Origin of the sequence: Mesorhizobium sp. M2A.F.Ca.ET.043.05.1.1 (assembly GCF_003952445.1) — a bacterium.
Lineage (GTDB): Bacteria > Pseudomonadota > Alphaproteobacteria > Rhizobiales > Rhizobiaceae > Mesorhizobium.
The window spans coordinates 2,420,360-2,531,231 of record NZ_CP034446.1 but is presented as its reverse complement, the minus strand read 5'-3'; the positions used below and the strand labels follow the sequence as shown (position 1 = coordinate 2,531,231).

The window sequence follows — 110,872 nt, the reverse complement described above, 5'->3', positions numbered from 1 at the left end:
CAGCAATTCGCCCGGCGTCTTGCGCGAATGCGCGCCGCGCCCGCCGCAGACATGGATGCCGAGCTCGCCCGAGAGCGGGTTCAGCCCGCGCTTCAGCGCGCCCATCACCGAGGTTGTGATGCCGGACGAATGCCAGTCCATGCCCATCACGGCGCCGAAGGACTGGAACCAGAAGGGATGCGCCAGCCGCCGCAAAAGCTCGTCGCGGCCGTAATGGTGGATGATCGCCTCGCACAGCACCGCGCCGAGCCTGGTCATGCGCTCGCCCAGCCATTTCGGGACCCGCCCGCCATGCAGCGGCAGGTCGGCGCTGCCGCTTCGCTGCGTCACGTGATTCTCCTGGATGCCGAGAATTTAGATGGCATTTTGGTGGGGATTTGCAAGGCGGCGCGCGAAGCGCTGGCGAGCGAAGCCGTAAGCGCCTTCGTCATCCTCGGGTCTGCGCGCGTCGCTACGCTCCTTGCTCCGCCCTAGGATGACGACCGCGAAGTATGGCCTGCGCCTGCATCTCGTAGTGCCGTTTCCATACGCTGCGGCATGGCAACGTCGAGCGTGCAAAGTCCACCGCCTAGTACCTGTAATAGTACCGGTGGTGATGCCTGTGGTGCCAGTAGTGGTGCCTATGGTGGTGCCGGTGATGATAGACGTAGTAGTGCCTGTAATAGTACCGGTGCGGATAGCGGACCACGTAGCCGGGATAATAGTCGTCATAGTAGCGCGGGCCGTAGTAGCGGCCGCCATAATCGTAGAACGGGCCGCCATACATCGGACCGCCGTACAACGGATAGCCGCCAAACGGCCCGAAACCGAGACCGAAGAAGCCGTGCGCGTCCGCCGGCGCTACCGTGGCCGCCGCCGAGGCGACTGCGATAACCGAAGCAAATAGGAGCTTTTTCATGGGGCAACCTCCTCCTGAAGGTCGATCACCCTATAAACGCGCCTGAGGCGGCCGGTGTTCCCGCAACTGCTAATATTCGCTCGCGACGGGTCTGCAGCCTCAGCAAGATCGGAAAGTGCCGGGAAGCCCGGGCCGCCAACCGAAGCGTCCTGTCCCAAGCGCCTGTGGCGCCGGACGCGAGATCGCGCGGGCGGCAGAGCCGCCCGCGCGATCATTAAGGCTTACTGCTAGTAGTTGTTGTAGTAGCCGTTACCGCACACGCGCACTTCTTCCGTCACGCGGTGGTGATGGCGCCAGTGGGTTATCAGCTCGGTGCGGCAATGATGGCGGTGATAGCGGTTGTGGTAGCGCACCACATAGCCGCCATTGTCGTAATAGTCGTCATTGTAGACATGGCGGTAGTAGCGGTGCGGATAATAGCCGCCATAGTCGTCATAATAGCCGTCATCATAGCCCGGGCCGATGCCGATACCGAGCTGCACACTGCCGGCGCTGGCCGGCGCGATCGCGAACGCCGAGGCGATGGCGATCATCGAAGCAAGCAGAAGCTTTTTCATCGCTGCCTCCTTGAGTTTCGAGGCCCCTTCGGCAAGACAACGATCTCGGGCGGTCCATGTTCCCGGCCCGCTGCCCGGTTGCTGGGGCCGGACTGCGCATCGGCAGGATGCAAGGGAGCGGATCCGACACATCGCGTCGTCCCCGCAACCGCATGAGCCCCGATATTTATTAGAGCAGCTGCAACCGACCGGGCTTCGGCGCGTTGCACGCCGGCGAAGTATCTGGGATCATTGCCGGACGGACGGCATGGAGGCTCGATGGTGGCGGCCAATCGCGGGAACGGGGCGTCGGAGCCGAGGCTGGAAGGCCTGCTCGCCGCGTCCAGGGGCCATCCGCGCACGGCGCTGCCGACTGTGGCCAGCGTGGTCGTCACGGTGGCCGCGCTCTATTTCGGGCGCGAGGTGTTCCTGCCGATCGCCGTCGCGCTACTTTTGACCTTCGCGATAGCGCCCGTCGTGTCCTCACTGAAGCGCGCGGGGGTTCCGCGCATCGCGGCGGTCATCGCCAGCGTCGCCGGCGCCTTCGCCGCGCTTTCGCTGTTCTCCTTCGTCGTCGCCACCCAAGTCAGCGACCTCGCCCAGAACATCCCCCTCTACCAGATCAACATCCTGACCAAGGTCCGCGCGCTGAAGGAAAACGGCCTCGGCGGCGGCATCATCTCGCGCCTCGGCGGCGTCATCGAGCGCGTCGGCCAGGAGATCGACCGCCAGGAGCCGCAGCTGCCCTCGGCCGCCCAGGCGCCGAAGCGCGAGCCGATCCCGGTCGAGGTCGTCTCGCATGAAAAGCCGCTCGAGGTGCTGCAGAACCTGATCGGGCCGCTGATCAGCCCGCTCGGCTCCGCCGGCCTCGTCATCATCGTCGTCATCTTCATGCTGATGGAGCGCGAGGACCTGCGCGACCGCTTCATCCGGCTGGTCGGCTATGGCGACCTCCACCGCACCACGCAGGCGCTGCAGGATGCCGGCAAGCGCGTCGGCCAGTATCTGCTGATGCAGCTGGTGGTCAACATCATCTACGCCGTGCCCATCACGATAGGGCTCTGGGTGCTCGGCATCCCCAACGCGCTGCTTTGGGGCCTGCTGGCGCTGGCGCTGCGCTTCGTGCCCTATATCGGCCCGATCATCGGCGCGCTGCTGCCGCTGTTCCTGGCCTTGGCCGTGGCGCCCGGCTGGTCGCTGCTGTTGTGGACCGCCGCGCTGTTCATCGCCGTGGAGCTCGTCACCGGCAATGTCATCGAGCCCTGGCTCTATGGCTCGCATACCGGCTTGTCGCCCCTGGCCATCATCGTGGCGGCGATCTTCTGGACCTGGCTGTGGGGGCCGATCGGCCTGGTGCTGTCGACGCCGCTCACCGTCTGCCTGGTGGTGCTTGGCCGGCACGTGCCGCAGTTCGAGTTCCTCGACGTCCTGTTCGGCAACGAGCCGGTGCTGGAGCCGCATGCCAGGCTCTACCAGCGGCTCCTGGCCGGCGACCCGGACGAGGCGACCGACCATGCCGAGGAGATGCTGGAGGACAAGTATCTGTTCGAATTCTACGGCCAGGTGGCGATTCCGGCGCTGCTGCTTGGCGAGCAGGACCGCGAGCGCGGCGTCATGGATGACGCGCAGCGCCGGCAGCTCGCCGACAGCGCCATGACGCTGGTCGCCAATCTCGACGACAGCGCCCAGCAGGAGGCCGAGGAGGAAGAGAGCGAGCAGGCGGCCGCTGCCGATGAGAAAGCAGCCGAAAGCAAGGCTGGCGAGAAAAACAAGGCTGGCGAGAAAAACTCTGGCGAAGCCAAGCCTGCCGAGGTGGAGGAGGAGGTCGATCTGCCCGACGGCTCGGGCATCGCAGTGCTCTGCGCCGGCGGGCGCGGCGAGCTCGATGACGCCGCAGCCGCGATGCTGGCCCAGGTGCTGGAAGTGCAGGGCGCTTCGGTGTCGAAGGCGAGCTTTACCGAACTCGAGCCATTGGCGATCCGCCGTCTCGACCTCGAAGCCATCGATGCTGTCGTGATCGGCTTCCTCAACCGCCAATCCACCCGGCACGCGCGCTTCATGGTTCGTCGGCTGAAGCGCATCAAAGCGAAGCTTCGGGTGGGCATCGTTTTCTGGTCGGAAGTCGGCAATGGCGACGTCGAGGCCGCGGCAGAACTGGCTGCCACTCTCAACGCCGACTTCGTGGCCTTTGGTATGATCGACGCGGTCACCGGAGCGCTTTCCAAAAAGGCGGCCGTCACGCTCAAGGCCGGCCACCGGCGCAGGCAGCCGGCGCGCAGGAAACAGTTGCAAGCCGCGGAGTGAAGGCGGAGCGCCCGCCAGTGGTGTAACGGTGTCGGCAAAACGGGGGGAAAAGAAAAACTCGCCGGACCTACCCTAATGCCCAAGCCCACAGGCCCGGCGAGATTTAAACCTGATCCCCGATCAGGACCGGCGGGAGGACACCGGCAATCTCTTCATAGCAAGACGAGTGCCAGTCCCGAAACGGGACAGTGATGCTTAACGCCGTAATCCCTGCGGAACGTCTGTTAAGTGTTGCTAATGTGCTACAGCTTATGGGCCGCGCCAGCTTTAAGGTTCCACATGCGGACCTGAAAGCCTTGAAAGGGGGGTACCTTGAAGAAGACCTATGAGAAGCCTGTTTTGGTCAGGCGCGAAAAGCTGAGCGGCATCGTCGCAACACCATCTTCCACTCCGACCTGATCTGACCGGACACTGAAAAGCCCGCCATCCGGCGGGCTTTCTGATTCATCGGGAATCCGGCTGAGGCGAAATCCACCGGATCTTCAGCTGCGGACCGCCAGGCTCGGTCGCCACATCGCCCCTCGCTGTCGCATCGCCGCGTGCAACCCATGCCGTCATCCGCTATGCCGTCGCCAGCCAATCCCGGCGAAACCAGGAGCATTCGATGACCAGACCCACCATTCTCAAATTCGGCGCCGTCGAGCATGCCGAGGGCGGCGACCTGCCGGGCTGGATCGCGGTCGAGGGTTCCCCCACGATGCAGACCGCCGTGCAGCACACCACCGAGGACGGCAAGGTGCTGTCGGGCACCTGGCGCGCCTCGCCCGGCACCTATCATGCCACCTACACCGACTATGAATTCGTCCACATGATCGCCGGCCGCATCATCATCACACCCGACGGCGGCGAGCCGGTCGAGGTCGGCCCCGGCGACGCCTTCGTCGTCGAGGCGGATTTCAAGGGCACCTGGAAGATCCTCGAGCCGGTGACCAAGCATTTTGTGGTTGTGGTGGGGTAGGGGGCGCGGCGCCGAAACTGCTGATCTCCCCCCTCGTGGGGGAGATGGCCGGCAGGCCAGAGGGGGCGCTGAGGATCGCAGCGCCTCAGGATAAGGGTTCCTCGCCCCACGCAATGGGGAGAGGTGGCTCGGCGAAGCCGAGACGGAGAGGGGAGCGCCCTACGAAGGCCCCTCTCCGTCCGCTTCGCGGCCACCTCTCCCCCGCCTTTGGCGGGGGGAGGAACCCAGCTTAGATACGCTTCTTCGCTCCGCCCTACCTTCCCACCTTCGAAATCACCCTTTTCTCCACCTCCGGCTAAAGCGATTCCTCGAAGGGCGTGGCCATATGGTGCTGGTCGCGGAAGGCGAGCCATGGGCGGCTGCGACGCCGGTGCCGGTCAGGAGGAGGGCCGGCACCGGCGCCCGCGCCGCATTGGCCATCAGCCAGCCGTTGCGACGGATCGGGTTCTCGATGAGGCGGTAGGTGAGGGCGGGCAGCGCCAGCGTCAGCGCGAGGCAATAGAGCCGCTCGATGGGCGTCAGCTCCGGCGCCAGCATGCCGGCATAGACGATGAGCGGCCAATGCCACAGATGGATCGAATAGGGCGAGCCTGCCAATCCACTGCAAGGGCGGCAGCGCCAGGGCGGCATTCACCCAATTCCGCCCGCAATCGGGTGAATAGCCGTCCCTGGCGCCGGCCGCTCCCGCCTTGAGCAGAAGGACCGTGCCGGCGACAGGCAGAAGCGCCAGAAAGCCGGGGAAGGGAGCGTCCTCGCTGAAGGCGGGATAAGCGGCCCCGATCATCGCCAGGCCGGCCAGGCTCAACGCCCGCCCCAGCAGCGGACGCTCCTGCAAAAGCCGCGCCGGCGCCATCGATGCGAGGCCGCCGGCGGCAAATTCCCATGCGCGCAGCGGCGAGAAGTAGAAGGCCCAGGGCTGCGAAACGCTCGTCAGCCAGGCGCAGAGGATGAAGGAGACCAAGCCCGAGATGACGAAGACGACCCCGGCAAAGCCGCCCGGCAGCGCCGCCAGGCCGAAATGGCAGGCCACGACGCCCGCCACGGCCACCGCCCGCAATCCTTCTATATCGGGTCGGAAATCCTGCGCCGATGCTGACACGAATACGAACCTCGTGAATGCTCGTTCGTATCCCGCCTGAGGCAAAGCCTCGGCCCTATGCGTCGATATCGCAATGCAACAAATCTAACGCAGTGCAACATAAGGGGAGATGGGATCCCGCAATCACGCCTTCTTCAGGAACTCCGTCCTCAGCACCAGGCCCTTGACCTGCTTGGTGTTGCATTCGATCTCGCCGGGATTGCCGTTGAGGCGGATGTTCTTCACCAGCGTACCGCGCTTGATCGTCTCGGACGTGCCCTTGACCTTGAGGTCCTTGATCAGCGTCACGGAGTCGCCATCCTTCAGCGGCGTGCCGTTGCTGTCTTTCACAATAAGGTCGGTCATGGCGGGTCTTTCATCGGTTGGATGGCCTGCGCCCGCCTATCGCGCCGACCATGGCCTGGTCAAGCCGCGCGCTTGGCCCGCGCGGACCGCATGGCGCGGCCCGCGCGGGGGGCAGGCGCCGCCTTGCCGACGGCGCCGAGCCTCCAGCCCTCAGGCTGGCCGGGTGGGCTGTCGCCTGGGTCGTTCGCCCACTTCGCCGATCCCGGAGGGCTGACGGCCATCAGTCTTGCGCGGTTGCGGGACCGGAACCGTCGGGCGCGCTTCCCGCAATTGGCCTAGAAATGCAGGTACAGCGGCGGCGGATAGGCCTGGCCCGGATCCGCGGTCTTCGGCGTCCGGCCCGCCAGGGGCTGGATGCCGCCGGTTGCCGTCTCATCGAGCGGCGGCCGATGCTTGCCAGTCGTGGCGGCCTTTTTTTCGGTCACCACGATTTTCGTCTTGGCCCCGACCCCTTGCGTCAGCGCGACCGAGACGAAAAGCGCCGTCAGCGCGGATAGGACGATCTTCATGGCAGGTTTCCTTTCCTGGCTCTGCGGCTTCCTCATGGCTTGAAGCCAGATGCGTCGAGCAGCGCGACCTGCTTGCCGTCGACATAGAAGCGTATCGCATGCGCGTCGTTGTCGATGTCGATGCGGGTGGGCGACGCTTCTTGAGTGGCGGGCGTTGCCTTGACGTATTTCGACTGGAATTCCCCCTGCGGCGCGTTGATGAACAGCAGCGCCAGCGCTATGCATCCCGAAACAAACAAGATGAAGGTGAGTGTCGAAGAAGTGGTCGAGGTCATCTGAACATTCCTTCCGGATGAGGTGGCAATACGGTTTGCTCGTCGCCGGCTTTGGCCGGGATTCGGCGTCGCTCGAAATCGAGCGTGTCACAGCTCTGCAAAGGAAGGGGATGACGTGCTCAAGCCCACATTCAGCGCGTTTTTCATGACGGTCTGCCCCTTGCCCGCAGCGAGCTTAGCGCCGGCTGCCCGGGGGCAAAGGGCGGCCATGTGGAAGGGCGTGGAATTCTGCGGAATTTCCGCGGCATCGGCCTGTGGAAGGTCAGAGCACCGGACGTCGGGCGCAGGACGAAAGTCCGGCGCGCAGCGTGGCGACCATGCGTATCATCACCAGTCGAGGCCGTGCCGGCGGGCAGGCAACGGCCAGGCATGATTTCTCGGAAGGGCACGGGGTCCGAGGGGGCGGTTCTATGGCACAGCATATCGCGCAGAAGCTGCGGCTGACATCGGCCCTGCTCGGCACCGTCACCCGCAAGGATCTCGCGGCGGCGTTCCGTTCCGTCAACGCCAGGACGGCATTCGATCTCGGCCGCGCCGACAAATGGCTGCAGGGCCGGGCTCAGCCGCGCGAGCAAAGCGTCTACGACGATTGGGCGAAAGTGCTGCGCCTCGAGCAGCCCGGCGCCTGGATCGCCGAGAGCGATCTGCCGAGCTTCGCGGCCGCCATCGCCGCCCGCCACGGCATCGACGCGGCGGAGCTCGAACGCCGCGCTCGCGCGCAGTCCGCTGCCTCGCCCGGACATGACGACAGAGGCATCGGACTGGCGCTCGCCGGGACCTATGCCTGGTACACTAGCGCCTGGTCGCCCTATTATCGCGGCCAGCTCATCAGGGGCCGCCTGGCGATCGAGGCGGGGCCCGGTGCGCATGCCTTCAACGCCATATATCGCGAGACATCGCCGACCGGGCAGTTGCAGTTCTCCGGGCCGGTCACGCCGACAAAGCGCAGCCTCTATCTGCATCTGAAGGAGGTGGGCGGCGAGGCGCAGTCCTTCCTTTGCCTGTTCCCGCATACGCAGCCGGTGAGCGTGCTCGGCGGCTATATGGTCGGCACCGCCATCTTCGCTCCGGAAGCGCAGCCCTCGCTCACCAGGATCCTGTTGGTGCGCCTGCGCGATGCGCCCGCCGCTGAACAATGGGGCCCCCTGCCGCCCGGCATCTCGATCGCCGCCGACCTGGCAAGCCTCGGCATCGTCATGGAGCACCCGGAAGCGGTCGACCGCCAGCTCGGCCAATTCCTCAGCGCCGACGGCGATGGCGGCGTCAACCAGATCCCGCCGTCCGAGTTCCGCGCCATCGTCAACGTGTTCGACCGCCATTGGCTGCGGCATGCCGGCTAATTGTCCTGTGTCATTCCCGGCGCGCAAGCGCGATCGGTTGCGTTGCAAGCAGCGGCAGAACTGGAAGCCTGGACCGGCCAGGAGCGGGCGGTACACTGCGCAGGTGCCCGCCCGTCCGGCGCCGCCGCCAAGCTGCTGAAACCCCGTCCGTCCCCAACAGCAACGGTCATGGCGTGACCAGTGCTTGCGGAGTGCCATTGGCGCGGTGCCCTGTCAACGCCGCCGGCGAGGGCTCCAGAAGCGCCTTTTTAGCCGCCTTTTCGCGCCTAAGCACGCATGGCAGTCATGCTGGGGCCGCGGCGAAGAGGCCTGAAATGGCGGAATTCCGGGCATTTCCGATATCCAGCATACCGCGCCGCACATATATGCGTATCCGCTTGAATAAGCTGATTTTTCGCCAGACCGACTGTCCCTTCGACCCTGACTTTTTTTGGGGGCATTTCGGCGGTGCAAGATCGGCGTCCGGCGGCGAGGGGTTCTCCTCTTGAAAGCGCTTTTTGGCGCGCGTGTGAGCCGTTTCATGATCTGCTCATGAAAGACGTGATACAATGCCGGCAAAGGGGGAAGTTGCGATGGCCAATCGGTTGTTCGAGATCCTTGCCAGACGGCGCGGGTGGCTGGACCGGGTCGCATTGGGGCTGCTTGTCTTCCTGGCGACCCTGGTCGCCGCGCTGATGGGCGGCGCCGGCGCCTAAAGCAATTCCAGGAATGGACTCTGTCCGATCGCTTTGAATTCGAAGGTCGCGGGCCTGAGCCGCACCGGCCTTGATCGCCCTGTCGCCGCTCAGTCCTGCAAAAGAGGAGGTGCGCCGTAGCCGCGCAGGCCGGTTCCGTTGCAGGCCTGGCAGGAAACCCGTTGTCCGGGGCAATTGTCGCGCAACGTACCCGAGGGACAGCATGAGCCTTTCGACGCCACCTGCTTTTCACACTCGAACACCTTGCCGGCGCCCAAGCATCGGGGGCACGCGAACTTCCTGAATTCGCCCAAGCGAGCCTCCGGCTGTTTCAAAAGCGCCCGGCAACGCGCTGACCATGCCACGGGTTCCATGAACGGCACGGTTTTTCTTGCGCGCAGTATACGTTAGTAAAGGCTAACGTTAAAGAAGTGTCCCCGCGGCGCATGGTTGGTACCTCGCCGCGTCAATCCCTCTCAAGGGCCGGGATTACGCGCCCCGCCGCACACCTCCTTCACTAGCCCTCGCAGCCAGCGATGCGCCGGATCGGCATCGAGCCTCGGATGCCACAACAGCGAGATCGTCAGCGGGACGAGCTTGACCGGCAGCGTGAAGGTGAACAGGCCCTCGCGCAGCGTGCCCGTATAGCGCTCCGGCACCGTGGCGATGAGGTCCGAGCCGCGCGCCAGCGCCAGCGCCTCGGCGAAGCCGCCGACCACGGTGGCGATCGTCCGCGTCAGCCCGGCGAGCTCCAGCGCGTCATCCACCGGGCCGCGATCGAGCCCGCGCCGCGAGATCAATATGTGGCGGCCGGCCGCGAAGCGGGCGGCGGTGATGCGGCCTTCGCTCAAAGAATGGCCGGGGCGCGCGACGCCGACGAAGCGGTCGCGGAACAGCGCCCGCGAGCGCACCTCCGGCCCGGTCGTGGTGCCGATCACGCCGGTCTCCAGATCGACCGCGCCGTCGCGCATCGGGCCGCTGTCCTTGTCGGGCTTGGGCACGAAGCGCAATTGCACGCCCGGCGCTTCCTCAGCCGCGCGGGCCAGCAGCGCGGGGCCGAAATTCTCGACGAAGCCGTCGCTGTTGCGCAGCGTGAAGCTGCGGTTGAGCCGCGCGAGGTCGAGCCGCTCGGCGGGCCGCAGCACCGCTTCCGCCTCCTTCACCAGCCGGCCGACCTCCGCGCCGAGCTCCGCTGCGCGCGGCGTCGGCACCAGGCCTCGCCCGGCGCGCACCAGAAGCGGATCGCCGGTCGCCGCGCGCAGCCTCGCCAGTGCCCGGCTCATCGCCGAAGGACTGAGCTTCAGCCGCCGCGCCGCCCTGGCGACGCTGCCTTCGGCAAGCAGCACATCCAGCGTGACGAGCAGGTTGAGATCGGGTCGCGACATAAGCGCAACCATAGCATGGTTGTCGCGCGATGACATGGCGTTTCGTGCACTGATCAAGTGCAAATGCTGCGCGTTCCGCCATATCGGCTGGACGCCTATCTTCCCGGCGCATTTTACCCGACGGAGAAGACATCATGGCCGATATTGCCGAGACTCGCGCCGCGCCCGTAACCCAATCGACGGCGGGCGCGCTGGCCAGCCTGTCTCTGGCCATGCTCGTCTCCTCGCTCGCCACCAGCATTGCCAATGTCGCGCTGCCGACGCTGAGCGTGGTCTTCGCCGCGCCCTTTCCGGCGGTGCAATGGGTGGTGCTTGCCTATCTGCTCGCCATCACCGCGCTGATCGTCAGCGTCGGGCGCCTCGGCGATCTCGTCGGCCGCCGGCTGCTGCTGATCGCAGGCCTGGCGCTGTTCAGCGCCGCCTCGTTTGCCGCCGCGCTCGCGCCGTCGCTGGCGCTGCTGATCGCCGCGCGCGCCGTGCAGGGGCTGGGCGCGGCGGTGATGATGGCGCTGACGATAGCCGTCGTCGGCGAGACTGTGCCGAGGGAACGCACCGGCAGCGCCATGGGACTGCTCGGCACCATGTCGGCGCTCGGCACGGCGCTCGGCCCCTCGCTCGGCGGCGTGCTGATCGCCGCCCTCGGCTGGCGCTCGATCTTCCTCGTCAATGCCGCGCTGGGCGGCGCCGCGCTGCTCGCCGCCTGGCGCTTCCTTCCAGCGGCGAGTATCCCGCGCCAGGCGGCGGCCGCGAAGGCCCGCTTCGATGTGCCGGGCACGCTGCTGCTCGCCGCCACGCTTGCCGCCTATGCGCTGGCCATGACCATGGGGCGCGGCCATTTCGGCGGCCTCAACGCGGCGCTGCTCGGCGCGGCCGCGGCCGGTGCGGCGCTGTTCGTCCTCGCCGAAGCCAGGGTGGCGTCGCCCCTGGTCAAGCTCGCGCTGCTGCGCGACAGGGTGCTGGCGCCAAGCCTCGCCATGAACGCGCTGGTCTCGACGGTGATGATGGCCACCCTGGTCGTCGGCCCGTTCTTCCTGTCGCGCGCGCTGGGCCTGAGCGAAGCGGCGACCGGGGCCGTGCTGTCGATCGGCCCCGTGGTCTCGGCGGTCTGCGGCGTCATTGCCGGGCGTATCGTCGATCGGCTGGGGGCGGCCGCGATGGTCGTCGCCGGCCTGGCGCTGATGGTCGCCGGCTGCGCCGCGCTCACAGCGCTGCCGGGCCTCTTCGGCGTTGCCGGCTACGCGGCGGCGATCGCCGTGCTCACGCCGGGCTACCAGCTGTTCCAGGCCGCCAACAACACCGCCGTCATGGCCGATGTCGACAGAAGCGAGCGCGGCGTGGTGTCGGGCATGCTCAGCCTCTCGCGAAATCTCGGCCTCGTCACCGGCACGGCGGTGATGGGCGCGGTGTTCGCCTTCGCCGTGGGGACGAGAGATATCGCCGCGGCAGCCCCGGCGGCCGTCGCGCACGGAATGGCGATGACCTTTGCGGTGGCTGCGGGGTTGGTCGTGGTCGCGGTGGCGATTGCATTTGCCAGCGGTCGGAGGGAGCGCCGCAGCGCCTGATCTCCGCAGCCCAGCCTGCGCTGTAACACAAGGATGCGGACGGGAGGCGATGCCCGGCGGGAAGGAAAGGGAGACTCCGTTAACAAATGCAAATGTCAGGGCTGAGAAGTGTGCGCAGTCTCACTCAGGCCAACGCGTGGATGGTCTATAACGTCTCCACGGGCAGGGCGGGGCAGCGCTTCCGCCGGACTGTCGAGTGGGCGTGGCGGGGAGGTCGAAGCGATGCATGAAACATGGTGGCGGCGGCAGGAAGCTCAGCCTCTGATTCCTGAGCGTGAACTTCGCTTTATGATGAAACTCGGGCGTGTGGCGCGCGACGAGGCGATGAGATTGCTGGGGCGATACCGTGGGGACCGCGAGGCGGTATATGCTGAGTTGAGAAGGCGCGATGTGATCAGGGCACGCCACGCGCGGCCTCACTGATCACTTCATACGGCCCCTCGGGAAATTACAGCCCGAGTGTCCAGCCGTCTGTCATTTGCAATTCCCTGACCGACCTGAATAATGCAGCGCCTACGGTCGGCCCGTGGGTGGCCTCCACGAAAGCGGCTGCGGCGGTCTCGACGGCATCGGCTGAATGGTCGACCCTGTCGAAGCGCTTCACGACGCGCTCATGCAGCATCGACAGCCTTGCGGCCCGGTGGAGATCGGCGCGCTTCTCGCCGTGCATATCGAGCGGGGCGAACATGACCATCCCCAAAAACGGCGATACCCGGCTTTTTGTTCCGATTGGCCGGCGTGACAACGCTGCGCCGGGACGGCTTAGCGGGACGCTTCCGCGATCGCGTAATTTCGCCGCCGCCTGAGAGGCCTATCTTTGCCTGGCGGCGGTGCCCATTCCGCCTTCGGCCGGTGCCTCAGCTACCCCAACGAACCCCCACCCACTGCGGCGCCGGCCTCATCTCTCCCGCCGTTCAACGCCTCTGACGCCGCCAAGCGCCCGGCCTCGATCTCCAACTCCATCAGCTTGGATTTGATCTCATGCGGCTCGGCATGTTCGAGCCCGACCACATCGTTGCGCGTCTGCTTCAGGGCAATGACGATCTCGTCGAGCTTGGCGTGGATGGCGGCGGTGTCCCGGTAGCCCTGGATGAGGACCACCCCGGTGATGATGATGGCCGCCACCGACAAGGCATAGGTCACCACGTTTGTAAGCCCCAGCGGCACCAGCAGCGTGCAGGCGGCCATGGCGGCAAGCATCGCGTAGAAGCCGGGCGGGCGCGACAGGAAATCGGCGATGCGGAAGAGCAGGCGGTTCATTCGGCCGCCTATCCGAGCAGCATGCCGGCTACCAGGACGGTGAGCAGCACCGATGCCGGCACCGCCAGAAGCCAGCGCGCCTCCAGAACACTGTTGCGATCGTCGTCCATGGTCATTGCTCCTCTTGGCGGGCGCCCTGCCGCGAATTCCACGTCGGCAAACGAGGCTGGGAGGCTTTCGTTCCCCGATCCGGCGACGGTCGCAAAGCGATGTCGGACTGAGGTCGGACGGGCTTGCGAAGAGGACCGAGCGCCGCAACCAAAGCCAGGGCTTCGCATTGGCACGCGCGCCGATTTTTCGGGCGCCGCCCACAGGGGAGCAGACATGAGCCTTGATAGAACGACAGATGATTTAGACGACCAACCCTACGAGCCTGCGTTCTTCGCCGCCAAATACGGCCTGCCGCCGCGGCTGGCCAAAACGATGCTCGAGGCCAACGGCCCCGGGCGGCGCGCCTGCGACGCGGCCGCCACGACCTACCTGCGCTACATGGCGCTTCGGCGTCGGCGCGAAAGCTGACCTAAAGCATGTCTCCCGAAAGTGGGAACCGGTTTCGGGATAAAGACATGCGTAAAATCAAAAACCCAAAGCGCATGGAGCGAATCTGAAAGATCGCGACGCGCTTTGGTCGCCGGCTGTGCTTTTCCGCCTGCGCGGCCCGCGCCGCGACGCAACCCGGGCGGGAACCAAAGCGGCGGGCGGCGGTTTATCCGGCGAAGGGATGAATTCAGGAATCAGGAATAGAGCAATGAAAACAGTGCTTCTTGCTGCCCTGGCGCTCTGTGTCGCCGCGCCCGCCGTCGCTTCCGCGGCCGAGGCCGATGTCGTGATCAGGACGCATCACAGGCATTATTATCACCACCGCCCGGCGGTCGTCATCAACGACGAGGGCCACCGTCTTCACCACCGCCGCCATGGCACGGTCGCCTTCTACGACAATGGCGAGCGCGGCTGGCGTCACCGCCATCACCGCCGCGACGACACCGTGGTCGTCACGAGTTCGATCGGCCATCGGCACCATCACCGTCCGGTCGTCGTCGAGAGCGGATCCGACTACTAAGACCCCAACCCTCATAAAGGATCCGGTTCCGGCTCATGCGCCATGACGCGCGAGCCGGACCGGATTTTCATGTCCCCCTATGCCGCGCTTTTCAACACGCCGGCCTGAACCAGCGCCGCCGCCGGGTTGAGGCTGTCCACCAGCCCGGTCGGGATCAGGATGGTGGCCCCGCGTTCCTTGGTCGTCTCGTAGATGATGTTCATGGCGCGCAGCTGAAGTGCGGCCGGATGGTCGGCATAGGTGGTGGCCGCCTCCACGAACTTCGCCGCGACTTCCGCTTCCGCCGAACCCAGGATGACGCGCGCTTCCTTCTCGCGCTCCGCCTGCGCCTGGCGCGACATGGCGTCCTGCAGCGCCACGGGGATCGCGACGTCGCGGATCTCGACCGACATCACCGTGATGCCCCATTGCGCCGTCTTGGCGCCGATGACGTCGCGCAGATGCTCGTCCGCCGCCTTGCGGTCGGAGAGCAGCGAGGACAGCATCGAGGAGCCGATCATCTCGCGCAGCGAGGTCTGCGCCACGCGGTCGATCGCCTCGCGGTAATTGGTGATTTCCAGCGCCGCCTGGCGCGCGTCATGCACATGCCAGAAGATGACGGCGTCGACATTGACCGGCACTGTATCTCTGGTCAGCGCCTCCTCGGCGTTGAACGCGGTGGTCTGGATGCGCTGGTCGATGACCGCCACGACATTGTCGAGCACCGGGACGATCATGAACAGGCCGGGACCGCGCACGCCGAGCAGGTTGCCGGCGCGCAGGACCACGAAACGCTGCCAGGTGTTGGCCATCTTCAGCGAGGCTGCGACCAGGGCCGCGCCAACGAAGAACGGCGCCCCCGCCCATGGTCCGGCCAGCGCGCCGATACCGGCGCCGATGAGCGCGAGGACGGCGGTGAGGAAAAGGGTGATCGGATTCATCGAAATAGCTCCTTGTCGCGGCCTTTCGGGGCACGCGATGCCGCAACGGGCCTCGCGAGGAGCGTCGGCGGCCCGGGATGGACCGCGTGGCCGGCATGTCTGGGATCGATCACGCTTGTCGCGAGGACAATCGACGCCGGCAGGGAATCATATGGTGCGAAGCCGAGGGATTCGCCAATGGCGCGCAACCGGGGAACCGTCGTGGGTAGCGGCCTTAACCCGGAAACAACTTTTCAGGTGCTTTTAATGACCCGATCGGAGGTCGGTATCGGCGTCATGTGGCAACACCTTACGGCAAATCTGGCTGCGGTGGCGCTGTTCGTTTCCGGCTGGAACTACGTGCAGCCCTGGCTTGAAGGACGCTCGCAAAAGTTCAGGCTGCTTGTCTTCGGCTGCATCATGGGCTGGGGCGCGATGGCCTCCATGCTGTTGACCGTCGAGATTCGGCCGGGCGTCCTGCTGGATCTCAGGACATCGCTGGTTGCGACGGCCGGCCTATTCGCCGGCCTGCCCGGCGCATTGGTGGCCGCGGCCTTTCCGCTGGGATATCGCATCGCCATCGGCGGCCAAGGCCTCACTGCCGGACTGGTCGGCATCGCGGTGGCGTTCGCCGCCGGCGTTCTTGCCAACCGCATAATCGGGCGCCGCCAGACGCGCGCCTGGCAAGTGCTGGTGTTTGCGGTTTGTGTAGGCCTGTCCGGGCTGGTGCCGATCTCGATCCTGCCGCAGACGGCCGCCCCCATTATCGACGCGCGCCTCGTGCTGCCGCTCATCGCACTCAATATGGCGGCAACCGCCGTGGCCGGCCTCGTCGTGCTGCACACGCAGCTTGTCACCAAGGAGCGCAATCTGCTGCGCGCCGCGGTCGCCCAGGCGCCGGACTTCTACTACGTCAAGAACACGCGCGGCCAGTTCGTCGCCGTGAACCAGTCTGTCGCCGCCTTCCATGGCTACGATCATCCGGTCCAGATGACGGGCAAGACCGACTTCGACATAGCGGACCCTGCGCGCGCCCAGACCCTCTTTGAGCTCGAGCAGCGAATGCTGGAAACGGGCGAGGGGATGGCCGATTTCGAGGAGCAGGTCCCCAATGCGAAGGGCAATCTCCGTTGGTTCTCCACCTCGAAGACGCCCGTGCGCGATGTCGAGGGCAACATCATCGGCCTCGTCGGCGTCACGCGCGACGTCACGGCGCAGAAGCAGCTCGAACAGGCATTGCTCGAAGCCAAGAACCAGCTTTCCTACGCGCTGTCGGAAATGTCGGACGGACTTGCCATGTTCGACGCCGAAGGAATGCTGATCTTCTGCAATGAGCAATACCGGAACTTCTTCCCGCTCACCGGCGACCTGCGCGTTCCCGGCACGAGACTGCGCGACATCCTCGAAGCCGTGACGGTGACCGGTGAGCAGGTGGGCATCCCCAAGGGTCATGAGCGGGAGTGGATAGACAATGTGGTCGGCGCGCTGCGCACGCCGGGCGAGCAGCAGATCAAGCTGTTCGACGGCCGCTGGCTGATGTTGCGGACAAGGCCAACAGAGGCGGGCCTGGCGCTTGTGGTCGTCTCCGACATCACCGAGATCAAGAGCACCGAGGGAGAACTGACCACGCTCAGCAACCAGCTGGCGCAGCTCGCAAACACCGATCCGCTGCTTGGCGTCGGCAACCGTCGCGCCTTCGATCAGAGGCTGGCCGGCGTCGTTGCGGAGGCAAGCCAGTCCGACCGGGAATTCGCGCTGCTCTTGATCGATGTCGACTCCTTCAAGGCCTATAACGACCGTTACGGACACCTCGCCGGAGACGAGTGCCTGCGTCAGATCGCCGATTGCCTGCGGCAGCGCACCCGCGCCGGTGATTTCGTGGCGCGTTATGGCGGCGAAGAGTTCGCCGTCATCCTGTCGGAGGCCTCGGCCGCCGGCGCGATCCGCGTGGCCAACGATTTGCGCGCCGCGGTGCGCGAGCGGGCGCTGAAACATGATCGCAGCGAGCGCAAGATCGTCACCATCAGCGTCGGCATCGCCATCAGCGGCCCCGCCGCTCGCCACAATCCGACGAGCTTGCTTCTCCAGGCGGACAAGGCGCTCTACGCCGCCAAGGCAAGCGGGCGCGACGCCACGCGGCTGGCCGAGCCGGACGTCGGCTTCCAGCCGATCCCGCTTCCACGCAAGGCGTGACCAAGCGCGGCGGGAAAGGCCTAAAGCATGTCTCCCGAAAGTGGGAACCGGTTTCGGGATAAAGACATGCGTAAAATCAAAAACCTAAAGCGCATGGAGCGAATCTGAAAGATCGCGACGCGCTTTAGGAACAGGCGTCAATCGGCTTCGCCGCCCGAACCCTTGCCGCACTCGGCCAGCACCTTGCCGATCGCAGCACCTGAGCCTTTCAGCGGAAACGTCGCCGCGCCATACTTGTCGGCGCTGACCGTCACCTCGCCCTTGCCGCGCAGCAGCGAAAGCAACGGATCGGCGGGGCCGGAGAGCTCGGTGGTGAAGTAATTGTACATCGCCTCCAGCTCGAGCTTCTTCGTCAGGCTGTTGTCGCCGGCCTTGAAGGTGAAGGAGCCGCTGATGCCGGGCTCCAGCTGTCCGCCCGCGGCGCCGAGATCGTAGCTCAGCACCGGCTTGCCGAAACAGGCGAGCATCAGATGCGCATCGCCCTTCGGCCCGCCGCAGACCGAAGCCATCATCACGCTGCCGCCCTCGTCCTCTTCCATCCTGGCGGACCAGGAGCAGGACGCGGCATGGGCGGGCAGGGCGGTGAGCAGTGCCAGGATGAGTGTTGCCAGCCCACGTTTCATGATCGCTCCCCCTCGTGATGCGGTGGATCATAAAGAAATTCGCGAAAGCGGGCGAGCGCGCAATCGCACACCCTTTCGCTTCGTCATTCTAGGGCGAAGCAAGGAGCGAAGCGACGCGCGCAGACCCTAGAATCCATGCCGTGACGCGGGCCGTAAGATGCAACGGTGCAGAATGGCTACTTGCAACATCGCCAGCTAAGATCGCGACATGACAGGCTACGTCTACATGACCGCAAGCCAGAAAGGCGGCACGATCTACATCGGTGTCACCAATGACCTCGCTCGCCGGATGCCCGAGCACAAGGCTGGCCAAGGCTCTAGCTTTACCAGCCGCTACGGTGTGCAGCGTCTGGTCTGGTACGAGGAATACTTCGACATCGCCGATGCTATCCAGCGTGAGACATCGCCGAAGCGCTGGCCACGCCAATGGAAGGTCGAATTGATCGAGAAGACCAATCCGGAATGGTTCGAACTCTTTCGCGGGATCGGCTGGTGAGCGTTCTGCACCGTGGTGGCTCTCAGGCGTCACGGCATGGATTCTAGGGTCTGCGCGCGTCGCTTCGCTCCTTGCTCCGCCCTAGAATGATGGGTGGACGGCCCCTTGCGGCATCGAATGTGCCAAACTGGGCTGTGATCAACCCCAGAGGAGGAGACCGTCCGTCATGCAAGCTATCAGATTTGGAATCGATTTGGCCAAGAATGTGTTTCAGGTGCACGGCGTGGATGCTGCCGGGCGCGTGGTGGTGCAGCGGCAGCTGCGCCGCGCGCAGGTGGAGAAGTTCTTCGCCGCGCAGCCGCCGGCGCTGATCGGCATGGAGGCCTGCGGCTCGGCTCATCATTGGGCCCGCACGCTCAGCGCGCTCGGCCATGACGTCAAGCTGATGCCGCCGGCCTATGTGAAGCCCTATGTTCCGCGCAACAAGAACGATGCCCGCGACGCGCACGGCTGTTGCGAGGCGGTGAGCCGGCCCGACATGCGCTTCGTGCCGATCAAGTCGGTCGAGCAGCAATGGGCCCGGGCGCTGCACCGCACACGCGACCTTCTGGTGCGCCAGCGCACGCAACTGGCCAACGCCATGCGTGGCCTGCTCTATGAGATGGGACAGACAAGTGCCAAAGGGGCGGCGGGCATCGAGACCCTGCTGCGGCGCGTCGAGGCGGCCGATGAAGCCATCCCAGCGGCGCTGTTGATCTGCCTGGTGCCGCTGGCCGGGCAATGGCGGGCGCTCGATGGCGAGATCGGCAAGCTGGACAAGCAGATCCTGGCTCAGGTCAGGCAGCAGCGGGCAGCTTTGCGGCTGACGACGATCCCGAGCGTCGGCCCGATCATCGCGCATGCGACCGTCGCAGCCATCGGCGACGGTCGCCAGTTCGCCTCGGCCAGGGACTTCGCAGCCTGGCTGGGCCTGACCCGCAAGACCCATGACACCGGCGGCAAGCACAGGCCGACAGGCCATATAAGCCGTGCCGGCGACAAGGACCTGCGCAGGTTGCTCATTCTCGGCGCCAGTTCCTGGCTGCGTCAGGTCAGGGCCAAGCCCGACAGAGGCTCGCCCTGGATACGCGGCCTGCTGGCCAGGCGGCCGGTCAAGGTCGCCGTCGTGGCGCAGGCGGCCAAGACCGCCCGCATCATCTGGGCAATGCTGCAATCGGGACAACAATACAGGGCACCGGCTGTGGCCTAGCCGCAATCGAGGCCCTTAACAGCGTAAGGAGCAAAAAGGCAGCACGGCAAAATGGTCAGGACCTGGGTCGGGAAAATCCGCCATCGTCATCGCGACACCAAGCGCGCTAGAATGATTGGAACCGATCCGCGTAACCCTTGTTGGTCAGCGGTCATCGAAATCGACCGCACTAAAGGCCGAATACATGACCGCTCCAGACTTACGCCGTCGTCGTCATTTTGCCTCTTGCCCAAGAGGGGCCGTCCATACATGACGAAGGATAGGCTGGCGCTAGATCAACTTCTCCAGCGTAACCCTTCCCCCGTGGCACAGAACACCGCATGGCAATCGCCGGGGCGATGCCCGCGATCGTCAGTTCCCCACGCCCTTGCCGCGACGGCGTGGGCTCACCGCGCCTTGGCCGGCTGGAACAATTCCACCAGATTGCCGGAAGGATCGACAAGCAGGATCTGCGAGCCGCCCGGCCCGGTCACGATGTCGTTGCGGAAGCTGAGGCCTGCCGCCCGCAGCCGGGCAACCTCCGCCGCGAGATCCTCGACGATCAGGTGGATGCGGTTCCAGCCCCCTGGGCCAGGCCGCTCGCCATCGGGCATCGGCCTGCCCGCCGAACTGGTCGGACCGCTGAGGAGCAGCCGAAGCGCTCCCCTCGAGACATCGGCGAAGGCCGGCGCCTGGTTCGATAGCTGCATGAAGCCCAGGTGCTTCGTGTACCAGGTGAGGGCCTCTTCGACATCGTTGACCATGTAGCGGACATTTACAGTCGTGGACATTAGCCTTGCCTCTTGCGTGAGCGGGTGAGCAGTTTAGCCGGCATGTCGCCAGGCTGGCAATTTTTGTTCATGGTCCCTGAATGATCACCCGCTCAGGTCCGCCGACATCTCGACGTTGCCTTCCTCACCGCCGCCAGGGCGGCTCGGGCGAAAATCGCTTGCCGATCCAGTCGGCGAAGGCGCGGGTCTTGGCGGCCTGGCCCTTGGCTGAGGGCGTGACGACATAGACCGCGCCCTCGTCGGCCAGCGTCCAGTCTTCCAGGATCGGCACCAGCCGGCCGTCGGCAATCTCGCGTCCGACCAGCCAGTCCGTGCTCATCATCAGGCCGACGCCTTGCACGGCGGCTTCGACCAGCACCTCGGCGTCGTCGCTGACCAGTGGCCCGGAAACCTCGACGCGTGCGCGCCGGCCCTCGCGGTCGGTCATCTCCCAGACCGGGAAGGTCTGGAAGCCGGTGAAGCCGAGGCAGGAATGCTCGAGCAGCGCCTGCGGCGTCTCCGGCCGGCCCCTTCGGGCGAGATAGGAAGGAGCGGCGCAGAGCAGCCGGCGCCGCGTCGCCACCTTGCGCGCCACCAGGCGCGAATCCTCGAGGCTGCCCAGCCGCACGGCGACGTCGAAATTCTCGGCGACGAGATCGGCGAAGCGGTTGGAGAATTCGGCCTCGATGCGCAGATCCGGGAACTCGGCGAGGAACTGGGGCAGGAACGGGGCTATCCACATACGCCCGAACGTGCCGGGCAGCGCCAGCCTGAGCAGCCCGCGCGGCCGGCCGCCGGCATGGGCGGAGGCGGCGGCTTCGGCCTCGTCGACAGAAGCCAGGATGGCGCGCACCCGGACCAGGAATTCCGCGCCCGCCTCGGTCAACGACACGCTGCGCGTCGTGCGGTGGAGCAGCCGCACCCCCAGCCGCTCTTCCAGCGATTGCAGCCGGCGCGACAGGATGGTCGCGTCGCGCCCGACGCTTGCCGCCGCCCGGGTGAAGGAGCGTGCCTCGGCGACAGCCGCGAAGGCGGCCATTTCGGCAAGGGCGGCGGGTTCGTGGGATTGCTGCATGATCTGCAATACTCAAATGCAAAAGCCGACAATTATCGAGACATAACGCAGCAGATAGGTTCACTCAACCGGCCATCGATCCACGGAGTGAACCCCATGAAAGCCATCGAACTCACCCAGCCCAGGCTCGACGCCTTCCGCGCCGCCAGCGTCGCCACGCCCGAACCGCAGCGCGGCGAGGTGCTGATCCGCCAGCGCGCTGCGAGCCTGAATTTCGTCGACGTCGCCGTGGCGAGCGGCAACTATCCCGGACCGGTTTTCCCGCTCATACCTGTCGCCGATGGCGCCGGCGAGATCGTCGCGCTCGGCGAGGGCGTGACCACCTTGGCCGTTGGCGACCGCGTCGTCGCCCATGCCAAGCCGCGCTGGATCGGCGGCCGGCCGCGGCCTTACGAGATGAGGCAGATGCGCGGCATCTCGCTGCCCGGATCGCTCGCCGAATATGTCGCGCTCCCGGCCAATTCGGTCGTGCCGGTCCCGGCGCATCTCTCCTTCGAGGCGGCCTCGACGCTGCCCATCGCCGGCACCACCGCCTGGAACGCGCTCCGCGCCGCGGATGTCGGGCCGGGCTCGGTGGTCGTGCTGCTCGGCACCGGCGGCGTCTCGATCTTCACGCTGCAGCTTGCCAAGGCGGCCGGCGCCACCGTGATCACCACCTCGTCCTCGGACGAGAAGCTGGAGCGGGCCAAGGCGCTGGGCGCCGATCACCTGATCAACTACCGCTCGACGCCGGACTGGGACGGCAAGGTGCTGGAATTGACCGACGGCCTCGGCGCCGACCTCATCGTCGAGACAGGCGGCGCCGCCACCTTCGCCCGGGCCGTCAACGCCACCGCGCCCGGCGGCACGCTGTTCACCATCGGCTTCGTCACCGGCGCCGAGGCGACGGTCGACCTGCTGCCGATCATCATCAAGGCGCTGAAGGTGGTGGGCAACAACACCGGATCGGTGTCCGACCTCAAGGACGCGGCGCGGGCCATCGGCGCCGCCCGGATCGAGCCGGTCGTCGACAAGGTGTTTTCGCAAGAAGAGGCGACCGAAGCCTATACCCACATGGCCGCCGGCGGCCTGCATTTCGGCAAGCTGGTGTTCGGGCTGGATTGGTAGGAAGGGCAGACGTCGGAGATTGGCGAAAGCGGCTGAGCGCTGATCTCCCCCCTTGAGGGGGAGATGCCCGGCAGGGCAGAGGGGGTCGTCTCACATAGAGCGCCAGCGTTGTCTCTCGCCGAGCGCGGCGTCGGCGTTCCACGCGCGGCGACCCCCTCTGTCGCGACATCTCCCCCTCAAGGAGGGCTTTGCACGGAACTGAGTTGGTGATTCCGTAGGTCAGGAATGAAGGGGGATGATTCGGATGGTCGATCGCGTGCTTGGACAACTGAGCCTTGCGGATGGGCTGGTGTGGTCGGATGTGACGGAGCTTGACCAGATCGCGCGAGTGATCGACTGGTTGCCGATCAAGGCGCTTCTTGGTCAGCGCAGCGGACCAGGACGGGGCAACATTAGCTATCCGGCCGAGGCCTTGCTGCGCTGTTTGCTGCTTGGCGTGTGGAACAATCTCAGCGATCCTTCGCTGGAGGCACAACTGCGCGACCGGCTGTCGTTCCGCCGCTTTGCCGGTTTCAGCCTGTCGGACCCCACGCCGGACCATTCGACGTTGTGGCGTTTCCGCGAGGAGCTGAAGTGCGATGGGCTGATCGACCGGGTGTTTTATGAGATCACGCGGCAGCTTGAGCAGAAGGGGCTGATCGTCAAGCGCGGCACGTTGATCGATGCCTCCTTCATGCAGGCCGCCGCGCGCCCGCCGGCGAAGCCGAAGAAGGGTGAGGAGGCGACGGCGCGGCCATCGGCCGATGGCGAGGCACGTTGGGGACGCAAGGGCAACAAGACCGTGTTCGGCTATAAGGTGCACAACGGCGTCGACGATGCTCATACGCTGATCCGGCGCATGGACTTTACGGATGCATCGGTCACCGATACCGAGCCGGCCGACGGCCTGATCATCGGGGACGAGAAGGCGGCCTATGGCGACCAAGCCTACTACACCCATGCCCGCCATGCCCGGCTGAAGCAGGCCGGCATCAAGGACCGGCTGATGCACAGAGCCAACAAGCACCATCCGCTGACACCGCGTCAGAAGCAGCGCAACCGGCTGATCTCGAAGGTGCGGGCGGCAGTGGAGCGGCCGTTTGCAGTGTTCAAACAGCGCTACGGCATGCGGCGACTGCGCTTCTTCAACCTTGCGACCAACCGGACGCAGTGCATGCTTGCCGGCTGCGGCTACAATCTGCAAAGAGCGGCCGCAGTCCTCTTCCCAAAGAGGAAGCCGGCATGAGGCGCAGTCTGCCCAAAATCCACTGCCAAGGCGGCCTGAGGCCTCAAGAGCGAGGCCAATTACCCCGCCAAAGCGGCCCGAGCGCCTTTCAAAAAACGCCCATCGGCTTGGTGCGCTAAATATCGGCTCCCATGCAAAACCCTCTCAAGGGGGGAGATTAGGCCACCCTCAGATCAACTTCTCCAGCGTGATCGGCAGATCCCGCACGCGCTTCCCCGTCGCGTGGAACACCGCGTTGGCAATCGCCGGCGCGATCCCCACGATCGCCAGTTCTCCCACACCCTTGCCGCCGAGGGCGGAGGAGTGCGGGTCGGGGATGCCGACCGAGATCGTCTGGATGTCGGGAATGTCGGCATTGGTCGGCAGCATGTAATCGGCGAAATTGCCGTTGACGACGCGGCCGTGGCGGCGGTCGACGATGCCTTCCTCGAGCAGCGCCTGGCCGATGCCCATGATGATGCCGCCCTTCCACTGGCTTTCCGCCAGCTTGGGATTGTAGAGGCGGCCCGAATCCAGCGCCGACACCACGCGCGACACGCGCACCGTCCCGAAATCCTCATCCACCCGCACCTCGACGAAATGCGCGCACCAGGAATGGCGCGACCAGTCGCCCTCGGTGTGCGGGATCGATTTGGCGATGGTCGTGTAGTTCGCGTAGCGCTCCTCCGCTGTCGTGCTGGCAGGCAGCGTGTCGCCCTTGGCTTCGATCTGCTCGCGGCCGACAGCCGCCATGAACTCGGCGATCGACAGCTCCGGTCCTTCGCCGCGCGGCGAGGCGATACGGCCGTCCCGAACTTGCAGCGTGTTCGCCTGCAGCTTCTGGAACGGCGAGCGCGGGTCGGAAAGCGCCAGGCCGACCAGCTCGTCTAGCGCCTGGCCGGCCGCCTTGTAGACGGCGCCGGTCATGACTCCGGCCAGCCGCGAGCCGCCGGTGACGCCCGCGCGGGCGAAATGGGAATCCCCGAGCTTCACCGACACGCGTTCCACCGGAACGCCGAGCGTCTCGGCCGCCGTCTGCGCCAGGATCGTGTAGGTGCCTTGGCCCATGTCGATGGAGGAGCTTTCGACCACGACCGAACCGTCGGCAAGGATCTTCACCACCGCCTCGCCATGGGCGCGCCGCACCGGATAAGTGCCGGCCGCCATGCCCCAGCCGATGAGCTGATGGCCGTCCCGCATCGAGCGCGGCGCCGCCGAGCGCTTCGCCCAGCCGAAGGCTTCCGCTCCTGCTGCAAAGGCTTCGCGCAACTGGCGTGTCGACCACGCCTTCTTCGCGTGCGGATCCTGTTCGGCATAATTGATCAGCCGCATCTCCAGCGGATCCAGCCCAAGCTCATAGGCAAGCTCGTCGATGGCGCATTCGATGCCGAAGGCGCTGGGGTTCTCGCCCGGCGCGCGCTTGGCGCCCGGCACGACCGTGTTCACCCGCACCACATTCTGCTTCGAGGAGAAATTCGGCGTGGCATACATGATCGAGGTGACGGAGCCCAGCGGCTCGACCCACATGCCGTCGACCGCGGTTTCGTTGACGCCGCGATGCACGATCGACTGGATCCTGCCATCCCTGTCTGCGCCGATCGCCACCGTCTGCCGTGTCGCGGCGCGGCCGCCATAAGAGGTGAAATTCTGCGGGCGGTTGAGCACCAGCTTCACCGGCCGCCCCAGCATCTTGGCCGCGGCCGCCGCCACCGCGCTGTGCGCCAGCGCCAGCGCCTTCGACCCGAAGCCGCCGCCGATATAGGGCGAGACCAGCCGCACATTCTCGAACGGCACGCCGAACCACTCGGCATAGGTGCGCGCCATCCCGTCGAGCCATTGGCTCGGCTCCCAGATGGTCAGCTCGTCGCCTTCCCAGCGCGCGATCAGCCCATGCGGCTCCATCGCCGCCTGGAACTCGCGCGGCGTGTTGTAGGCAGCGCAGATGCGCACCGGGGCGGCGGCGAAGGCGGCTTGGGCGTCGCCCCATTCCTTGGTCATGGCGTCGATCGGGATGCCGTCGCCGGCCTTGCCGTCGCTAAGATCGACGATGGCCGGCGTCTCGTCATACCAGACCTTGACCAGCGCCGCGGCCGCGACGGCCTGCTCGAAGGTCTCGGCCACCACCGCCGCAATGTGCTGGCCGGAATAGGTGACCTCGCGGGCGAGGGGGTTGTAGGTCGGCTGCGACGGCGGGTTGCCCAGCCAGTCGGAAGCGCCCTTCAGTTCCATGATCGTGTCGGGCGTGAGCACGGCAAGCACGCCGGGCGCGGTCTCGGCCGCGCGGCTGTCGATGGCCGAGACCTTGCCGGCGGCGATGGTAGCGCCGACCAGCACGGCATGCGTCAGCCCTTCGAGCTGCTGCTCGAAGGCGTACTTTGCCGCGCCGGTGATCTTAGCCGGGCCGTCGACGCGCGACAGTCGCCCGCCCACCGCCTCGAGGCGCGCGCTGTCCGACGCGGCGTGTTTCATGTCATGAACGGTCATGCCGTCTCTCCCAATTCGAGGATGGCGCGCGCGATGACGCGCGGCGCCAATGCGATCTTGTAGTGGTTGGCGCCATGGTCGACGGCGCCCTCCATGGCGAGCTCACTCGCCGCGCGGATCGTCGCTTCGTCGAGCGCCTTGCCCTTCAGCGCGTCCTCGACGGCGCGGACCCGCCACGGCTTCGTCGCGACGCCGCCAAGTGCGACGCGGATGTCGCGGATGGTGCGGCCGTCGCTTTCGAGCTCCAGCCCGACGGCGGCGCTGGCCGCGGCGAATTCATAGGACTGGCGGTCGCGCACCTTGACGTAGGTCGAGCGCCTTGCGGCGGCCGAGCCGGGGATTTCGATGGCCGTGATCACCTCGCCGGGGCGGATGTCGTGCTCCTGCTCGGCGGTGGCGCCCGGCGCAAGGAAGAAATCCTCGACCTTGAGCTTGCGCTCGCCGAGATGGACCTCGGCGTCGAAGGCGACGAGCGCGGACGCCAGATCGCCTGGATAGGTGGCGATGCAGGCCTCGCTCACGCCAAGCACGGCGTGGCCGCGCGTCACGCCGCCGATCGCCGAACAGCCGCTGCCCGGCGCCCGCTTGTTGCAGGCCGGGAAGTTGGCGGGGTCGCGGAAATAGGGGCAGCGCGTACGCTGCATCAGATTGCCGCCGATGGTCGCCATGTTGCGCAATTGCGCCGACGCGGCCTGCCAGAGCGCTTCCGAGACGGCCGGGAAGTGGCTCTTCACTTGCGGGTTGTCGGCGACATGGCTCATCCTGGCCAGCGCGCCGATGACGGCGCGGTCGGCGGTCACGTCGATGGCGTCGAGCCCTTCGATATGGCTGATGTCGATCACGGTCGAAGGTTCGGCGACGCCGCATTTGGCGAGGTCGATCAGCGTCGTGCCGCCGGCGAGCAGCATGGCGCCGGGAAGGGCGGCCGCGTTGCGGGCGGCCTCGATGCTGTCGGCGCGGAAGTAGGAAAAATCCCTCATGAGCGCAGCTCCTGTGCGGCCTGGCGGACGGCGGCGACGATGTTCGGATAGGCGCCGCAGCGGCAGAGATTGCCGGCCATGTATTCGCGGATCTCCTCGTCGGAACCGGCATGGCCCTCGCGGATGCAGGCCACCGCCGACATGATCTGCCCCGGCGTGCAATAGCCGCACTGGAAGGCGTCCTGTTCGAGGAAAGCGGCCTGCACGGCGTTGAGCGTGCCGTCCTGGTCGGCCAGGCCTTCGATGGTGGTGATTTCGCGGCCTTCGACCTGGGCGGCCAAGGTCAGGCAGGCGAGCACGCGCTCGCCGTCGACATGGACGGTACAGGCGCCGCATTGGCCCTGGTCGCAGCCTTTCTTGGTGCCGGTCAGCGCGAGCCGCTCGCGCAGCGCGTCGAGCAGCGTCACGCGCGGCTCGATCTCCAGCGCATGGTCGCGGCCGTTGACGGTGAGATGGACGGAAAGCGTGGTGGGACTGATGGTGACTTGGTCATTCATGGGGCGTCGGGCTCCGATTGCTGGACGCTTGAGCGGATGGAAATGGGGCTTGGGGGTTAGGGGCAAGGGTGAGCGCCGGCTTCTCCCCCCCTTGAGGGGGAGATGGCCGCGAAGCGGTCAGAAGGGGTCGTCTCACGTAAAACGCCGACGCCATTGCGCGTTGCGTAACACGCCGGCGCTTCACGCGAGACGACTCCCTCTGTCGCCTTTGGCGACATCTCCCCCTCGAGGGGGGAGATTATACGCGCCGCGCTCCAGCGGGCAGGGCAAGCTTTCAGCCCTTCAGCACGTGACATGTCGCTTCCCCTGGTTATATGATAAAAGCACTCCACTAAAACGGAGGTGCCTCCGTTTATTTAGCTGGGGTCTGGCCAGTCATGGTTCAACCCCCCATATTGCGTTGGTGGAGAAAAAAGTGCCCGAGCCCGAAATGATCGCTGAAGCGACGCGCGATGCGCCGGCGCCAAAGCCGTTGCGCGCTGACGCGCAGCGCAACCGCGACAGGCTGGTCGAAGTGGCGGCGCAGATGTTTGCCAGCGACGGCGTCGACGCCTCGCTGGAGGAGATCGCCAAGCGGGCAGGGGTCGGCATCGGCACGCTCTACCGCCACTTCCCGACGCGCGAGCATCTGGTCGAGGTGGTCTACCGCCGCGAGGTGGAAGGCCTCTGCCACGCCGCCGAGGACCTTGCCCGCGAGCATCCGGCCGATGTCGCGCTGGAGCTCTGGATGCAGCGCTTCGTCGACTACATCGCCACCAAGCGGGGCCTCGCCACCAGCCTTCGCCTGTTGCTCACCGCCAACTCGACGCTGTTCTCCGACACATCGGGCCGCGTCTCCGGCGCCATGCGAAGCCTGGTCCAGGCCGCCGCCGCCTCAGGGAAGATCCGCGCCGACGTCGACTCTTCCGATGTCATGCATGCGCTCGGCGGCATCTACTCCGCGCCCAACACGCCCGACTGGCGCGAGCGCTCAGGACGGCTGGTGAAGCTGCTGATGGATGGATTGCGGTTCGGGGCGAGAGGGTAGCGCTCCTCCTTCTCCCCTTGTGGGAGAAGGTGTCGCCGAAGGCGACGGATGAGGGGTGCTCCAGGGAAAGTCAACGTCTCACTCCGCTGGAACACCCCTCATCCGTCTCGGCGCTGTGCGCCGATCCACCTTCTCCCACAAGCAAGGGGAGAAGGGGAGCGCGCGAGCCACCAGCGCCCAGTCTCCTCTCTGCCGGCTTCGTCATTTTTTGCGGAGATCAACTCGTCATTTCAGAGCAAGGGCCTACATAGTCGGCACCCCTTCGCTCCCAAAAGGAATCTCCCATGCCCGAACAGCTCAAACTCAACGACGGCTCGACCATCCCGCAGATCGGGCTCGGTGTGTGGCAGGTCGATCCAGACGTCACCGCAAAAGTCGTGCGCTGGGGCATCGAGGCCGGCTACCGGCTGATCGACACCGCCGAGGGCTACCGCAACGAGGAAGGCGTCGGCGAGGCGATCCGCGCGGCGGGCGTGCCGAGGAACGAGCTCTTCATCACTTCCAAGCTGCGCAACGGCGCGCATCAGCGCGACGCGGCATTGCGCGCCTTCGACGACACGATGCAAAAACTCGGCATCGACCGGATCGATCTTTTCCTGATCCACTGGCCGGTGCCCAGCCAGAACAAATATGTCGAGGCCTGGAAGACGCTGGTCGAGCTGAAGCAGGCCGGTCGCATCAAGTCGGTCGGCGTCTCCAACTTCAACCAGGATCATCTGGAGCGCATCATCGGCGAGACCGGCGTGACGCCCGTCGTCAACCAGATCGAGCTGCATCCACGCTTCCAGCAGCGCGACAAGCGCGATTTCCACAAGAAGCACAACATCCATATCGAGAGCTGGAGCCCGCTGGGCAGCGGCCGGCTGCTTTCCGACCCGACGCTGGAGAAGCTGGCGAAGAAGCACGGCAAGTCGGTGGCGCAGGTGATCATCCGCTGGCATTTGCAGGAAGGGCTGATCGTCATCCCGAAGTCGATCCACCAGGAGCGCATCGCCGGCAATTTCGACGTCTTCGATTTCGAGCTCGACGCGGACGACATGCAGACCATTCGTGGCCTGGATTCCGCCGACGGCCGCACCGGTCCCGATCCGGCTACGGCGGCGTTTTTGTTCTGAAACGAAGGTCAGGGGCCTGGCACGCCGGTGACGGCAAAATACTGGAGCGCGCCGGGCAGGCCGCTTGCTTTCATCTCGCCTTGTTCCTCAAAGGTCAGGCCGGAGCCGACGACCAGGTCGCGCATCGTTCGCGATGCGATGATCTGGCCCGGCCGGGCATGATCCAGCAGCCGCGACGTGACCTCGATGGCGATGCCGGAAAAATCCCCGCCGCGCGCCTCGCACTCGCCGATGTGAATCGCCGCCCGCACCTCGAGGCCGAATGGCTTCAGGCGGTTGGCGATGGTCATCGCGCCTTCGATCGAGCGCGTCGGCCGTTGGAACGCCGCGAGCAGCCTGCCTCGCGACCGTCTGATTTCCGTGCCGCCGCCAAGCAGCAATTCGTCGCGAACGATGTCTGCCCGCTCTGAGGCCTTCGCGTCGTCGGCCGCGCCGTCGATGGCGAGCGCCAGCACCGATATCAGCACCCTTTCCGCTCGCACCGCCGGCAGCGCGCCGGTCACGAAATCCCTGATCTCGTCGATCAGGCCGTCGCAACCTTCGCCCCAGATTACGTGGTCCCGGCCGGCAAGCTCGACATATCTGGCGCCTTCGATATGCGCAGCCAGGTAGCGTCCTTCCTCCGGCCTCACCCACCGGTCGCCGGTTCTCTGCAGCACCAGCGTCGGGACATGGATCGCCGGCAGGATGTCGCGCACGTCGATCTCGGTGCCCCAGCGCCAGAGCGCGATCGCGTCCGCCGGCGAGGCTGAATTCCTGAGATAGGCGGCGAACCACTCGCGCTCGATCATGTTGTCGATCAGGCTGGGCGCGGCGTTGCGCATGTCGGCCGGCTCGCCCCATTGTCGCTCGACGGTGTCGATATCCTGTTGCACCTCATCAACTGTTCGGGCCCAAGGGTAGTCCTTCGACCATGTGCCTCTCGCATAAGCTCCAGTGAGCACCATGGCCGCGGTGCGCTCCGGATAGGTGGCGGCAAACAGGATGCACATCGGTCCGCCTTCGGAGCTGCCGAACAGCACCGTGCGATTCGAGCCGACCGCGTCCAGCACGGCGCGCACGTCTTCCATGCGTTGCTCCAGCGTCGGCAGGCCGACATTGCGGTCAGAGAGGCCGGTGCCGCGCTTGTCGATGCGGATCAGTCGCGAGAAGGAGCCGAGCCGCTTCAGCACATGCGCGAAGCGCGGCGATCCCCAGGCAAGGTCGAGATTGGAGACCCAGCCCGGCACATAGACGAGGTCGACCGGCCCATCGCCCGTGATCTGATAGGCGATGTTGACGCCAGACGATTTGACATAGCGGGTGGGCGGTCGCGCGGCATCGGGGTCGGCGCTCGAAGCCGGGGGCCGGGCAGGAGGCGCGGTGCGGCGCGCGCGCAGCTCCTCATGCAGGTGCCGGGTTTCGGCTTCCGGCATCAGCCGCAGCTCGCGCTGCAGCGCGTCGCGGCACAGCTCATACTGCTTCAGCGCGAGATTGATACGCCCTTGCGCCGCGTAGCTTCGCATCAGGGCACGATGGGCGTCCTCGCGCAGCGGCTCCATCGCCACCAGGCGCAGGGCGGCCCTTATGCAGGAAGCCGGATCACCGGCAGCCATGTGGTGATTGATGAGCCTGTCCAGCGCTGACACGACGATCGCCCGCAGGCGCTCACGCTCGACCCGCAGCCATTCCTCGAACGGCTCTTCTCGCAGGCCGAGCCCGTCGAGCAGGTCGCCGCGATAGACCGCCACGGCCCGTTCGAGATCCTCGATCGCGGTACTCGCCGCCAGCGCCTCGAAGCGTGCCACGTCGAAATCGAAATCGTCGAGGTGAAGCGCGATGTTCGCGCCATCAGTCAGGAAGCGGCCGCCGCCGGTGACGCTCATGGCCTTGCGGACGGAAGAGACCGCCTGCCTCAGGCTCATCCGCGCCTGGGCCTCGCCATTGAGGCTCCACAGCAGCGCGGCCAGCTTCTCGCGCGACTGCGCCTGGCCGGCCTGCAGCGCAAGATAGGCCACCATGCCGCGCGCTTTGCGGCTGAAGGCGGGAGCCTTCACCCCGACGCCGGCAAAGTCGAAACCGCCCAGCAGGTGAAGATGCGGCGCCGTCATCGGAAGCCACCCCGACTGTGATCGAGCCAATTCTTTCGCTTAGCGGTTGCTAATTCAACCGCGATCTCATGCGGGTGGTCGTTTTCACGATTTCATCACGCCAATTGCTCCGCGTCTCTCACGGCCCCTGGGCAGATTGTCCGCACTGGATACTGATTCAGGAGGATGCCGTGCAACGCCCAAGCGAATGGCCATTTTGGCATGACGCCGACCGACCCGGCGAACAGGACATCGGCGCGCCGTTTCGGCAGGATATCGCCCTGTCGCGGTACCTGGACCGCCAGCGCGAGCATCGGCAGGCAGGTATGCCCATTGTCGATTTTGAAGGGGTCGCGCTTCGGCTTGTTGCAGCGGTGGCCCGGTTGGCGCGGCAGTGTCTCGGCGGCGCGCCGAAAAGGGCTCTCCTCTCACACTCAAGCCTTGAAGCCGGCTTCAACAGGGGCGGCAAACGCCGGTAATTGGCGAAGGTTGCAGGAACGTCGCCTTCGGCGATACCGCCAATCTACCCCGTGGGGGGATGTCGGGCAGAGGGGCGCGAGGGAAAGCCAACGCTCAACTTGGAAAACTTACAACCTCTGGCTACCTTGTGTTCTGACATCCCGGGAGCCTACCCATCTCAAAGCCCACCTTCCTCGAAATCGCGCGCCGCGCCGGCGTCGGCACGGCGACGGTCGAGCGCGTGCTGAACGGCAGGGGCGGGGTGCGGCCGCAGACGGTCGAGAAGGTGGTGGCGGCGGCGCGTTCGCTGGATTACCCGCGCCGGCTGCCGGAGGCGCATCGCGGCGTCATCCGCATTGAGGTGATCCTGGTCAGGCCGGACGCAACCTTCTTCGCCCGTCTTTCCCGCGCCTTTGAGCGCATCGCCGCGACGCTCGACCGCTCGATCGCCGTGCACCGTACCTTTCTCGACGAGACGAATCCGGCGGCGATCGCCAAACGCATCCTTGAGCCGGAGATGCGTCGCGCGGCGCTGATCCTTGCCGCGCCCGACCATCCGCTGGTGAGCGCGGCGCTGCGCAAGCTCGAGGCGGAAAGCATCCCGACGGTGCAGATCGTCACCCAGATATCCCTCACCAAGAGCAGCTATGTCGGCATCGACAATTACGCCGCTGGCCGCATGGCCGGGCTGCTCATGGCCAAGATGCAGCGGCGGCCGGGCAAGGTGATCGCGATCTGCCATAGTCAGATCTACCGCGTGCACCGCGACCGCGTGCGCGGCTTCTTCGATTACCTGAACGAGGAGGGCAGGGACTTCGAGCCGGTCGCGGCCCTTTTCGGTTTTGACGATGGCGATCGTAATGCCGAGCAGTTGCACGAGGCCTTGAAGCGCTGGCCCGACCTTGCCGGCCTCTACAATGCCGGCGGCGCCAACACCGCACTGAACAAGGTGCTGCGCAAGCACGGCAGAGGCCGCGATATCTTCTTCGTCGGCCATGAACTCACCGAGCGCAGCACCAAGGCCTTGCGCGAGGGCACGATGGATGTCGTGCTCGACCAGGCGCCCGAAGCGCAGGCGCGCCGCGCCATTGACCTGGTGCTCGCCGCACTCAATTTGCACGACCTGCCGGTCGAGAACCCACCGATCCGCTTCATCACCTTCACCGCCGAGAACCTTTGATCTGATTTGATCAAGGAACAAGCGGCGCCCACCGGGGCGCGGTGTTATCTCCTCGCGAAACGGGAGGATCATCGGTGGCGAGACGGCTGACGGCTTACGACCTGCAGAGTGCCAAAGGCAGCAGAAAGTGGCTGCAGCTGCATGTCGACACCCCGGCCGAGGCGGCGGCCGCGGTCGCCTGCGACATCGTCATCCTCTCCTGCGAGCCCGACCATAATCTGGAAGCCATCCGCCAGGCGGCACCTTACGCGTTCCTCTCCGTCGGCATGCCGCATGGCGCGGTCGCCTCGCCTGAAGAGGCGGTGCGGCTTGGCTTCGCCATGATGAAGCGCGGCGCAGACGCGGTGTATTCATCGCATTCGCCGCGCTTCGTGGAGGCCATGGCGGCGGAAGGCATTCCAGTCACCGGCCATATTGGCCTGGTGCCGAACCGCGCCACCTGGACAAATTTTCGCGCCATCGGCCGCAGTGCGGAGGAAGCCTTCAGGGTGCTGCGCGCGGCGAAGGATCTCGAGAATGCGGGCGCCGCCTGCATCGAGGTGGAAGTGGTACCGGTGCGCCTTGCCGACCATATCACCCGCTCGACTCCTCTGATCACCATGGGCATGGGCTGCGGCACGGCCTGCGACACGCAGTATCTGTTCTCCTGCGACGTGCTGGGCACCCATGCCGGCCACTATCCGCGCCACGCCAAGCGCTATGCCGACTTCGTCACCTTGGAAGCCGAGCAGCAGGAAAAGCGCATCGCCGCCTTCCGCGCCTTCGGCCGCGACGTCGCCGAAGGCAGCTATCCGGAAGCGAGGCACCAGGTGGACATGGACGATGCCGCCTATGACCGCTTCCTCACCCTTGCCCAGTCCCTGTGAGGCCCATCATGGACGATTTGCAATTCGGCACGCGCAACAAGCGGGGCGACTGGACCCCGAACGAACCGGCCGGCACCGCGCCGCTCTTCGTCTTTCCGCCGCGCCCGCTGGCGGTGCTGAAATGGCTCCCGAGCTATTTCCTGCCCTATAATCTGCTCTTCGCGCTGACCGCCGTTGTCTGGTGGCGCTACGTGCTGCCCGACGCCGAGACGATGAGGACGCTCTCCGTCGGCTGGATCCTGCGGCTGTTCCTCGTCAACTGCGCGGCGCTGCTGGTCTTCTTCGGCGCCTTCGAGCTTCGACTCTACATTTTGAAGGCCCAGGGCAACCACTTCAAATACAACGGCAAATGGCCCTCGGAGCAGAAGAACAAGGCCTTCCTCTTCGAGAACCAGAGCATCGACAACATGCTGCGCACCTTCGGCACCGGCATGCCGATCTGGACGGCGATCGAGGTGGCGATCCTCTACGCCTACGCCAATGGCTACGTGCCGTGGCTGACCTTCGCCGAGCACCCGGTCTACCTGTTCCTGATGGCGCTGGTGGTGCCGGTCATTCACGAGACGCATTTCTTCCTGCTTCACCGCGCCATCCATTGGGGGCCGCTCTACAGATGGGTGCATTCGGTGCACCACAATTCGGTCAACCCGTCGCCCTGGTCGTCGCTGTCGATGCATCCGGTCGAGCAGCTCGGCTATCTCGGCGTCGCCTTCTGGCACCTGATCATCCCGTCGAATCCGGTCCTGGCGCTTTACCAGCTCCACTATGCCGGCTTCGGCGCCATTCCCGGCCATGTCGGCTTCGACAAGATCGAGCTGACCGAGGACACGTCGGTCGATAGCCACGCCTACATCCACTACCTGCATCACAAATATTTCGAGGTGAACTACGGCGACGGCCTGATCCCGTTCGACCGCTGGTTCGGCACCTTCCACGACGGCAGCAAGGAAGCCGCCGCGCGCATGGACGCCCGTTACGAGAAGAAGAAGGCGCGTGCCAACGCCGCTGCCGCGAAGTGACGCCTGCACAGACAGCCACGCAGAGCCTGGTTGCGCACCCACTTAAGCAATCCCGCAAGGGGCCGAAAATCAGAGGCGGAGTGAGTCGGCGCTCCGGTGAGGCGACTTCGCAAAGCAAAGGAAAAGAAGATGACCAACTGGGTGAGAGCCTGCCGTCTCGACGACATCGAACAGGAAGGCGCGCGCCGCTTCGACCATGGCGGCAAGACTTACGCCATCTTCCGCTCGCCCGACGACGAGGTCTTCTGTACCGACGGGCTCTGCACGCATGAAGCGGTGCATATAGCCGACGGTCTCGTGATGGACTACGAGGTCGAATGCCCGAAACATGCCGGCGCCTTCGACTACCGAACCGGAGCCGCCAAGCGCCTGCCGCCATGTATCAATCTGCGTACCTATGGCGTGAGGGTCGAAGCGGGGGAGGTGATTGTGGCGGTGGGGTGAAGGCGCTAAATCCCTTCGCCATCCACCAGCGGCACGTCCTCGCCCTCCCAGGGGCTGGGCATCGAGCCTCGCCCGGCGCTTGGCAGCGGCATCCAGCATCTGAGTTCCGGCTCGGCATATTCGACCACCCGGCCGGGCGAGGAGTCCGAGGCCCGCCAGCCTTCCTCGCCGAACTGGTCGGCACGCGACCAATAGGCCATGTCGACCTCGGCCGGTCCCTGCTCGGAGGAGCGCACCGTCACCAGGATGCGGCTGCCGTCCCGCGGCGCGCTCGCCATGTTGCGCCAGTGGTCGGTGTCGTCCATGGGAGGTCCTCCTGCTTCGTTCGGAGCTGCTGAAAACAGCCTGCTTTGCGATAGTCGCCGCCCGCCGGGGAGGGGTCAACCCGAACTTGGCGCGAGACATAAATATCATTCGGAGCTAATATATCTACCGACCGCAATCGAGCAGACGACGATGGACGAAGGATTGCTGTCTCAGGCCACGCGTCTCGGGCCGGTCCATCTCAAGGTGACCGACATTCCGGCCGCCTTGACCGTCTGGCGCGACACGCTCGGGCTGGCGCCGGCCGGGGAGGACGCCGTCCTAGCGCAGCTCGGCGCCGGCGGCCGGACGCTGATCGTGCTCCATGCGGGCGCGGAAGTCGCCCTGCCGCAGAAGTCGCGCGATCTCTTCCACGTCGCCATCCACGTCACCACCCGCCGCGACCTCGCCCATGCGGCCGCTCGCCTCAAGGCGTCGGGGTTGCGATACAGCGCCCAGGACCACCTCGTTTCGGAATCGCTCTACGTCTCCGATCCGTCCGGCAACGGCATCGAGATATGCTTCGACACGCCTGAACGCCTGCTGCGCCGCGAAGTCTCGCCCGACGGCCGCGTGTCGCTGATTGCCGTCGACGGCAGCGCGCATTCCGGGCTGGAGCCGCTGGACATGTCGGGCCTGCTGCGCGACCTCGGCAATTCCGGCCATGTCGAGCCGAGGATGGCGCGGGACGCCTTCATCGGCCACATCCATTTGCGCGCCCGCGCGCCCGAGGCGCTGATGGAATTCTATCTCGGCGTGCTCGGCTTCCGGCCGCATATCCAGTCCCGGACCTTCGGCATGTTCGACTGCGGCACCGAGCGCCGCGCGCATATGATCGCCTTCAACATCTGGGCGCGCGGCGAGCTGCGCGAACCGCCGCCCGATGCCGCCGGCCTCGACCATTTCACCATCGAGCTTGGCTCGGCGCAGGAGCTCGCCGCCGTGCAGCGCAGGCTCGAGGCGGCCAAGGCGCCGGCGAGAAGGGAAGGCGGCGTGATTTCGACCGCCGATCCGGAGGGCAATCGATTGCGGCTGCTGGTGCGGGTGAGGGAAGGAGGGGAGTAGGGCAGTACGGCAGAAGGGCAGTAGGGGAATAAGGCAGTGGACTGCACCCCTGAGGTGAGACAGGGGAATAGGGAATAGGGAATAGGGAATAGGGAATAGGGGGGTGGAAGTCGCTGGGTTCGCGTGGCCTGATTTTCTTACTGCCTTACTGCCTTACTGCCTTACTGCCTTACTGCCTTACCGCCTTACTGCCTTACTGCCCTACTCCCCTACTCCCCTACTCCCCTACTCCCCTACTCCCCTACTCCCCTGCTCCCTCCCTCCTTCCCTCACACATGCACATCACCGACGGACAGCTCGCCGTCATCGGCGCGGATGAGGAAGGCGGCGGCGAGCAGCGCGAGGTAGCAGACGGCCACGCCGCTTACCACGACGACGCCGGGGATGGGTCCCAGCGTCGCCACCCGGAATGTGTCGACCAGCGAGGCGCCGAAGCCGATCGGCGAGCCTTCGCGCGACAGGCTCGGCGTGGTGATCTTGAGGATCCAGGCAAGCAGCAGGATCGTATACATGAAGATGTAGTTGCGGCGCAGCCGGCGTATCAGCGCCGCGCGCTGCGTGATCAGGAAACGCGGCGAACGCAGGCCTTCGCCCAAGATGGCCAGCCAGTTGGAAGCGTAATCCGGCTGCGGCGAAAAGATCTGCGCGAAATAGTAGCGCTCGAATTGCCGCACACGGGCGCGGTAGACGTCGAAGAAACGGTAGCGCCGCGCCTCGATCCACAAAAGCAGCGTGATCAGGAGCATCGCGAACAAAAGCACGCCGTGATGCGCGGAAGGCGTCGACAGCGACACCGACAGCATCGCCGCCACCACGGTGATCGCCCAGTTGCTGGTGCGGTCGAGCCGGTCGCGCCAGCCGGCCATGCGCGCGATCTCGGCGCGGTGGAAATGCGACAGCGTCGTGGTGAATTCGGGAGAGCTGAGCTTCAGTGCCAGCGTGTCGGAAGCGCGGGGCGGTGCTGCCTTTTCGGTGGATCTTGCCGGCGCGTTCGCCTCGATGGATTTCGCGGCCCTGGCCGCGTCGGTGGATTTTGCGGCCTTCGTCTGGGACATCGTGCCATGCGCCTCCCGCCGCCATGGCCGGCCGCATCCCGACTTAAGAACAGGCCGGCCACACCCCGTATAGCACAACGTGTGGCCGGCCCAAAATGTTCCCGCCTTTTCAGGCGGATAAGTCAGGATGCAAGCGGCGGAACGCCGCCATTCGCGCGCCGCGGAAAGGGCAGCACGTCGGCCACCGGCCTGGCATGCTGGGCTGCCGCCACCGCGTCGATCACAAGGTCGAGTGCCTGAAGCGCCGCGCGGCTCGTTTCATCATCGCCACGCAGGTAATGGCACGCCCGGTCGAGGTGCAGGTGGGCGGCGGCAAAGTCGCTTTTCATTAGCTTCTCCTTATTGCCCCGCCTTGGCGGCCAACATCGTCGAGTCGCTTTACCGCGAAGCAAAAATCGGCGCTGGCATTTGAATAGAATTGTAGGGAAGCGTTTCCTCGCCCCCGCAAAGCGGGGGAGAGGTGTCCGCGAAGCGGACGGAGAGGGGGCTTCGTAGGGCGGAAGCCCTCCTCTTCGAAGTGCCTTTGCCGGTCGAACCGGCGCTCCCCTCTCCGTCTCGGCTTCGCCGAGCCACCTCTCCCCCATTTCATGGGGCGAGGAAACGCTGCTATCAGGCGTGCAACCGATCCTTGCGCCAGACCGTTAAGCCGAAGCGAGGAATGAGGGGCGATCTTGTCCAACATGCTCAATCGGCGCCGGTCGCCGTCGGTCTGGATCGCGCTTGCAGCGGCGGCGCTCGCTTTGATGCCTGCCGTCGCCTTCGCCGCCGAGAAGACCGGCATGTCCTCGGAAGGTGTATTCGTCGCCGAGCTGATCCTGCTCCTGGTCGTCGGCCGCGGCATCGGCGAGGTGCTGGAAGCGCTGGGACAGCCGGCGGTGATGGGGCAATTGATCGGCGGCATCCTGCTCGGGCCTTCGTTGCTCGGCTGGGTCTGGCCGGCGGCCGAGCGACTGGTCTTCGCCGGCGATCCGACGCAGAAATCGATGATCAACGCCATCGCCCAGCTCGGCGTTCTGATGCTGCTTCTGCTCACCGGCATGGAGACGGATCTGAGGCTGGTGCGCCGGGTCGGCCACGCCTGCTTTTCCATCTCGGCGGCTGGCGTTGCCGTGCCCTTCGCGCTCGGTTTCATCGCCGCCCAGTTCATGCCCGAGACACTGCTTGCCGCCGGCGGCGAGCGCATTGTCGCCGGGCTGTTCCTCGGCACGGCGCTCTCCATCTCCTCGGTCAAGATCGTCGCTATGGTGGTGCGCGACATGAACTTCATGCGCCGCGATCTCGGCCAGATCATCGTCTCCTCGGCCATCATCGAGGACACGATCGGCTGGGTGGTCGTCGCCATCACCATCGGCATCGCCACGAAGGGGCGGATTGAGATCGCCAGCCTGGGCTTCACCATCGCCGGCGTCGCCCTCTTCATGGCGTTTTCCTTCACGCTGGGCCGCCGTATCGTCTTCGACGCCATCCGCTGGACCAACGACACGTTCCGCTCGGAATATGCGGTGGTCACCGTCATCCTCGCCATCATGGGGGTGATGGCACTGATCACCGACCTGATCGGCGTGCACACCGTGCTTGGCGCTTTCGTCGCCGGCATATTGGTGGGTGAATCGCCGATCCTGTCGCGCCACATCGAAGGGCAGCTGCGAGGAATCATCACGGCGCTTTTCATGCCGGTGTTCTTCGGCGTCGCCGGCTTGTCGGCCGATCTCACCGTGCTGGTCGACCCGCAGCTGGCATTGCTCACAGTGGCTCTGGTAGTGATCGCCTCGATGGGCAAGTTCGGCGGCGCCTTCATCGGCGCCGAGGTGGCCGGCATGAGCCGCGCCGAAGGCATCGCGGTCGGCTGCGGCATGAATGCGCGAGGTTCCACGGAGGTCATCGTCGCCTCGATCGGCCTGTCCATGGGCGTGCTCTCGCACAACCTCTTCACCATGATCCTCACCATGGCCGTGATCACCACGCTGGCGATGCCGCCGACCTTGCGCTGGGCGCTGCGGCGCCTGCCGATCGGCGAGAAGGAGAAGAAGCGCCTGGAGCGCGAGGAGATCGATCAGCGCGGCTTCGTCGCCAATCTGGAGCGGCTTCTGGTCGTGGTCGACGAGGGCGTCGTCGGCCGCTTCGCCGCCTATCTCGCCGGCGTCATCGGCGCCGGCAAGCCTACGACGGTGCTGCATTCGAGCGGCGAGACCGATGCCGAGCCGACCGAGGGCCTGCATCTGGAGGAAATCGAGAAGGGCGCCGAGGACAGCCGCGAGGCGGCAAAGGAGGGCGACGAGGAGCCGGTGCGGGAAGCGCCGGTCACCCGCCGCCAGCACGAAGTGCTCTCGGCCGAGGCGGTCGCCAAGGAGGCGCGCAAGGGCTACGGCATGCTGCTTGTCGGCCTCGGCCGCGCCCTCACCGCCAAGGGCGGCTTCTCGCACCGGCTGAACGAAGTCGCCGGCGCCTTCGACGGGCCGCTCTGCCTTGTGCTGAAGCCGGCGAGCGCTGGTCGCCAGATGCCGAAACTCGGCCCCGGATCGGGCAAGATACTGGTGCCGGTCAACGGCACGGCGGTTGCCCGCCGCGGCGCCGAGCTGGCGCTCGCAATTGCCGCCGTCACCGGCGCGCCTGTCAAGATGCTCTATGTCGCGCGCGCCGTCCGCGAGGAGCCGCGCGACACCGTCTCGCATCGCCGCCGGGAAGCGGTGCTGAAGGATATCGTCGCGCTCGCAGACCGCTATGGCGTCGAGATCGAGACCGCCATCAGAAGCCGGGCCGCGGCCGCCGACGCCATCGCCCGCCAGGCCGGCCGCAATGTGTCGCTGATCGTCATGGGTGTGGCGCGGCGGCAGGGCGAGGAACTCATCTTCGGCGAGACGACGACGGCCGTCCTGCGCCGAGCCCCGTGCCCGGTGGTGCTGATCTCCGACGAGCGGGTGCAACGCGACGAGAGCGAGCGCGAGGCCGTGCGCACGGGGGCGGGGGCTGCGTGAAGCCGTTGGCCAACTGACATTTCGGGCGCGCCCGGCTCACCGCATCACATGCTTCTTCATCGCAAGGTGCGCATGGTGAAGGCGTCGTCCAGTTTCTGGTGCCGCCCGACTTCAATATGAGTTGTAGCTAATATAAAATGAATGCCTTCAATCGCTTTGCCGAAGAGAAGGAGGACAAGCATGGCCGCCTATCTGATTGCCGACGTCGATATCACCGACATGGCCATGTTCGACGAGTACCGGCGCGAGGTGCCGGCAACCGAGGCTCGCTATGGCGGGCATTATCTCGCGCGCGGCGGCACGACGCGAGTGCTCGAGGGCGACTGGGAGCCGCACCGTCTGGTCATAATCGAGTTTCCCGACATGGCTGCGCTGACCGCGTGGTACGACTCACCGGAGTATGAGAGGCTGAAGCAAATCCGCTTCCGCTGCGCCCACACGCGCATCATCGCCCTCGAAGGAGTGTTACCGGGGTAAGCGCTGGAATGCGCAATCTCCCCTTTTTTGAGGGGAGATTGGCATTTACAGCGCCTCGTTCACGCCATCTGCAGCTTCTGCCGGCTGGGCTGCGGCGGGAAGGCGATGGCGATGCCGGCCGCGCCCAGGCCGATCAGCGCCGAGCCGATGAACAGCCAGTGGTAGCTGGCGGTGGCGTCGTAGATCATGCCGCCGGCGAGCGGCCCGAGCGACATGCCGAGGCTGGAGAGCAGCGTCGCGGCGCCAAGCACCGTGCCGATGATGCGCAGGCCGAAATATTCGCGCGCCAGCACCGCGTAGAGCGGCATCACGCCGCCATAGGTGGCGCCGAAGATGACGGCCAGGAGGTAGAACTGCTCGATCCGGCCGACGGCAAGATACGCGGCGATCACCAGCCCCTGGATGGCAAGCCCGGCGACCAGCACCGGTTTCACGCCCAGCCGGTCGCCGAGCACGCCGTAGAGCACGCGTCCCCCAAGGCCGGCCAGGCCCTCGACGCTGTAGATCGACACCGCTGCCATCGGCGCGATACCGCAGGACATGGCATAGCTCACCATGTGGAAGATCGGGCCCGAATGCGCCGCGCAGCAGGCGAAGAAGGTGAGCCCCAGCACGATGAATTGCGGCGAGCGCAGCGCCTGGCCGACGCTCAGGCCGGGACCGTCGGCGGCGGGCGCCGGCGCGCCGTCGCTTGCCGCGGCCGCCGCCGGCGGCTGGCGCACCAGCAAGACGGCGGGCAACAGCAGCACCCAGGCCATCACGCCGATGTCGAACATGGCGGTGCGCCAGTCATAGGCGGTGATCAGCCAGCGGGCAAAGGGCGAGATGGTCATCGGCGCGACGCCCATTCCGGCCGAGACCAGCGACACGGCAAGGCTGCGGTTGGTGTCGAACCAAGCGGTGGTGAGCGCGATCATCGGCGCGAAGAAGGCGCTGGCCGCAAGGCCTACGATGATGCCGTAGCTGAGCTGGAAGACGATGAGCGAATTGGCGCGGCTCGCCACCACCAGCGACAGGCCGAGCAGCACAGCGCCAGCAAGCACCACGGGCCGCGCGCCGACCCGGTCATAGATCGCGCCCCAGGCGAAACCGCCAAGGCCCATGACGAGGAAGTTCAAGGTCATGGCGCTGGAGATGCCGGTGCGCGACCAGTTGGTGTCGAGCGACATCGGCTCCAGAAAGATCGCCAGCGAGAACATGGCGCCGAGCGCCACGCAGGTCATCAGCGCGCCGGCCGCGACGATGACCCAACGATAGGAATGGTTCATGGTTCTTCTCCATGCCGTAAGGCATCCTGTTTGATGCGGCACGATTTTTCCAGTCCACCGGGCCGCTTGCGTCCGAAGGACGCCGAAGCGGGGTCCGATCCTACAAATCCGGTTGCATTTTTTATCTGGTTTTTCCTATCGATTATTGGACTGCTGGAAAGGCCGCGTTCCTTCGCGCAGGGCGCTGTCTCGCCGGCCTCTCGAACTGTCAGCAGTCTTGACCACGCACCGGGCCCTTCTAGATTGAGCCGCGGCATCCAGGAGGCGTCACCCATGGAACTCTATCGCGGCCGGCTCATCGACCACATCCAGCTCGTGGTGCGCGACCTTGCGGCCAGCCGGCGTTTCTACGGCGGCTTGTTCGAGGTGCTGGGCATTCCGATCGGCGGCGAGGCGCAGGATTATTTCTGGGCCGACGAATTGTTCGTCTCCAGCGCCGACAGCCGCGCGGCGCTCGGCGTGCTGACCGGCCGCCATCATCTCGCCTTCCAGGCGAAGGACCGAGCCATGGTCGATGCCTTTTACCAGGCCGGGCTCGCCGCCGGCGGCAAAGACAATGGCGCGCCTGGCGAGCGCCATTACCATCCCGGCTACTATGCCTGCTTCCTGCTCGACCCCGACGGCAACAACATCGAGGCGGTGTTCCATGGCGAGGCCAGGCGAAGCGCCGCGGCGGTGGAGATCAGCTTCTAGCGAGCGGCGGCTGGCTCACGTCCCAGCCTGCCAACTCGAGCCCCCCACGTATTCTCTCGCGGTCCTCGGATCGCTCCATGCGCGTTTCCTCGACGATTTTCGCAATGGTGAGGCCATGCTCCAGGGCGCGTCCCTCGCGCACGCAGGCCAGCGCCTTTCCGGCGTCACCGGCCAGGGCGTAGCACGTTGCCAATCTTGCCCATTGCCAGGCGCTCTTGCGGGGCAGGCATGAGAAGGACGCCGCCGCCTCGCGGTAGCGGCCGAGGATCAGCAGGGCTTCGCCCCGGTCGTAATAGTACCAGGTCGGATCCATCGGATTGAGCTGGATGGCCTTGTCGAGCAGGGCCAGCCCGGCCTCGCCGTCGCCACGCAGCGCCCGGAAGAACCCGGTTTGGGCGAGCGTGTCCGCATCGTAGGGATTGAGATCCAGCGCGCGGGCGAAGTGCTTCTCGACCGCGTCGTATTCGTCCCGGCCGCGATAGAGAAGCGTCAGCGCCAGCATGCGGTGGCAGCGCGCCTCGTCCGGGCTGAGCGCGATCGCATGCAGCGCCCGGTCGCGCGCCTGGTCGAGCACGGCGCGCGGGGCGTCGTTATAGCCGCCGATGATAACCTCGGCGAGGGCCAGATAGGCATGCGCCAGCCCTGATTGCGGATCGAGCTCGATCGCCTTGAGGAAATGCGCGCGAGCCGCCTGGTTGACCCCTTCGCCATAGCTGCGCAACAGCTCCTTGCCGCGCAGGAAATGCAGATAGGCCTCGACATTGGCGGCGGGTGCCGGCAGGCCGCGCCGCATCACCGCGCTTTCGATGTTGACGACCAGCGCCGTCACGATCCGCTGCGCCACCATCGTCTGGAAAGCGAAGATATCGCCCGTGGCAAAAGTGAAGCCCTGCGACCAGACGCGCCGGCCGGATACCGTCTCGGTCAGAACCACGCGCGCGCTATACTCCGTCCCGGCGGTTTCGACGCGGCCTTCGGCGATATAGTCCGCGCCGAGCCGCTCCGCGGTTGCCCGGATGTCCTCGCGCGAATGCTCGGCCAGGGCGAAGGCCGAGTGCCGCGCCAGCACGGCGACGGTCTTGAAGTATGAAAGCGCGTTGGTGATTTCCTCGACGGCGCCGTCGAACAATGCCTTGGCGGTGGCGTCGGCGGCGTCCACATCAAACGGCAGCACCGCCACCGTGGGCTCCGCCCGCGCCGCGGCCGCCGCCGGCGGCTGCGCGGCCTCGGTCTCGGGAAGCTGGAAGAGGTAGCCCCGGCGCGGCACCGTGCGGATCAGCGCCTGCGCCTCGTCGCCAATCGATTTGCGCGCGTCGCGGATCGATTGGGTGAGCGAGTCCTCGCTCACGATGATGCCCGGCCAGACGGCCTGCAACAGCTCGTCCTTGCTCAGCACCCGTCCGGGATTGCGCGTCAGGAAGGCGAGCAGTTCCAGGGTTTTTGGCCGGACGGGCACAATCTCGCCGTCGCGCCGGAGCGTACCCCGGTCAAGATCGAGAACAGCGCCGCCAATTCGTAGCGCCAAGCCCTTGCCCCATCGACACGCCTGATTGCGCGGGGTTCATTGGGAGGGCAAATGCCGGCAAGGTCAAGCGCGAAACATGCCGAGCAGGCCAAGCCACGAACGGCGCCGTGCGGCGCTCGGTTCGACGCGAGCCTCGCCTGGCGCGGTCTCGTTGGGCGGCAGCAGGTAAAGCCAGGCCAGCATCTCGTTGGCCTCGCCGCAGCAGGGTCCCGCGATGCCCGCGGAAAGCATGCTCAGCGCTTCACCCCGCGACAGCGACGTCGGTGCAAATGATGTGTCAGTCCTCGCATGCATGATGACCTCCGTGGCTGGCGCCATGTGCCGCCATGAACGCCATCATCGTCCCGAGGGCGTCCGTTTGTCCTGAAACAATCCTGATTTTTCGCTGAATCCGTCCGGCCTAGCGGCGCCACAATGGCTTGGCGAGTTCGTCGCGCACCTGGTCCATCGTCAGGCCGATATCGCCGATGAGATGCGGCGTCTCGCGCGCCCTGATCGCAAGCTCGTGACGAAACCGCGCCCGCTCGCCCCATGCCGACAGCAGGTCGAACAGGCCGGGCCGCTGCTCGGCCGGGTGGGCGTCCGTCAGCGGTTCGCTGAGATCGAGCCGCACGGCGTCACGGAATTCGGATATGGTGTCGAGCATCGTTTTCATGGTCGGCTCCCTCGTTTGGACGCTGCCCCATGGATAGGGGCATGCGGGGAGCCTGAACCTTCGCCATGCGCCGAACCATCGGCCGCATGCAGTGTTTTGGGTCCTGCATTTGTAGTATTTTGATGGTTCTACGGTTGATCGCATCTATGCCCGCTGGCAGGACAAGCCATGAACCGCATCGTGACGACCTCGGAGGCGTTGTCGGACCGCGAGCGCGCGGTGGCGGAGAGGTTCGCCGCCGGCATGACCTATCGCGAGATCGGCGAGGCGCTGTTCATCGCGCCGTCCACCGTGCGCACCCATCTCGCCGCCATCTATGAAAGCTAGGCGTGCGCAGCAAGGTCGCGCTCGCCATGCATATCAACGCCATCGCAGCCGCGCCGGCCACGTCGCCGAACGGGCCCGAAGCTTCGCCGATGCTGGCGATATTCCCTATCGAATGCCTGAGTGCCGACGAGCAATGGCGCCGTTTTGCCGACGGCTTGTCCTCGGACATTACCGTCGATCTTGCGCGCTACGCGGACCTACCGGTCGTTGCCTTCCACACCATGAAGGCCCTTGGCAGCAGGCCGGCCGATTTCGCCGCCGACGGCAAGGCGTTGGGCGCTGCCTATATCCTGTCTGGTCAATTGCGAGCGGACGGCCGACGGGTACGGCTTACGATGGAACTCGCCGACGCACCGACCGGCGTCAGCCTGTGGAGCGAGCGCTTCGACCGGCCCGTGGAGGACATCTTTGCGCTGCAGGACAGCTTGACCGAAAGCGTCATCAACGTGCTCGCCGGCTGTTTCGGAACGATCGCCACGGTCGGGCGCAATGCGATCCGCCGCAAGCCGCCGGCTAGCCTGCGCGCCTACGACTGCTATCTGTTGGGCGTCGAGCAGCACAACACCTTCAGCCGCAGCGGCAACAGGGAAGCCATCAGGCTGTTTTCACGCGCGCTCGATCTTGACCCGACCCTGGTCAAGGCCTGGACCGAACTTGCCTACGCCTATTCGATTGAAGCCTGCAACGGCTTCGGCGACGATCTGAACGCCTCGATCGCCAAATGGCGCTGGGCGGCCGAGAATGCCCTGCGGCTCGACCCGAGCGACAGCACTGCGCACAACTGCTTCGGCGATCTCATGGGCTGCCTCGGCGATCTGGAGGCAGCTGAAAGAGCCCACCGGCGCGCCTTCGAATGTGGGTCTAATCACGCCGACACACTGGCGCTGCTTGCCGGCAGCAAGGCGCTGGTCGCCGGCGATCCGGCCGAAGCGATCCCGCTCATCGAGCGCGCAATGCGCCTCAACCCGCTTGCCCCGCCATGGTATTTCGGCATGCAGGGGCGCGTCCTGTTCACGGCTGGCAGGTACCGGGACGCCATAGCCGCGCTGCGACGGAGCACGCCGGATTCTCCGCACGTGCTGATATTTCTGATGCTCGCCCATGCGAGGGAGGGCGAGGGGGCCGAGGCGGCCGCCATCGCGGGCAGGTTGCGCACGGAATTTCCAGGCTTCTCGGTCGACGGCTTCATTGCGGGGTATCCCGTCACCAATCCCGACGCCGTGCGCGCTATCCGCGACGCGGCGAAGCTGGTGGCGATCCGTTAGCCGCCGCCCAGAAACGCCGCGATCAGCTTCAACATATTGCCGTCCCGCCCGAATTCTTTCGTGTCGAAGTCGCGGCTGCCCTGGCGCTGCGCCCTGGAGAGCTGGTCGAGATAGGCCGTCAGTTCGGCCCTGACCTTCTTGCAGCCGGGATCGTTCTCGGCGGTGAGACCGGTGCTGAAGGCGACGATCTTGTCGACCATGTCGACGATGCCGGCGCCGTGCACCTTTTCATGCGCGATCAACCCGGCCGCAAACCTGTCCCAGCGCGCCTGCAGGGCGGGGTCCAGCTTTCCGGCCGGCTTCGGCAATGTGTAGGTGATGATCAGCTTCGGCCGCGCCGACTTCAGCACGCAGGCGCTGCCTTGGGGCTGGTAGTCGCGCTGCCAGGTCAGCTTGAAGAACGTATGCGCGATGACGCGACTGCCGCCGCCGGCCGCGCCGACCAGCGGGCCTTTCTCGCCGATCGACAGATAGAGCTGCTCCGCGCTTTGCCCGGAGACGGCATAGGTCTCGATCCTCTCGATAGGCTTCCAGTCTGCCCGGGCAGGGGAGGCAAGAAGCAAGGCGCAAAGCAGGATGGCGAATTTCATGAGGGACTCGATGGGATTCCGTGCGTTAAAGCATGTCTCCCGAAAGTGGGAACCGGTTTCGGGATAAAGACATGCGTAAAACCAAAGACCTAAAGCGCATGGAGCGAATCCGAAAGATCGCGACGCGCTTTAGGTGCATAGCGGTTGTCTCATGCGAGATCAAAGCGCACGGGCAATCCGTCCTTTGAGGAAGGAGACTACGAGACGCCGCGCCGGAACCCGCTCCGCCCGTCATCCGTTTCCTTGGCCAATCATCCCAACCGATGGGGGAGGACAAGATGACCCGCAACGAGATCATTTCCGTGCTTGGACCGGTCGACGAGGCCGTCATCGCCGACATCGCGCTCACCGGCGCAAGCCTCGAGGAGCTGCGCGAGGCCTTCGCCTGGATCGGCGCCGACGAGGCGCTGGTGAATGAAGGCCACGCTATGCCCGGCGCCCGCGTGGCGAGACTGATCGAGATCCTCGAACCGCCAGACGACGAGCCCGAGGCGCCCCGCGCGGCGGACTAGGGCGCCGGCGCTTCATGGGGAGGCGTTATAGATCCCCATCCCTGAAACAAAAGCCGCGTTCCCGGCGTTTGCGAATGCAAACTCGCAAGGTGCGCTATTGCCATCCACCTCGATCAAGAAAACAGAGTACGATCCGACCAGCAGGATCCTCTCTGTGTGGTTCGTGGCCAGCGGCAAGCGCTACGACTTTGAGGGCGTGCCACCGGAGACTTACGCCGCGTTCCGGTCGGCCTTTGTCAAAGGCCGCTTTTTCAACGACCATATCCGCGGTCATTTCCGGTATCGCCGCGTTACCGATTAGCTGTCCTGTTCAAGCGGCTCATGCTCATCCTGGAACTGGTGCCACATAACCTGTCTGATGTCTTTGCAGTCGACGACCTGGCCGCACGTCTCGCAGCGATAGAAGTCGGAATTCCGAATGGAGCCCGGCGGGCGGTGCACCGTCACCCCTTTCGGCGGACCGAGCTCGGAAAGCCTGGTCATCCTCGAAGCTTCCTCGCCTCGCGCTCCAACGTCTTTCGGTCGTTGCCGTGCTCGCCGATCAGTTCACGCACCTGCTCGGGCGTGATGCGATGCTGTTTGGCGAAGTAGCGAACCTCGTAGTCCTCATTCGCCGAAACTCGGTCGCGGTCCCTGAAATCGCGCTTGGTTTTGTCGTCTGCCATAGCTGTACCTCCTGGTGAGAGAGAACAGAGTTCCGCACCGAATGTTCCCATTAGCTGCAGCTAACGGAACTGAAACGACCCTGCGCTATTGAATTAAACTTGAGTGATGCGTTGGGCCTCTCATGCGTAAGCCGGTTCGGCTGTCCTTCATTCGCCCGATGGAGCCTGAGCTTGTCGAGCAACCGCCAAAGGCAGACGGTTGGAGCCATGAGGTGAAATTCGATGGCTACAGATCGCAGATCGTCAAGGACGATGAAGGCGTCCGTGTGTTCACAAAGTCGGGTATTGATTGGACTGCGAAGTACAAGTCGATCGCCAAGGAAGCCGAAACCCTGGAGGCAAAGAGCTTCATTATCGAAGGCGAGATGATTGTGCTCAACGAAAAAGGCCTGTCCGACTTCCATGCGCTGCGCTCGGCTATCACACGGCGGCCTCAGGCTCTCTATTTCGTCGCGTTCGACCTCCTGCATCTGAATCGCCATGACTTGCGCGACATGGCCCTGAAAGATCGCAGGGAGGTGCTACAAGCGCTTATCCCGGCAGGTGGGCATATCCAGTTCTCGGAGGCTCTGCCGGGTACTGGCGACGCCGTTTACCACCTCGCGTGCGAGGCCAACCTGGAAGGCATCGTTTCGAAGCGCCTCGACAGTGTCTATCGCTCCGGCGCGACCATGAACTGGCGGAAAATCAAGTGCTACGTCGAAGCCGAAATGGACATCATTGGCGTGCAGCGTGAGGCGGGGAAGCCTGCCATGGTGCTGATGGCCGACAAGGGCCGGTACATGGGCGGTGCGTTTGTGACCTTCAAAGCCGACAAACGACAGGCTCTCTGGGAACGCGTGCAGGGCAAAGTTGGTGCTCCGCCTCCAAAGGGATTGGCAAAGCAGAAGGCGGAGTGGCTGAAGCCGGGCCTGGTCGGACGGGTGAAGTTCCTCAAGGGCGAGGAGACGTTGCGTCATGCCTCGCTCAAGGATTTTCGCGAAAAGTAGGATGGAGTTACTGCGATGCCAGTTCGCCAGAAGGCGCAGGACGCCGGAATTCTCGAGCCTGCTGAATTGGAGTTCCTGGCAAGGGTGTTCGACCGGCTGAAAACTGAGGAGCAGACTGCCGATGAACGTGAGGCCCTGGCGTCACGAATCCTCGCCAACTTCATGGCCGGCATCGAGGATGAGGAAGAGCTTGTTTCGCTGTCACGGCTGGCTCTGGGTCGCTCACACATGTCCTAAGCGGCAGCACGGTCGTTGCCTCATTAGTCGGGCTAGCTGATGCTGCCAAGCTACAGCCCTTTACATGAGATTCCATTAGAAAGGGCTTGTGCGGGGTTTCCTGGGTTTCGGGCGGACCATCCGGGGAAAGGGGCGCACAGCAGTTTGAGGGAAGATGACCCGTCGGCTTAGGTCGGCGGGTTTTTCTTTAGAGCGACGGCTCTCATTTGAGATCGCACCTCAGATCGGTCGCGAGTCAAGGAGCGGTCCGCCATCCGCCGGCGCCACGTTCTATTGTCGGCGGTGATCTGGCCTTTCGGATCTACTATCGAAGCGCGCCCGTCCGGCGCAAAGACAATTCCCCCAGCCTCTAAAGCCAGCCGCACAGCAAGCACACTGCTAGGCCGGGTGTTCTTTAGCCCGTTTTCGATTCCGCTGATCGTTGCTTCGCTGAGATTGGCCTTGGAAGCAAGTCGCACCCGCGACCATTTCAAGAGGGCGCGGGCGAGTCTGACCTGTTCCGCCGAGAGCTCATGTCGACTGTCCATAAGTTTGGAACATTCAATCTCGCTAAAATGTTCCGGGTGGGACCGATTTTCGCAACGAAGCAGGTGCCGGCGCGGCTGCCAGGATTTAACATTTGACATCGCGGCCGTGGTGGCGATGCGTCAGTATCGGGCCGTCCCATTTCTACCCAGGAGTGGACACCGGTCTGCGATCGAGTGTCACGGCAAGATCGCAGACCGGCGCGCCTCATCGCGCAAGCTGTTGCCGCCAAGCTACAGCCCTTTACCCGAGAATCTATTGACGCCGGAGCGGCTGAAGACGGCTTTTCCGTAAAAGCCTTGGCACGAGCAGCTTTCAAGTCCGTTGCTTTGCCTTGCCAGACGCAGCAGGCAGCTCGGGTGCGCTCGCAAGGATTTCTCGGGACCGCTTTATGAGTCGGCGGTTCTCCTCAATGAGCTCCTCAGCTTCCTCAATGCGCATAATGGTTTGCTGCTCCATCTCATCGAGGGGCTGAACTGGGCTGTTGGACTCGCCGACCTGTTGCATGACCATCCTCAATTTATGAGTACCCGCGATCCGCCGGGGGACAAAACTCCTGACGGCTGGAAACGGTTCCCTGAGTGGGCCGACAGGAGGGGGATAGGGTGCCGGCGCCTACGCAGGAAGCATGGGTGCTTCTCCCTACTTGCCCCTCCAACGCCTCCCGTCATAGCTTTTGCCGCTTTGGCCGGAGGAAAAGCGTTTGGAGACCAATGTCGTCATTGTCGGTGCCGGCCCGGCCGGGCTCGCCGTCGCGGCCTGCCGCAAACAGGCGGGCGTCGATTTCCTGATCCTCGAAAAGGCTGATGAGGTTGCGCCGTCCTGGCGGCGGCATTACCGGCGGCTGCATCTGCACACGGTGAAATCCTTCTCCTCGCTGCCTTTCGTGCCGTTCCCGAAAAGCCATCCCCGCTACGTTCCGCGCGAAAAGGTGGTGGCCTATCTCGATGCCTATGCCGAGCGCTTCGGCCTTGAGCCGCGCTTCGGCGTCACGGTCAAATCCATCCGCCGCGAGGGCGAAAAGTTCCTGGTCGAGACGGACGCCGACGGGATCAGCGCCAGCAAGGTCGTCGTCGCCACCGGCAACAACGCCCAGCCGATCATGCCGGATTTCCCGGGCATCGAGGATTTCAAGGGCAAGGTGCTGCACAGCGCCGCCTACACCGAAGCGGCGCCCTATGCCGGCAAGGATGTGCTGATCGTCGGCATGGGCAATACGGGCGCGGAAATCGCGCTCGACCTGGCCGAAAGCGGCGCTCACCCCACCATCTCGGTGCGCAAGGGCGTCCACATCGTGCCGCGCCAGCTGTTCGGTGTGCCGATCCAGATGGTGGGCATCGCCAGCCGGACCATGCCGCAGGCGCTGAACGATTGGATGTTCCCCAAGATCCTCGACCTGGCGCTGGGCCGGCTGGAGCGATACGGCATCGTGCGGCCAAAGCAAGGCATCCTGCAAGGCATCGAGGCCGGCCGCATTCCGGTAATCGATATCGGCACCGTGGCGGCGATCAAGGAGGGAAAGATCGGGATCGCGCCGGACATCGCAAGCTTCACCGGGGACGGCGCGACATTCGTCGATGGCGTGGAGAAGAAATTCGACGCGGCCATTTTCGCCACCGGCTATCGTCCGGCATATAACGCCTTCCTGCCGGCGGAGCTCAGGCCGAACAAGAGCGGCGTCGACGCGCGGGCGAGCGAATTGGGCGTCTATCTCGTCGGCTTCTACAATCCCGTCACCGGCCTGCTGCGCGAGATCGGCATCGAGGCGCAGGCAGTGGCGAGGGATATCGCAGGGAGATGAGGAGGTCTCGGCCAACGGGATACGCCGAGTTCCTTCGCCCCCTCTCTGTCCTGCCGGACATCTCCCCCTCAAGGGGGGAGATTAGACTTCACCTCGACTTTCGCTAATCTCCAGCGCCGCGAGATGAACGCCGTCGCTGAAGCTGCCAATTTCCCCCTTGAGGGGGAGATGCCCGGCAGGGCAGAGAGGGGGGCCTCGCGCCGACCTTGCTGAATCATGAATCGGGTGGCGCTAGCTTCTTCCCGCATGCGAAGCCACCTTATCAACCGGGGACACGCGCCATGCTCATGCTCTACGATTATCTCCCGTCGCAAAACGCCTGGAAGATCCGCGTCCTGCTCGGCCTGCTCGGCATCGCTTACGAAACCCGCATCGTCTCGATCTTCGAGGGCGAGAGCCGCACGGAGGCCTTCCTCAAGCTCAACCCCGCCGGCGCCGTTCCGGTGCTCGCCGTGGACAATGGCCAGGCGATCGCCGAGTCCAACGCAATCCTCATCCTCGTCGCCGAGGGCACGCCCTATCTGCCGGCGGACCGGCTTGCCCGCGCCAAGGTCATGCAGTGGCTGTTCTTCGAGCAGTATTATGTCGAGCCGGTCATCGGCTCGCTGCGCTTCTGGAGCCTGACCGGCCGGCTGGAGCGCAACCAGGCGCTGGTCGCCGGCAAGCGCGAGGCGGGTGTGCGAGCGCTTGGCGCGCTGGAGCGTGGCCTGGCCGACACGCCTTTCCTGGTCGGCGATACGCTCACCATCGCCGACATCGCCGTCTATGCCTACAGCCACCGCGCCGAGGATTGCGGTTTCTCGCTCGCCGACTATCCGGCGGTAGAAGCCTGGGTGGAGAGGGTGGGCGAGGCGATCGGACCTGGCTATCCGGTGCATCCCTACAGCATCGATCCGCATTCGGGCGGGTGAGCCGCAGGAACACGGCGGCGGGCGGGGCGTTTCCCAATGGCATTCCAACCAGAGCCATGGAGGCCCGCAATGGTCCGCACCCTTGCCCTCGCAACCCTCGCCACCGGCATCATGAGCCTGCCCGCCGTGGCTGCCGAGCAATACTGGGTCGCCAGGGACGCGGTCTCCAAGCAGTGCGAGATCGTGCCGAAGAAGCCGGATGGCACGCTTGTCGTGGATCTCGGCAAGAAGACATACCCAAGCGAGGGGGAGGCGAGGAAAGCAATGGAAGCGAGGGCGGATTGCAAGAACAAGTAGAGCGTTGAGAACCGCGCCTAAAGCGCGTCGCGATCCTTCGGATTCCTTCGGATTCGCTCCATGCGCTTTAGGTCTTGATTTTACGCATGTCTTTATCCCGAAACCGGTTCCCATTTTCGGGAGACATGCTTTAGCGGTCCACCAGCGACATCGTGCGCTCGTTATACCTTGGCCCGGACACCTTGTCGGGCGTCAGCGCCATGTCGAGCCCCAGCATCTCGGTCGCGTCGAGCGTGATGTCCGCCGCCGCGACATTTTCCTCCAGATAGGTCCGCCGCTTGGTGCCGGGGATCGGCACGATGTCGATGCCGAAGTCCGGCCCCTTGGCGAGCAGCCAGGCGATCGCGATCTGGCCGGGCTTCACGCCTTTTGCCGCGGCAATGTCGCGCACCGCGGCGGCGGCCGCGACATTCAAGTCGAAATTCTCGCCCTGGTAGCGCGGGTCGCCGCGGCGGAAATCGCCCTGTGGATAGTCCTCCGCGCGCTTGACGTCGCCGGCCAGGAAGCCGCGGCCGAGCGGGGCGAAGGGCACCAGGCCGATGCCCAGCTCCTTCAGCGCCGGGATGATCTCGGGCTCGAGGTTGCGCTCCCACAGCGAGTATTCGCTCTGCAGCGCCGAGACCGGATACGCGGCATGCGCGCGGCGGATGTTGGCAATGCCCGCTTCCGACAGGCCGAAGAAGCGCACCTTGCCCTCGGCCACCAGCTCGCCGACCGTTCCGGCGACATCCTCCATCGGCACCGCAGGGTCGACGCGATGCTGATAGAGCAAGTCGATGTGGTCGGTGGCGAGCCGCTTGAGCGAAGCCTCCACCACCTCCCGTATATGGTCGGGCCGGCTGTCGGTGCCGGACTGCTTCCCATCGACGATGCGGAAGCCGAATTTCGTTGCGATCGTCACCTTGTCGCGCCGGCCTTGCAGCGCGCGCCCAAGCAGTTCCTCGTTGACGAACGGCCCGTAGACCTCGGCCGTGTCGAGAAAGGTGCAGCCGAGCTCGATCGCCCGGTGGATCGTCGCGATCGACTCCGCCTCGTCGGCCGGCCCGTAGGACTGGCTCATGCCCATGCAGCCGAGGCCGATGGCCGAGACTTCGAGCCCCTGGCTTCCGAGTTTGTGTTTGCCGAGGCTCATATGTCCTTGTCTCCCGCGAAAAATCAGCGCTCGCGAAAGTATAGGGCAGGGACAGGACACGTCCAGCGCCGAGCCGGCGGCGTTTGATCGAGGTCAAGGAAACCTCAGAGCGGCGCCGTATAGTCGGTCCGTCTTGGGAAGGACACAAGGCGGGCGGGTGGTTCCGGCCGACGCCACTCCCTCGGGGCCCTGACGGAACCACCCACACCGACGTTTGGCAATATCGGACAAAGGCTGTAGCGCGTCGCCCGAACTCGTTTTCGGCGCGACGCGCTTTTTTATGCATCCAGAGTCCACGCCGCGCCGGTACGCCCGCCTCAACTATAAGGCGACAGGCACTGCTGGCGAGGACCGCCATAGGGCTGGTAGCTGTTGTCCCAGGCGCGATAGGAGCGGTAGCGGTCATAGCACCAGCGCACATGGGCGGCCGCCAGGCGCGCCGCGGGGGCGGGGGTGGCGCGACCGTGGCGGCCGCCACGCCGGCCGCGAAGGCGGCGGCCGGGAACCAGTAGCCATTGTAGTAACGATAGCCGGGCCGTACGCGCCAATAGCCACGGTAGCCATTGTAGTAATAGACGCCGCCGACGACGTAGAAGCCGCGCCGGTACCAGACCGGCGTAGCCTGGCTGCTCACGGATGCCTGTCCGGGGGCGGGCACGATCGGAACGGCCTCGGCCGGCGAGGCCAGCATCGATGCGCCGAGCACCAGGCCGCAAAAGGCCGTCACTATCCATTTCATCGTCTCTCTCCTTTGTTGTGTGTCACCTGGGATCACGGGGGGGTCACGGGCGCTTCAGCGCCCGCAGTTCGGAAATCGAAAGCGCGCCGTCGCCATCGGTGTCCGCCTGCAGCAGCCGGTCGGGAATGGCGGCCGTGAATTCGTCGCGCGAGATCTTGCCGTCGCCGTTGCGGTCCATGCGGCTCGCCTCAGCCTGCAATCCCGCGAAGCGCGTGGCCTGGATGTCGCGCTCCGCCTTGACCTGCGCTACGGCCGCCTGCACCTCCTCGGGGTCGAGCACGCCATTGTGGTTGGCGTCCAGCCGGTCGAACATCCGCGCCCGCGCAGCCTGGATCTCGCTGAATTCGAGCTTTCTGTCGCCATTGGTGTCGATGCGCCGGAACGCTTCCCGGGCGCCCTGGTCGGCGGCGAAGGCGCTGCAGCCGCACAGAAGCAGCCCGGCGAGCGCCGTCACAATCTTGGTCATCTGGGTCTCCGCTGTAATCGACGGCCCGCCGCGGACCGTCCTTGCAGCGCCTCCTACGCAGGAGCCCGGCGGCTCCTACGCGCTGCCCGCGAATTTTTCGGAAAGTTCGATGCGCGAGGCGCCGCGCTGTGGCGGCCGGCAAAAAAATCCGGACGTCGGCGTAGGAGCACGAACCGGGCTGCGTATTGGCCGACAGTCGCCCCCCGCGACGTTACATTTCGAAAGGACCAATCATGAAACACTCAGCAATCATTGCGGGCCTGCTTCTCGGGCTCGCTCCGGTCTGCGCCGCCGCGGCGCAGGACATGCCCGGCCAGCGCATCCTGCAGCGCCTCGACACCAATGGCGATGGCGCGATCTCGAAGGACGAGATGCTCGCCGCCCGCGAACGCCTCTTCAAAAGGCTCGACCGCAATGGCGACGGCGTCATCGACGAGAGCGAGATCGAGACCGCCCGCCAGGCCATCGATGACCGCGCCCTGGCAGCCGAGGCCCGCCTCGGCAATCGCTGGCGACGCATGGACAGGAATGGCGACGGCAAGGTCACCGAGGATGAGTTCCAGGCCAGCACGCCGCTCTTCGATCTCGCCGACCGCAATGGCGACGGCAGGCTCTCCGCCGACGAGATCGCGGCGATCCGCAAGATCGTGGCTGCTCATGCCAATTAACCAACCTGCCTTCCAGAAAGGAAATGACATGCTTTCAAGATTCAAACTTCCGCTGCTTTGCCTCGGCGCGATGGTGGTCTGGTCGGCCGCTTCCCCTGCCTCGGCCGAGGAGTGGACGCGCAAGACCGCGCATGGCGGCGAACTGAGCCGCAGCGTCGACCGGGACGGCAATATCTACACCGGCTCGACCACGCGCACCGGACCGAATGGCGGCACCTACACGTCAAACTCAACCTGCAAGGCCGGCGTTGTTGACCGCTGCTCCAGGAGCTATTCTGCCACCGGGCCGAACGGCAAGACCGTTTCAGGCCAGCGCTACAGCGCGGTCGGACCGTTTCGCGGCCGTTCTGTCGGCAGCTTCACGGGCCCGAACGGGAACACGGTTCACGGCTTCCGCCGTTGGCGCCGCTGACATCTGGTGGTGGACTTGACGTCGGAATTCGTTCTTCGCCCGAGCCGGATCGTTGCGGATTTCTCCCTCGCCGCCGGAGGCTCCTCGACCGGTGCCCGCCGCCGTGCGGGATGAAGCCGCAGATGGCGACGAGGAGCTTCTGGCCCGCATCGCCGCCGGCAGCCAGGCGGCTTTGTCCGCGCTCATGGCCCGTCACGGCCGTGGGCTGCGGACATTCGCCGCGCGCTATCTCGGCCATGCCGCCGATGCCGAGGACGTGGTGCAGGAGGTGTTCGTGACCGTCTGGAAACAGGCCGCGCGCTTCGACCCCGGCCGGGCGCGCGCCTCGACATGGCTCTACCGGATCACCGCCAACCGCTGCATCGATCAGCGCCGGCGCCGCGCGCTGCGCAATTTCTTCGGGCTGGACGACATTGCGGAGGAGCCCGCCGCGCCGGAAGCGAATGCCGAGACAGCGACAGCGGCGAGGCAGGAACTGGCAATCGTGCGCGATGGCCTGTCGCGCCTGCCGGAGCGCCAACGGATGGCGCTGCTTCTGAGGGCGGTGGGCGAGCTTGACATCGGTGCGATCGCCGAGGTGATGGGCGCCAGCGCCGGCTCGGTCGAACAGTTGCTCGTGCGCGGGCGCCGCGCGCTCAGGGATCATTTGGCAGATGCGGCCGGCGGCCGCGAAAGGAAGTCCTCATGACACGCGAGGAATTCGAGAACAACCGGCGCCGCTTCGGCGACGACATCGATGCCTGGCCTGCGGCCTTGAGAGGGTCCGCCCTGGCATTCATGGCGCTTGAAGGCGATGCCGTCGCCGATGCGGCGCTCGACAGGCTCGTGCGGCAGGCCGCGCTGGTCGAGGGCGACGACCGCGCCTTGGTGCGCAAGGTGCTGGCCCGCATCGATCGCGGCGCGGCGCGTCCTTCGCTGCTGCTGCGCTTCCTCGTCGCGCCGGCCGGCATCGCCGCTTGCGCCGCGGCCTTGCTCGTCACCGCGACAATCGCCGGTTACCAGGTGGCGCGTCTTCAGGACCAGTCGCAGGATTCCGAGCTTCTCGCGCTCGCCGCGGGGGCAAGGCTGCCCGACGACGGCGGACCGCCGATCGCCGGCGATGCGGGCGAGGGCGACGCGCTATGACCGGTCGTTCATGGATCTGGGCTGCGGTGCTGGTCGTGCTTGCCCTCTCGCTCGCGCTCAACTTCTTCTTCATCGGCTATGCCGCGCATGGCCTGCGCCAGACGGCGGTTGCGCGCGGGCTGCTGGCGGAGGTCGCGGGCGCCTACTCGCCAGAGGTGCGCAAGGAGTTCCGTTCGGTCATGCGCGACAACCGCGCCCGCACATTCGAAGCCCTGCGGCAGCTGCGCGCGGCGCGCGCCGACCTTGCGGCGGCCGAGCAGGCCCGACCCTTCGACGAAGCGGCGGTCAGGCAGGCGATGGCCGCGGTGCGTGCCGCCACCACAAACCTTCAGGCAACGGTGCAGGACTACCTGCTTGCCGCCATGAAGAACGTCAACGCGAAGCCGGGAGGATGAGCCATCGCCCCACTCGCGGCACAATTGCCGTGACCTATTCCAGAGCAATTCCAGGAAAAGTGCGGAGCGGTTTTCCGTCCGGAATTGCGTAAATACAAGGGCTTAGAGCGGTTCCGCGAATCCGTGAACGCTGAACCGCTCTGGTGTCGGAACCATGATGACGAACCAATGCGGCACGACCGGGTTGTCCTGATATTGCTCTGGCGCGAGTTCGTCGTCGGCCTGCGGGCGATGCGGCGCCCCGATCTCGCCTGGATCGGGCTCGGCGGCGGCGCGCTGCTGGCCTATGCGATCGCCGATATGGTGCTCGCCCTGCATGCCGCGGCGCCGAAATTGCGGGACGACCAGCTCCTGTGGACCCTTGGCCTGCCGCTCACCCTGGCCGTGCTCGGGGCACTCACAGGCAACGCGGTCGCCAGGCTCTGCCTTGAACGGGCTTTCGCGCCCTTCCTCAAGGCGCTGCCGCTTGGCTCCAGACAACGCCGCCCCATGGCCGGCAGGGCGACGCTGGCGATCTTCGCACCGCTGGGTGTCCTGGTTGCCGTTTTGGTCGGCTTCGCCTGCGCGGTCATTGGAAAGCCGTTGCCGGCGGCCTGGGGCCTGGGCGCGGCGATCTTGTTTGACTTGGGCTTCGGCACGGCCGCTCTTTGGCGCCTGTGGCGGCCACGCCTTCTCCTCGATGACGCGGCAAGCCAGGCCGTGTTGGTTGGAAGGCCGTGGCTGCGCCGCTTCGACCGGGCGCGCCCGCGCTGGCTTTCGAGCTGGGCCTGGAAACTGCCGGGCGGCCATTTGCGGCCGTCATGGAAGCTGGCCGCGGCCGGTCTGCCGCTCGCGGCCGCGGCCATCCTTGGCGCATGGGCAAGCCTTGCCGGCCGCACGGCCGGGCCGGCGGCGGTTGCGGGCCTGGCGGGCGGCATACTTGTCTTCATGCTCAGCCTCCGCTGCCAGCCGCTCGGCTCGCCGGTGCTGCGCACGGCGCCTATCGGCTTCACGCGCGTGTGGCTGCGGCTGGTGCAACTGCCGCTGCAATTGTCGCTCGCCTTCTTCCTGCTGCCGGCGGGCGCGGCGCTCGCGGCCGAGCCGTCGGCATGGGCCGTGCCGGTGGCGGGCGGACTCTGGCTGCTGGTGCTGAACGGCGCCTATGCGGTGTTCGGCGCCTATTTCCTGAACGCGCCATTCGTCGCCATGTTGAGCTTCGCCAGCGCGCTCGCCTATGCCAGCTACGAGACGCTCGAATATGGCCGCACCGTGCTGATCGGCCTGGCCGCGCTGGTGTTCTTTCTGTGGCATCGCGCCCGACAGAGGTATCGCAATGGCTGAAGTGCTTGCCGTAAGCGGGCTCAGCGCCGGCTATCGCGGGCGCGCCGTGGTGCGCGGCATCGATCTTTCGCTCCGCCGGGGCGATGTCGTCGGCCTGCTCGGCGCCAATGGCTCGGGCAAGTCGACGCTGATCAGGGCGATCACCGGCCAGATCCCGTTGCTCGGCGGCAGCGTGACGATTGACGGCATCGAACTTGCCGCCGCGCCGGAGCGCGCCAAGGCCGGCTTCGGCCTCGCCATCGAGCCGCACGAATTGCCGGCGGCACTGTCGGGACGCCAGTATATCGAGCTCGTCGCCTCGATCCGCGGCTGCGCGCCAAACGACCTGCCGGGTGCCGATCTGCCGGGCGCCGACCTTCTGGAGCGGCTCGAGCTCGGGCGCTGGATCGACCGTCCGATCGCGGAATATTCGCTCGGCACGCGCGCCAAGATCGCGATCCTCGCGGCACTTCTCGGCCGGCCGCCGCTGCTGATTTTGGACGAAACGCTGAACGGCCTCGATCCGGTTGCCGCCTGGGAGGTGAAGCGCGTGATCACCGCGCTTTGCGCGAGCGGCCGCCACGCCGTGATCGTGTCGACCCATGTGGTGGAAGCCGTGCCGGCGCTTTGCAATCGCGCGGTGCTGATGGCCGACGGAAGCCTGAGCCGGAGCTGGGATGCAGCGCAGCTGGCCGAGGCAGGCAGGGCGCCAGGCGCCTTCGAGGACAGCGTCATGCAAGCGCTGCGAACGCGGGCCGCTGCCTGATGTCGATCTAAGCCATCGGCAGCATGCGGCGCATGATCAGCGAGGCGTGGCCGCCGACGCCGTGGGCCGCTTCCCGGCGCTCGACCACTTCGAAGCCGTGCTTGCGGTAGAAGGCGATCGCGCGGTCGTTGCCTTCGATAACCTCCAGCGCGATCGACGGGATGCCGGCATGCGCGGCAAGCACGGCATGCAGAAGGTCGACCGCGAGCCCGCTGCCGAATGCCTGCGGCTCGATATGCAGCCGCTCCAGCGTGACGTCGCCTTTGGCGTCCATCGCCGCCATCGCATAGCCGGCGATCGCGCCGTCGGCGCGTTCGGCGACGAAGGACATCTTGTTCTCGTCCTCGAGTTCTTGCGCAAGCTGGTCCGGCGCGTGCCTTTCGTCGGAGAGCCGGGCCACGGTCTCGTCGCCCATGATCGGCGCGTAGGTCCGCCGCCAGGATTGGCCGAGCAGCCGCGACACATCGGCAAGATCGTTCCTCGTCATCGCCCGGATGCGGGTCATGGTCGTGTCCTTGTTTCGATTTGAAGATAGGGCGAAGCGCGGCGCGGGGCCAATCCCCGGGCGCGCGGAAGGCGCGGATCCAGTCGGCGCCTTTCGGGCGTTCAAGCGGCTATCACGGGCGGCGCAAACGATCCTACCTGCTTGATAGCCCGCTGCCGGACCGATAGAGGCGGCAGCGGGCCATTGATGTTACGCGTCCCGCCGAGCAGGAGACATTGCTCACCCTTGGTTTAAGCGGGCATCGCCAGGGACTCGACTTACGGATTCGTAAGCTCACTCACGATGACGTGCCCAAGGCGCGCCCGGCGGCGCCACGCCTCTCACGCCGCGCGCGGCTCAGCCGGCTTTCCGGTTTCGCGGAACCGTCGGCCTAAGACCATCAACTGCCGCGCGGTGTTGTTGCGCAGGCGGCGCAGGCGCCATTCCAGTCCCGTCTCGGTGGTGATGCGCTTGGCATAGATGCTGGCGCGCAGGGCCCTGGTGTCGGCCGCAACCTTGATCGGATCGTCATAGAAGGCGCAGATCTTGTCGGCCGCCATGCCGGGCGTTTCGAGCCAGGCGGGGATATGCGTGGAGCTGAGGCAATCGACATCGGTTAGCACACGGTTTATCCCGTCGCCTTGCGCAGGGCAGGTCGTGGCGAACGCATCGCCGATGAAGACCACGCCGTCGCGGCGATGGCCCCGTGTCGTCGTCAGGCTGACCTGTCGCACCTCGACCTCGCTGGCGACGGCGAAGTTGCCGCACCGCTGGGCGATCTCCGGCATCAGGTCCAGCAGCATCTTTTGCGGGTTCTCGCGGAACGCCCGCACCCACGGGTCGGCGACTGTCCGATAGACGAACATGTTCGCCCGCAGCCGCTCGCCGATCCGGAAGATGGTAAGAAAGGCAATGCGATCGGCGACCCGCCTTGCGTAGAAGGTGAGGGACTGCAGGCCGAATTCCTGCGGCGTGATCGCGAGATCGAAGCCCATCGAGAGCGAATGGGCCTTCGATTCCTCGATGCGCTCGACGCCGATGGCACGCCGCACCGCCTCGCTGTAGCCCGTGGCCACCACCAGAAGCCGGGCATCGATGACGGAGCCGTCGGTGAGCACCAGGCGCTGCCGGTCCGGTCCGGTCGACACCTCGGCGACCTTGCCCACCGTCAGCGGCACTTCCGGAGGCAGCGCCGCGCGCATGCCGTTGACCAGCGGCGCGTAGGAAAAGGCGTATTCGAAGGTCTGCTTGCGCTCGAACAACTGGCCAAAGCGAAAGACATGGAGATCGGTCATCGGCGTGGAGAGCGATCTGAACACCTGGCCAAGGCCAAGCTTGTCGAACAGCCCCATCTGTTCGTCTCGGGTTTTCTCGGCCCGGAATTCGTCATGGTGGACACGATGCGGATCAATCAGCGCCACCTTGCGGCCAGCTTTGGCGAGCGTTATCGCCAGAACGGTTCCGGCCAGCCCGGCGCCGACGATTGCCACTTCCGCCTCGGTCCGGCCGGCCGGGGCTGCGGGCGTTTCGCGGTTCTCGGTGGTGCTCATTGCTTGTCTCCAAGGCCCGTTGGCATGTTCTCTCGCCGCTGCTTCCAGCGCGGCGCCATTGCCGAACCATCTATGAATTCCAGCCCGCCCGCTTCGTTGAGCGTATGCAGCTTGCGGCCGGCCCAGCCGGCGCCGGGATTGAGGATCGTCTCGACGACCTGTTCGAAGCCGGTGTCGTCGAGCCGCGTGACCCGCGCGATGCCGAGCGCGGCGCCATAGCTCCTGCGGCAATCCTGCACCGGACGCAGAAGCTGCCCGCCGCGGCTCACCATGCGGCCTGCGGGGCGCGCCGACGCGATGTCGATCAGCAGCGGGTTCTTCGGATGTGGTGTCCACGGCCCGCGGAAATCCGGCGCCGACCACAGATGCAGCTGGTCCGAGAAAGCGCCGCCGCCGTCGCGCACGGTGGCGAACATCCACCAGCGCCCGCCATGCTCGGTGAGCGTCGCGTCGCTGGCGACGATGTCCGACAACAGCGTCGCTTCCTTGACCCAGCCGCCGGGGAAGGCGGTGGCGCGGTAGAGATCGACGGTCCGGTTGGCGCCGCTTTCCGGCACCATCCACATCTCGCCGTCGCGCTCGAACACGAAGGGATAGGAGAGGTGGTAGGGCAGTTCCAGTACCGGCTTCGGGACGCCCGCCGGTCCGTTCGGTCCGAAAGCCACCGCCGACAGGATCGCCTTGCCGGTGCGGTGGATATAGTCCTCGACGAACAGCGTCACCTGGCCGCGGTAAAGCACCGGGAACGGATCGGCGTAGAAGCGGCTGCCGTCGTCGGCCAGGTCCCGCCAGCCCGATTGCGGATGGGCGCGCAGTTCGTAGAGGTCCCTGCCTCCGGTCTCGCGCCAGCCGACCCGCCAGTGCGGAGCGTTGTAGCACAGATGATAGATCTGCTGGACGATGCGCCGCGCCGTCGCCTTGGCGGCCCGCACGCTGAGCTTCGTGGCTGATGGCATAAGCGGGGACGACGCCCCGGATGGCGGTTCGGGCAGCACAGGCAGGTGCGAGCGCGCGGCGCCATTGACCGCCGCCACGATCAGGCTGGCCGTGCGCGCCAGCATGTCCTGGAAGGACGCTAGCGCAATGCCGTGATATTCGGTGCCGAGCCGCCCTTCGGCGATGGTCGCGCCGTTCTGCTCCAGCCGGGCGAGCGGCGTGCGGCCGGCTAGGATGAGCGCCAGCAGCGCTTCCTCGCCGCAGACGCCGTCATAGGCGAGTCGCCATACCTGTCCGCCTTGCGGCTTGACATCGCCGACGAGGTCGATCGTGAGATCGGCCGGCGTGGATGCCCTCGCATGGCCGGCGAGCGTCGAGATTGGCACACGCCTGGCCGTCCCATTGGCGGGCAGGCGGTGGATAAGCGTCTCAAGCTGGAACAGCGCCTCGGCCGCCTGCGGCACACCGCCCGCCGCCGGACGCGCGTCGACGCAAAGCTCGATCCCGGGCAGCTGCGACAGCCTTTCGGCCAGCGCGACATGGAAAGCGCGCACGCGGTCGCCGTTGAGGCGCAGGCTCAGGCGCATGGCCGGTCCCCGGGCGTCTCGCCTCCGGAGTCGGCAGGCAGGCCCGCCGGGTCTAGTTCCCGCCGCATACGCACGATGTCTCCAATTTCAGCTGCACCTAATTTCCACCGTGTCGGTGCAAACTTCGTGCCAGGGCAGGCCCAATTTATGAACATAATTAACAGTGTTTTAATCGTTGCCGGGAATAGCTAAGCCAACGCCGCATTTCTCGTCTTGCCGGCCGATGGAGCGTTGTCGGAGCGACCTTTGCAACCACCCCTGCTCATGGTGCCCCAGCAGAACGCTCCGGAGGCGGTCGCGCCGGCGCCAGCTTATTATGCGCCCGCACCGGCGCCAGCGTCCGCCACGGTCGAGCTTGGCGATCTCGGCCGCATCCTGCTGCGGCGCCGCTTCCTGATCCTCGCCGTCACCGCGCTGCTCACCGCATTGACGCTCGTCTACACCATGCTGACGCCGGCGCTCTACTCCTCGACGGCGCAGATCATCGTCGATCCCGAGGACCTCCAGGTCGTCACCAACGACGTCAATCCGAGCCGCATCTCGCCCGACGGCGGCATCACCCAGGTCGAGAGCCAGGTCAGCGTCGCGCAGTCGAACGGCGTCCTGCTGCGCGCGATCAAGGCGGAGAACCTCACCGAGGATCCGGAGTTCAACGGGCAGGGCGTTCTCGGTCGCTGGATGGGCATGCTCTTCGGCGACAGCGACACCGACAGGACGGCGACCACGCTGGATTCGCTGCGCCGCGTGCTCGCCGTGAAGCGCGACGACAAGGTTCTGGTGCTCAACATCATCATCACCGCCAAGAGCGCGCAGAAGGCGTCGGACATCGCCAACGCCATCGCCACCGCCTACCTTGCCGACCAGGCCGACGCGCGCAAGGAAAAGGCGGCCAAGGCCTCCGAGGCGATCACCGCGCGGCTCGACGAACAGCGCAAGCGCGTCGAGCAGGCCGAGAACGCGGTCGAGGCCTATCGCTCGCAGCACAACATGGTGATGGCCCAGGGCAATCTGGTGAGCGACCAGGAACTGACCGGGCTCAATGCCGAGCTGACCGCCGCGCAGGCGCGAACCCAGCAACTGAAGGCGCAGGTCGATCAGTTGCGCAGGCAGGGCAGCGCGCCGGACGCGACCTCGGAAGCCACGCGCTCGTCGACGATTTCGAGCCTCAGGGCGCAGGAAGCGGCGCTGGTCGACCAGATCGCCCAGCTCGGCACCGGGCTCGGGCCGCGCCACCCCTCGATGATCGCCGCCCAGCAGCAGTTGCGCGACCTGCGCGTGCTGATCCAGCGCGAGCTCGGCCGCATCGTCACCGCGGCGGAGACCGACTATGAGCGGTCCCTGGCCAACCAGCAGGCCCTGCAGGCAAAGGTGCAGGCGCTCAAGTCGAAATCGCTCGATACCGACCAGGCTTCCGTGCGCCTGCGCGAATTGCAGCGCGACCTCGACGCCGTGCGCACCGTCTATGCCAACTACCTGCAGCGCGCCCAAGAAACGCGCGAGCAGACCAATGTCGACAGCACCAATGCCCGCATCATCTCCTATGCCATGCCGGCGCTGAAGAAGAGCTGGCCGCCGAAGGGGCTGCTTGTGTTCGGCGCCGTGTTTGGCGGGCTGGCGCTGGGCATCGGCATGGCGCTGATCGCCGAATATCTTTCGCCGACCGTGCTTTCCGCCAACCAGATGCAGTCGGCCATCGAAGCGCCGGTGCTGGGCGTGCTGCCGGGCAGGGGACGCCGCCGCTTCGGCCGCGCCGGCGGCGTGGCGCAGAAGACCGACGCCGTGGCCGGGCTCGCGCTGCAGCGCATCGCCGCCGCCACCAGGCGCCCGCCCGACTGGCCGCTGGTGCCCTCCATCCTGGTGGCGTCGCCGCCCGAGGACAAGGCGCAGCGCTCGAGGGTTGCATGGCAGCTCGCCAACGCGGCGGCGGCCAGGGGCCGCCGCGTGCTGTTCATCGACATCAATGCCGGCAAGGGCCAGAAGGACCCGCAGCCCGGCGTGCTCGATGTGCTGCGCGGCGAATATCCGCTCGATGCGGTTAGCCGCTATGCGCCCGGCAGTTCCGTCGCGCTGATTGGCCGGGGCCGGCCGGCAGCGGTGTTCCAGGAAGCGCAGGCGCTCTACTTCGCCCATCGCATGCTGGCTGAGGCCAATCGCAGCTTCGATCTCGTCGTCATCGACGGCGGCGCCCTGGCCGACGACCTCAACGTCCTGCCGCTGGTCGCCATGGCCGATGAGATCCTGCTCGTCGCCAGGCTGAACGCGACGCCGATGCGCGACATCGCCTCGACCTCGGAGGCGGTCTCGGTCATGGGGCGGTTGCCGACCGGCGCCTTGCTGGTCGACGAGGCGGCCTGACATGGCCTCGATCCTGGCTGGTCCCGTCCGGCCTGTCCCGGCCCCGGGCTACGGCATGGTGGGCCCGCGCACTGTTCCGGTCGACGCGCTGACCCGGCTTGGCATCACCGTGGCGGTGCTGCTTCTGTTTTCCATCTCGGGTGGCATGCTGTGGCTGGCCGGCTACAATTACGACGGCCTCCAGGGCAGCCCGCTGAGCAAGATTCACCCGTCCACCTATCTCTTCGTGCTCGTCTTCGTCTGGCGCGCCTGCACCTTCGGCAATCCGGTCGGCTACGTGGTCCATGTCACCAACAAGCGGCCGGCAACGATGCTGATGGCGGTGATCTCGACGGTGCTTCTCTTCGTTGTCATCCTCAGGCAGCGCCCCGGCATGGCCGGCATGATCGACACGTTCGTCGCCCCGGCGCTGGTCGTGCTGCTGCTGAGCGAGGACGACGAGAAGACCTTTGCCCAGCTGCGGATCGTCATCCATGCCGTGATGACGGTGAACGCGCTGATGGCGCTGTTCGAGTTCGGCACCAAGCATCTGGTGTTCCCCTATAGGTTCGACGGCGCCGTGTTCGTCAATGATCTGCGCTCCACCGCGCTGCAGGGGCATCCGCTCTCCAATGCCACGGTCACCTCGATCTATGTGCTGGCGCTGCTGTCGGGTTCGCGCTCCCTGTCGACGTCGCTCAGGCTGGCGCTAGTCGGCCTGCAGTTCTGCGCGCTGGTCGCCTTCGGCGGCCGCTCGGGCATGGTGCTGACGATCCTGCTCGGCGGCGTCTATCTGCTGATCCAGGGCCTGGCGCAGCTCAGGACCGGGCGCGTCAACCTCTTGGGTGCCGCCCTGGTGATCATGCTCGCCGCGCTGCTGCCGCTGGCGGTCGCGCTTGCCGGCTATTACGGCTTCTTCGACGCCCTGCTCCAACGTTTCGTCTCCGACAGCGGCAGCGCCAATGCCCGCGTCGAGATGTTCGACCTCTTCCGGCATCTTGAGCTGCGCGACCTGATCGTCGGCCCCGATGTCGACCTGCTCGACAGCATGCGCCGCATCACCGGCCTGGAGCAGGGCATCGAGAACCCGATCCTGCGCTTCACGCTCTACCAGGGCGCCTTCTTCACGCTTCTGATCTTCTTCGGCTTCGCGCTGTTCATGCACGAGGTCGCGCGCCGCTGCCATCCGGGCATCTGGCTGCCGATGCTGGGCTGGCTCATCCTGCTCAACACCTCCGAAAGCATCGCCTCCAAGACGACGCTGATGACCAAATTCGTGGTGATCGCGCTGGCGCTGTATAGGCCGGCGCGGGGGATCGCGGGACCGGCGCCCGGCGATGGGAGGAGGCGACACCTTATGCGGTCGTCATTCTAGGGCGGAGCAAGGAGCGAAGCGACGCGCGCAGACCCTAGAATCCATGCCGTGACGCACGAGCACCGCAGCGGTGCAGAATGTTCACCAGCCAATTCCGCGAAATAGCTCGAACCATTCCGGATTGGTCTTCTCGATCAGTTCGACCTTCCATCGGCGTGGCCAGCGCTTCAGCGACGTTTCGCGCTGGATAGCATCGGCTATGTCGAAGTATTCCTCGTACCAGACCAAACGCTGCACACCATAACGTATGGTGAAGCTGGAGCCTTGGCCTGGTCTTGTGCTCGGGCATCCGGCGCGCAAGGTCATTGGTGACACCAATGTAGATCGTGCCACCTTTCTGGCTTGCGGTCATGTAGACGTAGCCTGTCATGTTGCGATCTTATCCAGCATCATCGCCAGACGCTATTCTGGACCGTTGCGTTCTACGGCCAATGTCACGGCATGGATTCTAGGGTCTGCGCGCGTCGCTTCGCTCCTTGCTCCGCCCTAGAATGACGACCGCGAGAGGTTTGCACCCACAGCCACTCCGCTCGCCTGATGCCTCCGCGTCCCAAGCAACACCAGCGGCACCGCGACCAGGTTGATCGCGATCACCGACAGCCAGATGGCGCCGGGCCATTCTTTCTGCGTGGCGAAGTAGACAGTCGAGAAGGCGAGCGGCGCGATGATGGTAGCGAGGCTCACGGCCGAGGCCAGCACGCCCTGCAACTGGCCCTGGCGCTCCGCGTCGACCTGCCTCGTCACCAGCGCCTGAAAGGCCGGCGTGCCGATGCCGGAGAGCGCGAAGACCGGCATGATGGCGAACACCATCCAGCCCTGGTGGGCAAAAGCCATGACGGCGAGCGCGACGCATGCGCAGGCGATGCCGGCCACGAACGCCTTGCGCTCGCCGAGCAGCCGGGCGGCCGGGCCGGGCAGGAAGGCCTGCGCCAGCGTCTGGCAAAGGCCGAACGCGCCGAGCGAAAGCCCGATCCAGAGGCCGTTCCAGCCGAATGTGTCGAAACCCCACAGCGCCCAGCAGGTGCCGTAGGCCTCGCCGGCGCCGGAGAGGATGAAATAGACGAGGACGATGGGGAGCAGTCCCTTCATCGAGAACACCCAGCCGAGCGGCTTCAGCGGATTGAGCGCGGCGAGGTCGATCTTCCTGCGGGCGGGCGAGCGCGACTCCGGCAGGACGAAGACGGCCAGGATGAAGTTCGCGGCGTTGAGCAGGGCGGCGGCGATGAAGGGCAGGCGGATCCAGTGGTCGCCGAGCACTCCGCCCAGCACCGGGCCGATGATGAAGCCGATGCCGAACATGGCGCTGAACAGGCCGAAGCGGCCAGCGCGCTTATCCTCGGGCGTGATGTCGGTGATGTAGGCCGTTGCCACGGCAATGTTGGCGCTGGTGAGCCCTGCGACGGCGCGGCCGATGAACAGCATCCAGAGCTGCGGCGCGAAGGCCATGATGAGGTAGTTGATCGCCGCGCCCGCCAGCGAAATGAGTAGGACCGGACGCCGGCCCAGAGTGTCGCTCAAGGCGCCGAGCACCGGCGCGAAGACGAACTGCATGGCCGCGTAGAGCGCGGTCATGACGCCGATATAGGCGACGATGTCGGGGCTGTGCGTCACCACCTCGAGAAGGCGCGGAAGGATGGGAAAGACGAGGCCGACGCCGATGGCGTCAAGGCAGATGGCGGCAAAGATGACAACGAGGGGTTTATTCATGGGTGAGCTCCGTGAGCAAAGGCTTGTTCGCCGGGGCGGATCGCATCGCGCCGGGTATCAAACGTGTGTGTACTGAGTTTTAATATGTACTGAGTACACATATTGCGTGTTGGCGAAGCGGAGTCAATACGAATATGTACTGAGTACATAAATCATGCTACGAGAAGCCATGCCCGAACCATCAGACCGCCGCGCCCGCAAGCGCCTCGCCACCCGCAAGGCCATCTCCGACACCGCCACGCGCCTGTTCATGGAGCGCGGCTTCGATCATGTGACGGTGGACGAGATCGCCGGGGCCGCCGATGTCGGGCGCATGACGGTGTTCAACCACTTCCCGCGCAAGGAAGACATGTTCTTCGACCGCGACGAGGAGGGGCGCGAGATGCTGCGCGACGCGGTGCGGCAGCGCCCGGCCGGCGTCGCCCCGCTGGAGGCGCTGTGCCGGCTCGCGCACCGGCTGGTGGCGGAGAAAAGTCCCGTCGTCGAGTTTTCAGCCAGAAGCGAGCGCCTGGTGCCGACAGTCGCCGGCAGCGAGACCCTGAAGGGGCGGGCGCGGGCGATTCGCGACGAACTGGCCGACCTGGTCGCCGCGGCGCTGGCCGAAGCGGTCGGGCGCGATGGCGCCGATCCCGACGCCCGTCTCGCGGCAAGCCTGCTGCTGGCGACCTGGACGGTCGCCTTCCTCGAAGCGCATCGCACTTTTCGCGAGACGCGCAGCCGAGAGAAGGCGAATGAAGCTTTCCTGGCGCTCGTCGACAAGGGGGCGACGGGCCTGAGAGCCGCAATGGCCGGCACGCCTTATTTGTGAGCCGCTGGCTCGATTTCGCAAAAATGTATCGGCTCCCGCCCGCCGGCTCCCGCATCAAACCAAAGCTTTGGCGTGGTTTGCTGATTCAACAAATCAAGTTGGCGGCATCGTCAAGCCGAGCGCCTCGACCATGGCGGGATCGAGCGCGCGGGTTATGTCGTCCATCATGCCCATGCCGTCGAACAGGTCCCAGAACGCCCAGGGAAAGCCGGCGGCTTCGGCGCACTGTCGGACGTCGGCGATGTAGCGGGCGCGGTCGGGATTGGGCGCGGCGGTGTAGCGGGCGTCGGTGCGCAACGCGCCGAACTCGCCCATGATGATGCGCCCGGGCGCGATGCCATGGCCGTCCGCCCAGTCGCTCACCTGCGCGAGATAGCCGTCGATGAAGCGGCGGTCGGGCTGGGCGTCGAAATAGACTTTCAGCACCTTCTCGGTCTCTTCATAGGCGGCCTTCTTGGCTTCGTCGGACCTCTCCGTATCATCAGCCATCCTGGCCCGGACCGAGGCCAGCGTCTGCTCCAATGAGCCGGCCGAGGCCGGCCACGGCACGTTGTTCAGCGCGCGATAGACCGGCTCGCCCATCCATGGCGCGCCCTGATGGCTGAACAGGTAGGGTTCGTAGAAGTGGAAGGTGAACAGGATTGGCTCGAATTCCGCCAGCGGCGCCGGATCGAGCGCGGTGAGGCCCCGCACCATCGAGCCGCAGCCGCCGGTGGTGAGCAGCGGCAGGTCTTTCGCCGAGCCTCGCGCGGTGGTCAGCAGCGCCGCCTGCACCTTGGGCCACACCTCGGAGGTGCAATCCTGCGGCGGCTCGTTGACCGGCTCCAGCGCGACCCTGCTGGGCGCCATGTCCTTGAGCATACCCGCCACGTCGGCGACGAAGGCCCGGTAGCGGGCGAATTCCGGCGCGCCGGTGCTGGAAACCATGCGCTCGGGGTTCCAGTAATGGGTGGCGCCATTGGCCTGCACGTTGACGATGACGCCGAGATCGGCGGCTAGGGCGGCTTCGACCGCAGCGCCGAGCATCGCCATGAGGTCGCCGCGCCGGCCCGCATCGGCGGCCAGGAACGGGCCCGGATCGACAGGCAGGCGGATGAAGTCAAGCCCGCTGGCGCGCAGCCGGGCAAGGTCGGCCGGCGTCGGCACGGGGCGCTGCGACTGAAAGGGCGGCCAGTCATAGTCGGTGCGTGGAGCGGGAAATTCGCGCGTCAGCGCAAACCACGGCCAGGCGTTGACGCCGCGCCTGAAAGGCCATTCGCCGGCGGCGCGCGCTTTAGATACAAGCGGCGGGACCGCCAGCGGCGCCGTCGCCGCGACCAGCGCCGCGCCGAGCAGACGGCGGCGAGACCAGCCGGTCATGCGTGCCCAGTCATGCGTGCCCCAGTCATGCGTGCCCCAGTCATGCGTGCTTGGCCCGGTCGGCTTGCGCCGGCGCGGCGGTGGCGCCGCCGAGCTGCCGCAGCGCTTCCTTCTCATAGGCGGTGAGCACGTCTTCCCAGCGGAAGGCCTCGCGGGCGCGTGCCCGCGCCGCCTTGCCGCAGCGCGCCACCAGCGCGTCGTCGGCCAGCGCCGCGTCGATCCGCTGGCTCAGGCTGTCGGTGTCGTTGAAATAGATCGCCGCCTCGCCGGCGACCCAGCGGTTGTAGCGGTTGTCATGCGCGATCACCATGTTGCCGGCAGCCAGCGCCTCGACCAGCGAGGGATTGGTGCCGCCCACGGTGTGGCCGTGCATATAGGCGCGCGCATGGTAGCGCAGCGCCTTCACGGTCGCCTGGTCGTAGATCGCGCCCGGCATGATCACCGTGGTGCCTGCAGCCTCGCGCACGGCGCGATGGTAGGGGATCTCGTCGTTGAGCGTGCCCAGCACCACCAGCTTCATGTCGCCGCGATCGCGGCGACGGAAGGCTTCGATGATCGGCAGGATGTTGTTGTCGGGTTCGATGCGCGCGATCGAGACCAGATATTTGCCGGGCTCAAGCCCGAGCGCGCGAACGGGTTCCTCCGGCGCCGAGGTCACCGGGTCGGCGCCATAGGCGATGGTGGCGATGGCACTGCGCGGCCGGCGCGTCGCCAGATGGTCGGCGATCGCAGGGTGGTCTGCGATAAGCCGTTGCGAGAGCCAGGCGCCGATCCATTCGTTGAGCCAGAACCAGGCGCGCGCCGCCGGCCCCCATTTCGGCCGCCGCCACTCGATGCCGTCCATGTTGGTGATGATCTTGCGCCGCATGAGCCTGAGCCAGGTCAGGAACACCGCGCCGTTATAGCCGAGCACCAGGCACACGCCGGGGCGCCTGGCGGCGTCGAGCACGCATTGCCAGTCGAATTCCAGCGTCGCGCGCGGACCCCTGGAGGCGACCTCGATGGTGATGAGCTCGATGCCGCGCCAGATGTCGCTCGTCACCCTTTGGTCGACGCGCTCGACTTCCTTCTGGCAATAGACGCCGACCTTCCAGCCGCGTCCGGCCAGGAAAAGCGCCAGCCGCTCGGCGAAAGTCTCGAAGCCGCCGTGCGAAGCCGGAATGCCGCGTGTCCCCAGGATCAGGATCGAAGGCTTTTCGATCGGGTTGGAAGATCGTTCCGGTTTCAAAATAAAAGGATTCCCCCGGGGTCCGGTCATGGTTGTCGCTATGTCAATGACCGCCCAGCAACTTCCGTGCCAGGGGTACCCCCAGGGTGGATACTCGCATGAAGGTGTAAAATTTCTCTTCAGAACGCGGGGCTTGCTTCATTATCGGTCAACCTTCGCGACGTATCTGTGTCGATACGGGGCACGGTCGGGTACCAGGGCCGCAGCAGGGCAATCAGGAAGCCGGCATGATCCTTGCTCCCGGGCCTGCAGTGGCCACCGCCGGGTGGAGCGGCGTGCGGATTTGGCATGAAGTTTCTTCCGCGCTTCAAGGGTCCGGTGCCGAGCGGACTCGGGGTGCAAGGTGGAAAGAGAGTGATGCGCATTGCCTGCGTTCATCAGGGCTACGAGCTCTATGGTTCGGACCGCAGCTTCGCCGAGAGCGTGGCTGCGCTGCGCGCCGCGTTTCCGGCCGCCGAGATCGAGGTCGTGCTGCCGCGCGAGGGGCCGATTGTCGAGATCCTCAAGCCGCATGCCAGCCGCATCGTGTTCGAGCCGCTCTGGGTGCTCAGGCGCCAGGCGATGCTCAGGCTCGCCACCGTCGAGATGGCGCGGCTGCCCGCGGCGCTCTGGCGCGCCTGGCGTCGAATGCGGGGCAGCGAACTGACCTATATCAACACCTCGATCATCGCCGACTATGCGCTGGCCGCGCGGCTTTTGCCGCGCAAGGCGCTGCTGCACATCCACGAGATCCCCGAGGGCATATTGCGCAAGGTGCTTGTCGCCCTGATGCGCTGGAGCCGTGCGGACCTGATCTTCAACTCGCGCGCCACGCGCGCAACGTTCGGCGATCCGCCGGCCCTCGACGCCAGGGGTCGGCGCACGCATGTCGTCTATAACGGCGTCGCCGGGCCGCTGGCAGCCCTGCCGGTGACCTATGACGGCAGCCGCCCGCTCCGGGTCCTGCTGCTTGGCCGCGTCAACCGCATCAAGGGGCAGGAGGTGCTGCTCGAAGCGGTCGCCTCGCTTCCCGCTGGGTTGCGCAATCGCGTCGAGGTCCGTCTCGTCGGCGGCGCCTTCGAAAGCGTCGAGCGCGAGCAGGCGCTGGCCGAGCTGGTCGGTCGCATGGGGCTGACCGGACATGTCGAGGTGCTGCCCTTCGTCTCCGACCCCACCGACCACTATCGCTGGGCCGACATCGTGGCGGTGCCATCGCGCCGCCCGGAATCGCTCGGTCGCGTCGCCATCGAGGCGATGGGATGGGGCAGGCCGCCGCTGGTGTCGGCGATCGGCGGGCTGGTGGAAGTGGTGGCCGACGGCCAGACCGGCTGGCATGTGCCACCGGGGGATGCCAAGGCCCTTGCCGGCAAGCTCAGTGAGATCATCCAGCGGCCGGAGCTCTGGCGCGGCTTCGCCGCCGCCGCCCGCGCGCGCTACGAGACGCTCTTCAGCGAGCATATCGCCGCCGCCGCGATCGTGGCGATCGTGGCCGACAAGCTGAAGGCCACGCCGCGGCGGGGACGGGCGCGCGTCGCCCGCGAGGCGGAGACGAGCCCGTGAAGTTCACCTTCCCGGCCCATCTGGTGCGGCGCCTCATGCTGATGATCGGCGGCGAGGCGATGCAGAGCGGCTTCCACTTCGCCCTCAACATCGCGTTGCTGCATCTTCTGTCGGCCGAAGGTTACGGCCTCTTCGCGCTGACCATGGTGATGGGCGGCGTCGGTCTGTCCTATATCCGCTCGCTCACCGCCGTTCCGGCCGCCATATGGATGGGCAAGAGCACCAACAGCGCCGGCGTCGACGCCTATGACATGACCTTCGGATCGGCCGCGCTTGTGGTGGCGCTGCTGATGGGGCTGGGCACGGGGCTGCTGATGCGCCTCTTGGGCGACCCGAGCGGCATCGGCGCCGCCTGCTTCGTCTGCGCCTGGTCGCTGCGCAGCCATATGCGTACGGCATTCTTCGCGCGCCGCATGCAACTCGTCGTCTCCATCAGCGACGCCGCATTCACGATCGCGGGCATAGTGCTGGCGGCAGCGGCGATCTGGTTCTTTGCGAACGCGCTTCAGACCACCTTCTATGCACTTGCCGCGGCCAATATCGTCGGCATCGCGGTGCTGGTGAAACTGGCGCGCCGCAGGCTGCGCGTCTCGTTTCGCGCGCCGACCTGGCGGCGCTATGCAAAGCTCTGGCCGCAGCTCTGCTGGTCGGGGTTCAGCGCCACCACCACCAACATCCAGGGGCAATCCCTGGCGCTGCTGGTCGCGGGTATCGCCGGGCCTGCCGCCTACGCCCCACTGGCTGCGGTGCTGGTGCTGTTCGCGCCGCTGCGCATCTCCAGCCTTGCCTTCTCGAACATGCTGCAGCCGGAACTTGCAAAGCTGGTGCGCAACAAGGAGTTCGACCGCGTCTGGACGCAGGCCAAGATCTGGGCGCTCGTCATGGGTTGCGGCAGCCTGGCCTATGGCTGCGGCGTCCTGTTCATCCTGCCGATGATCAAATCGCAGGCTCTGCAGCATGCCTCGGTCGGCCTGATCGGGATTTTCGCCATCGCCAATTTCGTGCCGATCATGGCCTATGTGATGCCGCGCGTGGTCCTCGAGATTCTGGGCGATTTCCGCATCGTCGCCTTCATCACCATGGCCGGCGCGATCGTCGGGCTGGCGACGATCGGCATCCTGCTGGCCGTCGCGCCGTCGACATGGGCGCTGGCCGGCGCCGCGGTGTCGGAGACCTTCGTGCTGGTGGCCTCATGGTATTTCACGGCCAACCGCATGTGGAACCTCAAGCACCCCAACGAGCAGCGCCCCACGATGGTCGGCGCCTGGCGCCGCGCGGCGACGCTCGCCGTGCAGAGACGATAGGAGAATGATGTGGCAAGCCAGGCAATGCCGATGGCCGCGATGACGACCGGCCTGGCCGAGGGCGGGGCCGCGCCGCACGCCGGCACCGCTGGCATCGCTTACGTGGCGCAGTTGCACACCAGCCTCGAAACGGCCAAGCCCCTCTGGCTGCGTCTCGAGACGACCGGCGTGTGCACCGGCCACCAGCATTTCGCCTGGGCCGAGGGGATCGTCGAGCGGCTCATGCCCCCGAAAGCCGAACTGGCCATCGTCGAATTGCGGGACGCCGCGACGGGCGAACCTGTGATGCTCGTGCCGCTGATGCGGCGCCGCGCGTTCGGCCATTGGGTGATCGAGTGGCTGAGCTGCGGGGTCTGCGACTACGCGGCACCCTTGCTCGCCGACGCCACGCCCTGGACAACGCAGTCCGCCGAGGCCGCCTGGGCGGCGGTGCTTTCCGTGCTGCCGCCGGCGGACCGCATCCACATCACTGGTATCCCGAAGGAGATCGGCAGCGTCGCCAATCCGCTCGCCCTGCTTTCGCCGGCGCGCGATTCCATCCATTCCCGCTACGGCATCGCCATGGACGGCGACGCCGACACCGTCGTCAAGCGCATCTGCCGTCCGTCCTTCGTCAAGGCCCTCAACAAGGACCTGCGCCGGCTGGACCGCAATGGTGGCCTGGCGCTGGTGGAAGCCGACACGCCGGCGTTGGTGGACTCGATTTTCGGCAAGCTGGTCGAAATGCGGCTCAGCCGTTTTCGCGAACTCGGCCGGTTCGATCTCCTGGCGCGGCCGCCGGTCGCCGATTTCTACCGAAGCGCGGCGCAGCGCGGTCTGAAGGACGGTTCGGTACGCGTCTTCGGCCTGCGCGCCGGCGACGTCATGGTCGCGGTCCAGTACCTGGCGGTCCATCTCGGCACACTGCATGCGCTGCTGGTCGCGATCGACCAGGCCGCGGTGCCCAACGTTTCGCCCGGGCTGTGCATCATGGGCGAGCTGATCCGCTGGGGCCGCGGGCAGGGCTTCGACTATTTCGACCTGTCGGTCGGCAACCAGAGCTACAAGGAGCATATGGGCGCGGTGAAGTCGGTTCTGTCCGAACTTTGCTACGGCATCACGCTGAAAGGCCTTGCCGCGAGCGGCGCCATCAACTACCGCGGCCGGGGCGTCGCCTTCGTGCGCGACAACCCGCGGCTCTTCAAGCTCGCGCAGGACTTCATGCAGCGCTGGCGGCGGCTGCGGGCGGGGCGGTGAGTGGGCCACCTGCGCTGGCCAAATTGACTCACATTCCGCTCTCCGCCATGCTTATGGCAGCCGCATTCTTCGGCGGCAGCGTGTTCGAGTGAGGCCATGGCCAGTCCCGTCGCCAGAGAAAAGTCCCGCCGCGCCGCGGTGAAGTCCGCGCTCGAGCGCCACAAGGTCTATGTCACCGCGCAGCGCTTTTCCGGCGGCACCTACAGCGCCCGCGTCCTGGTCGATGGCGAGGCCTACTGGGTCGACGAGTTCCGGCTGAGCCAGCTGAAGCAGGGGCTGACCCCGGCCGAGCTGGAATTGACGCCGGCGATTGACGATTGATCTCTTTCCTTTGCTCCGCCGCACTATAGGAAAATCTCAGATGCTGGCGGGACAGCCCCCCTCTCTGTCCTGCCGGACACCTCCCCCTCAAGGGGGGAGATCAGATATCGCCGCCGGTTTCGCCAATCGCCACCGTTGCAAGAGAGGTGCCGGCGCTCGAACTGCCAATCTCCCCCTAGAGGGGGAGATGTCCGGCAGGACAGAGAGGAGGGCGAGGGAACTCGGCGGTCGCCGTATTCCATTGCGTTCTTCGGCGCCTGATCCATGCCCGCCAACCTCAAACCCTACCGCGCCAAGCGCGAATTCTCCCGCACCCCCGAGCCCGCGGGCGGCCTCGCCTCCGAGGGCTCCAACCGCTTCGTCGTCCACAAACACCACGCCACCGCCGACCATTACGATCTCCGCCTCGAAATCGGCGGCGTGCTCAAAAGCTGGGCCGTCCCGCGCGGGCCGTCGCTCAACCCGGCCGACAAGCGGCTTGCCGTCGAGACCGAGGACCACCCGATCGAATATATCGATTTCGAGGGCGTCATTCCCGAGGGCGAATATGGCGGCGGGCCGATGATCGTCTGGGATACTGGCACCTGGGCGCCGATGGAGGATGTCGGCAAAAGCCTGCGCACCGGCGCCTTCAAGTTCCGGCTGGCCGGCGAGAAGCTCAATGGCGGCTGGATGCTGACGCGCCTGAAGCCCAAGCCCGGCGAGGACGAGAGCAAGAAGAACTGGCTGCTGTTCAAGGAGCGCGACCTCGCTGCCGATGCGAAACGCGACATTCTGAGCGAGCGGCCGGAAAGCGTGAAGTCCGGCCGCCGGATCGAGGAACTGGGGGCGCCGCCGAGGAAGCGGGAACGTCTGCCTCCGAAGCTAGGTTCGCTGAAACCAGGCGCGCTGCCCGGCGCGCTCAAGGCCGCGCCGCCAAGCCGCATCGAGCCGCAGCTTGCCACCCAGGTGCCGAATCCGCCGGGCGGCGAGGGGCCGGCGGAGAAGACGGGCGAGCTGTGGCTGCACGAGATCAAATTCGACGGCTACCGCACCATGGCGCATGTGACGGATGGCGAGGTGCGGCTGATCACCCGTGGCGGCATCGACTGGACCGGGCGCTATGGCGATCTCCCGCAGGCCTTTTCGCGCCTGCCGGTCGCCCAGGCGATCATCGACGGCGAGATCATGGTGCTCGACGACAGGGGCATCTCGCGCTTCGCGCTGCTGCAGGACGCGCTGGCCGAAGGCGCAGGTTCAAAGCTGCATTTCTACGCCTTCGATCTTTTGCATCTCGACGGCTGGGACCTGCGCAAGGCGCCGCTCATAAAGCGTAAGGCGCTGCTTGCCGAGCTGCTCGCCGGCCAGGCCGCCAATGCCGCCATCCAGTACAGCGACCATGTCGAGGGTGACGGGCAGGGCCTTTACGATCAGGCCTCGGAGCTGGGGCTCGAAGGCGTCGTCTCCAAACGCGCCGACGCCATCTACATGAGCGGCCGCACCAAGAGCTGGGCCAAGGTGAAGGCGCAAAAGACGGATGATTTCGTCATCGCCGGTTACACCGTCTCCGACCGGGCGGAAGGGCTGGCCGCGCTCGGCATGGCCGAGTTCGAGAATGGTGAGCTGCACTATCGCGGCAAGGTCGGCACCGGCTTCGACCGCGACATGGCGACCGAGCTGCTTGGCAGGCTGGAACGGCTGACGGCCGGCGCCAGCCCGCCGGAAGGCGTGCCGCGCGAGATCATGCGCGAGATGCATTGGGTGAAGCCGCTGCTGTCGGCGCGCGTGCGCTATTCGAATCGCACCGCCGACAATGCGATTCGCCACGGCGTCTTTCGCGGATTGCGCGATGTCGGCGGGCTGACCACGCCGGTGCCGGTGAAACGCAAGCGGCTGATCGCCGAATCCGACCTCGCCACCATCTGGGTCACCAATCCGGAGCGTCGGCTATTCGGCAAGACCGGGCCGACAAAACTCGACATCGCCGTCTATTACGCATTGGTCGGCGATTTCATGCTGCCGCACATCATCGGCCGGCCGGTGTCGCTAGTGCGGTGCCCGACGGGAAAACCGCAGGACTGCTTCTTCCAGCGCCACGCTTTCACCGGCATGCCGCCTTCGGTGGCGGTGTTCGAGAGCACCAACTCCGAAGGCGAGACGAAAACCTATCTGTCGGTCGAGGACGCCAAGGGCTACCTGGCGCTGGCGCAATTCGGCGTCGTCGAGTTCCATACCTGGGGCACGCACCGCACAAAACTCGACGGGCCGGACCAGATCGTCTTCGACCTCGACCCGGGCGAGGGGATCTCGTGGCGCGAAGTAGTGGAGGCTGCGGTCCACATCAAGGGCGGGCTGGAAAGCCTCGGCCTGGTGCCCTTCGTGAAGACCTCCGGCGGCAAGGGCATCCACATCACCGTGCCGGTGACCCGGAAGCAGAACTGGAAGAAACTGCACCAGGCGAGCAGCGCCATTTCCACCTTGCTCGCGGCAAGCGCGCCCGACACCTTCACCACCACCATGGGCAAGGAGAACCGCAAGAAGCGCGTCTTCATCGACTTCCACCGCAACGCCCGCGGCCACACCTCCGCCGCTCCCTATTCGCTGCGCGCCCGCACCAACCTGCCGGCCTCTACGCCGGTGAGCTGGACAGACCTCGAGACGATCGACGCGCCGGAGGACCTGAACTACGCCTCGCTGCCGGGCCTGCTGGAGACCTCGGGCGATCCCTGGGCTGAGATCGACGAGGCGGCGCGGGATCTGCCTTCCCGTTTTTCGTCATCCTAGGGTCTGCGCGCGTCGCTTCGCTCCTTGCTTCGCCCTAGGATGACGAAGCTTCGGGGCTTCGGCTAATCTCCAGCGTCTCAATCCACTCCATCGACGCTAGCTACAATTTGAACTATCCTCCGCGCCAACTGGCCTCAGAAAACACTTCGCTAGGATTTCGGCAGTACCATCACGGGTCGGTGTAGGATTTCCGCAGCCTCAATCGTCCTACGGACGAAGCGCTGCAAGAGCATGATCGCGACAGGACCATGCTCCAACATAGTGTCAGTGCATGGCCGCGTAGGAGTTCATCATGGCGCCCAGGGCAAGTTGGAAAGGTTACCTCAAGCTCAGCCTCGTCAGCTGTCCGGTCCGGCTTTACCCGGCCACCAGCGCGAGCGAGCGCATCTCGTTCAATCAGCTGCACAAGAAGACGCACAACCGCATCAACATGAAGCCGGTCGACCCAGAGCTCGGCCTGGTCGAGCGCTCGGACCTGGTGCGCGGTTATGAGTATGAGGACAAGCAGTACATCATCATCGATGATGCCGATCTCGACGCGGTCCGGATCGAATCCAACCACACGATGAACATCGAGGCCTTTGTCGACGAGGGCGAGGTCGATGTCATCTACCAGGACTCACCCTATTATCTCGCGCCCGACGGCGCCATGGCGGAGGAAACCTTCGCGGTGCTGCGCGAAGCCATGCGCAAATCCGGCAAGCTGGCGATTGCGCGGCTGGTGCTCTCCAGCCGCGAGCGGGTGGTGACGATCGGCGCGCGCGAGAACGGCATGTTCGTCTGCACCTTGAGGAACCCCAACGAAGTGCGCGGCACGGCTGAATATTTCGGCAACATCCCGGCCGGAAAGCCGGATCCGGAAATGCTCGAACTGGCCATGGCGCTGATCAAGCAGAAGCAAACCCACTTCGACCCGAAGAACTACGAGGATCGCTATGAGGTGGCGCTGATGGCGATGATCCGCGAGAAGCTGAAGGGCCACAAGCCGATCATCGCGGCTGCGCCCGAGCGCGGCAATGTCATCAACCTCATGGATGCGCTGAAGGCCAGCCTGTCGCAGCAGGCCAAGCCCCCGGCCAAGTCGAAGAGCAAGGCCGAGGAAGCGCCCGCAAAGCCCGCCAGGAAGACGGCTGCCGGCGGGGCATCTGAGAACCCGCTGAAGGCGAACCTGTTGAAGGCCGTCGGCAAGAGCAAGAAATGACGGGAGGGCCGGTGATCGTTCCCGGCGCCGTCTTCGGCGTCGTCGGCGCGCTGGCCGCCTTTCCGCTGCGGCTCGCCGCGCGCGAGGTCGAGCGCCGCCATGCGGAGCTGAGGCGCGGCGTCACCCGTCGCACCACCCATGTCGTGTTCGGTCGCGCGCTTCTGGCCAAGGCGAAATCCGGCGATGCCGAGATTGAGCGCCGCGCCAAGGCCGAACGCGAAGCCGGACGCACTCTGGTCAGCGAGAACGGCTTCCTGCGCCTGCTCGGCCTGATGAAGGCGCCCGACGCCTCGTCGCTCTCCAGGCAATCGCTGATCGACCAGTCGCGGCTCGCCGGCGGAGACCTCGACATGCTCTCGCTGTTCGACGCCTTCGAGCATGACGGCGAGCCCTATTCCTTCCGCGACCTGATCCTGGCGCGCAAATATGCCGGGCTGATCGCCAGCGGCGCCAGCTGGGGCGCGATCGCGCGCTCGGTCCACCGCTCCGGCCCGGTCGCCTCGCTCACCGCAAAATCGCTCAATCTCGGCTCGCAGCACGGCCGGCCGGACGCGATCTATCTCGACGACGGGACAAGCGAGCTCGATGGCCAGTTGCTGTTCGACCTCGGCTCGCCGGAAGACGACACGCTGGAAGAGCTCTTCGCCGAGGCGGAGATGGCGGAAGAGGAGGGGCGTCACGACGATGCGGCCGCGCTCTACCAGCGCTGCCTGGCGATCGACCCTAAGGACGCCATCGCCGCCTTCAACCGCGCCAACTGCCTGCGCGGCGCCGGCTGGATCGCTGAAGCCGCGCACGACTATGCCCGGGCGATCAAGCTCGATCCGGGCTTTGTGGAAGCCTGGTTCAACCTCGCCGGTCTGATGAGCGACGAGGGCAAGGTGGCGTCGGCAAGGCGCCACCTGCAGAAGGCGGTCGCGCTCGACAAGGCCTATGCCGACCCGGTGTTCAATCTCGCGCGGCTGGAGTTCGATGCGGGCCACTTGATGGAAGCGCGGCGGCTTTGGGTCCGCTATCTGGAACTGGACGCGGAGTCCGAATGGGCGCGGACTGCGCAGAAGGGGATACAATTCGTGGATCTGCACATGGCGCGCACGGCGGGGTAGCGCCCAACCTTCTCGCCTTGTGGGAGAAGGTGGATCGGCGCGTCAGCGCCGAGACGGATGAGGGGTGTTGGAAGGAATGAGGCGCTGGTGACCTTGTCGCAAGTAAGGATATTGGCGGGCGTATCCGCCAAGCTGGAGCACCCCTCATCCGTCCGAGCTTCGCTCGGCCACCTTCTCCCACAAGGGGAGAAGGCGAGGTTGGCGCATCCATGACCCACTTCCTCTTCGACGGCTTCGACACCGCTCCCGTCACCATCCTGCTCGCCCATGGCGCCGGCGCGTCGATGGACTCGCCTTCGATGACCGCCACCGCCAAGGCGCTCAGCACGGCCGGCTTCCAGGTCGCGCGCTTCGAGTTCCACTATATGGCGGCGCGCCGCTATGGCCACCGCAAGCCGCCGCCGCGCGCCGAGACGGTCAACCCGGAATATGTGAAGGCAATCGCCGATCTGCGCGCCAAAGGCGTGACCGGCAAGCTGATCATCGGCGGCAAGTCGATGGGCGGCCGCGTCGCGTCCATGGTCGCCGACGAGATGTTCGCCAAGGGCGAGATCGCCGGCCTGGTGTGTCTTGGCTATCCCTTCCATCCGCCGGGCAGGCCCGAGCAGTTGCGGACGAAACATCTCATCGGTCTGAAGACGCCGACGCTGATCTTCCAAGGCACGCGCGACGAGTTCGGCACCAAGGAGGAAGTCGCGACCTACGGCCTTTCCAATGCCATCGAGGTGGTCTGGCTGGAGGACGGCGACCATGACCTCAAGCCGCGCAAAGCCATCTCGGGCTTTTCGACGGCGGATCATTTGAAGACGGTGGCGGAGACGATGGTGGCTAAGTTCGCGCAGCCCTCGGCTTCGTCATCCTAGGGCGAAGCAAGGAGCGAAGCGACGCGCGCAGACCCTAGGATCCATGCCGTTACATACGAGCGCTGCGACGGGGCAATATTCTTCTCCGCCGCATTCCTTGGCATGCGTCACGGCATGGATCCTCGGGTCAAGCCCGAGGATGACGAAGCGAGGGGCGTCTTCGGCAAATGAAACTCGCCACCTTCAACATCAACAACATCAACAATCGTCTTGAAAACCTGCTGGCCTGGCTGGCCGCCGCCAAACCCGATGTCGTCTGCCTGCAGGAGCTGAAATCCCGCGACACCCAGTTCCCACTGACCAAGCTCGCGAATGCCGGCTATGGCGCGGTCTGGAAGGGGGAGCCGACCTGGAACGGCGTGGCGATCCTCGCGCGCGGCGCCGAGCCGGTGCTGACGCGTGACGCGCTGCCTGGCGAGGACACCGACCGCCAGGCCCGCTACATCGAGGCCGCGGTCGACGGCGTCGTCATCGCCTGCCTCTACGCGCCGAACGGCAACCCGCGGCCGGGCCCGAAATTCGACTACAAGCTCGCCTGGCACGAGCGCTTCGCCGCGCATGCGGCCGAGCTCCTCGACACCGGCCTGCCGGTGGCGCTTGCCGGCGACTTCAACATCGTGCCCGAACCGCGCGACATCTATGAGACCCGCTCCTATGACGACAACGCGCTGGTGCAGCCCGAAAGCCGCGCCGCCTTTGCAGCGCTGATCGACCAGGGCTGGACCGACGCGCTGCGCAAGGTATTTCCAAGGGAAGAGAGGCTCTACACTTTCTGGGACTACCGCCGGAACCGCTGGCCGCGCGATGCCGGATTGCGTCTCGACCACATCCTGCTGTCGAAGAAGCTGGCGCGAAAACTGAAAGCGGCGGGCATCGACCGCGAGGTGCGGGGAGGGGAAAACCCCAGCGACCATGCGCCGGTGTGGGTGGAACTGGGGTGAGAAAACAGAAATCCCCGCCGTGGCGGGGATTCTTGAAAGACCAGGCTTTGGGTCTCTCGATCACTGTGGAGCCGGCAGCGAGCCGGCCACAACAGCCGAAAGCTTGCCCTTGCGGACGAACTCAGGCTTCACATATGTCTTCTTCATATCAGGATGTCCCCTATCGATAGATGCTCAAAATGGCGATGATTTCAGCGTCAACCCGGCGTGGGCAAAGAACCCGCCACAATCGCCGAAAGCTTGCCCTTGCGGACGAAAATAGGCTTCTCGTAAGTCTTCTTCATGCGATTGCTCTCCTCGAAAATCCCGTCCGATAATCTCATACGACGAGTTCCTGTCAAGTAAGCGGCCAGGACGGGCCGTTCTGTTTCTGGGGACAGCGTTCTACTGAAGCAACCGCCGCCCAATAGTGTGATGGTCGCGCCGGCTGGAAGCCGGGTTCGGAATATATCGCCGGGAGGATCTATCGAGGCACATTTATCGCATCTCTGTGGTGTCCGGCACCTAAAGCGCGTCGCGATCTTTCAGATTCGCTCCATGCGCTTTAGGTTTTTGATTTACGCATGTCTTTATCCCGAAACCGGTTCCCACTTTCGAGAGACATGCTTTAGCCACGGCGGAAGGCTCGGCTAGGATGTTGGCCGCCTGCCGCCATCGGACGGCGAGAGGCGCGGGGAGACCGATGAAGAGACCGACTGACAGGCTGCCGGCGCTGACGATACTGATCGCCGGCAATCGGTTGCGCGGCCAGGAGCGCGGCGCCTGTGGCTGCTAGCGCTCTTGTCCTTTTCGTCTCGGCTCTCGTGGTTGCGGGGGCCATCGCGCTCATTGCGCTCGCCCTACGCCGGCGCCGCAAGCGGCGCAAGCTGCGCCGCAGCGCCGATCCCGCGCACGATTATCGGGTCCGCGCCAATTGGTCGGCAACGGACCACGCGTTGAATTACTCGTCCTTCGTCTTCATGGATGTCGACGGCGACGGCAGGTTCGGCGAGGCCGACCGGCCGATGGGCGGCATTGTCGTACGGGTGTTCGACGACAAGGGCGCGTTCATTACCTCGGCCACCAGCAACAGCTCCGGCTTCGCCAACTTCCTCATGTCGACCAGAAAGCGGTGGGCAAGCCTGCGCGCGCCTGGACTCTACCGGTTTTCGGTGTCCGTCCCCAAGGGCTGGCGCGTCAGCACGGGCAATGAGAGCCAGATGTTGCGGCTGGTCGAACTGCCGGGGTCGCCCGCCGGTCTGGTGGGAGAGGATCTGCCGGGACTTGTCGGGTTGATCCCGGGGCGGAGCCTGCGCGGCAGGGTCCCGGCATCGGCTCATGCGACATTGAAGGTGATGGGCAAGGGCGAACTGCTGCAGACCATGCCGCTTGCGGCAGGCAGCTTCTACTTCGACCTCCCGGACCTGGCTGACACACTGGAGATTTCGGGCCCGGATATCGGGCGGCGTCTGGCGCTTTCTCCCTATCCGACCGACCTCGGCGAACTGAGGCCGGACGCAATCGCCGACGAGGCCGTGCTGTCGCGGATCGGGTTTGACGACGTCACATCACTCGACTTCAAGAAAGTGCCTTCCGGCCATGCCGGCCTGGAGTGGCGCAACATCAACGCCATCGCTAGAAACTACGTCAAGGAGAGCGAAGGCTATCTCAACGGCAGCATCCGCGGCAACCACGCAGCCTATACCAGCAGCGGCCACCCAGCCGAGTTCGGCGGCAGCACACCCTTCGGCTTTCATTCGGTCATGTTGACCGCCGCCTGGCTGAGATCGGAAGGCGAGGTGGCGCTGATTGAAAGCTGGCTGGGCGACGAACTCGTCGCCAGCGATGAGGTGGTGCTATCGGCATTGTCGCCGGTTCACTACGCGCCCATGCTGAAGGCTGTGACGCGCGTGCGCGTTTCCACCAGGCACTATTGGCAGCTCGTGCTGGACGATCTGGTGCTGGCGCGCTGAGCGGCGTGGGCACCTTTTGGCAGGTTCGGCGGACTGCCATCGGCATCTTGTCCCGGCAATGGGGCCGGAAGCGGCCGCACGCCGTTCTGGAATTGCATCGCGTCGAGGAATGATTGCTCGTGTTCGGTGGATGCCCGTTTTATGCCGGCGGCGCCGGCGGGTTGGACAACACCACCGGGGCATTCGCGGCGGTGATCGCCCCAAGCCTGCCTCTAAGAACCAAAGTGGGCTTCTCGTAGACTTTCTTCATGCCAAGCTCTCCTGCAAAATCCCTGCCGGATGATCCCATAACATCCTGTGCTGTCAACCAATGCGCCTTCCATTCAGTCCAGCTATTCCTGGGCAATGTGGCTTTCCGCGCACAGTCGTGGGCCGGCAGAGTCCGTAAGGTTCTCTATCGAGCCACATTCTTCGCCTCGATGATGTCCCGCACTTAGTCTTGGCAAAGCTCGGCCGTCTCCCCCGCAGGGGGTCAGCAGCATGCGTCGGCTTACACTCCAGCCCGGAAATTGGCGAAAGCGATCGTGACATCAATCTCCCCCTTGCGGCGGAGATGCCCGGCAGGGCAGAGGGGGTGTGACGGAACGCGGTCCTCGATCGGTTCCGGCCGCCAAGTCCAAGGTACGTGCCATGCCCACTCTCCACCTCGTCGAAGCCTCGATCGCCGACCTGCGCCGCGCGCTGGAGGACGGCACCGTCACCAGCGTCGAGCTGGTCGCGGCCTATCTGCGGCGCATTGTCCATTACGACCGTCACGGCATCACGCTCAACGCCGTGCCCGTCCTCAACCCGAACATGTTCGAGGAAGCGGAAGCGTCCGACTGGCGTCGCCGCGCGGGCAAGGCGCTCGGACCGCTCGACGGCATCCCTTACACGGCCAAGGACAGTTACAAGGTGAAGGGCCTGACGGTCGCCGCGGGTTCGCCCGCCTTCGAGCATCTTGTCGCCACGGAGGACGCCTTCACCATTGCCCGCCTGCGCGCCGCGGGCGCGGTGCTGATCGGCCTCACCAACATGCCGCCGATGGCCAATGGCGGCATGCAGCGCGGCGTCTATGGCCGCGCCGAGAGCCCGTATAACAAAGATTTCCTCACCGCCGCCTTCGCCTCCGGCTCGTCCAACGGATCGGGCACGGCAACCGCCGCGTCCTTCGCCGCTTTCGGGCTCGGCGAGGAAACCTGGTCGTCCGGGCGCGCGCCTGCGTCCAACAATGCGCTCACCGCCTACACGCCCTCGCGCGGCGTGATCTCGGTGCGCGGCAACTGGCCCCTGGTGCCGACCATGGATGTGGTGGTGCCGCATACGCGCAGCATCGCCGACATGCTCGAACTGCTCGACGTGGTCGTCGCCGACGACGCCGAGGCGCGCGGCGATTTCTGGCGTGTGCAGCCCTGGGTGGATATCCCGAAAGCCTCGACGCTGCGGCCAGCGAGCTATACCGCCCTTCCGCTGCAAGGCGCGCTCAAGGGCAAGCGGCTCGGCGTGCCCAAAATGTATATCGGCAAGGATGACGGCGCCGACCGGCCGATCGAGACCCGCGCCTCGGTGCTGGAGCTCTGGCGGCAAGCGGCGCGAGACCTGCAAGCCCTCGGCGCGGAGGTGGTCGAGGTCGATTTCCCCGTCGTCTCCAATTACGAGCGCGACCGTCCGGGCGAGCGCTCCATGGTCGATCGTGGCCTTGTGCCGCCGGAATTCGCTGAGCGCGAGATCTGGGATCTGTCGATCTGGTCGTGGGACGATTTCCTGCGCGCCAACGCCGATCCGGCCATCCCCGATCTTGCTTCAGTCGATGGCGCAAAGATCTTCCCGCAGCCGCCGGGCGCGTTGCGCGACCGTTACGGCGAGGCCGATTTCGATCTGGCGCAGTATGTCGAGCGGGCGAAGCGGGGCGTGGCGCGACTGGAAGATATCCCAACCATCGGGGAAGGCCTGAAAGGCCTCGAGGCAACGCGCCGCGTCGACTTCGAGGACTGGCTCCATGCCAACCGCCTCGATGCTGTCGTGCTGCCGGCGGTGGCCGATGTCGGGCCGGCCGATGCCGACGTGAACGAGGCTTCCGCCCGGCTTGCCTGGCGCAACGGCACTTGGGTCGCCAACGGCAATCTCGTTTGGCGGCATCTGGGCATCCCGACGGTGACGGTGCCGATGGGCACCATGGTCGATATCGGCATGCCGGTCGGCCTCACCTTCGCCGGCAAGGCCTATGACGACACGGCGCTGCTGACGATGGCTGGCGACTATGAGCGCGCCACCAAGCGCCGCACCGCCCCGCCGCGCACGCCCGCGCTTGCCGATGATGTGTTTGCGGCGGGCAGCGGTGTGAGGAGGGGCGCTGGCGACGCGCCGTTTGCCCTGAAGCTGACTGCCGAAACGGTCCACGCCGGTGACACCGACGAGATCGCGATCGCGCTGGAGATCGAGCCGGCGGAGTCGGAAGCGACGGTGAAAGTCCACGTCAACGGCGAGCCGGTGATCATGCGGGCCGGCGGCAACCGCTACAGAGGCCGGATCGTGCTGCCCGCCGCGACGCATCAAGGTTTCCACAGCGTGTGGCGGGGTTCATATGGCTCGATCGTCACGGCCATTGCGAAGTCGCCGGACGGGCGCGCTGCTGGCGCGTATGTTGTGACGGGCGGGATTGAGTAGTGCCTCCTCCTTCCCCCCTTGCTTGTGGGAGAAGGTGGATCGGCGCGATAGCGCCGAGACAGATGAGGGGTGTTCCAGCGGAGTGAGGGGTGGGTGTTCCCTGGAACACCCCTCATCCGGCCGCTTCGCGGCCACCTTCTCCCGCAAGGGGAGAAGGAGGAGATTGCGCTACTCCACCCAATCCACCACCAGCGCCACCACCCCGAATACCGCGCCTGTCGCGCACACCGCGGTCCAGCCGCCCCAGGCCCAGGCAAGACCGGCCAGCAGCGAGCCGATCGCGCCGCCGATGAAGAAGATGCCGACGAACAGCCCGTTGATGCGGCCGCGCGCCTTGGGCTGCAGGAGATTCACCGCGCGGCGGCCCAGCGTCTGATCGCCGGTGACGCCGATGTCGAGCAGCACGGCGCTGACGCCCATGAGGATGAGCGGCAGCCACGCCCCGCCGGCCTTGGCCGCGCCCGCCCATGCCGCAAGCCCGAGCGCCGCGATCAGCACGAGATGGCAGAGGATCGTGGCGGAGCGCGTGAAGCCGCGGTCGCCGGCTCGGCCGAAGACAGGCGTCACCGCCGCGCCCCCGGCGCCGACCAGCGCGAAAAGCGCGATGCCTTTCTGGCCTAGGTCGAAGGGTGGAGCGGCGAGGCGCAGCGCCACCGCCGTCCAGAACACGCTGAAGGCGGCCATCACCAGGCTCGCTGTGAAGGCGCGGCGGCGCAGCACCGGCTCCTGGCGCAGAAGCCGGACCAGCGAGGCGATGAGCCCGGCATAGCGCGCCTGCGCCAGCGGTCGCCGTCTCGGCAAGGTGAGGCCGAGCAGGATGGCAAGCAGCGCCAGCGCCGCGGCGCTGATGCCGTAGAAGGCGCGCCAGTCGAAAGCGTCGGCGACGAGGCTGGCGATCGGACGCGACAACAGGATGCCGATCATCAGGCCGCTCATAACGTCGCCGATGACGCGCCCTTCCTGGCCCGGCGGCGCCATCGAGGCGGCCACCGGCACCAACACCTGGATGCAGGAACAGGCGGCGCCGAGGACGAACAGCACAACCAGCAGCGAGGTGGCGGACGGCGCGAACGAAGCGACTGCTGCCGCGAGCACGGCCGCGCACAGCATGCGCAGCACCAGCACGCGGTTCTCGACCAGATCCGACAGCGGCACCAGGAAGAACAGCCCGGCCGCATAGCCGAGCAGGGTGGCCATCGAGACCAAGCCGCTTGCCGATGCCGCGGCGCCGAGCGACGGCCCGATCAGCCCGACCAGTGTCTGCGGCGCGAACAGATTGGTGACGATGATGCCGACCGAAGCGGCGAACAGTAGGGTCTGGGAGCGGGTGATGGTGCTGCCGCCGGCATGTCGTGGCCGTTCGGCGAGCTCGGCCGTGGCGATCCGCGCATTGTCTGTTCCGTTCATGGTGACCTCGCATGTTTCGCGAGGACTTTATGGGCAACGATCATAATGCTACAATTGAAATGACCTGATAATGATTATGCGAGTTGCGCATGAACATCCATGACCTTGAAGCCTTCGTGGCCGTCGTCGAAACCGGCTCCATCGTCGGTGCTTCGGCCAGGCTCAACCTCACGCAGCCCGGCGTGACGCGTCGGGTCCAGAATCTCGAAGAGCGGCTGGCGACGCCATTGCTCGACCGACAGTCGAAGCCGCTCAAACCCACCGCATCCGGCCGCGAGGCTTATGAGCATGGCCGCCGCGTGCTGCGCTCGCTGGAAGACCTGAAGGCGGGCGTCTCGCCGGCTGGCGAGGTGCGTGGTGAGTTCCGCCTCGGCATCATGCCCTATCTGTCGACCAGCGCGCTGTCCGAGCCGCTCGACAGTCTTCGCGCGGCATTCCCGCAGCTGACGCTGAAGATCACCTCGAGCCTCTCGCCGCGCCTTGTGGAGCAGGTGCTGCACAGCGAGATCGACGCGGTGGCCGTCTGCCTCGCCGAGGACGTCGCGCCGCCGCCCGAACTCGTCGGCGACGATCTCGGCGTGCAGGCGGTGCTGCTGGTGGCCTCGCCAAGCCTCGGCGTGCCGAAGCCGGCCGAGCTCGATGATCTGGCGCGCTACTCTTGGGTGCTCAACGAAACCGGCTGCGGCTTTCGCGCCTTCATCCGCCATCGTTTCGAGGCGGCGCGGCTGCCTTTCCATGTCGGCGTCGAGGCGCAGGGCGCGGACCTGAGAATGTCGCTGGTGGCGCGCGGTCACGGAATCGGCGTCGTCACGCCCGGTGCGCTGTCGGGCAGCCAATGGCGCGACGCGGTCGAGGTGGTCGACTGCCCCGGCTTCAAGCCGCAGGTGCGCTGCTGGCTGCTCCACCGCCCCCCGGCCGGCAGGCTGGCACGCCCGATCGCGGTCTTCCGCGAAGCGCTGGCCGAGGCGCTGAAGGGTCCGATGCCGCTGATGTCGTAAAAGCCAGGCGCGTTATCTCCCCCTGACCGTGGAAAAAGCGATCTCAGCATCTTGGCAAACCCAACTGTTACAGATTGCCAGAGGGAGCGGGCTGTACCGTCCGTCAAGTTCGCTGTTTCCGGGTCTTGCGATCGGGGCAGGGAGGCGAGCCACGAATCCCAAAACTGCTGCTGCATGGAGACGAACACGGGCATCACATCGTAACCTTCGTCAAATATATTGACCAAGTCGCTCTCCTTGGGAGGCTCCCCCGTTTTCACTTTGCACACCACCAATCCACGACTCATCCCTGTCACGGTGCCTTCAGGGAAAACATTCGCGCTCACGCCATAACAAAAGGGCAGTATTCCATCCACTTCGAGCTGCTTGCGGATTTGGCATAGGGCTTCGAAATAATCATCTTCCTCGGCAACGATGACTTTGTCGCGATAGCTGCAAGTGAGCCTGCACCGAGTCCCCACATTCTGCGGCGTGAACACCGCCTGCTCGTCACCTCCCGTGCCCCCTCCGATCAGGAACACGGTGTATTGTTCATCCATTGTCATCCCCCGATCTTTTGGTCACTTTAGTTGCGCCAATCTATCAATGCAACTGAAAATTGTATACCGGTTGGCGCAAGTTGCTGCTTGCTGGCTCCTGCCTCGTCCTTGACCCAGCCCCCGCCTACGTTATCTTCGCCGCCATGCCAGACACCGCTCCCTCCGCCGCCGCGCCGCTCATCGTCATCGACCTGCAGACCGGCATGTTCGACGGTCGTTTCGACCCGCCGATCCATGACGCCGACGCCATCGCCGGGCGCTCGCGCGCGCTGATCGACTGGGCGCGGCGCTCCGGCCGCAAGGTGGCGTTCATCCGCCATGACGGGCCGGAAGGCGATCCGCTCGCGCCGGGCGCCTCCGGCTGGCCGGTCTGGCCGCTGCTCGGCCAGGCGGCCGACGAGCCGACCTTCGGCAAGAGCGTCGGCAACGCGTTCTCCAACCCCGAGCTCGCCGAATGGGTGGCGGGGCAGGGCGCGAAGGACGTCGTGCTCATCGGCGCCCAGACCGATTTCTGCGTCGCCGCAACCGTCAAGGGCGCATTGGCCGAAGGCTTGGGCGTCACCGTGGTCTCCGACGCGCATTCGACGCTGGATTCGCTCGAGGAGAAGGCGCCCGACATCATCGCCCGCCACAATGAGGCCTTTGCCGGCCAGGGCGCGCGCATGACGACGACGGCGGAGTTGACGGAAGGCTGAGCGCTCCTTCTCCTTCTCCCCCTGTGGGAGAAGGTGGATCGGCGCGATAGCGCCGAGACGGATGAGGGGTGTTCCAGCGAAGTGAGACGCCGGCTTTCCCTGGAGCGTCCACACCTTCAACGAACCTTCTCCCAGAGCCGGAGAAGGGAAACCCCAACCCAGGGAGCCAAGCTTGCCCACCCTCGCTCTTCCCGCCGAAGGAGGCTGCCGCTGCGGCCGCGTGCGCCTGAAGATCTCGGCAAAACCGCTGCTCACCATGGCCTGCCACTGCACCGGCTGCCAGCGCATGTCGTCCAGCGCCTATTCGCTGAGCGCGGTGATCCCGTCGGACGGTTTCGAGGTGACGAAGGGCGAGCCGGTGATCGGCGGCCTGCATGGCGCCTCGAAACACTATTTCTGCGGCTACTGCATGACCTGGATGTTCACGCGGCCCGAAGGGATCGACTGGTTCGTCAATCTGCGCCCGACCATGCTTGACGACCATGCCTGGTTCGCGCCCTTCATCGAGACCTGGACGGCCGAGAAACTGCCCTGGGCGGCGACACCGGCCGTGCACAGCTATGAAGCGCTGCCTGCCTTCGAGGAATATGAGGGGCTGGTCGCCGAATATGCCGAAGCGCAAAAGTAAAACGGCGACCCAGGGCAAGGTCGCCGTCGCATTCTGTTCATGGTCGACGCGTCCGTTGGGGGCGCATTGTTGGGGATGTGCTTGGGCGTCCGCGTCGACCACGGCGGCCTCATACCGCAGACCTCACCATGACACATTTGCCGCGCGCTGAAACTTCCGCGAAAGCGGTATATAACAGGCGTTGTACTTGGCTTTCTTCCACAACGGGAGAAGGCAATGGCGAAACAGTTGCTTTGACGTGGTGAGCCATGCCGGCGCGACTGCTCTGGGGCTGGAGGGCTACGGCATAGCCGTCGGCGCCAGGGCGGATTTCGTCGTTCTTCGGGCCGAGCGTGTCCCGGAAGCGGTGGTGGCGGTGCCGAAGGACCGCACGGTCTATCGCGCGGGCAGGGAAGTGGCGCGGGGCGGGAAAGTGGCGGCGTAAGCCCAGCAGGGTCTGAGCTACTTAAGTTGTTCGAGCCGGGTGCTTTTCATAGGCAGCATGAACATGGCTCCACCGGCAACAATTCCAGATTGCGTTTCGATTGCATTCCATAGTGCAAGAATTCGTTCCATTTGCTTCACAAGCGGCGCTTTGTACAAGCCTTTAGACAGAAAGAAGCCAACAAGTCGGGAGTTCCGAAAGGCTAAATACTCGGCGCGATTGCGCGTAATCCGCCGGTCGCCTGATATCACAATCCATCTCCCCTCAGTGCTAAGCTGTTGGATCCAGTCGCCATCCTTCACGCCTGGCCCGAACCTAGCACGTAGATGAACTACCTCGTGGTCTCCGTTGAAAAGTGCGTGGAGCGCTTTTGCCAGCGCAGGAGGGAGGTTCTCGTCAATCAGAACCTTCACGTTGTCCCAAGAGCGTTTTCGAAGCGCACCGCGTCCTTAACATCGGCTAGCGACACCTCAAAAAGCCGAGCGACCCTTTCCTGACTTCCTTCAGCTTCGACAGCTTGCGCAAGAACAATTGTGGGAACTCCTGACGTTGCTACGATCGGCTGGCCAAATGCACGTGTCGGATCGACAACGATAGAGTCCTTGCCGTTGAAAGGGCGCCACCTGGCGACTGCGTCGTGTTCAATGTCCATATCTTTGAAAGTACGCTCTATGACTTGGCCAAAAACGTACTGGCGACGCTTGAGGTCGAGCATTTCCTCACCGCCGGCTAGCTTGGCACTTTCCAAGAAGATGGTTTTCCCGTCCGTTCGGAATCTGCGGGTTGAAAAAGGACGGTCGTCGTTCACAAGTTGACGTGCGAATGCAAGGCAATTTCGAATCGCAAGGAGGCCAACGCCCGCCTCTGTGAAGGCTTTTACAAACCTTAGCTCAATGAGATCGCGGAATCCTATCTCTATCTGCCCGTCGTTGTCAGCGGGCCACTGAGTTTCCCAAAGCGGCGAGCTTGTGTGTAATTGCCCTTTTCGGCGGTAACTATAGCCCTTCATCCAGCGCGAAATGTTAATCGCTGGCGTGCGAATGAGGCGAGCGGCCTCCTGTATCGTGTAGGAGCCAACTCCAAACAGGTCTGCCTCTCGCAGTATATCTGTTGTTGCCATGGCGCGAACTATCCATTTTTCGGTTGTGCACGCAAGCCATTCCTACATTGCAAGTGTCGCCTTTGCCGGCCGATAGGGCTGGCGGTCGTCTTGCGCACCGAGGGTATGCTGCGCACGTTGCGAATTTGTGCCACAGGAATGAGTTCCTATCTTGTTCAACGGCGAGCCCCCCTCCGGACATGGCTCTTGCGGGCCGGTCGGCATCCATAAGCTCCGGAAACATATGGTCTGCTCCGCACCGAATGGCAGGCTGTATCAACGCTTTAAATAAACAAGCTAAGCAGGGGACATCGCTGGAGGCGTGGTGCGGCAGTCATGTGGTCGCTGCATGCCAACCTCCTTAAATCAGTTTGCACACATATGTTTCAGGCTGCTCCGGCTTCGTGAGGCATTTCACCGTTCGCGCGCAATCGGCTGGTTACAGACGCATTGCAAAAGCGGCGCCGGGTGAAGAGGAGGCGCCGGTTTTGCGCCGCCGATTTATGGGAGCTGTCCATGTTCAAAAGTCTCAACCGGATCCGCGCCGCCTTCGCGCAGGCTAGCAAGCGCCGCCGCACGATGCGCGAGCTGAACGAGCTGCCTCCGGAGATCCGCAAGGATATCGGCTGGCCGCAGGCCGCGCAGGACGACGAGATTCGGTTGCCGTTCTGAGGCGCACGTAAAGACGCCACACCCGCGCGGCCGGCTTCTCGCGGCGCTTGTTGTCGACGGCGCCGGCTGGCCGCACAAGGCGGTCCGGCCGGCGCCAGGACAGGCCCTTCAGCCTATATCTCCGCAACGACCGAGCCGGACACCGGATCCGTCACGCCGAGATCGCCGCCCAGATCTTCGAGCATGTCGCGGAACGTGTCGAGAACGCCGATCATCATCGGGCGCGCCGCGGCGAGGCTGTCCATGTCGTTCCATTCGCCGACCATGCAGAAGGTGCGCTCGCCGGTCTTGATCAGGGCGCCCTTGCGAAAGCCCTTGGCGTTCAGCGAGACCTTTTCGTGTGCTTCGACGAAGGCCTTCTCCTTGCCCGGCTTGGTCCGAAAGCGGACTACGTTATAGGCGGTCATGGCGTCCTCCCTTCGATGCGACATCAGCCGGCCGGCTTGTAGGCGCCGGCGGCCTTGTTGGCGGCCGCGATCACCGCCTTCATGTCGAGCTCTTCCAGAACGACGAGATCGCTCACCGAGCCGCTCGCACGCACGGCAAGCGTCATCCCCATTCCGGCGATCTGGTCCGGCACCTCGCCATTGACGATGACGTCATAGAGGCCGCGCGTGAACATCAGGCTGCTCATCCTGCCGCCCACGCTTTCAAACAGCGCCGCGATTGCAACTTCCCGGTTTGATCCTTGCATCAGCCCCTTGGCGGCATGGGGTTCGTAAGTCGCCAGTATGGTAACCTTCATGGGATCCTCCTCCAAATATCACTGCCTCGGCCACCCAATGATGAGGGCAGCACGGACGTGCCTGTTTCTCCTTACATTTGACTGGTCTGTGGACCGCCTGAGCAACACGGCCGGCGGCGGCTCAACCGCAGCAAGGCTCCGGCTCGGCGTAATATGCGCCTTTTCTAATATAACGGCAATCTGCCATCGGCCAGAAGCCGATGACCGAATTTTCCATTAGCATTTGCGGAAAATCCGTGGGCCAAATGTCGCCTCGACGATGCGCCATGACCGTTTTGTGTATTCACGTGGGCGATGTGGCCTGATAATAGGTCAACCAAGCTGACCTAAATAAGCACTTCGGGAGGTGCGCCTTGACCCTGTTGAACCTTCTGGCCTCGCGCTCGTCGCGCATGAAAGCCTCGGAAATCCGCGAGCTGCTGAAGCTGCTCGACCAGCCCGACATCATCTCCTTCGCCGGCGGCATACCGGATCCGTCGCTGTTTCCCGCGCAGGCCATCGGCGACGCCTACCAGGCGGTGCTGGGTGGCAAGGAGGCAGGGACCGCGCTGCAATACCAGGTCAGCGAGGGCTATCTGCCGCTGCGCAAATGGCTAGCCGTCCATATGGGCAAGCTTGGCGTTCAATGCGACGAGGGCAACATCTTCATCACCTCCGGCTCGCAGCAGGCGCTCGACTATCTCGGCAAGCTGTTCCTGTCGCCGGGCGACACGGCCCTGGTCACCTGGCCGACTTATCTCGGCGCGCTGCAGGCCTTCAACGCCTACGAGCCGCGCTATGACCGGCTGAACATCGCCGGCGGCAACATGACGCCCGAGGCCTACCGCGCCGCCGCGGCCGTGAATGGCGGCAAGGTGAAGTTCGCCTATCTGGTGCCGGATTTCGCCAACCCGACCGGCAACACGCTGGACGTCAAGCAGCGCGAGACGGTGCTCGACCTCGCCGGCGAGCTCGACATCGCTGTCATCGAGGACGCCGCCTATCGCGCGCTGCGCTATGACGGCGTGGGCGTGCCGCCGATCCTGGCGCTCGACTGCGCCCGCTCCGGCGGCATCGATCATGCCCGCACGCTTTATTGCGGGTCCTTCTCGAAGATCCTGTCGCCCGGCATGCGCGTGGGCTGGGTCTGCGCGCCACGCCATGTCGTGGAGAAGCTGGTGCTGATGAAGCAGGCCTCCGACCTGCACAGCTCCTCGATCAACCAGATGGTCATGCACCGCGTCGCCGACACCATCTTCGACGCCCAGGTGGAAAAGCTGATCGGCGCTTACCGCAAGCGGCGCGACGCGCTGCTCGGCGCGCTCGAGGCCAACATGCCCGACGGCATTGCCTGGAGCCGCCCGGAAGGCGGCATGTTCGTCTGGCTGACCCTGCCGGAAGGCGCCGACGCCACCGAGCTTCTGGCGCGTTCGGTCAAGGAGGCGCGCGTCGCCTTCGTGCCCGGCAATGCCTTCTACGCCGACGGCACCGGCCGCAACACGCTTCGCATGTCGTTCACCCTTGCCGACGACCGCGCGGTGAACGAAGGCGTGCCGCGGCTGGCGAAGCTGCTGCGGGGTTAGGCCTTCCATCACCGCCGCCTCGCGCAGGCGTGATTGGTAGTGCGCAGGCGTGATTGTCCGCGCGGCCCATTCCTCGGCTAGGGTCGCGGCCGATCCAACACCCCCTGGATCGATCCGGCCCTGGGGTCCCACCTCCATGGTCCGTACGAAAGAGCCCCGACGGCCTCCACCGGCGGGGCTTTTTTCGTTGTCCCGGCGGTCAGCGCGCCGGCTTGCCCTTTTTCGGGCCGCTTTTCCGCTACGCTGGAGCAATTCCAGGAAAAGTGTGAGCGGCTTTCCGTCCGGAATTGCGTCAAAACAAAGGGATAGAGCGGTTCGCCTTTTCCGTGAAACGGTGAAACGCTCTATAGTGTTCAGGGAGGATCAGATGACCTTGCGTTTCGGCTTGACCACGCTTGCCCTTGTCGCCTTAGCCGGCCAAGCGCAGGCGTTTGAAATCTCCAGCTCGTCGGTCTCCGACGGCAAATGGAATGCGAAATATCTCGGCGACAAGGCCGGCTGCGGCGGCAAGAGCGTCTCGATCGCGCTCGCCTGGAAGGATCCGCCGGCCGGCACCAAGAGCTACGCGCTGACCATGTTCGACACCGACGCCAATGGCGGCAAGGGTTTCTGGCACTGGCTGGCCTGGAACATCCCGGCCGGCGCCAAGGGCCTGGGCGAGGGCGCCGGCGCCGAGGGCGGCAAGCGCATGCCCAAGGGCTCGGTGCTGGGCAAGGGCGGCGTAGGCCGCGCCGGCTATTTTGGCCCGTGCCCGCCGCCCGGCAGCGGACAGCATCACTATGTCTTCACGCTCTACGCGCTTGGCGACAAGACGCTGCGCATACCGGACAATCCCTTGCCTGATATGGTCTCGGTGGCGGCGAAGAGTTCCGCGCTGGGCGAGGCGACGGTGACGTATACTTATGGAAGGTAGCTGATCTCCCCCCTTGAGGGGGAGATGTCGCCAAAGGCGACAGAGGGGGTCACCGCGCGTGAGGCGCCGACTTTTCTGTGCTTCGAGGGCGTCGGCGCTCTACGCGCCATGACCCCTCTGCCCTGCCGGGCATCTCCCCCTCAAGGGGGAGATTATCCTCACTCCGCCGCTTCGAGCTTATCCTGCGTCTTCGTCTCGAAGTCGCTGGCGTCGTGGCGCTCGCGCAGCTGGAAGGCCGGATCGCCGGACATGCGGTTGACCATGCGGCCGCGCGTCACGGCCGGCCGCGCGTCGATCGCGTCGGCCCAGCGCTGCACGTTCTTGTATTCATGCACCGACAGGAACTGCGCGGCATCGTTATAGCTGCGGCCCTTGGCGAGCCCGCCATACCATGGCCACACCGCCATGTCGGCGATCGTGTAGTCGGGGCCTGCCAGATATTCGCTCTCCGCCAGCCGGCGGTCGAGCACGTCCATCTGCCGCTTGGTCTCCATGGCGAAGCGGTCGATGGCATATTCGATCTTTTGCGGCGCATAGGCATAGAAATGGCCGAAGCCGCCGCCGAGATAGGGCGCGGAACCCATCTGCCAGAACAGCCAGGAGAAGGTTTCCGCGCGCGCCGCGCGCTCGGTGGGCAGGAATTCGCCGAATTTTTCCGCGAGATAGGTGAGGATCGAGCCGGACTCGAACACACGCACCGGTTTCGGCTCGCTGTGGTCCATGAGCGCGGGGATCTTCGAATTTGGATTGACCTGGACGAAGCCGCTGCCGAACTGGTCGCCGTCGCCGATCTTGATCAGCCAGGCATCGTATTCCGCGCCGGTGTGGCCCAGCGCCAGAAGCTCCTCGAGCATGATCGTCACTTTCTGGCCGTTGGGCGTGGCCAGCGAGTAGAGCTGCAACGGGTGCTTGCCGACCGGCAGTTCCTTCTCATGCGTCGGGCCGGCGATCGGCCGGTTGATCGAAGCGAACTGGCCGCCATTGGGCTTGTTCCAGGTCCAGACTTTCGGCGGGATGTATTGGTCCATGTCGGAGGCCTTGTGTTTCGCGCAGGGCGGAGCGTTTCTTGAAGGGCGGGAAATCTGCCACGATGCCGATAGACTTAGGTGCGGTTGCGCGCGCGTCAAAGAAAAAAGTTCAACCTTCGTTGAACTAGCGCTTGTGCCAGCATCTTTCCCTTCTCCCCTTGTAGGTGTCGCCGAAGGCGACGGATGAGGGGTGCTCCAGGGAAAGCCGGCGTCTCAGTCCGCTGGAACACCCCTCATCCGTCTCGGCGCTGCGCGCCGATCCACCTTCTCCCACAAGGGGAGAAGGGAAGACCTTGCGCCGCGCTCCTTCGGCCATACTTATAGAACAAAACCCGCAACGCAGGATGGATCGATGACCGTCGAGAAAATTTCGCGCTCCGTCGTTGCCGTGCGCGCCACGGTTCCGGACGACGCTTTCACCGCCAATGCGCTGGGCACGCGCCGCGAGGGCAGCGGCGTGGTGATCCGCGACAATGGCCTTGTGCTTACGATAGGCTACCTCATCACCGAGGCCGAGGAAGTGTGGCTGACCGACCAGGACGGCCGCGTGGTCGCCGCGCATGCGCTGGCCTACGACCAGGAGACGGGCTTTGGCCTCGTGCAGGCGCTGTCGCCGCTCAACCTTCCGGCTGTCCAGTTCGGCGATGCCAGGAAGGCCAATATCGGCGACGCGGTGACGCTTGCCGACGGCATCGGCCAGCAGGTCGACGCCCACATCGTCACCAAGCAGGAATTCGCCGGCTATTGGGAATACCTGATCGACGAGGCGATCTTCATCGCCCCCGCGCATCCGTCCTGGGGCGGGGCGGCGCTGTTCGACCGCGACGGCAAGCTGCTCGGCATCGGCTCGCTGCGGCTGCAGATGAGCCGCGCCGGCGAGGTGGCCGACATCAACATGGTGGTGCCCATCGATCTTCTGACGCCGATCCTGGACGATCTCATCAAGCGCGGCCAGGCGGCGAAAGCGCCGCGTCCGTGGCTCGGCGCCTTCTCGGCCGAGTCGAACGGCATGGTGGTGGTGATGAGCGTCGCCGAAGGCGGCCCGGCAGCCAAGGCGGGCCTGCGCCAGGGCGACATCATCTCCGACGTGCGCGACGGCGAGGTGGACGGTCTGGCCGATTTCTACAGAAAACTCTGGCAGAACCCGGCCGGCTCGGAAATCCCGCTGCGCGTCGTACGCGACGGCCGCGAGACCTGGCTGCGCGTCAAATCCGCCGATCGCAATTCCTTCCTGAAGAAGCCGCAGTTGCAGTAGCGCCGGATGCATCCAAGGCTGCTGAAGACCTTTCTGGCGGTCGCGCGGACGGGCAACCTCACGCGCGCGGCGCAGGAGGTTAATCTCGCCCAGTCGAGCGTCAGCGACCAGATCCAAGCGCTGGAAACCGAGCTTGGCGGCAGCCTGTTCACCCGCTCGCGGCAAGGGCTCACCCTGACGCCGGCGGGCGAGGCCCTGAAACCCTATGCCGAGGACCTGCTGGCGCTTGCCGATGATGCCCGCGGCGCCGTCGATGCCACCAAAGCCGACATGGCAGGCAGCCTGTCGATCGGCGCGCTGGAGACGATCGCCTCGGCAAGGCTGGCTCCATGGCTCGCCGGTTTCCGCGCGGATCACGCCGGCATCGACATCAAGCTCCGGATCGCCGGCAGCGGCGACTTGCTGCGCAGGCTCAGCGATGGCGAGATCGATGTCGCCTTCTGCTTCGAGCGGCCCGCCGAGCTTGATACCGAAGCGCCGGACCAGCGCCTTGCCAGGCGCGTGGTGGCACACGAGCCATTGGCGTTGATCGCCCCGCCTGGCGACAACCGGGCGGATGTCGATCTGGCGGCGCTGGCCGAGAAGGACTTCGTCGCCACCGAGACCGGCTGCGTCTACCGCGCCATGGTCGACAACGCCTTCGGCGAAGCGGGGCTCGGCAAGCCAAGGCTGGCCGCCGAAGCCGGCAGCATCGACGCGATTGCCGGGCTGGTGGCGGCCGGCGCCGGCTTTGCCCTCGTGCCGCGGCTGGCGCTCGCCGCCGCGATCGAGCACGCAGAGGTGGCCGAGCTTGCCTGGCCCGGTCCGGCTCGATCGGTCGATGTTGTGATGACCTGGCGCCGCCGCCGCGTCCAGCCGCCGGCGCTGAAGGCGCTGCTTACAGCGATGGGGGAGGGCTTCACGGAGATCACACCAGCCGGTGCCCGCCCTCGACATGCAGCGTCTCTCCCGTCGTAAAGCCGTTGCCGTTCAGGAAGCGGATCGCGTCGGCAATGTCCTCGGGCTTTCCGACCCGCCCCACGGGCAGGCGCTCCGCCATGGCAGCCAAGGTCTCAGCCTTCCTATCGCCGGCGACGAACTCCCAGATCGGCGTGTCGACCCAACCGGGCGACACGGCGTTGACGCGGATCGGCGCCAGCTCGACCGCCAAGGCCCGCACCAGCCCCTCCAGCGCTGCATTGACGGCGGCGACCACCGAGCCGCGCGCCGCCGGTCGGTAGGCCGCGATGCCGGAGACGAAGGTGAGCGAGCCGGTCGGCGGCAGTTTCGGCGCGCCGTGCTTGGCAAGCAGCAGCGGCCCATAGAACTTGCTCTCCACCACTCGCTGCGCAGCCGAGAGTTCGATCTCGGGCAACAGCCGGTAGGCGCCCTCGATCGCGGCCGCGGTGCTGACGATATGATCGAGCCGCCCGATGCGCTCGAACAGCGCCGCGACTTCATCCTCGCGGCTGACGTCGATCACCGCCGTTTCTAGCGCTCCCGGCCGGCCGAGCCCATCCCGCGCAGCATCCAGCTTCGCTTCGCTGCGCCCGGCGATGATGACGTGCGCGCCTTCCTCGAGACAACGCCTGGCGAGCGCCAGCCCCATGCCCGAACTGCCGCCGACGATCAGGATCTTTTCCATGTCCATGCCTTTCCTTTGCATGGACGGTCATGTGGCAATCCGGCGCTCGAAGCGGAAACGGAAGAAACCGATAGTGTTATCGGAAGGCCCGATGATGGTACAGCCAATCTCCCCCACGAGGGGGAGATCAGCAGCTCCGGCGCCGCGCAAGGAGAATAACGATGGCCCCGATCAAGGTCGATCCCGACAAGGTCCGGGAATTCCCCGATGCCGACAGTTTTTACGCCTGGCTGGCCGACAATCACGCCTCCGAAAGCGAGGTCTGGATCAAGATCCACAAGGTCGGCTCGGGGCTCGCCTCGATCACGCCGAAGGAGGCGATCGACGTCGTGCTCTGCTTCGGCTGGATCGACGCGGTGCGCAAGTCGCTCGACGACAAGAGCTTCCTGCAGCGCTACACGCCGCGCGGTAAAAAGAGCATCTGGAGCAAGATCAACATCGACAATGTCGCGCGCCTGGTCGAGGCGGGCCGCATGACCGAGCACGGCCTGCGCGAGGTCGAGGCTGCCAAGGCCGACGGCCGCTGGGACCGTGCCTATGCCGGCTCGAAGGAGATGGTCCTTCCGCCCGACCTGCAGGCCGCGATCGATGCCGAGCCGAAGGCGAAAGCGATGCTGGAGAAGCTCTCGGCGCAGAACCGTTTCGCGCTCGCCTTCCGCACCCACAACATGAAGACGGAGGCGGGGCGCAAGAAGAAGATCGCCCATCTGGTGGCCATGCTGAAGCGCGGCGACACCATCCATCCGCAGAAGAAGTAAGGCATGATCCCGAAAAGTGGTTGCCGGTTTTCGGAGAAGATCATGCCTCACTAAGGCAACCAAAAACGCCGCCCGGAAGGGAGGGCGGCGTTTTCGGGAAGCGACGATCCTGAACCCTTTGCAAGCGGTCCGGGATCATCCGGTCATGAAGTTCGAAACGCCTCTGGCCTTACGCGGCCTTCTTCGCAACATGCTTCTTCGCATGGTGCTTGCGCACATGGTGCTTCTTCACGTGATGCTTCTTGGCATGATGCTTCGCGTGCTTCTTCACGTGATGATGCTTACGGGCGTGGTGACGGTAATGCTTGCGGTGATGCTTCTTGTGCGGGCCATTGCTGGCCGGCTTGGCGGCGGTCACTGCCGGCTTCGCAGCTTCGGTGGTGGCGGCCGGAGCAGTGGTCGTGGTCGTCGTGGTGGCGGTGGTCGTCGCGGCGGCGTTGGCTTCGGTGGTGCCCAGCGCCGGCACCGCGAAAGCGAGCGCGACGGCAAGGCCGAGTGCGGAAAGAAGGGTCTTTTTCATAATCGGCAACTCCTTGGGTTTCGATCGATATCTCTTGTCGCGCGCCACAATCGTTCGGCTGCTGCGGTGCCGTTTATGACAGCGGGTTTTTTCGCGAGTTTTTCCGGATTATTGAATCTTGTTTCTGGATTGTGTCCGGCATTTCCCCGCCCGTGGAACGGGGGCTGCCTGCTGGTCAAAACCCGACGCGAAACGCGCCTTTCGACCCACCCAGGCGGACTATCGGACTCGACGATGGCGTCCGAGCCGCTGCTGGGCTAATGTCGCCGGAACGAGGCCAAAACGGTGTCCGGCTGACAGACCTGTTGTTAACACCAGCGTCTGGCGCCACTTCGTACTGGAAGATCAGTTCCGATGCCTACGTTGCTGTCATTGCCCGACGACATATCGATCAAATCGGCGCTCGGGGAATCTGTCCTTGAAGCAGCTCGCCGGGCAGATGTCCCGATCGCCTGCGCTTGTGGCGGCAAGGCCAAGTGCTCGACCTGCCGGATTTGGATCCTCGACGGCGCGGACCGCTGCCCGGAGCGCACCGCGCCGGAGCGCGCGCTCGTGGAACGCTTGGGGCTTGGCAACAACGTACGCCTGGCATGCCAGCTCAGGCCTGACGCCGACATCACCTTCCGCAGGCTCGTACTCGACGAGACCGACCTGCGAATGACCAGTCAGTTGCTGCCGCACAGGTCCACCAGTGCGGGCGAGCTGAAGTCGGTCGTCATTTTCTTCAGCGACGTCGCCGGGTTCACCCATTTCTCCGAAACTTTGACGCCCTACGATGTCATGTATCTGCTCAATCGGTATTTCACTCAGGTTGCCGAAGTCATCGAGCTCAACGACGGCTACATCGACAAGTTCGTCGGCGACGGGCTTATGGCGATATTCGGCGTGCAGGGCCAGGACGATGCACCGGTGCGCGCCGTCAATGCGGCCCTGCAGACGCTTGCCACGGTCGATCGGCTGAAGCCCTTTTTTGCCTCGATGTATGGCATCGACTTCGATATTCGCGTCGGCTTGCATCTGGGCGAAGCGGTGATCGGCTCGGTCGGATCACCCGGCAACGAGCGCCTGACGGCTATCGGCGATGCGGTCAATGTGGCGAGCCGCGTCGAAGCGGCCAACAAGGAGGCCGGAACCCGCCTCCTGATAACCGAGACGCTCTATGAACAGGTCGAGGGTGAGGTTGAAATATCCGATTTCATTCGAGTGCGTTTGCGCGGTACCTCCGACCGAATTACGCTCTACGAGATAAAGAAGCTGAAGGTTGAAGCCGAGCGCCGGCTGAACGAAAAAGGCGCGCGGGAGACTATGCAGCTGGGCGGCAAGACCTGGCATCGGACGGTTGCCACGAGCGAACTGAAGGATGGCGACCACAAAGTCATCGAGTTCCAGGCGCTCTATGCCGTGATTTTGCGCAGGGGCGGGCGCGTCTATGCCTTTAACAATGCCTGCCCGCATTTGAAGTTGCCATTCTTCGAGACTGGCTCGAGGGCCAACGGCCACGCAGGACGGACGAGCACTTTCGGCGAGGACGGCACGCTGGTGTGTCGCTGGCATCACAGCGGATTCGATCTGGATACAGGCGAAATCGTAAGGTGGTGCGAGGCGCTCAATGAGGACGGAACTTCGGCCGGCATGGAGATTCTCGGCGATATTTCAAAGAACCGGGCTCCGCTGCACCTCTTTCCGTGCCGCGAGGAGGATGGCTACATCTGGATCGGTTTCGATTGAGCGTACCGCCAGGTCATGCCAAACGCCCGCCAATCTGCTGTCGGTCCGGCCGGTAAAGTCCTCCACCCGAGTTGGTACCGTTCGGCCCTAGAGCAAAATTCCAGGAAAAGTGCTTAGCGGGTTTCCGTCCGGAATTGCCCAGAAACAAAGACCGCGCCCATTCATGAGCAGCATTGCGCAATGAGTGCCAATTCGGCGCTCTAATCGGTCGGCGTGATCGATGCCATCTTGGCTGTCGGTAAGAGGAAATTGAAGGAACAGCAGCAATGACCAACACCAAGAATTCCGACAAGGTGGCCCTGGTCACCGGCGGCAATCGCGGCATCGGCCTGGAAACGGCCCGCCAGCTCGCGGAACTCGCCTTCACCGTGCTGATCGGCGTGCGTGACGTCGCCAAGGGCGAGGCGGCAGCCAGGAAGATCGGCGGCAAGATCGAAGCCATCGCGCTCGATGTCGCCGCCCATGATGCCGCCGCCCACGCCGTGGCGGAGGTCCAGCGCCGCTTCGGCCAGCTCGACGTTTTGGTGAACAACGCCGCGATCCATTACGACCCGTCGGCGCGGGCGCTGAAGCCCGACTGGACAGTGATCCGCGAGGCCTTCGAGACCAATGTCTTCGGCGCCTGGCGCGTCGCCGCCGCCTTTGCGCCGCTGCTCAGCGTTTCCGGCCATGGCCGGCTGGTCAACGTTTCGTCGGAAGGCGGCTCGCTCGCCTCGATGGGTTCCGGCGCGCCGGCCTATTCGACCAGCAAGGCGACGCTCAACGCCCTGACCCGCATCCTCTCGGCCGAGTTGCGCGGGGCGGGCGTGCTCGTCAATTCGATCTGCCCAGGCTGGGTCGCGACCGACATGGGCGGACCGGGCGGACGCCCGGTGGCGCAAGGCGCTGCCGGCATCGTCTGGGCCGCGACCTTGCCCGACGACGGCCCGACCGGCGGCTTCTTTCGCGATGGCAAGCGGTTGCCGTGGTGAACTATCGGCTTTCGGCTGCACCCTTACCCCGCCGGCAACCTCCAGCCTCCCCTTCACCCTGTCCGTCGCCACAAAAGCCCGGAAGCGTTGTAACCGTCCGGTGAGGGTTGCGATCAGCCTGCGGCGAGCCAAGCGAGCGGATCGACTGTCATTGAGAGGTCGATCCGCGCCCTTGACGCAGATCAATCCGGCCCGCAGCACATTAGCGTATGTGAATATATGGGCGCGACCTTCTGAGCGACGGGTTAGTCCCTCGGATCGGGGAGGTACAAGGACGCCTGGGTAAGTTCATAGGAGACTGTCGTGAATTCTACCAATATTCTTCGCAGCTTTCTCATTTCAGCCGCCATTGCGGCGGTTCCCCTGAGCGCAGCCAACGCTGGCGACGCTATTTCTGAGGAAGAGGCCCACGCTATCGGCGTGGATGCGTACCTCTATTTCTATCCGCTGATCACAATGGACATCACTCGGAAGCAGCTGACCAACCTCGAGGGCAGCCCGGGCTCAATCGGCGGCCCTCCGAACCGCTTCGCCAACATTTCCGCATTTCCACCAGCAGACATGAAGGTGGTTGTTCGTCCGAACTTTGACACCCTGTACTCGAGCGCCTGGCTCGACGTGACGAAGGAGCCGGTGGTGGTGTCGGCTCCAGATACGCAGGGCCGCTTTTATCTGCTGCCGATGCTCGATATGTGGTCCGATGTCTTTGCCTCCCCAGGCTGGCGCACGACGGGAACGGCGGCGGGGAATTTCCTGATTGCGCCCCCGGGCTGGCGGTCCGATCTTCGCGATAAGTTCGATGAATTCAAGCTGCCCGCGGGAACCCAAAGGATCGATGCTCCAACGCCATATGTCTGGATCATCGGTCGAACCAAGACCGATGGACCATCGGACTACGATGCCGTTCACAAGGTCCAGAATGGCTACAAAATCACATTGCTATCGGAGTGGGGCAAGGACACCAAACCGGCCGAGGTCAAGATCGATCCGTCGATCGACATGAAGACGCCGCCCAAGACCCAGGTCGACACCACGCCCGCCGACAAGTATTTTGCATACGCCGCCGAGTTGCTGAAGCTGCACCCGTCGCACCTGACCGACCAGCCGATCCTGGCTCGGCTGAAGCGCATAGGGTTCGAGCCGGGCAAGAGCTTCGATCTGTCGACAGCGGATGCGGCAATCCAGAAGGGCCTCCAGACCGCACCGCAGGATGCCCAAGCGCTGATGGCTTGGAAGATCAACACGCTTGCGCGCGTTGCAAATGGCTGGTCGATGAACACCGACACGATGGGGGTTTACGGCAATTACTACCTGAAGCGCGCCATTATCGCGCGAGAGGGTCTCGGCGCCAATTTGCCCGAGGATGCCATCTATCCGCTCAACCTCGGCGACGAAGCCGGTCAGCCGCTGGATGGCAAGAACGCCTACACCGTCCATTTCGAAAAAGGTGGACTGCCGCCGGCCGCTGCCTTCTGGTCGATCACGCTCTATGACAATCAGGGCTTCCAGGTCGCCAACGCCTTGAACCGGTTTGCCGTCAGCAGCTGGATGCCATTCCGATATAACGCGGACGGATCGCTTGATCTCTATTTCCAGAATGGCAGCCCTGGCACCGACAAAGAAGCGAACTGGTTGCCTGCTCCTGAGGGGCCATTCACTCTGACAATGCGTCTCTACGCGCCCAAGCCGGATGCTCTGACGGGCAAGTGGACACCGCCGACGGTCATGAAATCGGGTGCCATTCCGTCTGTGACGGTGCAGTAAGCCGACCACGAAGAAAGTTGACGAGCGGCGAGCCTCTGCCATGAGGCCGCCGCTCTAACATTCCGGCGATGTCAGAACGCACTGCTTAGACATCTGCCACACCGCGCTGCCAAGAAGCCGACGCAAGGGGCTCTTTGCGCCAGCGAAACAGTTGCTCGAATGCACGCCAGCTGCCTGCGACACTTCCGTGACCGTTACGCCAGGCTCCCAGCGTCGCTGCTGTCAGGGGCTCCATCTCCGACCGCGACCGGCGACGACAGCGCTGCCGGATACGATTACCTCCACGCGCGACATCGTCGCGCCGCTAGGCCAAATAACCCCAAAAATAGTCAAGTTGGCGGTGGCGAGCCCTCCGAAACGAACATCCGGCGACATCCAATCGAAACAAACTTCAATCACTTAGCCAATGAAAGCGTCCAGAGTCGCGCCCGAATCGCGCCGGCCGACAGAATTCAGTGCCTCGCAGGAAGACTAGCATGCTGCTTCTCAACCAACGCCCAGAACACAACCAGCCGTTGGTTGCCGCCGATGCCGAGTCGCTCGGCATGGCGGGAGGCGAGCGGGCCGAGCGTTACCTCAAGGCGCGCCAAAGCGATGCCGAAACACCGCTGCACGCCTTGCCGGCATTGGCCGGCGAGCTCGGCATCGCCGCGCTTCATGTCAAGGACGAGGGCCAGCGTCTTGGCCTTGGCTCCTTCAAGGCGCTGGGCGGTGCCTATGCCGTGATGCGTCTGGTGCTGGAGGAGGCCGGCAAGTGGCTCGGGCGAGACGTCGATATCGGCGAGATAAACGACGCCCGGGTGCGCCAGATCGCCTCCGGCATGATCTTCGTCTGCGCCACCGACGGCAACCATGGCCGCTCGGTCGCGCAGGGCGCCAGCCTTGTCGGCGCGCGTTCGGTGATCTTCGTCCATGCCGGCGTAAGCCGCGAGCGGGTCGCGGCCATCGCCCGCTTCGGCGCCGAGATCGTCGAGGTCGAGGGCGGCTATGACCAAGCGGTGCGCGAGGTCGCTCGCGTCGGCGCCGAGCGCGGCTGGAAGATCGTCTCCAACACCTCCTGGCTCGGCTATGAGCGCGTCCCCGGCCTGGTCATGCAGGGCTATACGGTGATCGTGCGCGAGACGCTGCGGCGTCTGCCCGAGCCGCCAACGCATGTCTTCCTGCAGGCCGGCGTCGGCGGCTTCGCGGCCGCGATCGCCGGCCATATGGCGGTCATGCTCGGCTCCAGGCGGCCGAAGGCCGTGGTGGTGGAGCCGGAGCGCTCGGCCTGCGTCTACGCTTCGGCTGAGGCCGGCCGTCCGGCAACGATCGCCAATCAGGAGCCGACAGTGATGACGATGCTCGAATGCGCCGAGCCGTCCCTCGTAGCCTGGCGCGTGCTGGCGCGCGTCGGCGATGCCTTCATGACGGTGGACGAAGAGGATGCGGTCGCGGTGATGAAGCGGCTGGCGTGGCCGCTCGGCAACGACCCGGCCATTATCTCCGGCGAGAGCGGCGGGGCAGGCCTCGCCGGGCTGGTCCGCGCCGCGGGCGACAGGCGCATGCGCGCTGCGCTCGGCCTCGACAAGCGTTCGCGCGTGCTCGTCATCAACTCGGAGGGAGCGACCGACCATGGCCGCTTTGCCGAGCTGGTCGGGATGGCGCCCGAAGAGGTCTTCCTGCAGACTGCCTGAGAGGTCTGCCGGCTTTCGTCGCTCGGAAAGCCAATCCGCTGCGCGGACCGCCCCTCAACCCCCACAAGCGGGGAAATCAGCTGGCCCACCCCCGGTAACTCTTTCTTCTCTGCTTTCATGCAACACTGCCAGAACCGGGTGGCACGAACAAAGTATGGCGGACGACAACAAACGCAACGGCAAGTTCTGGGCGCAGGCGCTTGATCGCGCTTATCTGGGCCTTTGGGACTGGAATCTGTCGACTGGCGATTGCTACTATTCGCCGACCTGGTCGAAGATGCTGGGCTATGAGCCGGACGAGCTCGCCAACACGTCCGATCTCTGGCTGAAGCTTACGCATCCCGACGACCGTCAGCGCGCGCAGGAAAGCGGCGACCGGCATATTGCGGGCCTCGTCGATTCGATCGAGACCGAGCTTCGCTTGCGCCACAAGCATGGCCACTGGGTCTGGGTTCTCGACCGTGGCGGCATTGTCGAGCGCGACGCCGACGGCAAGCCGCTTCGGCTGATGGGCGTGCAGACCGACATCACCCGCCAGAAAGAGGCCGAGGCGGCGCTCGAGCAGGTCAATGTCCGCTTCCGTCTGGCGCTTGCCGCCAGCGGCACCGGCAT

Annotated in this window: 114 protein-coding genes and 3 pseudogenes (2 of these 117 cut by a window edge); 68 read left to right on the top strand and 49 right to left on the bottom strand. The window is 65.4% G+C overall.

The genetic code is table 11. The features are described from left to right. The 3 genes from EJ069_RS12400 to EJ069_RS12385 form a co-directional block, all read right to left on the bottom strand. Nucleotides 1-330 carry the beginning of a DUF763 domain-containing protein gene (locus EJ069_RS12400; protein WP_126061522.1) on the bottom strand. It extends 918 nt beyond the left edge of the window, so the window shows 330 of its 1,248 coding nt (coding positions 1-330); the start codon lies at nt 328-330; its stop codon lies beyond the left edge, outside the window. Between the two features lie 238 nt (nt 331-568). Beyond that, nucleotides 569-898, bottom strand: coding sequence for a hypothetical protein (locus EJ069_RS12390; protein ID WP_245456524.1), 330 nt, complete (start codon nt 896-898; stop codon nt 569-571). Between the two features lie 227 nt (nt 899-1,125). Then, a complete protein-coding gene (locus EJ069_RS12385) occupies nt 1,126-1,455 on the bottom strand; it encodes a hypothetical protein (protein ID WP_126061520.1) in 330 nt (109 codons plus the stop codon). Between the two features lie 261 nt (nt 1,456-1,716). On the opposite strand from EJ069_RS12385, the gene EJ069_RS12380 reads away from it, so the two are divergent. Together EJ069_RS12380 and EJ069_RS12375 are read left to right on the top strand one after the other, a co-directional pair. Continuing rightward, nucleotides 1,717-3,738, top strand: a complete 2,022-nt coding sequence (locus EJ069_RS12380) for an AI-2E family transporter (RefSeq protein ID WP_245456648.1) — start codon at nt 1,717-1,719, stop codon at nt 3,736-3,738. Nucleotides 3,739-4,342: 604 nt separating this feature from the next. Then, nucleotides 4,343-4,696: a cupin domain-containing protein gene (locus EJ069_RS12375; RefSeq protein ID WP_126061518.1), complete on the top strand. Its 354-nt coding sequence runs from the start codon at nt 4,343-4,345 to the stop codon at nt 4,694-4,696. A 295-nt stretch (nt 4,697-4,991) separates the two neighbouring features. On the opposite strand, the gene EJ069_RS12370 is transcribed toward EJ069_RS12375, so the two are convergent. The 4 genes from EJ069_RS12370 to EJ069_RS12355 all read right to left on the bottom strand — a co-directional run bounded on the left by EJ069_RS12370 (nt 4,992) and on the right by EJ069_RS12355 (nt 6,924). Beyond that, nucleotides 4,992-5,795, bottom strand: a complete 804-nt coding sequence (locus EJ069_RS12370) for an acyltransferase (protein WP_189476315.1) — start codon at nt 5,793-5,795, stop codon at nt 4,992-4,994. Nucleotides 5,796-5,918: 123 nt separating this feature from the next. Next, nucleotides 5,919-6,140 (bottom strand): alkylphosphonate utilization protein, encoded by a 222-nt coding sequence (locus EJ069_RS12365; RefSeq protein WP_126061517.1) that lies wholly within the window; start codon nt 6,138-6,140, stop codon nt 5,919-5,921. Nucleotides 6,141-6,415: 275 nt separating this feature from the next. Continuing rightward, complete coding sequence (locus tag EJ069_RS12360) at nt 6,416-6,649, bottom strand: hypothetical protein (protein WP_126061516.1); 234 nt, start codon at nt 6,647-6,649, stop codon at nt 6,416-6,418. Between the two features lie 32 nt (nt 6,650-6,681). After that, nucleotides 6,682-6,924: a hypothetical protein gene (locus EJ069_RS12355; protein WP_126061515.1), complete on the bottom strand. Its 243-nt coding sequence runs from the start codon at nt 6,922-6,924 to the stop codon at nt 6,682-6,684. A gap of 410 nt (nt 6,925-7,334) precedes the next feature. Here EJ069_RS12355 and EJ069_RS12350 point away from each other — a divergent pair, with 410 nt between their 5' ends. Further along, nucleotides 7,335-8,264, top strand: coding sequence for a hypothetical protein (locus EJ069_RS12350; protein WP_126061514.1), 930 nt, complete (start codon nt 7,335-7,337; stop codon nt 8,262-8,264). 572 nt (nt 8,265-8,836) lie between these two features. Continuing rightward, nucleotides 8,837-8,959, top strand: coding sequence for a hypothetical protein (locus tag EJ069_RS33740; RefSeq protein ID WP_281060068.1), 123 nt, complete (start codon nt 8,837-8,839; stop codon nt 8,957-8,959). A 455-nt stretch (nt 8,960-9,414) separates the two neighbouring features. Here the strand turns inward: EJ069_RS33740 and EJ069_RS12345 are convergent, their stop codons facing one another. After that, a complete protein-coding gene (locus tag EJ069_RS12345; RefSeq protein ID WP_126064709.1) occupies nt 9,415-10,323 on the bottom strand; it encodes a LysR family transcriptional regulator in 909 nt (302 codons plus the stop codon). 134 nt (nt 10,324-10,457) lie between these two features. Here EJ069_RS12345 and EJ069_RS12340 point away from each other — a divergent pair, with 134 nt between their 5' ends. Then, the gene (locus EJ069_RS12340; RefSeq protein WP_126061513.1) at nt 10,458-11,885 is read left to right on the top strand and encodes an MFS transporter; all 1,428 of its coding nucleotides are present in this window, start codon (nt 10,458-10,460) and stop codon (nt 11,883-11,885) included. Between the two features lie 448 nt (nt 11,886-12,333). Here the strand turns inward: EJ069_RS12340 and EJ069_RS12335 are convergent, their stop codons facing one another. Together EJ069_RS12335 and EJ069_RS12330 are read right to left on the bottom strand one after the other, a co-directional pair. Beyond that, nucleotides 12,334-12,573: a hypothetical protein gene (locus EJ069_RS12335; RefSeq protein ID WP_245456523.1), complete on the bottom strand. Its 240-nt coding sequence runs from the start codon at nt 12,571-12,573 to the stop codon at nt 12,334-12,336. 173 nt (nt 12,574-12,746) lie between these two features. After that, nucleotides 12,747-13,145, bottom strand: a complete 399-nt coding sequence (locus EJ069_RS12330; protein WP_245456522.1) for a low affinity iron permease family protein — start codon at nt 13,143-13,145, stop codon at nt 12,747-12,749. A gap of 324 nt (nt 13,146-13,469) precedes the next feature. On the opposite strand from EJ069_RS12330, the gene EJ069_RS12325 reads away from it, so the two are divergent. Beyond that, on the top strand, nt 13,470-13,664 hold the full coding sequence (locus EJ069_RS12325; RefSeq protein ID WP_126061511.1) for a hypothetical protein: 195 nt from the start codon (nt 13,470-13,472) through the stop codon (nt 13,662-13,664). Nucleotides 13,665-13,893: 229 nt separating this feature from the next. Continuing rightward, complete coding sequence (locus tag EJ069_RS12320) at nt 13,894-14,205, top strand: hypothetical protein (protein WP_126061510.1); 312 nt, start codon at nt 13,894-13,896, stop codon at nt 14,203-14,205. Nucleotides 14,206-14,282: 77 nt separating this feature from the next. On the opposite strand, the gene EJ069_RS12315 is transcribed toward EJ069_RS12320, so the two are convergent. After that, complete coding sequence (locus EJ069_RS12315) at nt 14,283-15,125, bottom strand: slipin family protein (RefSeq protein ID WP_126061509.1); 843 nt, start codon at nt 15,123-15,125, stop codon at nt 14,283-14,285. Nucleotides 15,126-15,371: 246 nt separating this feature from the next. On the opposite strand from EJ069_RS12315, the gene EJ069_RS12310 reads away from it, so the two are divergent. Further along, entirely contained in the window at nt 15,372-17,297 is a 1,926-nt protein-coding gene (locus EJ069_RS12310) for a diguanylate cyclase (RefSeq protein ID WP_189476312.1), read from the top strand. A 137-nt stretch (nt 17,298-17,434) separates the two neighbouring features. On the opposite strand, the gene EJ069_RS12305 is transcribed toward EJ069_RS12310, so the two are convergent. Beyond that, nucleotides 17,435-17,920 carry a hypothetical protein gene (locus EJ069_RS12305; RefSeq protein WP_245456521.1) on the bottom strand — a complete coding sequence of 162 codons (486 nt, stop codon included), beginning with the start codon at nt 17,918-17,920 and terminating at the stop codon, nt 17,435-17,437. Between the two features lie 208 nt (nt 17,921-18,128). On the opposite strand from EJ069_RS12305, the gene EJ069_RS12300 reads away from it, so the two are divergent. Beyond that, nucleotides 18,129-18,416: a GIY-YIG nuclease family protein gene (locus EJ069_RS12300; RefSeq protein ID WP_126061507.1), complete on the top strand. Its 288-nt coding sequence runs from the start codon at nt 18,129-18,131 to the stop codon at nt 18,414-18,416. Nucleotides 18,417-18,582: 166 nt separating this feature from the next. After that, complete coding sequence (locus EJ069_RS12295) at nt 18,583-19,605, top strand: IS110 family transposase (RefSeq protein ID WP_126061506.1); 1,023 nt, start codon at nt 18,583-18,585, stop codon at nt 19,603-19,605. Nucleotides 19,606-19,991: 386 nt separating this feature from the next. Here EJ069_RS12295 and EJ069_RS12290 read toward each other — a convergent pair whose 3' ends face one another. Continuing rightward, nucleotides 19,992-20,375: a VOC family protein gene (locus EJ069_RS12290; protein WP_126061505.1), complete on the bottom strand. Its 384-nt coding sequence runs from the start codon at nt 20,373-20,375 to the stop codon at nt 19,992-19,994. A gap of 124 nt (nt 20,376-20,499) precedes the next feature. Next, the gene (locus EJ069_RS12285; RefSeq protein WP_126061504.1) at nt 20,500-21,429 is read right to left on the bottom strand and encodes a LysR family transcriptional regulator; all 930 of its coding nucleotides are present in this window, start codon (nt 21,427-21,429) and stop codon (nt 20,500-20,502) included. Between the two features lie 96 nt (nt 21,430-21,525). Here EJ069_RS12285 and EJ069_RS12280 point away from each other — a divergent pair, with 96 nt between their 5' ends. Both EJ069_RS12280 and EJ069_RS12275 read left to right on the top strand, forming a co-directional pair. After that, nucleotides 21,526-22,536, top strand: a complete 1,011-nt coding sequence (locus EJ069_RS12280; protein WP_126061503.1) for an NAD(P)-dependent alcohol dehydrogenase — start codon at nt 21,526-21,528, stop codon at nt 22,534-22,536. A 244-nt stretch (nt 22,537-22,780) separates the two neighbouring features. Beyond that, on the top strand, nt 22,781-23,761 hold the full coding sequence (locus EJ069_RS12275; RefSeq protein ID WP_189476309.1) for an IS5 family transposase: 981 nt from the start codon (nt 22,781-22,783) through the stop codon (nt 23,759-23,761). Between the two features lie 168 nt (nt 23,762-23,929). On the opposite strand, the gene EJ069_RS12270 is transcribed toward EJ069_RS12275, so the two are convergent. Genes EJ069_RS12270 through EJ069_RS12260 form a run of 3 tightly spaced genes read right to left on the bottom strand, consistent with a single transcriptional unit; the run spans nt 23,930 to nt 27,701 of the window. Further along, nucleotides 23,930-26,224, bottom strand: coding sequence for a xanthine dehydrogenase family protein molybdopterin-binding subunit (locus tag EJ069_RS12270; protein WP_126061501.1), 2,295 nt, complete (start codon nt 26,222-26,224; stop codon nt 23,930-23,932). Further along, nucleotides 26,221-27,204 carry a xanthine dehydrogenase family protein subunit M gene (locus EJ069_RS12265; RefSeq protein ID WP_126061500.1) on the bottom strand — a complete coding sequence of 328 codons (984 nt, stop codon included), beginning with the start codon at nt 27,202-27,204 and terminating at the stop codon, nt 26,221-26,223. The genes EJ069_RS12270 and EJ069_RS12265 overlap by 4 nt, the downstream gene beginning before the upstream one ends. Then, nucleotides 27,201-27,701 carry a (2Fe-2S)-binding protein gene (locus tag EJ069_RS12260; protein WP_189476307.1) on the bottom strand — a complete coding sequence of 167 codons (501 nt, stop codon included), beginning with the start codon at nt 27,699-27,701 and terminating at the stop codon, nt 27,201-27,203. The genes EJ069_RS12265 and EJ069_RS12260 overlap by 4 nt, the downstream gene beginning before the upstream one ends. Nucleotides 27,702-28,131: 430 nt before the next feature. On the opposite strand from EJ069_RS12260, the gene EJ069_RS12255 reads away from it, so the two are divergent. After that, nucleotides 28,132-28,728: a TetR/AcrR family transcriptional regulator gene (locus EJ069_RS12255; protein ID WP_126064706.1), complete on the top strand. Its 597-nt coding sequence runs from the start codon at nt 28,132-28,134 to the stop codon at nt 28,726-28,728. Between the two features lie 284 nt (nt 28,729-29,012). Beyond that, nucleotides 29,013-29,843, top strand: a complete 831-nt coding sequence (locus EJ069_RS12250; protein WP_126061499.1) for an aldo/keto reductase — start codon at nt 29,013-29,015, stop codon at nt 29,841-29,843. A gap of 8 nt (nt 29,844-29,851) precedes the next feature. Here EJ069_RS12250 and EJ069_RS12245 read toward each other — a convergent pair whose 3' ends face one another. Further along, a complete protein-coding gene (locus tag EJ069_RS12245) occupies nt 29,852-31,933 on the bottom strand; it encodes an alpha/beta fold hydrolase (RefSeq protein ID WP_126061498.1) in 2,082 nt (693 codons plus the stop codon). Between the two features lie 170 nt (nt 31,934-32,103). On the opposite strand from EJ069_RS12245, the gene EJ069_RS12240 reads away from it, so the two are divergent. The 5 genes from EJ069_RS12240 to EJ069_RS12220 all read left to right on the top strand — a co-directional run bounded on the left by EJ069_RS12240 (nt 32,104) and on the right by EJ069_RS12220 (nt 35,880). Further along, nucleotides 32,104-32,391 (top strand): hypothetical protein, encoded by a 288-nt coding sequence (locus EJ069_RS12240; protein ID WP_126061497.1) that lies wholly within the window; start codon nt 32,104-32,106, stop codon nt 32,389-32,391. A 155-nt stretch (nt 32,392-32,546) separates the two neighbouring features. Beyond that, complete coding sequence (locus EJ069_RS12235; RefSeq protein WP_126061496.1) at nt 32,547-33,551, top strand: LacI family DNA-binding transcriptional regulator; 1,005 nt, start codon at nt 32,547-32,549, stop codon at nt 33,549-33,551. 74 nt (nt 33,552-33,625) lie between these two features. Continuing rightward, entirely contained in the window at nt 33,626-34,417 is a 792-nt protein-coding gene (locus EJ069_RS12230; protein ID WP_126061495.1) for a 3-methyl-2-oxobutanoate hydroxymethyltransferase, read from the top strand. An 8-nt stretch (nt 34,418-34,425) separates the two neighbouring features. Continuing rightward, nucleotides 34,426-35,436: a sterol desaturase family protein gene (locus tag EJ069_RS12225; RefSeq protein ID WP_126061494.1), complete on the top strand. Its 1,011-nt coding sequence runs from the start codon at nt 34,426-34,428 to the stop codon at nt 35,434-35,436. 129 nt (nt 35,437-35,565) lie between these two features. Then, entirely contained in the window at nt 35,566-35,880 is a 315-nt protein-coding gene (locus EJ069_RS12220; protein ID WP_126061493.1) for a MocE family 2Fe-2S type ferredoxin, read from the top strand. Between the two features lie 5 nt (nt 35,881-35,885). Here the strand turns inward: EJ069_RS12220 and EJ069_RS12215 are convergent, their stop codons facing one another. Further along, nucleotides 35,886-36,185: a hypothetical protein gene (locus EJ069_RS12215; RefSeq protein WP_095820718.1), complete on the bottom strand. Its 300-nt coding sequence runs from the start codon at nt 36,183-36,185 to the stop codon at nt 35,886-35,888. 151 nt (nt 36,186-36,336) lie between these two features. On the opposite strand from EJ069_RS12215, the gene EJ069_RS12210 reads away from it, so the two are divergent. Beyond that, nucleotides 36,337-37,248, top strand: a complete 912-nt coding sequence (locus EJ069_RS12210) for a VOC family protein (protein ID WP_126061492.1) — start codon at nt 36,337-36,339, stop codon at nt 37,246-37,248. A gap of 269 nt (nt 37,249-37,517) precedes the next feature. Here EJ069_RS12210 and EJ069_RS12205 read toward each other — a convergent pair whose 3' ends face one another. Beyond that, nucleotides 37,518-38,303 (bottom strand): DUF2270 domain-containing protein, encoded by a 786-nt coding sequence (locus tag EJ069_RS12205; RefSeq protein WP_126061491.1) that lies wholly within the window; start codon nt 38,301-38,303, stop codon nt 37,518-37,520. 122 nt (nt 38,304-38,425) lie between these two features. After that, nucleotides 38,426-38,632, bottom strand: coding sequence for a hypothetical protein (locus EJ069_RS12200; protein WP_126061490.1), 207 nt, complete (start codon nt 38,630-38,632; stop codon nt 38,426-38,428). Between the two features lie 351 nt (nt 38,633-38,983). On the opposite strand from EJ069_RS12200, the gene EJ069_RS12195 reads away from it, so the two are divergent. Both EJ069_RS12195 and EJ069_RS12190 read left to right on the top strand, forming a co-directional pair. Beyond that, entirely contained in the window at nt 38,984-41,278 is a 2,295-nt protein-coding gene (locus tag EJ069_RS12195) for a cation:proton antiporter (RefSeq protein WP_189476476.1), read from the top strand. 180 nt (nt 41,279-41,458) lie between these two features. Further along, the gene (locus tag EJ069_RS12190; protein WP_126061488.1) at nt 41,459-41,755 is read left to right on the top strand and encodes a DUF1330 domain-containing protein; all 297 of its coding nucleotides are present in this window, start codon (nt 41,459-41,461) and stop codon (nt 41,753-41,755) included. Nucleotides 41,756-41,814: 59 nt separating this feature from the next. On the opposite strand, the gene EJ069_RS12185 is transcribed toward EJ069_RS12190, so the two are convergent. Then, on the bottom strand, nt 41,815-43,023 hold the full coding sequence (locus EJ069_RS12185; RefSeq protein ID WP_126061487.1) for an MFS transporter: 1,209 nt from the start codon (nt 43,021-43,023) through the stop codon (nt 41,815-41,817). A 273-nt stretch (nt 43,024-43,296) separates the two neighbouring features. On the opposite strand from EJ069_RS12185, the gene EJ069_RS12180 reads away from it, so the two are divergent. Next, on the top strand, nt 43,297-43,716 hold the full coding sequence (locus EJ069_RS12180) for a VOC family protein (RefSeq protein WP_042642970.1): 420 nt from the start codon (nt 43,297-43,299) through the stop codon (nt 43,714-43,716). Here EJ069_RS12180 and EJ069_RS12175 read toward each other — a convergent pair. The 3 genes from EJ069_RS12175 to EJ069_RS12165 form a co-directional block, all read right to left on the bottom strand. After that, complete coding sequence (locus tag EJ069_RS12175; RefSeq protein ID WP_126061486.1) at nt 43,706-45,241, bottom strand: winged helix-turn-helix domain-containing protein; 1,536 nt, start codon at nt 45,239-45,241, stop codon at nt 43,706-43,708. The two genes, EJ069_RS12180 and EJ069_RS12175, sit on opposite strands and share 11 nt — an antisense overlap. Before the next feature lie 63 nt (nt 45,242-45,304). After that, the gene (locus EJ069_RS12170; RefSeq protein WP_126061485.1) at nt 45,305-45,535 is read right to left on the bottom strand and encodes a hypothetical protein; all 231 of its coding nucleotides are present in this window, start codon (nt 45,533-45,535) and stop codon (nt 45,305-45,307) included. 106 nt (nt 45,536-45,641) lie between these two features. Then, entirely contained in the window at nt 45,642-45,896 is a 255-nt protein-coding gene (locus EJ069_RS12165; RefSeq protein ID WP_126061484.1) for a DUF1127 domain-containing protein, read from the bottom strand. Nucleotides 45,897-46,064: 168 nt separating this feature from the next. Between EJ069_RS12165 and EJ069_RS33265 the strand changes: the two genes are divergently transcribed. Further along, on the top strand, nt 46,065-46,223 hold the full coding sequence (locus EJ069_RS33265; RefSeq protein WP_245456520.1) for a helix-turn-helix transcriptional regulator: 159 nt from the start codon (nt 46,065-46,067) through the stop codon (nt 46,221-46,223). A 2-nt stretch (nt 46,224-46,225) separates the two neighbouring features. Next, the gene (locus EJ069_RS12160) at nt 46,226-47,488 is read left to right on the top strand and encodes a tetratricopeptide repeat protein (RefSeq protein WP_245456519.1); all 1,263 of its coding nucleotides are present in this window, start codon (nt 46,226-46,228) and stop codon (nt 47,486-47,488) included. On the opposite strand, the gene EJ069_RS12155 is transcribed toward EJ069_RS12160, so the two are convergent. Continuing rightward, nucleotides 47,485-48,078 carry a DUF922 domain-containing protein gene (locus EJ069_RS12155; RefSeq protein ID WP_126061483.1) on the bottom strand — a complete coding sequence of 198 codons (594 nt, stop codon included), beginning with the start codon at nt 48,076-48,078 and terminating at the stop codon, nt 47,485-47,487. The genes EJ069_RS12160 and EJ069_RS12155 overlap by 4 nt on opposite strands. A gap of 278 nt (nt 48,079-48,356) precedes the next feature. On the opposite strand from EJ069_RS12155, the gene EJ069_RS12150 reads away from it, so the two are divergent. Together EJ069_RS12150 and EJ069_RS12145 are read left to right on the top strand one after the other, a co-directional pair. Next, a complete protein-coding gene (locus EJ069_RS12150; RefSeq protein WP_126061482.1) occupies nt 48,357-48,590 on the top strand; it encodes a hypothetical protein in 234 nt (77 codons plus the stop codon). A 97-nt stretch (nt 48,591-48,687) separates the two neighbouring features. Continuing rightward, the gene (locus tag EJ069_RS12145; protein WP_126061481.1) at nt 48,688-48,891 is read left to right on the top strand and encodes a KTSC domain-containing protein; all 204 of its coding nucleotides are present in this window, start codon (nt 48,688-48,690) and stop codon (nt 48,889-48,891) included. Here EJ069_RS12145 and EJ069_RS12140 read toward each other — a convergent pair. Then, entirely contained in the window at nt 48,888-49,073 is a 186-nt protein-coding gene (locus EJ069_RS12140) for a hypothetical protein (protein ID WP_126061480.1), read from the bottom strand. The two genes, EJ069_RS12145 and EJ069_RS12140, sit on opposite strands and share 4 nt — an antisense overlap. Then, nucleotides 49,070-49,255, bottom strand: a complete 186-nt coding sequence (locus EJ069_RS12135; RefSeq protein ID WP_042642958.1) for a DUF3606 domain-containing protein — start codon at nt 49,253-49,255, stop codon at nt 49,070-49,072. Before EJ069_RS12135 ends, EJ069_RS12140 begins: the two co-directional genes overlap by 4 nt. Nucleotides 49,256-49,377: 122 nt before the next feature. Between EJ069_RS12135 and EJ069_RS12130 the strand changes: the two genes are divergently transcribed. Both EJ069_RS12130 and EJ069_RS12125 read left to right on the top strand, forming a co-directional pair. Next, on the top strand, nt 49,378-50,244 hold the full coding sequence (locus tag EJ069_RS12130) for an RNA ligase family protein (protein WP_126061479.1): 867 nt from the start codon (nt 49,378-49,380) through the stop codon (nt 50,242-50,244). 15 nt (nt 50,245-50,259) lie between these two features. Further along, on the top strand, nt 50,260-50,481 hold the full coding sequence (locus EJ069_RS12125; RefSeq protein ID WP_126061478.1) for a hypothetical protein: 222 nt from the start codon (nt 50,260-50,262) through the stop codon (nt 50,479-50,481). A gap of 167 nt (nt 50,482-50,648) precedes the next feature. Here the strand turns inward: EJ069_RS12125 and EJ069_RS12120 are convergent, their stop codons facing one another. Beyond that, nucleotides 50,649-51,008 (bottom strand): helix-turn-helix transcriptional regulator, encoded by a 360-nt coding sequence (locus EJ069_RS12120; RefSeq protein WP_126061477.1) that lies wholly within the window; start codon nt 51,006-51,008, stop codon nt 50,649-50,651. A gap of 701 nt (nt 51,009-51,709) precedes the next feature. Here EJ069_RS12120 and EJ069_RS12115 point away from each other — a divergent pair. The 3 genes from EJ069_RS12115 (at nt 51,710) to EJ069_RS12105 (ending at nt 54,015) form a co-directional block, all read left to right on the top strand. Next, the gene (locus EJ069_RS12115; protein ID WP_126061476.1) at nt 51,710-52,807 is read left to right on the top strand and encodes an NAD(P)/FAD-dependent oxidoreductase; all 1,098 of its coding nucleotides are present in this window, start codon (nt 51,710-51,712) and stop codon (nt 52,805-52,807) included. Nucleotides 52,808-53,088: 281 nt separating this feature from the next. Continuing rightward, nucleotides 53,089-53,718 carry a glutathione S-transferase family protein gene (locus EJ069_RS12110; protein ID WP_126061475.1) on the top strand — a complete coding sequence of 210 codons (630 nt, stop codon included), beginning with the start codon at nt 53,089-53,091 and terminating at the stop codon, nt 53,716-53,718. 69 nt (nt 53,719-53,787) lie between these two features. Next, complete coding sequence (locus EJ069_RS12105; protein ID WP_126061474.1) at nt 53,788-54,015, top strand: hypothetical protein; 228 nt, start codon at nt 53,788-53,790, stop codon at nt 54,013-54,015. Between the two features lie 130 nt (nt 54,016-54,145). Here EJ069_RS12105 and EJ069_RS12100 read toward each other — a convergent pair whose 3' ends face one another. From EJ069_RS12100 to EJ069_RS12090, 3 genes and pseudogenes are all read right to left on the bottom strand, one after another. After that, a complete protein-coding gene (locus EJ069_RS12100; RefSeq protein WP_126061473.1) occupies nt 54,146-55,147 on the bottom strand; it encodes an aldo/keto reductase in 1,002 nt (333 codons plus the stop codon). A gap of 317 nt (nt 55,148-55,464) precedes the next feature. After that, nucleotides 55,465-55,886 (bottom strand): annotated as a pseudogene (locus tag EJ069_RS12095) (BA14K family protein). A 43-nt stretch (nt 55,887-55,929) separates the two neighbouring features. Beyond that, nucleotides 55,930-56,352, bottom strand: a complete 423-nt coding sequence (locus EJ069_RS12090; RefSeq protein WP_126061472.1) for an EF-hand domain-containing protein — start codon at nt 56,350-56,352, stop codon at nt 55,930-55,932. Between the two features lie 233 nt (nt 56,353-56,585). Here EJ069_RS12090 and EJ069_RS12085 point away from each other — a divergent pair, with 233 nt between their 5' ends. The 7 genes from EJ069_RS12085 to EJ069_RS12055 all read left to right on the top strand — a co-directional run bounded on the left by EJ069_RS12085 (nt 56,586) and on the right by EJ069_RS12055 (nt 61,017). After that, entirely contained in the window at nt 56,586-57,020 is a 435-nt protein-coding gene (locus EJ069_RS12085; protein WP_126061471.1) for an EF-hand domain-containing protein, read from the top strand. Nucleotides 57,021-57,048: 28 nt separating this feature from the next. Next, the gene (locus tag EJ069_RS12080; RefSeq protein WP_126061470.1) at nt 57,049-57,432 is read left to right on the top strand and encodes a hypothetical protein; all 384 of its coding nucleotides are present in this window, start codon (nt 57,049-57,051) and stop codon (nt 57,430-57,432) included. Nucleotides 57,433-57,523: 91 nt separating this feature from the next. Further along, a complete protein-coding gene (locus EJ069_RS12075) occupies nt 57,524-58,120 on the top strand; it encodes a sigma-70 family RNA polymerase sigma factor (protein WP_126061469.1) in 597 nt (198 codons plus the stop codon). Further along, nucleotides 58,117-58,557 (top strand): hypothetical protein, encoded by a 441-nt coding sequence (locus tag EJ069_RS12070; RefSeq protein WP_126061468.1) that lies wholly within the window; start codon nt 58,117-58,119, stop codon nt 58,555-58,557. The genes EJ069_RS12075 and EJ069_RS12070 overlap by 4 nt, the downstream gene beginning before the upstream one ends. After that, complete coding sequence (locus EJ069_RS12065) at nt 58,554-58,952, top strand: periplasmic heavy metal sensor (protein ID WP_126061467.1); 399 nt, start codon at nt 58,554-58,556, stop codon at nt 58,950-58,952. Before EJ069_RS12070 ends, EJ069_RS12065 begins: the two co-directional genes overlap by 4 nt. A gap of 168 nt (nt 58,953-59,120) precedes the next feature. Then, nucleotides 59,121-60,272: a hypothetical protein gene (locus EJ069_RS12060; protein WP_126061466.1), complete on the top strand. Its 1,152-nt coding sequence runs from the start codon at nt 59,121-59,123 to the stop codon at nt 60,270-60,272. After that, a complete protein-coding gene (locus EJ069_RS12055) occupies nt 60,265-61,017 on the top strand; it encodes an ABC transporter ATP-binding protein (protein ID WP_126061465.1) in 753 nt (250 codons plus the stop codon). Before EJ069_RS12060 ends, EJ069_RS12055 begins: the two co-directional genes overlap by 8 nt. A gap of 7 nt (nt 61,018-61,024) precedes the next feature. Here the strand turns inward: EJ069_RS12055 and EJ069_RS12050 are convergent, their stop codons facing one another. The 3 genes from EJ069_RS12050 to EJ069_RS12040 all read right to left on the bottom strand — a co-directional run bounded on the left by EJ069_RS12050 (nt 61,025) and on the right by EJ069_RS12040 (nt 64,574). After that, on the bottom strand, nt 61,025-61,522 hold the full coding sequence (locus tag EJ069_RS12050) for an N-acetyltransferase (RefSeq protein WP_126061464.1): 498 nt from the start codon (nt 61,520-61,522) through the stop codon (nt 61,025-61,027). 320 nt (nt 61,523-61,842) lie between these two features. Beyond that, nucleotides 61,843-63,051, bottom strand: a complete 1,209-nt coding sequence (locus EJ069_RS12045) for an NAD(P)/FAD-dependent oxidoreductase (RefSeq protein ID WP_126061463.1) — start codon at nt 63,049-63,051, stop codon at nt 61,843-61,845. Further along, nucleotides 63,048-64,574, bottom strand: a complete 1,527-nt coding sequence (locus tag EJ069_RS12040) for a formyl transferase (RefSeq protein ID WP_126061462.1) — start codon at nt 64,572-64,574, stop codon at nt 63,048-63,050. Before EJ069_RS12040 ends, EJ069_RS12045 begins: the two co-directional genes overlap by 4 nt. Before the next feature lie 246 nt (nt 64,575-64,820). On the opposite strand from EJ069_RS12040, the gene EJ069_RS12035 reads away from it, so the two are divergent. Both EJ069_RS12035 and EJ069_RS12030 read left to right on the top strand, forming a co-directional pair. Then, nucleotides 64,821-66,929, top strand: a complete 2,109-nt coding sequence (locus EJ069_RS12035) for a Wzz/FepE/Etk N-terminal domain-containing protein (RefSeq protein WP_126061461.1) — start codon at nt 64,821-64,823, stop codon at nt 66,927-66,929. 55 nt (nt 66,930-66,984) lie between these two features. Further along, nucleotides 66,985-68,283, top strand: a complete 1,299-nt coding sequence (locus EJ069_RS12030) for a VpsF family polysaccharide biosynthesis protein (protein ID WP_245456646.1) — start codon at nt 66,985-66,987, stop codon at nt 68,281-68,283. A gap of 81 nt (nt 68,284-68,364) precedes the next feature. On the opposite strand, the pseudogene EJ069_RS12025 reads toward EJ069_RS12030, so the two are convergent. After that, nucleotides 68,365-68,653 (bottom strand): annotated as a pseudogene (locus EJ069_RS12025) (GIY-YIG nuclease family protein). A 116-nt stretch (nt 68,654-68,769) separates the two neighbouring features. Next, a complete protein-coding gene (locus tag EJ069_RS12020) occupies nt 68,770-69,990 on the bottom strand; it encodes a TCR/Tet family MFS transporter (RefSeq protein WP_126061460.1) in 1,221 nt (406 codons plus the stop codon). A 169-nt stretch (nt 69,991-70,159) separates the two neighbouring features. Between EJ069_RS12020 and EJ069_RS12015 the strand changes: the two genes are divergently transcribed. Beyond that, complete coding sequence (locus tag EJ069_RS12015) at nt 70,160-70,798, top strand: TetR/AcrR family transcriptional regulator (RefSeq protein WP_126061459.1); 639 nt, start codon at nt 70,160-70,162, stop codon at nt 70,796-70,798. A 93-nt stretch (nt 70,799-70,891) separates the two neighbouring features. On the opposite strand, the gene EJ069_RS12010 is transcribed toward EJ069_RS12015, so the two are convergent. Next, complete coding sequence (locus tag EJ069_RS12010; protein ID WP_126064705.1) at nt 70,892-72,157, bottom strand: cellulase family glycosylhydrolase; 1,266 nt, start codon at nt 72,155-72,157, stop codon at nt 70,892-70,894. Nucleotides 72,158-72,197: 40 nt separating this feature from the next. Continuing rightward, complete coding sequence (locus EJ069_RS12005) at nt 72,198-73,385, bottom strand: DUF1972 domain-containing protein (protein WP_245456518.1); 1,188 nt, start codon at nt 73,383-73,385, stop codon at nt 72,198-72,200. A gap of 288 nt (nt 73,386-73,673) precedes the next feature. Here EJ069_RS12005 and EJ069_RS12000 point away from each other — a divergent pair, with 288 nt between their 5' ends. From EJ069_RS12000 to xth, 9 genes are all read left to right on the top strand, one after another. Then, complete coding sequence (locus EJ069_RS12000; protein WP_245456517.1) at nt 73,674-74,924, top strand: glycosyltransferase; 1,251 nt, start codon at nt 73,674-73,676, stop codon at nt 74,922-74,924. Next, a complete protein-coding gene (locus EJ069_RS11995; RefSeq protein WP_126061457.1) occupies nt 74,921-76,228 on the top strand; it encodes a hypothetical protein in 1,308 nt (435 codons plus the stop codon). Before EJ069_RS12000 ends, EJ069_RS11995 begins: the two co-directional genes overlap by 4 nt. Nucleotides 76,229-76,237: 9 nt before the next feature. Further along, entirely contained in the window at nt 76,238-77,464 is a 1,227-nt protein-coding gene (locus tag EJ069_RS11990) for a GNAT family N-acetyltransferase (protein ID WP_245456516.1), read from the top strand. A gap of 96 nt (nt 77,465-77,560) precedes the next feature. Further along, a complete protein-coding gene (locus tag EJ069_RS11985) occupies nt 77,561-77,785 on the top strand; it encodes a hypothetical protein (protein ID WP_126061456.1) in 225 nt (74 codons plus the stop codon). A gap of 264 nt (nt 77,786-78,049) precedes the next feature. Then, nucleotides 78,050-80,548, top strand: coding sequence for a DNA ligase D (gene ligD, locus EJ069_RS11980; protein WP_126061455.1), 2,499 nt, complete (start codon nt 78,050-78,052; stop codon nt 80,546-80,548). 292 nt (nt 80,549-80,840) lie between these two features. Beyond that, nucleotides 80,841-81,749, top strand: coding sequence for a Ku protein (locus EJ069_RS11975; protein WP_126061454.1), 909 nt, complete (start codon nt 80,841-80,843; stop codon nt 81,747-81,749). Next, a complete protein-coding gene (locus EJ069_RS11970) occupies nt 81,746-82,855 on the top strand; it encodes a tetratricopeptide repeat protein (protein WP_126061453.1) in 1,110 nt (369 codons plus the stop codon). Before EJ069_RS11975 ends, EJ069_RS11970 begins: the two co-directional genes overlap by 4 nt. 209 nt (nt 82,856-83,064) lie before the next feature. Next, entirely contained in the window at nt 83,065-83,718 is a 654-nt protein-coding gene (locus tag EJ069_RS11965; RefSeq protein ID WP_126061452.1) for an alpha/beta fold hydrolase, read from the top strand. A 167-nt stretch (nt 83,719-83,885) separates the two neighbouring features. Continuing rightward, nucleotides 83,886-84,659, top strand: a complete 774-nt coding sequence (gene xth, locus EJ069_RS11960) for an exodeoxyribonuclease III (protein WP_126061451.1) — start codon at nt 83,886-83,888, stop codon at nt 84,657-84,659. Between the two features lie 197 nt (nt 84,660-84,856). Here the strand turns inward: xth and EJ069_RS33735 are convergent, their stop codons facing one another. Then, a complete protein-coding gene (locus EJ069_RS33735) occupies nt 84,857-84,982 on the bottom strand; it encodes a hypothetical protein (protein ID WP_281060066.1) in 126 nt (41 codons plus the stop codon). A gap of 441 nt (nt 84,983-85,423) precedes the next feature. On the opposite strand from EJ069_RS33735, the gene EJ069_RS11945 reads away from it, so the two are divergent. Beyond that, the gene (locus tag EJ069_RS11945) at nt 85,424-86,611 is read left to right on the top strand and encodes a hypothetical protein (protein ID WP_126061450.1); all 1,188 of its coding nucleotides are present in this window, start codon (nt 85,424-85,426) and stop codon (nt 86,609-86,611) included. A gap of 139 nt (nt 86,612-86,750) precedes the next feature. Here the strand turns inward: EJ069_RS11945 and EJ069_RS11940 are convergent, their stop codons facing one another. Beyond that, a complete protein-coding gene (locus EJ069_RS11940; RefSeq protein WP_126061449.1) occupies nt 86,751-86,861 on the bottom strand; it encodes a putative RiPP precursor in 111 nt (36 codons plus the stop codon). Between the two features lie 380 nt (nt 86,862-87,241). Between EJ069_RS11940 and EJ069_RS11935 the strand changes: the two genes are divergently transcribed. Further along, nucleotides 87,242-89,257 (top strand): amidase, encoded by a 2,016-nt coding sequence (locus EJ069_RS11935; RefSeq protein ID WP_126061448.1) that lies wholly within the window; start codon nt 87,242-87,244, stop codon nt 89,255-89,257. 168 nt (nt 89,258-89,425) lie between these two features. On the opposite strand, the gene EJ069_RS11930 is transcribed toward EJ069_RS11935, so the two are convergent. Beyond that, a complete protein-coding gene (locus EJ069_RS11930; protein WP_126061447.1) occupies nt 89,426-90,664 on the bottom strand; it encodes an MFS transporter in 1,239 nt (412 codons plus the stop codon). A gap of 89 nt (nt 90,665-90,753) precedes the next feature. On the opposite strand from EJ069_RS11930, the gene EJ069_RS11925 reads away from it, so the two are divergent. The 4 genes and pseudogenes from EJ069_RS11925 to EJ069_RS11905 form a co-directional block, all read left to right on the top strand. Then, a complete protein-coding gene (locus EJ069_RS11925; protein WP_126061446.1) occupies nt 90,754-91,662 on the top strand; it encodes a LysR family transcriptional regulator in 909 nt (302 codons plus the stop codon). A gap of 682 nt (nt 91,663-92,344) precedes the next feature. Further along, complete coding sequence (locus EJ069_RS11915; protein WP_126061445.1) at nt 92,345-92,896, top strand: isochorismatase family protein; 552 nt, start codon at nt 92,345-92,347, stop codon at nt 92,894-92,896. Nucleotides 92,897-93,068: 172 nt separating this feature from the next. Continuing rightward, on the top strand, nt 93,069-93,524 hold the full coding sequence (locus EJ069_RS11910) for a GFA family protein (RefSeq protein WP_126061444.1): 456 nt from the start codon (nt 93,069-93,071) through the stop codon (nt 93,522-93,524). A gap of 226 nt (nt 93,525-93,750) precedes the next feature. Further along, nucleotides 93,751-93,948 (top strand): annotated as a pseudogene (locus EJ069_RS11905) (amidohydrolase family protein); the annotation flags it as partial. Between the two features lie 17 nt (nt 93,949-93,965). Here the strand turns inward: EJ069_RS11905 and EJ069_RS11900 are convergent. Together EJ069_RS11900 and EJ069_RS11895 are read right to left on the bottom strand one after the other, a co-directional pair. After that, on the bottom strand, nt 93,966-94,361 hold the full coding sequence (locus tag EJ069_RS11900; RefSeq protein WP_126061443.1) for a DUF5615 family PIN-like protein: 396 nt from the start codon (nt 94,359-94,361) through the stop codon (nt 93,966-93,968). Beyond that, nucleotides 94,358-95,068 carry a DUF433 domain-containing protein gene (locus EJ069_RS11895; RefSeq protein WP_126061442.1) on the bottom strand — a complete coding sequence of 237 codons (711 nt, stop codon included), beginning with the start codon at nt 95,066-95,068 and terminating at the stop codon, nt 94,358-94,360. The genes EJ069_RS11900 and EJ069_RS11895 overlap by 4 nt, the downstream gene beginning before the upstream one ends. 495 nt (nt 95,069-95,563) lie before the next feature. Between EJ069_RS11895 and EJ069_RS11890 the strand changes: the two genes are divergently transcribed. Continuing rightward, entirely contained in the window at nt 95,564-95,719 is a 156-nt protein-coding gene (locus EJ069_RS11890; protein ID WP_082056316.1) for a DUF1127 domain-containing protein, read from the top strand. A 113-nt stretch (nt 95,720-95,832) separates the two neighbouring features. On the opposite strand, the gene EJ069_RS11885 is transcribed toward EJ069_RS11890, so the two are convergent. Both EJ069_RS11885 and EJ069_RS11880 read right to left on the bottom strand, forming a co-directional pair. Further along, nucleotides 95,833-96,126 (bottom strand): antibiotic biosynthesis monooxygenase, encoded by a 294-nt coding sequence (locus tag EJ069_RS11885; protein WP_126061441.1) that lies wholly within the window; start codon nt 96,124-96,126, stop codon nt 95,833-95,835. Nucleotides 96,127-96,149: 23 nt separating this feature from the next. Then, nucleotides 96,150-96,464: a GYD domain-containing protein gene (locus EJ069_RS11880; protein ID WP_126061440.1), complete on the bottom strand. Its 315-nt coding sequence runs from the start codon at nt 96,462-96,464 to the stop codon at nt 96,150-96,152. A 392-nt stretch (nt 96,465-96,856) separates the two neighbouring features. Between EJ069_RS11880 and EJ069_RS11875 the strand changes: the two genes are divergently transcribed. Further along, complete coding sequence (locus EJ069_RS11875; protein ID WP_189476468.1) at nt 96,857-98,026, top strand: PLP-dependent aminotransferase family protein; 1,170 nt, start codon at nt 96,857-96,859, stop codon at nt 98,024-98,026. 367 nt (nt 98,027-98,393) lie between these two features. Next, complete coding sequence (locus EJ069_RS11870; protein WP_189476304.1) at nt 98,394-98,939, top strand: YbhB/YbcL family Raf kinase inhibitor-like protein; 546 nt, start codon at nt 98,394-98,396, stop codon at nt 98,937-98,939. Nucleotides 98,940-99,097: 158 nt separating this feature from the next. On the opposite strand, the gene yghU is transcribed toward EJ069_RS11870, so the two are convergent. After that, on the bottom strand, nt 99,098-99,967 hold the full coding sequence (yghU, locus tag EJ069_RS11865) for a glutathione-dependent disulfide-bond oxidoreductase (protein ID WP_042642843.1): 870 nt from the start codon (nt 99,965-99,967) through the stop codon (nt 99,098-99,100). A 352-nt stretch (nt 99,968-100,319) separates the two neighbouring features. On the opposite strand from yghU, the gene EJ069_RS11855 reads away from it, so the two are divergent. Next, nucleotides 100,320-101,222, top strand: coding sequence for a S1C family serine protease (locus tag EJ069_RS11855; protein ID WP_126061437.1), 903 nt, complete (start codon nt 100,320-100,322; stop codon nt 101,220-101,222). A 6-nt stretch (nt 101,223-101,228) separates the two neighbouring features. Next, on the top strand, nt 101,229-102,179 hold the full coding sequence (locus tag EJ069_RS11850; RefSeq protein ID WP_126061436.1) for a LysR family transcriptional regulator: 951 nt from the start codon (nt 101,229-101,231) through the stop codon (nt 102,177-102,179). Here the strand turns inward: EJ069_RS11850 and EJ069_RS11845 are convergent. Continuing rightward, a complete protein-coding gene (locus EJ069_RS11845) occupies nt 102,130-102,867 on the bottom strand; it encodes an SDR family oxidoreductase (protein WP_126061435.1) in 738 nt (245 codons plus the stop codon). The two genes, EJ069_RS11850 and EJ069_RS11845, sit on opposite strands and share 50 nt — an antisense overlap. Nucleotides 102,868-103,007: 140 nt before the next feature. Here EJ069_RS11845 and EJ069_RS11840 point away from each other — a divergent pair, with 140 nt between their 5' ends. Further along, nucleotides 103,008-103,604 carry a YdeI/OmpD-associated family protein gene (locus EJ069_RS11840; RefSeq protein ID WP_126061434.1) on the top strand — a complete coding sequence of 199 codons (597 nt, stop codon included), beginning with the start codon at nt 103,008-103,010 and terminating at the stop codon, nt 103,602-103,604. Between the two features lie 169 nt (nt 103,605-103,773). Here the strand turns inward: EJ069_RS11840 and EJ069_RS11835 are convergent, their stop codons facing one another. Beyond that, nucleotides 103,774-104,124, bottom strand: coding sequence for a hypothetical protein (locus tag EJ069_RS11835; RefSeq protein ID WP_126061433.1), 351 nt, complete (start codon nt 104,122-104,124; stop codon nt 103,774-103,776). Between the two features lie 354 nt (nt 104,125-104,478). On the opposite strand from EJ069_RS11835, the gene EJ069_RS11830 reads away from it, so the two are divergent. From EJ069_RS11830 to EJ069_RS11810, 5 genes are all read left to right on the top strand, one after another. Continuing rightward, entirely contained in the window at nt 104,479-105,852 is a 1,374-nt protein-coding gene (locus tag EJ069_RS11830; protein ID WP_126061432.1) for an adenylate/guanylate cyclase domain-containing protein, read from the top strand. A 266-nt stretch (nt 105,853-106,118) separates the two neighbouring features. Continuing rightward, a complete protein-coding gene (locus tag EJ069_RS11825) occupies nt 106,119-106,823 on the top strand; it encodes an SDR family NAD(P)-dependent oxidoreductase (RefSeq protein ID WP_126061431.1) in 705 nt (234 codons plus the stop codon). Between the two features lie 303 nt (nt 106,824-107,126). After that, a complete protein-coding gene (locus tag EJ069_RS11820; protein ID WP_126061430.1) occupies nt 107,127-108,587 on the top strand; it encodes a DUF1254 domain-containing protein in 1,461 nt (486 codons plus the stop codon). A gap of 476 nt (nt 108,588-109,063) precedes the next feature. Beyond that, nucleotides 109,064-110,260, top strand: a complete 1,197-nt coding sequence (locus tag EJ069_RS11815) for a diaminopropionate ammonia-lyase (RefSeq protein ID WP_126061429.1) — start codon at nt 109,064-109,066, stop codon at nt 110,258-110,260. Between the two features lie 154 nt (nt 110,261-110,414). Continuing rightward, nucleotides 110,415-110,872 carry the beginning of an EAL domain-containing protein gene (locus EJ069_RS11810; RefSeq protein ID WP_126061428.1) on the top strand. The gene runs 1,642 nt beyond the window's last position, so 458 of the gene's 2,100 nt are visible here — the first part of the coding sequence; the start codon lies at nt 110,415-110,417; the stop codon falls past the right edge of the window.

Coding starts and splice junctions, on each gene's coding strand:
- EJ069_RS12360 (WP_126061516.1), bottom strand. CDS start 6,649: ATGAAGATCGTCCTATCCGCGCTGACGGCGCTTTTCGTCTCGGTCGCG.
- EJ069_RS11965 (WP_126061452.1), top strand. CDS start 83,065: ATGACCCACTTCCTCTTCGACGGCTTCGACACCGCTCCCGTCACCATC.
- EJ069_RS12090 (WP_126061472.1), bottom strand. CDS start 56,352: ATGACCAAGATTGTGACGGCGCTCGCCGGGCTGCTTCTGTGCGGCTGC.
- EJ069_RS12210 (WP_126061492.1), top strand. CDS start 36,337: ATGGACGAAGGATTGCTGTCTCAGGCCACGCGTCTCGGGCCGGTCCAT.
- EJ069_RS11875 (WP_189476468.1), top strand. CDS start 96,857: ATGAAAGCCTCGGAAATCCGCGAGCTGCTGAAGCTGCTCGACCAGCCC.
- EJ069_RS11970 (WP_126061453.1), top strand. CDS start 81,746: ATGACGGGAGGGCCGGTGATCGTTCCCGGCGCCGTCTTCGGCGTCGTC.
- ligD (WP_126061455.1), top strand. CDS start 78,050: ATGCCCGCCAACCTCAAACCCTACCGCGCCAAGCGCGAATTCTCCCGC.
- EJ069_RS12290 (WP_126061505.1), bottom strand. CDS start 20,375: ATGTCCACGACTGTAAATGTCCGCTACATGGTCAACGATGTCGAAGAG.
- EJ069_RS12030 (WP_245456646.1), top strand. CDS start 66,985: ATGGTGGGCCCGCGCACTGTTCCGGTCGACGCGCTGACCCGGCTTGGC.
- EJ069_RS12105 (WP_126061474.1), top strand. CDS start 53,788: ATGGTCCGCACCCTTGCCCTCGCAACCCTCGCCACCGGCATCATGAGC.
- EJ069_RS12085 (WP_126061471.1), top strand. CDS start 56,586: ATGAAACACTCAGCAATCATTGCGGGCCTGCTTCTCGGGCTCGCTCCG.
- EJ069_RS12225 (WP_126061494.1), top strand. CDS start 34,426: ATGGACGATTTGCAATTCGGCACGCGCAACAAGCGGGGCGACTGGACC.
- EJ069_RS12010 (WP_126064705.1), bottom strand. CDS start 72,157: ATGACCGGCTGGTCTCGCCGCCGTCTGCTCGGCGCGGCGCTGGTCGCG.
- EJ069_RS11870 (WP_189476304.1), top strand. CDS start 98,394: ATGACCTTGCGTTTCGGCTTGACCACGCTTGCCCTTGTCGCCTTAGCC.
- EJ069_RS11930 (WP_126061447.1), bottom strand. CDS start 90,664: ATGAACGGAACAGACAATGCGCGGATCGCCACGGCCGAGCTCGCCGAA.
- EJ069_RS12050 (WP_126061464.1), bottom strand. CDS start 61,522: ATGACCCGCATCCGGGCGATGACGAGGAACGATCTTGCCGATGTGTCG.
- EJ069_RS12120 (WP_126061477.1), bottom strand. CDS start 51,008: ATGGACAGTCGACATGAGCTCTCGGCGGAACAGGTCAGACTCGCCCGC.
- EJ069_RS11835 (WP_126061433.1), bottom strand. CDS start 104,124: ATGAAAAAGACCCTTCTTTCCGCACTCGGCCTTGCCGTCGCGCTCGCT.
- EJ069_RS12305 (WP_245456521.1), bottom strand. CDS start 17,920: ATGAAACGTGGGCTGGCAACACTCATCCTGGCACTGCTCACCGCCCTG.
- EJ069_RS12250 (WP_126061499.1), top strand. CDS start 29,013: ATGCCCGAACAGCTCAAACTCAACGACGGCTCGACCATCCCGCAGATC.
- EJ069_RS11825 (WP_126061431.1), top strand. CDS start 106,119: ATGACCAACACCAAGAATTCCGACAAGGTGGCCCTGGTCACCGGCGGC.
- EJ069_RS12185 (WP_126061487.1), bottom strand. CDS start 43,023: ATGAACCATTCCTATCGTTGGGTCATCGTCGCGGCCGGCGCGCTGATG.
- EJ069_RS11840 (WP_126061434.1), top strand. CDS start 103,008: ATGGCCCCGATCAAGGTCGATCCCGACAAGGTCCGGGAATTCCCCGAT.
- EJ069_RS12345 (WP_126064709.1), bottom strand. CDS start 10,323: ATGTCGCGACCCGATCTCAACCTGCTCGTCACGCTGGATGTGCTGCTT.
- EJ069_RS12255 (WP_126064706.1), top strand. CDS start 28,132: ATGATCGCTGAAGCGACGCGCGATGCGCCGGCGCCAAAGCCGTTGCGC.
- EJ069_RS12245 (WP_126061498.1), bottom strand. CDS start 31,933: ATGACGGCGCCGCATCTTCACCTGCTGGGCGGTTTCGACTTTGCCGGC.
- EJ069_RS12150 (WP_126061482.1), top strand. CDS start 48,357: ATGACCCGCAACGAGATCATTTCCGTGCTTGGACCGGTCGACGAGGCC.
- EJ069_RS12265 (WP_126061500.1), bottom strand. CDS start 27,204: ATGAGGGATTTTTCCTACTTCCGCGCCGACAGCATCGAGGCCGCCCGC.
- EJ069_RS12180 (WP_042642970.1), top strand. CDS start 43,297: ATGGAACTCTATCGCGGCCGGCTCATCGACCACATCCAGCTCGTGGTG.
- EJ069_RS12055 (WP_126061465.1), top strand. CDS start 60,265: ATGGCTGAAGTGCTTGCCGTAAGCGGGCTCAGCGCCGGCTATCGCGGG.
- EJ069_RS12270 (WP_126061501.1), bottom strand. CDS start 26,224: ATGACCGTTCATGACATGAAACACGCCGCGTCGGACAGCGCGCGCCTC.
- EJ069_RS11940 (WP_126061449.1), bottom strand. CDS start 86,861: ATGAAGAAAGTCTACGAGAAGCCCACTTTGGTTCTTAGAGGCAGGCTT.
- EJ069_RS12295 (WP_126061506.1), top strand. CDS start 18,583: ATGCAAGCTATCAGATTTGGAATCGATTTGGCCAAGAATGTGTTTCAG.
- EJ069_RS12000 (WP_245456517.1), top strand. CDS start 73,674: ATGAAGTTTCTTCCGCGCTTCAAGGGTCCGGTGCCGAGCGGACTCGGG.
- EJ069_RS11915 (WP_126061445.1), top strand. CDS start 92,345: ATGCCAGACACCGCTCCCTCCGCCGCCGCGCCGCTCATCGTCATCGAC.
- EJ069_RS12020 (WP_126061460.1), bottom strand. CDS start 69,990: ATGAATAAACCCCTCGTTGTCATCTTTGCCGCCATCTGCCTTGACGCC.
- EJ069_RS11855 (WP_126061437.1), top strand. CDS start 100,320: ATGACCGTCGAGAAAATTTCGCGCTCCGTCGTTGCCGTGCGCGCCACG.
- EJ069_RS12195 (WP_189476476.1), top strand. CDS start 38,984: ATGCTCAATCGGCGCCGGTCGCCGTCGGTCTGGATCGCGCTTGCAGCG.
- EJ069_RS11935 (WP_126061448.1), top strand. CDS start 87,242: ATGCCCACTCTCCACCTCGTCGAAGCCTCGATCGCCGACCTGCGCCGC.
- EJ069_RS12205 (WP_126061491.1), bottom strand. CDS start 38,303: ATGTCCCAGACGAAGGCCGCAAAATCCACCGACGCGGCCAGGGCCGCG.
- EJ069_RS12340 (WP_126061513.1), top strand. CDS start 10,458: ATGGCCGATATTGCCGAGACTCGCGCCGCGCCCGTAACCCAATCGACG.
- EJ069_RS12300 (WP_126061507.1), top strand. CDS start 18,129: ATGACAGGCTACGTCTACATGACCGCAAGCCAGAAAGGCGGCACGATC.
- EJ069_RS12215 (WP_095820718.1), bottom strand. CDS start 36,185: ATGGACGACACCGACCACTGGCGCAACATGGCGAGCGCGCCGCGGGAC.
- EJ069_RS12070 (WP_126061468.1), top strand. CDS start 58,117: ATGACACGCGAGGAATTCGAGAACAACCGGCGCCGCTTCGGCGACGAC.
- EJ069_RS12045 (WP_126061463.1), bottom strand. CDS start 63,051: ATGAGCACCACCGAGAACCGCGAAACGCCCGCAGCCCCGGCCGGCCGG.
- EJ069_RS12320 (WP_126061510.1), top strand. CDS start 13,894: ATGAAAACAGTGCTTCTTGCTGCCCTGGCGCTCTGTGTCGCCGCGCCC.
- EJ069_RS12140 (WP_126061480.1), bottom strand. CDS start 49,073: ATGACCAGGCTTTCCGAGCTCGGTCCGCCGAAAGGGGTGACGGTGCAC.
- EJ069_RS11880 (WP_126061440.1), bottom strand. CDS start 96,464: ATGAAGGTTACCATACTGGCGACTTACGAACCCCATGCCGCCAAGGGG.
- EJ069_RS12260 (WP_189476307.1), bottom strand. CDS start 27,701: ATGAATGACCAAGTCACCATCAGTCCCACCACGCTTTCCGTCCATCTC.
- EJ069_RS12285 (WP_126061504.1), bottom strand. CDS start 21,429: ATGCAGCAATCCCACGAACCCGCCGCCCTTGCCGAAATGGCCGCCTTC.
- EJ069_RS12385 (WP_126061520.1), bottom strand. CDS start 1,455: ATGAAAAAGCTTCTGCTTGCTTCGATGATCGCCATCGCCTCGGCGTTC.
- EJ069_RS12350 (WP_126061514.1), top strand. CDS start 7,335: ATGGCACAGCATATCGCGCAGAAGCTGCGGCTGACATCGGCCCTGCTC.
- EJ069_RS33265 (WP_245456520.1), top strand. CDS start 46,065: ATGAACCGCATCGTGACGACCTCGGAGGCGTTGTCGGACCGCGAGCGC.
- EJ069_RS12110 (WP_126061475.1), top strand. CDS start 53,089: ATGCTCATGCTCTACGATTATCTCCCGTCGCAAAACGCCTGGAAGATC.
- EJ069_RS12065 (WP_126061467.1), top strand. CDS start 58,554: ATGACCGGTCGTTCATGGATCTGGGCTGCGGTGCTGGTCGTGCTTGCC.
- EJ069_RS11985 (WP_126061456.1), top strand. CDS start 77,561: ATGGCCAGTCCCGTCGCCAGAGAAAAGTCCCGCCGCGCCGCGGTGAAG.
- EJ069_RS12355 (WP_126061515.1), bottom strand. CDS start 6,924: ATGACCTCGACCACTTCTTCGACACTCACCTTCATCTTGTTTGTTTCG.
- EJ069_RS12100 (WP_126061473.1), bottom strand. CDS start 55,147: ATGAGCCTCGGCAAACACAAACTCGGAAGCCAGGGGCTCGAAGTCTCG.
- EJ069_RS12365 (WP_126061517.1), bottom strand. CDS start 6,140: ATGACCGACCTTATTGTGAAAGACAGCAACGGCACGCCGCTGAAGGAT.
- EJ069_RS12125 (WP_126061478.1), top strand. CDS start 50,260: ATGCCAGTTCGCCAGAAGGCGCAGGACGCCGGAATTCTCGAGCCTGCT.
- EJ069_RS12275 (WP_189476309.1), top strand. CDS start 22,781: ATGGTCGATCGCGTGCTTGGACAACTGAGCCTTGCGGATGGGCTGGTG.
- EJ069_RS12220 (WP_126061493.1), top strand. CDS start 35,566: ATGACCAACTGGGTGAGAGCCTGCCGTCTCGACGACATCGAACAGGAA.
- EJ069_RS12060 (WP_126061466.1), top strand. CDS start 59,121: ATGCGGCACGACCGGGTTGTCCTGATATTGCTCTGGCGCGAGTTCGTC.
- EJ069_RS11830 (WP_126061432.1), top strand. CDS start 104,479: ATGCCTACGTTGCTGTCATTGCCCGACGACATATCGATCAAATCGGCG.
- EJ069_RS11885 (WP_126061441.1), bottom strand. CDS start 96,126: ATGACCGCCTATAACGTAGTCCGCTTTCGGACCAAGCCGGGCAAGGAG.
- EJ069_RS11890 (WP_082056316.1), top strand. CDS start 95,564: ATGTTCAAAAGTCTCAACCGGATCCGCGCCGCCTTCGCGCAGGCTAGC.
- EJ069_RS12040 (WP_126061462.1), bottom strand. CDS start 64,574: ATGCGCCTGAGCCTGCGCCTCAACGGCGACCGCGTGCGCGCTTTCCAT.
- EJ069_RS11815 (WP_126061429.1), top strand. CDS start 109,064: ATGCTGCTTCTCAACCAACGCCCAGAACACAACCAGCCGTTGGTTGCC.
- EJ069_RS33735 (WP_281060066.1), bottom strand. CDS start 84,982: ATGAGATTATCGGACGGGATTTTCGAGGAGAGCAATCGCATGAAGAAG.
- EJ069_RS12155 (WP_126061483.1), bottom strand. CDS start 48,078: ATGAAATTCGCCATCCTGCTTTGCGCCTTGCTTCTTGCCTCCCCTGCC.
- EJ069_RS12135 (WP_042642958.1), bottom strand. CDS start 49,255: ATGGCAGACGACAAAACCAAGCGCGATTTCAGGGACCGCGACCGAGTT.
- EJ069_RS12015 (WP_126061459.1), top strand. CDS start 70,160: ATGCCCGAACCATCAGACCGCCGCGCCCGCAAGCGCCTCGCCACCCGC.
- EJ069_RS12325 (WP_126061511.1), top strand. CDS start 13,470: ATGAGCCTTGATAGAACGACAGATGATTTAGACGACCAACCCTACGAG.
- EJ069_RS11925 (WP_126061446.1), top strand. CDS start 90,754: ATGAACATCCATGACCTTGAAGCCTTCGTGGCCGTCGTCGAAACCGGC.
- EJ069_RS12375 (WP_126061518.1), top strand. CDS start 4,343: ATGACCAGACCCACCATTCTCAAATTCGGCGCCGTCGAGCATGCCGAG.
- EJ069_RS12170 (WP_126061485.1), bottom strand. CDS start 45,535: ATGCATGCGAGGACTGACACATCATTTGCACCGACGTCGCTGTCGCGG.
- xth (WP_126061451.1), top strand. CDS start 83,886: ATGAAACTCGCCACCTTCAACATCAACAACATCAACAATCGTCTTGAA.
- yghU (WP_042642843.1), bottom strand. CDS start 99,967: ATGGACCAATACATCCCGCCGAAAGTCTGGACCTGGAACAAGCCCAAT.
- EJ069_RS12390 (WP_245456524.1), bottom strand. CDS start 898: ATGAAAAAGCTCCTATTTGCTTCGGTTATCGCAGTCGCCTCGGCGGCG.
- EJ069_RS11895 (WP_126061442.1), bottom strand. CDS start 95,068: ATGGCAACAACAGATATACTGCGAGAGGCAGACCTGTTTGGAGTTGGC.
- EJ069_RS12130 (WP_126061479.1), top strand. CDS start 49,378: ATGCGTAAGCCGGTTCGGCTGTCCTTCATTCGCCCGATGGAGCCTGAG.
- EJ069_RS12330 (WP_245456522.1), bottom strand. CDS start 13,145: ATGAACCGCCTGCTCTTCCGCATCGCCGATTTCCTGTCGCGCCCGCCC.
- EJ069_RS12280 (WP_126061503.1), top strand. CDS start 21,526: ATGAAAGCCATCGAACTCACCCAGCCCAGGCTCGACGCCTTCCGCGCC.
- EJ069_RS33740 (WP_281060068.1), top strand. CDS start 8,837: ATGGCCAATCGGTTGTTCGAGATCCTTGCCAGACGGCGCGGGTGGCTG.
- EJ069_RS12080 (WP_126061470.1), top strand. CDS start 57,049: ATGCTTTCAAGATTCAAACTTCCGCTGCTTTGCCTCGGCGCGATGGTG.
- EJ069_RS11845 (WP_126061435.1), bottom strand. CDS start 102,867: ATGCAAAGGAAAGGCATGGACATGGAAAAGATCCTGATCGTCGGCGGC.
- EJ069_RS12200 (WP_126061490.1), bottom strand. CDS start 38,632: ATGAAAAGCGACTTTGCCGCCGCCCACCTGCACCTCGACCGGGCGTGC.
- EJ069_RS12315 (WP_126061509.1), bottom strand. CDS start 15,125: ATGAATCCGATCACCCTTTTCCTCACCGCCGTCCTCGCGCTCATCGGC.
- EJ069_RS11850 (WP_126061436.1), top strand. CDS start 101,229: ATGCATCCAAGGCTGCTGAAGACCTTTCTGGCGGTCGCGCGGACGGGC.
- EJ069_RS11975 (WP_126061454.1), top strand. CDS start 80,841: ATGGCGCCCAGGGCAAGTTGGAAAGGTTACCTCAAGCTCAGCCTCGTC.
- EJ069_RS12190 (WP_126061488.1), top strand. CDS start 41,459: ATGGCCGCCTATCTGATTGCCGACGTCGATATCACCGACATGGCCATG.
- EJ069_RS12335 (WP_245456523.1), bottom strand. CDS start 12,573: ATGTTCGCCCCGCTCGATATGCACGGCGAGAAGCGCGCCGATCTCCAC.
- EJ069_RS12165 (WP_126061484.1), bottom strand. CDS start 45,896: ATGAAAACGATGCTCGACACCATATCCGAATTCCGTGACGCCGTGCGG.
- EJ069_RS12310 (WP_189476312.1), top strand. CDS start 15,372: ATGACCCGATCGGAGGTCGGTATCGGCGTCATGTGGCAACACCTTACG.